Here is a 115,343-nt window from a genome sequence, read left to right on the forward strand (position 1 = left end):
TATGGTGAGGGATGGTGTCATGTGGGATCCTAAAATGGTTTGAAATTAGGAATTGACACCATAGTCACTTGTTATGTTTTCGTGCTAGAGACAGTCACCATTTGCACATGCTGTTAGTAAACTACCCCAAAATATGATTTGTGCCAATACAAATAAATAAGTTAACCACCCAATAATAAATTTAGTCTTAGAATGAAACTTGATGCTTTTAAACAGGTAAATACCACTAACGATTGCGATAATAGAATAAAAAATTTCGATATTAGTTAGCACACTACGCAAAGAAAACCAGTAGGTAGATTGAACACCCAAAATGACGATTACACTCGGGATAATAATTGATATTACTAGCGTACGGCAAATATTAATCTCGAATCATCCTTGAAAACATAACATGTTTATAGCGAGCTAATCGCGCGTATTTCTACCACTGCGCAGCTCGTTTTCTTATTAGTTTATTTTTAACAAACTTGTCAACTAATTGCCAGTGTTATTAAAATTCATCTGTGCTCGCTTTTTTTCATAGTATGAAACGAGCGACTGGGTCGTTTTCTTGACTATGCGAGCGACCAAGCCATAACTGTGCATATATACAGCACAAACTCGACGGATTGAAAATGAAAACTCGCTATGCGTATTTAAAATTACATTGCCGACTATATGCTCACTCGACAGTATTCATTAATAATTATTAATGCTTATTTGAGTTGGGTCCAAACTTTATTCACTTTCACAACAAACGTCACCCAAGCTCAATGGGAAATTCAGAAGTCGAAGCGTTTTTAGAACATACTGTATTAAAACGTAACATGTCAGCTAAAACACAAGCTGCTAATGGGGTTGTTAGCCCTTTTTCAAAATTATGAGCGCCTCTTTTTAATCCTCTACCGTTACATATTTGCTTTCAAACCAATATCGCTATCTATTGCTACTTTGAATAACACACAAAAAAGCCCCGTTTAGTTTTAATCAAACGGGGCTCCACACTAATTATTTGCTCAAAAATAAAAGCGCCGATTTTGCTGGCGCTTTGCATCATTGAATTAGCTTTATAGCTTACTGGTTAACAACACTTTTAAGTGGGTTAACTGGTTGTGCGTTGTCATCTAATATGTTCATATCAAAATCAAACTCATCAACACGAATCGCTTTTTCACGCTTTTTGTTGTAATCAATTAACTGAGCAAACTCAGCGTCTGTAATTACATTTGCAGCAAGTGCGTTTTCAAGGGTGATGCTAAAGCGAGCACCTGGCTTGATAGTTCTTGCACGTAGTGCTTTTTTAACTTTTGCAAGTTCAGCTAGTGATGCAATTTTAGCTTTGTAAGCTTGCTCGTTGATGTGATGACCGTCACCTTCGATAGGCTTAACTAAATGCGTTATTTGCGCTTTAAAGGCTGTATCAAGCTGTGCTTGTTCAGCTAATTCGCGAATTAAATCATCGCTGATTTTTGGCATTTTAGTTGAGTAGTTCATCGTAATAAAACGAATAAACTTACGAGTACCACTTGCAGGGAAGTTATCTAAGAACTTGTGCAATGCTTCTTCTGCGCTTTGTAGTGCAAAGCGAGTTGCATAGTGGAAGTAAGGTGCTGCTTGCTCGCGCTCGCTGCTCGCTACTTTTTGCTCGTAGTATTTGATTGATGCCATAGCTGCATACAAAAAGCTCATTACATCGCCTAAACGTGCTGATAGCATTTCAGCTTGCTTTAATTTACCGCCAAGTACTAACAACGAGAAGTCAGCGTATACTGCAAGTTTTGCAGATAGTTTGTGTACTGCTTTTTCGTAGTCACGTACTTCTGGTAATGCTGAGCTTGCGCCAGCTGTAAATGGTAATACACCTAAACGAAATGCACGTAAGCTGTTTGCTGTACTGTAACCAATTGTTTTACGTAAAATACCGTTGAATTCTGCATCAGCGCCTTTGTCGTCGCTGTGGATTGATTCAACCATAGATTGTAAATATGGGTGACAACGCATAACACCTTGACCAAATATCATCAGGTTACGAGTAAGGATGTTTGCGCCTTCTACAGTAATTGCAATAGGTTGTGCAACATAGCCACTTGCAAGTGTATTTTGCGGACCATTTTGAATCGCTTTACCTGCTTGAATATCCATCGCTGAATCAAGCACATCACGGCCAAGCTCTGTCATGTGGTATTTAGCAATTGCTGTTACTACTGATGGTTTTAAGCCCATGCCTAAACCTTCAGTTGTCAGTACACGCATTGCTTCTTGTAGGTATGTTTTACCCGCAATGTCAGCAAGCTTTTCTTGAATACCTTCAAACTGACCGATTGATAAGCCAAACTGTTCACGCACTGCTGCGTATTCAGATGCAGACTTAAGTGCAACTTGCGCTGTACTTACGCCTAGCGCAGGTAATGAAATACCACGGCCTGCACCTAAACAGCTAACCAGCATTTGCCAACCACGGCCGATGTTTTTCTGTCCACCGATAACAAAATCCATTGGTACAAATACTTTGTTACCACGTGTAGTACCATTATAAAAACGGATACCCATTGGATCGTGGCGGTTACCAAGTTCTACACCTGGGTGCTCTTTTGGAATAAGTGCACAGGTAATACCTAAGTTTTCTTTACCACCTAGTAAACCATCAGGGTCAACAACTTTAAAAGCTAAACCAAGAACAGTCGCAATTGGTGCAAGTGTGATGTAACGCTTGTCCCATGTAATTTCAAGGCCAAGTACTTCTTCGCCGTTGTGTATACCTTTAGTAACTTTACCAACGTCTGGAATACCGCCTGCATCAGAACCCGCCTCTGGGCTAGTTAATGCAAAACATGGAATGTCTGTACCGTTTGCTAAGCGTGGTAAGTAATGCGCTTGTTGCTCTTGTGTACCAAAATGAAGAAGTAGTTCACCCGGACCTAACGAGTTAGGTACCATTACCGTTACGGCAACCGCAGAACTTTTAGTCGCAATTGTGCCAACAATTGTTGAATTAGCGTAAGGGCTAAACTCTAAACCACCAAACGATTTAGGAATGATAAGCGAGAAGAAACGCTCTTTTTTCAAAAATTCTAAAATGTCATTTGGTAAGTGAATGCCATTTTGAATAACTGAATCATCAATCATGCCTAATAGCTCTTGTACAGGGCCGTCAAGGAATGCTTGCTCGTCAGCTGTTAAAGTAGCTGCTGGAACATCACGTAATGCACTGAAATCAGGCTTACCTTGATAGATAGAACCTTCAAGCCATACATCACCCGCGTCTAGCGCTTCTTGCTCAGTGATAGAAATACTTGGTAAAACTTTTTTTAACTTTGTACGTAAACTCATGATTGAACTCATCCGACCAGATAAATAATACCTACATTACGTCATAAAAATCGCTTTAGATCAATTACTCTATCCAATTAATTAACAGTTTTTTCAAATTATTTTCTTTACCCGAACGTAAACTGTTGAAACACAAAGGCTTACACTTGTACGCTGAAAATAGTATTTTTTTAAAAATTGATGAATAAAACGCCGCGCTAAGGCATCAAATAATAGATCATGAGAATAATGCCCGCTTTTTTGAATTGTTTTCTGAAATAGAGCGCGCTTTAGTTTTAAAAATATAAGCCTGATTTATTGGATGAAACAAGGAGAGTTAACACGTTAATTATGTACTATGAGATCATTCATTTTTTATAAAAATGCACAGCACGGTTGGGCTTATTAAAATAAATATACAAGAAAAAAGGCATAAAAAAACGCAGCTTAAATACGCTGCGTTTTGTATTAACTAAAGCGTGTTAACAGCCTATTTGTACGACTTGCTTGCCGGTAAATCCACCCGCTAACTGTGTATTTAAAGCATTAGAAACCGCGCTTGCGTTGAACTCAACAGGCGTTAGGGTCGGTGCTTTAATGTCGCCATTATCAGCTCCCTCTATTAACAAATTGCCCATAAAACTTAAACGCTGTTGGGCACACAAACTATTAGCCAACCATGCACCACCAAGCGACACAACACTAATATTAGGTGCACGCCTATACATTAAATTTTGGTCAAAACATGGCAATGGATTTAAACAGGCTATTTTGCCGCAAAATCGCATTAGTTCGATATTTCGCGCTGTAGACTCGCCACCCACAGTATCTATAACTGCATCAAACCCCTGCGGGCCCAGCTCCCTACGAATTTTTTCACTCAACTTTTTATCGTTGTAGTCAAACACAACATCCGCGCCGAGCTGTTTAACGAGTTTGTGATTTTTTTTAGAAGCAGTTGCAAATACATCGGCTCCTCGCTGTTTTGCATACTGAATAGCAAACTGGCCCACAGCGCCAGCACCACCGTCAATAAATACAGTTTGACCTTCTGTTATACTAATTTTATCGAGGCTAATAAGCGCCGCCATTCCGGCACAAGGCAGTACGGCAGCAACGGCTGGGTTTAAAGTTGACGGTACAACAGATACTGCAAAGTTAGGTACTTTGGTGTATTCACTTAATACCCCTTGTCCACCTACGTTTGCATGCCACATAACACGCTCACCCACATTAGGAAAAATCCCTTTGCTTGCTTTTACAACAACACCCACCGCATCTAGCCCCAAAATATGCGGATACTGCCACAAGCAAAAACCTGATTTTGCAAAATGCCCGTCAACAGGGTTTAAGCCAACATATTCTACCTTTATCAATAGCTCGTTATCTGAACACTCAGGTACGGGTATCTCAATGTCAGCTAAACTTATTTGCTCATTAGGCGTTTCTAATACAATGGCACGCATTGTTTGCGGTATAGTATTTTGTGCTAAAATATCAGTATCAGACATCGTTAAACTCTACTTATTTGTGTTACTTAATGCATAGCTCCAACGCCCATTAAATGACTGGTACGCATTGACCTTTGCAAGTAACGATAAAATGGTTGTTTCAACTGCATTTTCTTGCGCTATTAAAACATCCTGACGGGCATCTAACAACTCTAGATAAGGAATTTGACCTTCCTCATACATGGCCTCTGCCTGTAAAAAGGCCTTATTAGCAAAGTCATAACGCTCATCTGCAAAGTTTTTTTGCTGTGCCTGATTAACCATTCCCTGCAACGAGAGCTCACTTTCACTAAGTGCTTTAAGAACAACGTTTTGATAATCGTTGTATGCTGCTTCACTTAATAATTGCTGCGCATCGCGCTGTGCTAAAAGAGCAGGGTAACTTAATAATGACCATTGTAATTGAGGCGCTATTTGCCACTGCTGCTGTGTGTCGCTAAACCCATTACTGCCTAAGCTAAGCACACCTGCAAAAGCACTCAAACTTACATCTGGAAGCAATGCCTTACTTGCAGCCACACTTAAGCTGTTGGCTTGGCTAAAATCATAAAGTGCGCGGCTAATATCTGGCCTCAATGCAATAGCGGCATTTGGCTTAGCAAGTGTTACGTTAAACTTGTTGGTTAAAACGCTCTGCTCGTTAGTCAACTTGGTGTTTTGAGTTAAATGACCTGTTAGCACTGCAAGGGTTGATAAATCACTGTACTTTGCAAACTCTATGGCGGGAATTAACGCTTGTTGCTGACGTAATTGCGCCATAGTCCGATTTAAATCAAGTTCGCTTGCAACGCCTTCATCAACACGTGCCTGTAGCACATCAATACTTTGCTCAAGCGCTTCTATTTGCAGGCTAATAATACGCTGTTTTTCAACATTACCTTGATAGCTTACAAACCCTTTTACAACCGACGAGACAACTTCAATTTGTAATAAGCGAACTTGCTCTGCTTGGCTCATTGCCGATGCATTCGCTGCATCAACCAAAGCAGTAATTCGCCCAAATAAATCAAGCTGCCAATCAAGCGCAAAATTAGCGCTTGATTGGCGTGTATTTATATTACCTAAACCACTTCTTTGAGCGCCTATTTCAATACCACCTTGCGGTAAATATTGTGCTTTTTGCTCACCCAGCCTAGCTAATGCGCTTTTAAGCACAAGCTGACTTGTTTTTAAGTCGTAGTTTTTAGCCAAAGCATCTGTTACTAATTGATTGAGTTGCTTAGATTCAAGCCCCAGCCACCAGTTAGTTTCGTCTGCACCGCTTATTTGTTCAGCTACTGCAGCATTTGCAACAAATTCGTTAATTGCATTTTGCTCGCTACGTGTATCTATTTTGCTTGCACAGCCAGACAAAAATGCAGCCATTAACACAGTGGCAACCGTTAGCTGTGTTTTAAATTGCTTAGTTATTGGTTTAGTCATTTGACAACTCCTGTGCGTCGTTATTTTTCTTTACAACGAGCATGTAAAACACAGGTGTAAATAATAAGCCAAATACGGTTACGCCAATCATCCCTGAGAATACGGCATTACCCATTGCATGGCGCATCTCTGCTCCCGCTCCAGTTGCAAGTACAAGCGGTATAACACCCGCAGTGAACGCAATTGATGTCATAAGTATTGGGCGTAAACGCATACGACACGCCGCTAATATGGCATCTATATGGGATAACCCGGTATCGTTTTTATCTTTTGCAAATTCAACCATTAATATCGCATTTTTAGAGGCCAAAGCCACCAATACAATGAGCGCTATTTGCGTAAAGATGTTGTTGTCTGAACCAACAAACCACACGCCAAGTAATGCTGAAAATATAGTCATAGGAACAATTAAAATAATTGCTAATGGCAAGCGCAAGCTTTCATACTGTGCAGCCAATACCATAAACACAAGGAGTACAACTAATGGGAACACGTATACCATAGTGTTACCTGCTAATACTTGCTGATAGGTTACTTCAGTCCACTCATATTCAATCCCACTGGGTAAGTTATCGGCCAAAATAGCTTCTATTGCTAGCTGTGCTTGATTTGAGCTAAACCCGGGTGCTGGACTACCATTTAACTCAGCGCTTGGGTAGCCGTTGTAGTGCATTACACGATCTGGGCCTATTGTTGGTGTCACCGTCAGCACTGAGCCTAATGGCACCATGTTCCCTTTGCGGTTTCTTACTTTTAGATTAAGAATTTGATCAGGGTCTAGACGATAATCAGCATCTGCTTGCGCATTTACTTGGTATGTTCGGCCAAACATATTAAAGTCGTTTACATACACAGACCCTAAGTAAATTTGTAGAGCATTAAACACTTCGTCAAGCGCAATACCTTGAATTAACGCTTGTTCGCGATCAATATCAATATCCATTTGTGGTACTTGAATTCTAAAGCTTGAGTAAAGCCCCATGAGTGCTGGGTCTTGTTGTGCTTTACCAATCACTGTTTGTAAACTGTTAAATAACGCTTCGAAGCCTTTGTTTGCTCTGTCTTCAATTTGTAGTTTAAAGCCACCTGTAGTGCCTAAACCTTGAATTGGCGGCGGTGGAAATACCGCGACAAACGCTTCGTCAATTGCTGCAAATCGCTGATTTAGCTGCGCGGCAATCGCCATGGCAGATTTACTTGGATCTGTACGGTTCTCAAATGCGTCTAACGGGGTAAATACTATGCCGCTATTAGGGCTGTTAGTAAAACCATTCACTGATAAACCAGGAAAGGCAACCGTATTAGCAACACCCGGTACTTCAAGTGCAATTTGCTGCATCTGTCTAAGCACATCTTCTGTACGGTCAAGGCTTGCTGCATCGGGTAGCTGTGCAATAGCAACCAAATATTGCTTATCTTGTTGTGGAATAAATCCACCTGGCACCGCGTCAAACAGCTTAATGGTTCCGCCAACTAAGGCCACATAGCCAACCATCACAATAAAGCTCATACGAATTAGTTTTTTAACTAATTTTTCGTAGCCTTTGGCGCCACGGTCAAATACGCGGTTAAAGGGTTTAAATAACCAGCGGCCAAATAGTTTATTTAACAAACGCGTAAATGCATCTGGTTTAGTATCGTGAGACTTTAACAACAGTGCTGCTAATGCTGGCGACAGCGTTAACGAGTTAATCGCCGAAATAACAGTCGAAATAGTAATTGTTAAGGCAAATTGCTTATAAAATTGACCTGAAAGTCCGGTAATAAATGCCGTTGGAATAAATACCGCACATAATACCAATGCAATGGCAATAATTGGCCCAGTTACTTCGCTCATAGCAACGCGGGTTGCTTCAAGTGGCGAAAGCCCTTGCTCAATGTTACGCTCAACGTTTTCAACCACTACAATGGCGTCATCGACCACAATACCAATAGCAAGTACCAACCCAAACAACGATAAAGTGTTAATAGATACGCCTAACCACTGCATTACCGCAAAAGTACCAATGAGTGAAATAGGCACCGCAATAAGTGGAATAATAGAAGCTCGCCATGTTTGTAAAAATACAATAACAACAATAACAACCAGCACAATAGCTTCAAGCAAAGTAGCAATAACAGCGTCTATAGAGCCACGAACAAATACTGTAGGGTCGTAAACAATGTCGTATTCAACACCTTCAGGGAAGTCTTGTGATAAACGCGCCATGGTTTCTCGTACTTGGTCTGAAAGTTCTATTGCATTTGAGCCTGGGCGCTGAAATATAGGCATAGCTAATGCGGGTTGCGAGTCAAGCTCAGCACGTAGTGAGTAGCTATCTTGCCCAAGCTCTACGCGGGCAATATCAGTAAGGCGTGTTATCTGCCCTTCATCACCCACTTTAATAATTACTTGTTCAAACTCTTCAATACTGTTTAAACGGCCTTTTACATTTAACAATACTTGAAATTGGCTGTCGTTAGAAACAGGCTGAGCACCTAAACTACCCGCTGCAACTTGTTGGTTTTGCGAGCGAAGCGCAGTTACCACGTCGGTCGCGGTCAGCGCTCGTGCAGAAAGTGCATCGGGGTTTAACCACACACGCATTGAGTATTTACCGGCGCCAAATAAGCGAATGTCGCCCACACCAGATAAACGAGCAATTTCATCTTTTATATAGAGATCTGCATAGTTAGATAAGTACGCAGTATCGTGTGATTTTTCAGGAGAATATAAATGCACCACCATAGTTAAATCGGGTGATGATTTTTCAGCGACTACGCCTAAACGCTGCACTTCCTCGGGTAAACGAGGCAATGCACTGTTTACACGGTTTTGTACTTGTACTTGTGCACGGTCTAAATCGGTGCCTAATGCAAAGGTCACCGTTAGTGTCATACGACCATCGCTGGTTGCTTGCGAAAACATATATAGCATGTTTTCTGTGCCGTTAATTTCTTGCTCTAGTGGCGTTGCTACGGTTTGTGCTATTACCGTTGGGTTAGCACCTGGGTAACTTGCAGTTACAACCACGGTAGGCGGTACTACTTCTGGGTATTCACTGACCGGCAGTTGGAATAACGAAATACCACCAGCAATTAAAATGACCAACGACAGCATGGCCGCAAATATGGGTCGCTGTATAAAAAAGTGTGAAAATTTCATCTAAAAACCTTATTGCTTTGCGACTAAGCTTGAATCGTCATTGGCCAATGTGAATGCAACATCACTGCTATCAATGGTTACTTTATTAGGTGCCACTGGCATGCCTGGCCCAACGCGAGCGGGACCATTTACTGCTATTACATCGCCCTCTGAAAGGCCTGACGTGACCGCGCGAAGAGAGCCATAACGCTCACCCACTGTCACTAATTTGTACTGCAGCACATTGTTTTCACCCACAGTGAGTACAAATCGGTTTTTTAAGTCAGTCCCTATCGCTCTGTCTGGGACAATTATTTGCTCTGTTACTGAATTAGCAGCAAGCTTAATGCGCGCAAATGAACCTGCACGTAGGTGACTGTTATCTTCGTCAAATACGGCGCGTACACGCAGCGTACCGGTTGATGAGTTAATTTGATTATCAATAAAGTTAATGTAACCTTTGTAAGCAAACCCACGCTCGCCTACTTTTTGCATTACTACCGGTTGACGGCTTTGTGCGGTTACATTGCTAAAATCGCTGTTCCATGTGCGCTCATCTACGTCAAAGTAGGCATACATTTTTTCGTTAGAAACAATACTGGTTAACACACTTTGCCCTGCAATAATGTTGTTACCTTTAGTTATATTGGCACGTGAAATCACACCATCAATTGGTGACACTATGGCTGTGAATTCCAAATCAAGCTTGGCTGAGGTTAATTGCGCTTGTAATGCTGCAAGTTGTGCTTCGCGTTGGCGTAATACAGACGTGCGTGACTCTGCTTGTTCCGTTGAAATTGCTTTACGCTCAGTTAATCGCTCAGCGCGCTTAGCCTCGCTTTTTGCTTGTTCAAGTGCAGCTTGCGCACTATTAACCTGCGCTTTTAAACTGGCAACCACTGCCGCAAACGGACGGTCATCTAACTTAAATAATACATCGCCTTTTTTAACTAGGTCGCCTTCATTAAATGTAATCGCCTCTATAACACCTGACACTCGAGGCATGAGTGCAACTTCTTGCGGTGACTCTAAGCGAGTTGTATAGGTGTGCCAGCTTTGTACTGGTTTAACAAGTACGTTAGCAACATCGATAGGTTGAAGAAATTGCGCTTGAGCCGAAGGCGGTGTGCTTTCATCTGCACAGCCGGCAAGTGTTAAAAATGCGCCTGCAAATGCAGCAGCGATAAGGTGTTTTTTCATGAAGACGCTCCTTTAATTGATTAAGGACGCATACTACGGGTTATACCTGCGGACAAAAACCATAGATTTTTAAATTCATTAATGCCAAAATGGCATCAATAGTGTTTTTATGGTGGTTTTATGGATACGACAAGTCGGCTTTTGATGTTGCTTGAAGTAGTTGAGCAAGGTTCTTTTGCTAAAGCTGCTGAATTACGTAATATCGACCGTTCTGTGATCTCAAAACAGATTAGTCGTTTAGAAGATGAACTAGGGGTTAGATTATTAAACCGCACTACCCGCTCATTTTCACTTACTGCCGCCGGCGCAGAAATGATAAAAAAAGCCGGTGAGCTCCGAGAACTACTAGGCGAAACCGTGCGAATGGCCGAAAACTACCATTTAGAGCCTCGTGGCGTCCTTAAAATAACCTCATCAACACTCATTGGTAGGCGCTACTTACAACCTGTACTTAATGACTTTCAAAAGCGTTTCCCACAAGTTGAGGTTGAATTAAGACTTGATGACAGATTAGTTGATATTGTATCTGAAGGGTTCGATTTAGCATTTCGAATTGGTGAGCCAAAGGATTCATCCCTTATTGCCCGCAAAATTGCCCGTAATCGCTTGTTAATTGTTGCCGCTCCCGAATTTATCAGCACGTATGGTATGCCAGCCACAATGGAAGAATTAGCCGATTTACCTGCCGCAAGTTATGCCAGTAACTCGATGAGAGTTGAAACAGTTGACTATTACAACAGTTCGGGTGAGCCATGTGAGCAAAAAATAAAAAGTGTATATCGCGCTAACGATGCTGAAGCACTACTTATGAAAGCAATCTCTGGTACAGCTTATTTTGTAGCGCCGGCATTTATAATCGGTGACGAAATTACCGACGGTAAATTAATACCTATATTAACGGATGTAAAGTTAATGGATTACAGTGCAATGTATGCTGTTTATCCGCACAGAGATTTACCTGTACGTACACGATTATTTTTTGATGCAGTACGCGAATATTTAGGAAAAGATAAACCAATATGGGAGCACGGTATTCCAAACTTTGAGCAAATGTATTAGGCAGGTATTAGTTCAGAATTTTTATGCTCTTTCGAATTAGCATACACTTTATTGCGGCCTAAACGTTTTGCTTTATAAAGTTGTTTATCGGCTGCAATAAAAATGGATTCGAGCGAAGAGTTAACCTGATGACTTGCCACACCCACACTGATGGTGAGCTTTATTTTTTTACCGTCTATATTAAACTGGGTTTTCTCTACAGTCGCTCTTAGTTTTTCAGCAGCAAGTAAAGCGTTTTCTTTTGAATCAAACGAATGAATAACGGCAAATTCCTCACCACCCACCCTAAACACGTAACCCTTTGCTAACGTTACCCTTAAAAGCGTAGCAATCTCAGTAAGTACCTTATCCCCTACGTCGTGGCCAAATTTGTCGTTTATTTGTTTAAAGTAATCTAAGTCGAGTAAAAATAAATAGGTATTTGTTTTATCAATAAGTTCCACTTCAAAATAATGATTCATTGATAACCGGTTACCCGCCCCCGTTAGTGGGTCAAGCAGTGCTAGATTTTTTAAACGTTTAGATGAAAGCGCGCGGCTTCCCTCAAAAATATGCGATACAGTCCAAATACTGACGTACGCTAATAGTAAATTAATTGCCATATTAAAATTAACAATTGATTCGCCAGTATATTTACTAAATAGAGTTAACGATTGAACAACAAGTACTGTGCCTGAAAAGAAGATACCGTAACGCTTACCCATCAACAGATAACACAATACAGGTAAGGCAAAAGACCAAACAAATAATCCATATTTGGGGGCGGATATGAGGTTAGCGTAAAGAACTATAATACACACCAACACGCACATGACAACTGATTGCCAAAACCGTAATGCATGTTTGTTTAAGTGATAAATGGTATATAAGCAATAAACTGAAAAACACAACTCTAAAAAACCGAGGAAGAACACACCACTAAATACGTTTAAAACGCTAAAAAACAGTGACACAGAGCCAAAAAACAAACACATCCATACAAGAACATGCTTTCTTAATGCTTTGGTACTATTTAGAGCAGTGATATCCATTCAATTAACTCAGTAATGTCGAACTAAGGGATTATTCTACCGTGTAATAAATATATAACAAGTGTAACTGAGTGTTATTCGGCCATATTGTAGTAATTTTAACCGTTAACCACCTAGCATCGAAAGGTTTGTTGTGACCCCGGTTTCACCCTGATGCAATAAATGTGTTGGCTTTTTAGTTTTAATATAAACAGAGAGCTGATCTATAAGTGCTTGGTTTGAGCTTTCATTCATGTAATCTCGTAATGAGATGCCTTGCTCTGAAAACAGGCAAAGGTGCAGCTTACCTAAAGACGACACCCTTAGCCTATTACACGAACTACAAAAATCATTACTGTAAGGCATTATTAAACCAATTCGGCCTTGGTAATCTGGATGATAAAACTCTTCAGCTGGGCCCGCTGTGACACTTCTAATGATTGGCTGCCAACCCGCTGCACGCAATCGCGCTTTAATTGACTGACCCGATATATGGTTTGCATCAAAAAATGCTTTGTTGTCATTTGTTTGCATCAACTCAATAAAGCGCATAGTAACTGGGCGGTGCTTCAAATACGCTAAAAAGGTATCGAGCTCTTGGCCGTTATATTGCTTCATTAGCACACTGTTTATTTTTATCGATGCAATACCACTATCTAACGCGGTGTCGATGCCTTTCATCACTGTATTAAATTTATCGTGACCAGTAATGGTGTTAAACATTCTTGCATCAAGTGTATCAATACTCACATTAATCGCATTAAGGCCTGCATCTACCCAATTGTTAATGTGTTTATGCATCGAAAAGCCGTTTGTTGTAGCCGCTATTTTTGTAATGCCTGGGGTATCTTTTGCTGCACGAATAACATCTATAAAATCTTTTCTTAGGGTGGGTTCACCCCCGGTAATACGCAGCTTAGTAATACCATGATGTGCAAAAGCACTGATCGTATTACTGATCTCATTCAGTGAAAGGAACTCTCTATCATGGTCACATTGGTAGCCATCGGGTAAACAATAAACACATTTAAAGTTACACACATCGGTGATCGATAAACGTAAGTAACTAAATTTTCGCCCTGCTGGGTCGATGAGCATAAATAAACCTTAACCTTACTTTTTTAAACGGAGCCCGTTGAGCCTTGAGCGTTGAATTGCTTTATGCTCACACAGTACCACATGGGTTGACTCGTATTTAAACTAATTCTGAGAGTGCAAACTTTTCTCAAAATTAAACATCTTTAATAAATCGCACTGCAAAAGCGTGTAAACTAAAGCTTTACACGCTTTAAGCATTTAATTAGGCTTTTAAACCCTTTAAAACTGCACTTGGTTTCATTGGCAAGTCGCGTAAACGCAAACCTACTGCATTGAAAATAGCATTACCAATTGCTGGCGCAACGCCAATAACACCTGGCTCCCCTAACCCTACAGGAAACTCGTCGCTTTGCACAAACTCAATGTCCATTTCTGGTACATCTTGCATTCTTAGCGGCAGATAAGTGTTAAAGTTTGTAGCAGCTACTTGGCCGTTTTTGTAAGAGTTGGACTCATGTAAGGCCATACTGGCTCCCCACAATAATGACCCCTCTAATTGCGCTAATGCGCCATCAGGATGCACTATTAAACCGGCATCAACAACAGCATATAACTTTTTAAGGGTAATTTTGCCATCGCTTTTGTTAACGTGAACATGTGCTGCGGTGCCAATCCATGCTGGCATATGGCGCTCTTGCCCTGAACTAACTGAAAAACCAATGCCTTCGTTTTCATTGAGTTTTATTGAGCTGACCTTGTCTGACACTTTTTTGAGCACATCATGTAATCGGCGCGCGCCACCTACACTTTCTGGTGCTTTACCCGCTTGTTTGCCTTTACCGTCAAGCATTGATAATCGAAACTTAACCGGATCAACACTTTGCTTATGTGCTATTTCATCTATAAAAGACTCAAGACTCCAAACAATCCAACCAGGCCCAACTGAACGTAACCAACCTGGTGTAAATGTACTCTGCGCTAACTCGTTATTAATAGCACGAGCACGGTGGTTGCTCATGCTGTACCAGTGATCGGCACCAGAGGCAGAAAACGAATCAAATTTACCATTACCATCAACACCCGGAGCTAAAAAGCCTGGCGCCATTGCTTTGGTTGGCCAACCTGCAGCAAAGGCATGTTCTAACGCACTAAGCTCACCCGTTTCACTAAACGAGGCTGTTAACTTAGCCGTAGATGCCGAGCGAGACTGATCAAATAAACTGTCATCGGCGCGAGTAAACACGAGCTTAACCGGTTTACCTATTGCTTTAGCTGTTAACGCAGCGGGTACCGTCCAATCGCCGAATAATCGACGGCCAAAACCGCCCCCCAAGTAATAAGGACGAATTATTACGTTATTTTGTTCTATATCAAGGGCTTTAGCTAACGCCGGTAACGTAAGTGATTGCCATTGGTTACCCGTATGCACAATCCAATTTCCGTCTTTAAATTCAGCTATGGCATTAAGTGGTTCTAACTGGTAATGACTTGCTGTTGCGGTGGTGTAGGTTGCATCAAATTTATTTTTTGCATCAGCTAGGACCTTAGGCGTGTTACCCTCATCTACAAATAAAGTACCAGATGCGCTATCGTCACATAATTTTTTGCCCTGCGCTTGAATATCGGCTTCAGAAACGTTAGCAGTGTTACCTACTTTGTAATTAACATTTAAGGCATCAACCGCTTTAATTGCACTGTGATAATTATCAGCCAGTACAACCACCCATCCCTCAACGGTATTACTCGGATCGTTTAATATTTCAAAACCGCGGTAACCTTTAATTGCTTTTGCGCCACTGTCATCAACACTTGTTACTTTACTTCCATATCGTGTTGGAGGAATAACCGGACGTGCATACACCATCCCTTCTATTTCAACATCAATACCATACACCGCTGTACCATTTGTTTTAGCTGGTATATCTAATGCTTTAAAATCTTGATTTAAACCCGTTAAATGACGTTTATTGGCTGGTTTTAAAGGGAGCTGTGCGACCTCTTCACTTGTAAAGGTACGATTAAACTCACCTTTTTGTACAATATCGGCGTAGCTTACTGATTGTCCACCCGCAATAATTTGCCCTTTTTGTGCAATGCATTGCTCTGGTTTAACCCCTAGCATTTTAGCCCCTGCATCAATAAGCGCTAAGCGCCCTGCGGCACCAGCTTGTGATAGCGGTTTAAAGCTTTGAAACACTGACCACGAACCACCGGTAACCATATATCCCCATTTTTCATGGGTGTCTACGTAAGTAATCGATACCTTATCCCAATCACACTCTAGTTCGTCGGCCACTATTCGCGCCAATGCGGTGCCAATATGCTGGCCCATTTCCGCTTTAGCTATACTAACCTCTACCTCACCATTGACCCCCATAGTCCACCAAATAGTTGGTGAAAATGCCTGTTGTGAAATTGATTCTTTGGCGCTCAAAGACCCTGTAAATAACGCAGGTGCAAATGCCATCACTAGGCCCGCACTAGCACTGCCAATCATAAATGAACGACGATTTAAGTTGACGGTTTCGCTATTTTTTTGAAATAATTTTTTCATTATCCGCTCCAATTAAACGTCTTGCTCATTTGGGTTAAACATTTGTACTGCGCTTTGTGATTCATCAGCCGCACGTTTTATTGCCGACTTTATACGTTTGTAAGCCATACAACGACAGTAATTACCATTCATATGATTGACAATTTCTTCATCAGTTGGTGATGGATTGTCTGCAAGCAATGTTGCTGCTTGCATAATCTGGCCAGACTGACAATATCCACATTGCGGTACTTGCTCATCAACCCATGCTTTTTGCAGCGGATGTTCGTTATTAAGACCTTCAATAGTGGTAATATTTTTACCTGCTACAGCAGCAATAGGTAATACACATGAGCGCGTAGCCTGTCCGTCTAAATGCACAGTACAAGCACCACACATCGCTATGCCACAACCAAACTTAGTGCCCTTTAGCCCAACTTCATCGCGAATAACCCATAACAAGGGTGTATCTTCACTTGCATGTGATTCAATCACTTTGCCATTAATTGTAAACGTTACCATAACTCGCCCCTTGAATAAGATTTCAATCAACTGCACCGCGAGTTGTGCTGAACAGTTGGAGTACCATTAAAATTAAAGCAACTTGACCCTTCAACATTGCTCTTAAGTAGTGCACGCAAGTTTACACGCTGCGCAGTATGCCTTTACGCTTACAAATATTGATGAAGTCTTGTATTTGCAAGGCATCTAAAAATTTTCAATTAAAGTTTAGTTTGTTTTTTATATTTGACCCGAACCTGCTTCGATAGATTTTTAAGCGATAGTGCACGTTAGTAACTAAGTCCCTATTTTAGAGGCGTAGCGCTTTAACTGCTCAACGGTGTCTATATCTGTGCCTGCCTGGTTAATTAAAATGCTGTTTACAATATCACCCGAGCTCCGAAGTAAGTGTTGCGCACCTTTGTCAGTCGTTAAAGTGGTGAGTAAATCAAAATCATCATGAGGAAATATTGCTGGCACACCTAAGCGCTTTCCATAGTTAGCACACCATCGGGTAGGAGTTTTCTGAAACTGAGTAACTAAAAGCTGAATATCGCAAGTCTCTAATTCAACCTGATCTGCTAGCGTAAATAAAATGCCATCCCAATCACCACTATGCTTTAAATGATTGACTGCAAGCGCAATTGATTTACCTAAACCTTGATGCCAATGTAAATTATGGATAATTTCAATGTTATTACAGTGCTTAAGCGCTTGAGTAATTTCGCTATGCCACGCACCAGAAACAATATAAACAGGGCTTGCGTCTAACTGCTGTAAAACTTCAACTGCACGCGCGATCATGCTTTTATTGTTGCCAACATTAGCTATTAATTTACACCCATTAAAACGAGACGATTGCCCGGCGGCTAACAATACTTTTGCTATGCGCATACTTTATTGGCCCCAATTACTGAGGGATTTAGCATCTTTATTAGAAAGCACAGCATGTATTTCACTAATAAGTGACAATGCAATACTTTCTGGCGAGTCGCCACCCAAATTAAGTCCTACAGGACCAAAAACAGGTGCTTTAACATCCTCAATAGTTGTATTGGCTTGCTCAAAAACCTGTGCGCGTCGGTGCTTTGGGCCCAGCAATCCCATATATTTTAAATTAGATTGGCTCAACGCAAAAAGTGCATTTGCATCAAGCTCAACACTGTGCGCCATTAATATACTGGCATCTACCTTTTGCATTTCACAATATTGAGTGAGCTCTTGTGGGGGACAACGTAAAATTGCATCTGCCTGCTGAAAATATTGCCTTTTAGCATTAGCTGCGCGCGGATCCCATACGGTCACGATCCAACCTAGTTGCTTTGCTATCGAATAAACTGCAACAGCATCGACACCGCCACCCACAATTAAAATATGGGGGGCTGGGTATACGGCTACTTGTAGCCAATGCTGATTATTTTTTTCAATGATTTGTGCTTTACGATTAACAGAAAGGCCATCAGAAACATTACGTTTTGAAAAAACGCCCTGCCCCAGCGCACAAACAGGTTGAACTGGTTGTGAATAGTAACCTGACACTTTTTCTTTTAGAGCATTAAAAACTGAATCGAGACTTAGGTATTCATTGGCAGCATTCACTGGTTGTAAAACAATATGAACAATACCACCGCAACCAATGCCTAATTGAAAAGTTAAATCATCCTCGTCAGTTGCGTCATAAGTAATGGTTTTTGATTTTAAAGAGATCATCACTTGTTTGGCGTGGCGCTGAATATCTGCCTCTAGGCACCCCCCTGAAAGCATACCTAAACGCTGGCCTAGGCTAGAAATAAGCATCATAGCGCCTAGCTTGCGGTAGCTGGAGCCTTCAATTTTGTACAATGTTGCCAATACCCATTGCTGTTCGTCTCGCAAAGGGTGCCAGGTAGCCAGCATGCTTTTTAAATCAGTTACCATATATGTGCCATTAGAGTCCTTTAATTATGTTTTTTCAAAATATACAAATATTACTGTGATTAACTGACTAACTTTAAAACGCCTTACCTTACGTTGAACCCAATCGATAAGATCATATTTATATTATATAAAATAAAGCATTATCAGCCACTGTAAAGGTTTACTATTTACGATTCCATTAAATCGTTTAGAGTTTCAATCAGGCTGTCAAATTCATCATTAACGCTTTCGCGCTGCTTGTTGCTCAATGTAGGAGCGAGTTCGATTAATAAATTGACATATAAATCGAGGTTGGTTGCATTTATGGCTAATTGTTCTTCGCTCATAAAGGCCTCACGTTCTTTTATTACGTGGCTCAGTTTATTTACAAACTCGTTTTCTGGTAAGCTTTTATTATGCATTATTACTTTAGCCGCATCTAAGCGAGTTTGTTTGTAATCGAGCCAAAGAGCCCCTGATTCTGTGTGTTCATTATTTGCGTCTGCAATGAGTTGCTTTTGCTGGTCAGTGAGCTTACCAAGCCAATCTGAATAGTAGTCTAGCTGGTTTTCTAGGCGTTTAGTTTTGCGCTCTTTACTAGATTGTTCGTTATATTGCTCACGATCTTCGTTAATTTGATCTTGCATATTTTGTATAAATTCGTCGCGTTGCTCTTTAGAAAGCGTATACCCTAGCTGTGCAAGGGGGTAATGCGCATGTTCAAGAAGGTTTTTCCAATGCGTTCTGGCAAATACCACCTGCTCTTTTAATTGGGCATGATTGAGTTGTTGATTAAACAGCAATTTTAAGTTTTCAATATCTTGCTTGTATGCTGGCAATTGTGTGTCGCGGTGCCATTGCTGTGTGGTATTAATAATTTCTTTTAGTTGTTTGTTCTGTTGTTTGTTTAAATCGACGAAGTCATCAACCCAAAATGACGATAACCATGTTAAATTATTATAAGTAAACGAAGCAGAACAACTCGTTAATAGCAATACACTTAACGCAATAGTTATATGTGACAACTTATTTTTTATTGTTTTAAACATTTTCACCTCTGCAAACATGAACGCTTAACGTATCTAAGCTACTTACATAATGACCTTGCGTATTACGAACACGCTCTTTTTAATCGCACGTAAGCTCAAAAGTATAAAATTAAAGTAACACGTTTTTAGCCGTGCTTTGACCTAGTTATTTCTTTTAAATTTTCTGTTATATCGGTATCTTACGCTTATTACATCAAACGGGTTAGGTAAAACAACCCCGATTTGAGCTATAATGGCACACAGTGTTTATCTAAACCTAAATGCACGCTAATTTGTTTGTAGCAATACATTAAACCTAAAATACAGCAATGTTATACGCCCTTCATTACGTGTGAGTGCAATAGTGTTGCAAAGAAAATGGTTTTATTTAACTCACAGTGAAACGATTACTTGTTGGAGACATCGCTATGTCACAGTTTAATTTAAAAACGTTATTACTTACGGGTGCTTTAATTGCTAGCCCTTTTGCCAATGCGACTCTTGAAGAAGGTATTATTGCGGCAAACGAAGGTCGCTTTGAATTCGCTTTAAAAGAATTTGAATACCTTGCCGACAAAGGGTTTGCACCTGGCATTTACGAACTTGCTAAGTTATACGAAGAAGGCCACGGCGTTACACGCGATTATTACAAAGCAGCCGACCTATACAAAAAAGGCGTAAAAAAGAACCACGCAGACTCAATGTTTGCATTAGCGGTATTATACGATGAAGGTAAAGGCGTTAAATTAGACAAACAAATGGCTTTATCTCTATTCGAAAAAGCAGCCAAAAAAAATATGCCTGCCGCACAGTTTAACTTAGGCGTAATGTATTCAAATGGTGACGGTGTTAGTCACGATTACAAACTTGCCAAAACTTGGTACGAAAAAGCCGCAGGTAATAACTATTCTTTAGCGCAATTTAATTTAGCACTTATGTACTTTGAGGGGTTAGGAATGCCAAAAAACCTTGAAAAGTCATACATATGGAATACGATTGCCGAATACAATGGCAACATGCAAGCAAGCCACAGTCGAAAGCTGGATGAACGTTCCATGCTACCAAAAGAAATTGAAGAAGCAAAAGAAAAAGCCGACGCAATTTACACTAAAATTCTTGCAGGCACATATGCAGGCGAAGGGCGTCTGTTTTAAGTCAAGCAATACAAATAAAGCTGAACTTAGTGTCATTGCGCATAACGAGTTCAGCTTTTTTAATTTGTATTACTTAATATATAGCCACTTTAATAGTTTAGTTAGCAGTTTGCTTTGCTTGAGTAACAACCCTATACGGGGGTTAAAAGAACCAGAAACCAGTGTATTTTTAGCGTGGCTAAACGTTAAAAACCCTTCTTTACCATGATAGTGCCCCATACCTGAGTGACCTACGCCACCAAATGGCGCGTCGTCAGCGGTTACTTGCACCAGAGTATCGTTAACGGCAACGGTGCCACTGAGCGTTTGTTTAATAATGTACTCTTGCGCTTGTTTATCTTGACCTAAAATATAAAGAGCAAGTGGGTTAGAATGCTGTTTAATATAATCAAGAACTTCTTCTAACTTCCCATAACTCTTAATTGGCAATATAGGCCCAAATAATTCGTCTTGCATAAGTTGCATTTCATCAGTCACGTTTGTGACTAAATGCAGACCCATACGATGCTTATCTGCATCTTGTTGATTTTGCTCAAGTGGCTTAATGACATTTGCCCCAAGTGCTTGTGCTTGTACCAAATATTCGGATAAACGCGCATAATGCGAATCACTAATAATAGAGGTTAAATTTTTACCTTCAACACCTTGCTTAAAATGCTTTTTATAAAGCTCACATAGCTGTTTAATGAGCTGGCTTTCTAAGGTTTTAGGCACAAATACATAGTCTGGTGCAACACAAATTTGCCCGGCATTCGCCATTTTTCCAAATAAAAGTGCGTGCGCAGCCTTTTTAACATCAGCTTGCTCGGTAATAATAACTGGTGACTTGCCGCCAAGCTCTAAAGTAACGGGGGTTAAGTTTTTACTGGCGGCTTTCATTACTAATTTGCCAACCCCTGTAGAGCCGGTAAATAATAAGTGTGCAAAAGGGAGGGACGAAAATTCGCTTGCAACGTCACTACCACCTTGGACCACACATACGTGCAGGCTCATTTTATTATCAAAAAGCTTTTCTAAAACAGCATTGGTATGAGGAGTAAATTCACTCAGCTTCAACATAACCTTATTACCCGCAGCAATTGCGGTGATCACTGGCACAACTGCAAGTTGAATTGGATAATTCCACGGTGCGATAACGCCTACAACGCCTTTTGGCTGATAGGTAACACTTACTTTTGAAGGCCATAGGCTAAGCCCCACAGAACGTTTACTAGGCTTTGACCACTTAGGTAGCTTTTTAATAATGTGCGAAAGCCCTTGCACGGTAGGTAAAATATCCCCCAGTAAGGTATCAAACGCAGTACGGTAACCAAAGTCTTTAGATACCGCACTGATAAGTTCTTCTTCAAACTCTACAATGCGCGAACGTAATTTTTTTAAAACGGCTAATCGAGAATGAACTGTAGGATAAGGGTTATCTAAAAACGCATTTTGCAAACTATTAAACTGCGTTGATAAAGAAGCTGTTTGTGCTGTGTCTGTCGTCAAAATAGGTTACTCGATTTTTAAAGTTATTGTCGACTATAACCTTGTTCTGTTTTTCGAGCAATAACACTAATTTACCTATTACAACAACATACATACTGATTAAGAGTCGCTTTGCTTGAGGTGCAAAGGGACTCCATTTTAAAAATTAAATACTGTTTTTGCGAGCGTTATTGTTACAAGTGTAATTAACACGATAGCGACTAGGTTAAGTGCAAAGCCTGCTTTGATCATATCGCGAATTTTAATTTTCCCCGAGCCAAACACAATGGCATTTGGTGGTGTTGCAACAGGCATCATAAACGCACAACTGCATGCTATAGCAGCAGGAATAACCCATACTAAGGGCGAACCAAAAACACTTTCAGCAACAGGGCCTAATAACGGCAAAAAGCCAGCTGCCGTGGCTGTGTTACTCGTTATTTCAGTTAAAAAAGTAATGAGCGCAACAACCACAAGAATTCCCATAACTAACGGAATAGCACTCGCACCTTCTATCATCTGTGCAATGTATTGCGCTAAACCAGAAGATTTAATTTGTGATGCTAATGATAAGCCCCCACCAAAAAGTAATAACACACCCCAAGGAACTTTAGACGCACTCGCCCAATCTAAAATACGCTCGTCACTGCCCTTTTTAGCTGGCAAAACAAATAACATCAAGGCTGCTGCAATCGAAATAGCTGTATCTGAAATGCCAAGACCCGATAAGTCAGCTAATAGCGGTCTAAAAATCCAACAGAGCGCTGCGAGTGAAAATACTAAAAACACCCCTTTTTCTGCGCGTTGCAACGATCCGAGTGTTGCAAGCTCATCAACAAACATGGTTTTACTGTCTAGTATGTTTTCTGCATTTTTATCAACTTGATAGCTAAATTTAGTAAGCCATATCCAGCACACCAACAACATGACAATTGCTAAAGGTACACCTACCATCATCCACTGCCCAAAGCCAATTTCAATTTGGTAACTTTCAGATAAGTAAGCTGCCATAAGGGCATTAGGCGGTGTTCCTATTAACGTAGCAATACCACCAATGCTGGCACCATAGGCAATTGATAACAGTAATGCTTTTGCAAATTCATCTTCACTAGAATCAGAATTACTCACTAAATGAATAATTGATAACGCGATGGGCAACATCATCACCGTTGTTGCTGTGTTTGACATCCACATAGATAAAAATGCTGTTACTAGCATCATGGCTAATATTTGTAAGCTAGGCTTTTTACCCGCATAGAGCATAGTGGTTAACGCAATTCGTTTATGTAGCCCCCAACGCTCCATAGCTATTGATATTAAAAAACCACCCAAAAATAAAAATATGAGTGGATGTGCATAAGGTGCAGCTGTAATTTTGATAGGAGCAATACCTACAAGTGGCGTTATGACGAGCGGCAACAATGAAGTCGCAGGAATAGGCACAACCTCAGTTACCCACCAAGAGGCCATCCAAAACGCTAAACCGGCTGTTTTAAAGGCTGTATTAGACAGGCCGCTTGGCGGCTCTAATAAACAGGTTAACAGCATGACAATGGGGCCAAGCCATAACCATAAGTTTCGCATAATTGAATATGTTTGATTAATATTGTTTAGATTGCTTAACATTACTGCGCCAAAAGCTTTTTAACAGACGATACAGTAAATAAGATGGTGAGGACTTGTCAAATGGATATACATCACCCAACACAATAAATATAAAGTAAAAGATTTAAAGCGTTTAGTGAGAGTGAAAAGATTTAAGGAATAAAAAAATCAAAAAGGGGATTTAAAGAAACGCCGTAAACAAAAGGCCTACGGCGAACATATCAAAATTAACTAGTCACTAATGCTGATCTATTTTTTAGGTACTTATATAAACCAATTAATGAGGCTGCGATCCAAAATATTTCTATTACAAAGCTTGCCAAATTAAAGTTATAACAGAGGCTAATTAATAATAAAATCGCTCCTGTTAAGTTCATCATGTTGTATGTCAGGCTGGTTGGTGTTGTTTTACCTAACTGAAGTAAAAAAAACGACCCTACAACTAAAAAAGTACCTGTCATACCGATGATGTCAAATAAGAGTGCTATCACGAAACTATCCTTTATCCATTTTTTAAATAACCCAAAAAACTGGCCCAATCCATGGGGAGGGTATATTTTCATTCATTGAAACAGCAAAACCGGGCAATCATAACAACAAAGTAGATTCAAACAAGGGCATATGTCCGCTTATGTTTTTAGCTTATTTAAATGTAACTTTACCACCAATCATTTTGTAGGCAGGTGCACCGCGAATTAATGCGGGCCTTGCAAAAGCCCGCTCACAACTTGGGCAAATACAAGGGGTTTTTGTGAAGTCTTGAGATATACGTTCTTTAAAACATTTAACAAGTGCTCCTTTGCCTCCCTTTCGGTATTTAAAAAGCTGCGTTTTGCATGAAGAGCAAAAAATATCAACGGTTTTTGTAGGGCCTTTTTTGTTTGGTTGTGCCAAAACACCTCCGTAATTGAACGATTATATTTTAGGTATAATACGGTAAGTTTAATTTAGTCGTCCTTGAATTAAAACAGATGTAATTGCTAGGGCGTACCTAAGTTGTTTTGTTTATGGCTTATGGGCTGCGGCTAAAACACGGTCTAAGTGGTCACTCAGCACTTTAAGACTAAAAGGTTTAACAATAATGCCTGATACTTTAGCTGCTATTACATTTTTTATAGCTTTAGAGTTATCTTCGCATGTCACCATTAAGACAGGAATTGAGGTAAGCTGTTCGTCATTTCTTATTCTATTTAGTAAATCTTTGCCATCCATTTTTGGCATATATAAATCTGTGATAACTAAATCAAACGGCTGCTTTTTTAATAATGTAAGTGCTTGAATACCATCTGTTGCTTCAACTAAATCAAGGTATTTTAAATTTCTAAGCATGTTAATTAATACATGTCGCATCAGTGGCATATCATCAACAACGAGTATTTTCATATTATTTAGTTGCCTGAATAGATAAAAAGATAAACAATTTTGTATTTATAAATTAATTATGGCCAACCACCTATAATTAATCCCATTAACGAAAATTGGCTTACATAATAACCACTGTTTATAAAAAAAAGTTTCAATGGACGCTGCTCATAAATATAACTTAAACCCAAAGAGCTGCTCACCCAAAATAACCCAATAGAAAATCCAGTAACCACGCTTAAACCTATATCTGAATCGTTTCCTAAAAATATCGATAATAAAAACGCAGATACAAACGAGAACAAAAACGTACCCACAAATGCTTTATTTTTGCTAGCGCCTTGAAAGTCTAACTCTGTTAGTCCACAACTTTCTAACCACGCTTGTCTAAATAACATATTTGAATACCAAACATTACTTAGCGTAAACGATGAAAGCGCGGCTACTAGTATTGAAATGAAATTAATATCCGAGAAATTCATACTGCACTGAAGTTTCCTGAATCCTAACGTCTTTTTAATGTAGTTAATATTAACTAAAGCAGCAAATACTAAAATGTAACCGACACTTAAATAACTACAAACAATTAAAACAATGCAAACGTGGCTTGTGTTAATTCAACTATATCGTCTATGGCTAACTTTAACTCCAACCCACGCTTACCCGCACTTACATATACAATATCGAACTCTCTGGCACTATTATGTATGTAGGTTTGAAGGCGTTTTTTTTGACCAAGCGGGCTTACACCTCCAAGTATATAACCGGTACTTGCATTTACTTTTTGAGGCGCAGCCAAGGCCACTTTTTTTGTCTTTACTACTTTAGCAAGCAGCTTAAGATTAACTTGTTTAGATACGGGGGTTATAGCCACTATTAACTGGCTTTCATGTGTTTCTAGTACCAGTGTTTTAAATACCTGCTCGCTATTTAAATTAAGTTTTTCAACCGCTTCTAAACCATAGTGACCATTCTTTGCATCGTGCTCATAGCTCAGTATTTCGAACTTTATTTTTTGTTTTTCTAGTAGTGCGATTGCAGGCGTCATTTCGTTTTCACTTTTCACTGAGGAGTTAGCAAATTTAAAGCAAAAAAAACGGCGCTGTAAAGCACCGTTTTTAAAACAATAATCATGTTTACTTAGTTAAGTCATCAAAAAACTTTTTAACACCATCAAAAAAGCCTTGCTCTTTAGGACGGTTTTTTGAGCTATCTGCGCCCATGCTTTCTTCTAACTCTTTAAGCAACTCGCGTTGGCGCTCGTTTAGATTGACAGGTGTTTCAATAACCACCTTACAAATTAAATCGCCTTGCGCACCGCTACGAACAGACTTAACACCTTTGCCACGCATACGGAACATTTTGCCCGTTTGTGTCTCTGACGGTATTTTAAGTTTTGCACGACCATCAAGGGTCGGTACTTGAATCTCACCGCCTAAGCCTGATGTGGTAAAGCTGATAGGGACTTCGCAATATAAATTATTACCTTCACGTACAAAAATCTCGTGTTCTCTCACTGACACTTGTACGTATAAATCACCTGCTGGTGCGCCATGCACACCAGCTTCACCTTCACCGGATAAACGAATACGGTCGCCCGTATCAACGCCTGCTGGTATTTTAACCGACAATGTTTTAGTTTTTTCAACACGCCCTTGACCATGACATTTGTTACAAGGGTCTGAGATAATTTGACCTTGCCCCTGACACGTAGGACACGTTTGCTGAACGGCAAAGAAACCTTGACGCATTTGAACTTGGCCAGCACCATGACAGGTTGTACACGTTTTAGGTTTAGAACCTGCTTTTGCACCACTACCATCACAAGGATCACAGCTTACCCATGTAGGTACTTTAATTTCTACTTCTTTTCCACGAACCGCTTCTTCAAGCGTTAAGTCCATGTTGTAACGTAAATCAGATCCGCGTTGTTGACGAGATTGACGTCGACCACCGCCGCCACCAAAAATATCACCAAACACATCGCCAAATACATCACCAAAGTCACCATGGCCGCCGCCAAAGCCGCCATGACCACCGCCACCACCTTGTTCAAAGGCTGCGTGACCATATTGGTCGTACATCTGACGTTTTTGGTCATCAGTTAGTATTTCGTACGCTTCTTTAACTTCTTTAAACTTGGTCTCAAGCTCTTTATCGCCTGCGGTACGATCTGGATGATATTTCATCGCTAAGCGTTTATACGCTTTTTTTATGTCTCGCTCACTCGCATCTTTGCTTACGCCGAGGACTTCGTAATAATCGCGTTTTGACATATCTATCACACTACTCTTTCTATTTTGCAGCGTAAGCTGCGGGATAAACCGATAAATCTCATCGATTTATCATTGAATTATGAACCTTAAATACATGCAAAAGGCGCGACAAGCTATTGCTCGCGCGCCTCATTTGTTCATCCTAACCTAAACACCTAACCGAGTTAAGTGTTTTTGGTTAGCTAGAAGCGTCAGCAACAATTACTTGTCGTCTTTTACTTCTTCAAACTCTGCATCAACAACGTCATCATCTTGCTTAGCTGATTGTTGTTGCTCACCCGCATCTGCTTGGCCTTGCTGCGCTTTAGCTTGGGCAATTTCCATTAGCTTTTGAGACTTTTCTGCAAGTGCTTGCGTTTTAGCTTCAATTTCTTCTTTATTGTCGCTCTTAATTGCAGCTTCTAAGTCTACAACTGCAGCTTCAATAGCTTCTTTATCTTCGTTTGGTAGAGCATCACCCGCTTCTTCAACTTGCTTACGTGTACCGTGAACCATTGCATCAGCTTGGTTACGAACAGCTACAAGCTCTTCAAACTTTTTGTCTTCTTCAGCGTGTGCTTCTGCATCGCGAACCATTTTTTCAACTTCTTCATCGCTTAAACCAGAAGACGCTTGAATCGTGATTTTTTGCTCTTTACCTGTATCTTTATCTTTAGCAGATACATGTAAGATACCATCCGCATCAACATCAAATGTTACTTCAATCTGTGGTGTACCACGTTGTGCTGGGCGAATACCTTCTAGGTTAAATTGACCTAGAGATTTGTTGTCGCTTGAACGTTTACGCTCACCTTGTAACACATGAATGGTTACCGCAGACTGGTTATCTTCTGCTGTTGAGAAAGTTTGCGATTTCTTAGTAGGAATCGTCGTGTTCTTCTCAATAAGTGCTGTCATTACAGAACCCATTGTTTCAATACCTAGAGACAAGGGAGAAACGTCTAGTAGAAGTACGTCTTTAACATCACCTGCTAGTACACCACCTTGAATTGCCGCGCCTACAGCGACAGCTTCATCAGGGTTAACGTCTTTACGTGGCTCTTTACCAAAGAAGTCAGCAACTGTCTTTTGTACTAAAGGCATACGTGTTTGGCCACCAACAAGGATAATGTCGTTGATGTCGCCTACTGATAAATCAGAATCAGCAAGTGCACGTTTAAGCGGCTCTAAAGATTTAGTTACTAAATCTTCAACAAGTGACTCAAGCTTAGCGCGAGTTAGTTTCACGTTCATGTGCTTAGGACCTGTTGCATCAGCAGTTACGTACGGAAGGTTAACTTCTGTAGATTGTGCAGATGACAGTTCAATTTTAGCTTTTTCAGCAGCTTCTTTAACACGTTGCATTGCAAGTGGATCTGTTTTTAGATCTAAGCCTTGGTCTTTCTTAAATTCTGCTACTAAGTAGTTGATTACGCGGTTATCAAAATCTTCACCACCTAAGTGAGTATCACCATTTGTAGCTAGTACTTCAAATGTGTGCTCGCCTTCAACTTCATCAATTTCAATGATTGATAAATCGAAAGTACCACCACCTAAATCGTATACAGCTACAATGTTTTCGCCTTTGTTTTTGTCCATGCCGTAAGCAAGAGCAGCAGCTGTTGGCTCATTGATGATACGTTTAACTTCAAGACCCGCAATACGTCCAGCATCTTTAGTCGCTTGACGTTGTGAATCATTAAAGTATGCAGGTACTGTGATTACAGCTTCAGTTACGGCTTCACCTAGGAAGTCTTCAGCTGTTTTTTTCATTTTTTTAAGTACTTCAGCAGAGATTTGTGGTGCAGCGCGTTTTTCGCCGCCAGCTTCTACCCACGCATCGCCGTTATCAGCTTTAATGATTTTAAACGGCATAATACCGATATCGCGTTGTACTTCTTCGTCTTCAAAACGACGACCAATTAAACGCTTAATTGCAAATAATGTGTTTGTAGGGTTAGTAACCGCTTGACGCTTAGCAGATTGACCTACTAATGTTTCACCGTCTTGCGTGTAAGCAATAATAGACGGGGTTGTGCGATCGCCTTCCGCGTTTTCAATAACACGTGCTTTGTCACCATCAAGTACTGCAACACAAGAGTTTGTAGTACCTAAATCGATTCCGATAATTTTACCCATGAAACTTCTCCAACTTCAAAATTCGTTAATACGTTCGATGACTAGTTAATAGGGATGCCATAAAACTAATTCAACTGTAAAAATGAAAAAAAATTCATTTTTTATGATTTATTTACAAAATAACCCCAATAATTGTAAGGAATGATGATTTTTAGAGCGTTTGACACGCCTTTAATTACTGGCCTGACCAGTTTGGTTGTGTTATAAATTTATTAAATTGCACTTTTAAAGGATATTTCCCATGCACTTTGAACAACTACTTGAGCAAGCCGCTAAAATAGGTCAATCAGATAAAATCGAACAATCAACGCTTACCATGCAATTTCCTGAAAATTGGTGTCAAGGAAGAACCGCTTTTGGTGGTTTATCAGCTGCATTGTTATATCAAGCTATTAGAGGCCAAGTGAGTAATGACCGCCGCCTTCTTTCATTGAGTACCAATTTTGTGGGGCCTTTATTGGCCGATACCCCTTTTTCACTGTACGTTGAAATATTACGTGAGGGTAAAAACAGCACACAAGTACTCGCTAAAGCTATTCAAAATGAGCAAGTAGCCGTCATTGTTCAGGCTTGCTTTGCTAAAAATAGAGAGTCAGCTATTGATGTTCCTGTTTCAAAGACCTTAGGTTTAAGCCCCGTTAACGAGCGCCATACGTTACCCTTTATAAAAGGCCAAATGCCTGAATTTTTTCAACACGTGGATTTATGCCCGCAACAAGGCGCAATGCCTTTTACAGGGGCAGACACATCACATTTAGGTGGATGGATGCGACTTAAACACACACCCGACACCATTACAGAGGCGCATATCATTGCATTAACCGATGCATGGCCGCCCACGTTATTACAAATGTTTAAGCAACCCGGGCCTGCAAGTAGTATGTCGTGGTATTTAGAGTTTGTTCAATCCCCCAATTTAACGCCTGGCGAGTGGCTTGGTTTTGAAGCGATCACGCATCACTCTAAAGATGGGTATGGTTTAGAAGATGGGTGTATTTGGTCACAATCAGGTGAGCTTATTGCCCTTACACGCCAAACGGTTGCCGTTTTTGATTAGGGTATATTGATCTTTGCGGATTAAAATGTGTTCAAACTAGGGGCTATTTAATCGCGGCGCGAGGTTTGTAACCCAGTGGGCTCGGTAATTGCTCTTGTCTTATTCTTCTGGCTTACATCTATGCAGGCAGCAAAGCGGAAATAGCCCCTAGGAAGCCCACCTTGGGCAGCGCCTGTTGGTATTAATACTGCGTTATCGCCAATTTATGGTGAATAACCACACTACATAGGCTCTGCCTTGCCTGAACACCAAACAGGCTGGTGCAACAAACTTAATCTTGAAAGGCCAACAAACCCATATATAAAAAAGTAATCCAATCAGATACTTTATTGCTTGGCCTGTATACAAAAGTTAATTGTTCGCGTTGTATTACAGCCCCAAATATTGCAAAATCAAGTAAATGCCTTGTTGGTTGGTACTAATTTGCAAACTGTTTGCCCCTGCTGCGACCTGATCATCGATATACCAAGAGTTATTGCTAAGCAAATGGCGATATGCCCGCATTGTCATCATAAATTGTGCGAAGCAAACGTAAACCACGATAATCGCATAGTGGCCTTGAGTTTTAGTGCCCTACTCATGCTATTAAGCAGTATGTTTTACCCTTTTTTATCCTTTAGTAGTAATGGCATAACCCAAACGATTACCCTACCCGATGCAGCCCGAATATTGTTCAATTACGATAGTGAATTATTGGGGCTTTTTATTGATTTAAGCATTATTGCGTTGCCAATGAGTTTATTAATTATTTTGATCCCGCTTCACTTAGGTATTTTAAAAACATTGCCACAGGGTATTGCTCGTCGGTTACTTAAGTTTACTTTGGCAATTGAGCCATGGATTATGTCTGAGATATTTTTAATTGGTGTGTTAGTCAGCATGGTTAAAATTATGTCTTTAGCTGATATAAGCTTTGGCGCAAGTTTTTGGGCCTACGCTGGCTTTGTTTTTTTATATATTGCCGCTTTAGTGCACTTAAATCGCCCAAGGCTATGGGCACAAATTAAACCCGAAAAGAAGTTAGAGGGTGTTGAACACGCTAAGCGTGCAATCGACGAAAATATTAAGGCCTGCCATGTGTGCCATCAGCTTTGTACCAGTAACATATGCCAGCGATGCCACACTAAAACACATGTACGTAACCCTCATAGCGTTCAAAAAGCAACCGCTTGGCTCATTACTTCTATTGTTTGCTATATACCAGCAAACGTATTGCCTATTATGAATACCACGAGCTTGGGTGATGAAACCCCATCGACACTCATTGGTGGGGTTATTTTACTCTGGAAAAGTGGTTCTTACCCTATTGCGGGTATTATTTTTTTTGCGAGTGTTGTTGTTCCTCTAGCCAAAGCATGTGTACTAAGCTTTTTGTGTATTATGGTAACAAAACCCGCAAACAGACATACTAAAAGCTATACTAGAATTTACCAACTCACTGAGTTTATTGGTAAATGGTCAATGATAGACGTTTTTGTTGTCGCCATTTTAGTAGCGCTAGTGCAGCTGGGTAATTTAATGTCAGTGACACCAGGTTTAGGCATAGCATTTTTCACCGTTATGGTAATATGCCAAATGATGGCTGCTCACTCATTTGATCCACGCCTGTTATGGGATTCACCTAAAAATAAATCATCAGAGACCAAAACATGACCGAAACCGCCCAAGTAACAGATGAACCAAAAATCTCTGCTATCTGGATTATTCCAGCCATAGCGCTTTTTGTCGGTGTGTGGATGCTTTATCAATATCAAGCAAATAAAGGCCCCACTATATATATAGAAATGCCGCAAGCCGAGGGTATTATTGCGGGTAAAACAGAGATAAAAGTGCGCAGTGTAAAAATAGGGCAAATTGACAGCGTACGTTTATCCGACTCTCAAGACAGTGTTATTGCACGGGCTCAAATAGATAAAAACTATGATGACCTACTCACCGACGACGCTAAAATATGGGTAGTAAAGCCACGTATTGATGAAACCGGTATAAGTGGAATGAGCACCTTATTATCTGGAGTTTACTTAGAGTTTGCACCTGGTGAAAGTGAAAACCTAAAAGAACATTTCATCCTCCAAGAAGAGCCTGCGCTCATTGGCAAAGACGTGCAAGGCGGTCGCTTCCAACTACTTAGCTATAACGCAGAGGTACTTGATGTTAGCACCGGGATATTTTTTAAAAATTATAAAATTGGCCAAATAGAGACTGCTACATTTGATTGGGAAAACCAAGCAATGAAATACGGTATCTTTATAAAAGCGCCGTACCAAAACTTAATTACCAACAATTCGATTTTTTGGGTCAACGCCGGTATAGAAATTGATTTATCTGCCGATGGCATAAATATTAATACGGGTTCTTTGAGTAAGCTTTTAAAAGGGGGGATTTCAGTTGGCTTACCCGATAACCAAACACCGGGTGAAATAGCTAACGATGGCCACAACTTTTCACTCAGTCAAAGCTATAAAGAAGCACTCGAAGAACGCTTTTACGACTTTGACTATTACATAATAGATTTTGAACAATCTATTAGAGGACTCAGACCCGGCGCCCCGGTTGAATACCGAGGGATCCGTATTGGTACAGTGGTTGAAGCCCCTGCAAACATAATTGTTAATGGCAAACCAGCCCACTTTAAAAGTGCAAATACATCAGTGCCTGTGCTGATAAAAATAGAATATGGACGTATTTATCACCATAGCGCAACCGCTAAAGACTTTTGGAAAGATAGCTTAAAGGGCTGGATAGACATTGGTATGCGCGCCTCTTTAAAGCCCGGTAATTTACTAACCGGTGCAGTTTATGTTGATTTTGACATGTACCCCGACGCACCAGAAGCTGGCTTTGAAAAACTGGGCCAGTACACCGTTTTTCCTAGTGTATCAAGTGGGATTACCGTTCTTGCCGACCAAGTTTCGGATGTATTAAACAAAGTAAATAATTTAAAAGTTGAAGAAAGCTTAGCGCAAATACAAGTTGCCTTTGCCGACTACCAGTCTCTTGCTAATGAAATACGCACGCTATTAAATGAAAAAGATACTCAAAACTTACCTGGTGATATAAATCGCAACTTTGCAAAAATGACTAAAAGCATGGAGCAGTTTGAAGTGACTATGCGTCAATTTGACAAAACCATGGCAAGTTATCAAGCTGGGTCTGAATTTCACCACCAATTGCAACAAACACTGCGTGAATTTAAGCGCTTAAGTGAAGAAATACAACCTTTGACACGTGGTTTAAATGAGCAACCAAACATGCTGATTTTTGACAAAGCGCTGCCCGCAGATCCAATACCAAGGAAGCAATAATGAAAACGCTATTACTAATAACAAGTGTGCTTTTAGTATTGTCGGGCTGTAGTTCAGCAATACAAACCACAACGCAGTACTACCAATTTGAACAGCCTATTGAATCATCGTCTCGCAATGTTAGTGAAACCAGCGCACAGCTGAGAGTACAAACTGTGGTATTAAGAGGCGCGTTAAATAATTTAGGCATAGCGATGAAAATTGATAATAATCAAATTCATGCTGCAAACTATCATTTATGGGGCGAGTCTCCTGACGTTATGCTTACTGCCACTGCCCAGCAAACTTTATTCAAAAATATGCCAAATTGGATGGTGATTAAGGGGCTGCCCGTAATAACTGAATTAGATCAGCAAACGTTTTACGAGCTGGAATACGAAATTCACCATTTTAATGGTGATATGCAAGGTAATGCAGATATATCTGGCCTTTGGCGCTTATATTATACTCACCCAGAAACCGGCCGCCGCTTGATTAGTGTGCATAATTTCTCTAGCGTGCTCCCCATAAAAGATGACGGCTACGATAGTTTAGTTGCCACGCTTGAACAAACCTGGCTAAACATAAACTTAGATGTGGCTAAAGCGATAGAGCAAGCACAGCTTTAATAACCATATATATCAATGGCGGTTTTATCATCACTAATAACCGCCTTGCCCACTTTTTTAAAACCTAATTTTAGCAATACACTTTTCGAAGCTTTATTATTTTCCGAAGCAATAGCACTTACTCGATCAATACCCAGTGTGTGCCTATTTTGTAAAAGCGTTTTCGCCGCTTCAAAAATATAACCATTTTTTTCATGATGCGCTAACAAGGCAAAACCTACATCTGGCAATTGCAACACTGTCCGTTTGTAAAAACCCACTATTCCTACCACTTCACCACTGTGTAACGTAATAATATAAGGGCCAAACCCTTGGTGTTTATGCGTGGCTATAAATGATTGTTCAATATAATTTTTGGCATCACTAAGTGTATAAATTGCTTTATCGCCAATATACTTTTTAAAATTAACTTGATTCACTAAAGTGAGTAATATTGCTGCATCGTGCTGGTTTGCATAGCGAAGAAATAAGCGTTTGCTTTTATATACGGTCACCACGTTTTATCCTTTAAAAAGTTACTTTGCACGTAAATTTTATTGACTGAAATACAAAACCAGATTATTTTCGCACCGATGTTTTTACAGGCACAACAATAGCGGTATGCATTCCTTGCTCCGTCTGGCGCCAAAGCCAACGCGTGTTATTTAAACCTTTAATTTAACATAACCGTTTAAATACTCCTCTCGCGTACAAAAGCAGTGACTTGGAAAATGATTTAACAACAAACTATCATCTTCTTTGTTTTTGTATAAGCAATTTAAATTTTTAAATATGCTTTTAATTTTGTGAACACTTAAATGCTCGAACCTTCTGCGTTAAGTTTACTGCCACCGGCGGTGGTGGTTGTGTTGGCTGTTGTTTTACGCCGCCCTATTTTATCTTTACTTATTGGTGCTTTAGTTGGGTTAGTAATAGCCGACCCGGCTCAGGTACTTGCTAACTTTGCCAGCACATCGCTCAAAGTCATGACCGACGAAACCATAGGTTGGTTAATACTCGTATGCGGTGGCTTTGGTGCTTTAATAGCCTTATTAGTGCGTACTGGCGGTGCGTCAGCGTTTGGAAAATTGGCACTAAAATACACTAAAGGTAAACGCTCATCTTTATTTATGACATTTTGCTTAGGTGTAGTTATTTTTATTGATGATTACTTAAATGCGCTTACCGTTGGCGAAACCATGAAACGCATTACCGATAAGTTTAAAGTGAGCCGAGAAATGCTTGCCTATGTAGTCGACTCAACTGCAGCACCGATTTGTGTACTTGTCCCTTTATCTACTTGGGCAGTATTTTTTGGCGGACTATTAGTAGATAACGGCATTGCCGAAGAAGGCAAAGGCATTGCTGTATATATTCAAGCAATTCCTTATATGTTTTATGCTTGGTTTGCAGTATTGGTGGTTTTGTTAGTGGTATTAGGTGTTATACCTGCTATTGGGCCCATGACAAAAGCCGAAAAAATAGCACAAATAGAGCAAGCCAGTGTTGATCCTGCGCAATTTAGTGATGTTCAAACAGCCGACGAATACGCAGTAAAAGCAGTAGAAGAAAACTTTGAAGATGCCGATCCTCAAGGGAAATTACATAACTTTTTACTGCCGATAATTTTACTTGTAGCCTTTACCGTTTACTTTGAAATAGATGTATATAAAGGCTTACTGGCAACCATGGCGGTCACTTTGCCTTTTTATGCACTACAAAAATTAATGAGCGTTAGCGAAATGATTGAACGTATGCTTGATGGCTTTAAGAGTATGATACCGGCTATTGGCACTGTAATTGCCGCCTTTATTTTTAAAGATGTGTGCGATTTAATAGGCTTACCGCAATTTGTTATAGGCAGTTTAAGCCCTTACATGACGGCGCAATACTTACCAGCAGTGGTATTTATCGCGATGGCAGTGTTAGCGTTTGCTACAGGCTCTAGCTGGGGTATTTTTGCAGTGTCTATCCCTATCGTTATGCCACTGGCAACGGCGGTTGATGCAAATATTCCATTAGTAATTGGCGCGTTATTATCGGCCTCATCATTTGGTAGCCAAGCGTGTTTTTATTCAGACTCTACTGTACTTGCAGCCCAAGGCTCTGGCTGTAACTTAATGAGCCATGCAGTAACGCAATTGCCGTACACATTAATAGCGGCTTCATTGGCGGTTATTGGCTTTATTGTTATGGCATAAATACTTATAGGTAGAATGAAATAAATAAAACCCCCAATGTAGCAATACATTGGGGGTTTATTTTTTGATCTATTTATCAATCTTATTTTTGTAACTTAATACCATTGTAATAAGCATCAAGCGTAGTGATTTTGGTTTGATTAGGTAAATCAGCAAAGTCACTTTCAATAAACTTAGTACCGCGCAGCTGCACGTTTAAGCGCGCTGCTTGTGGGTTTAGCATGGTTTGCTTGTAGTACTGTTTTATATCTGCAAGCGTTACTTTTTCTACTTCATCAATTAGCTTTTGTTTGGAGTCAAAATTAAAGTTTTCTCGGTACCAATCGCTGATCAAAGGACCCATTTCATCGTTTAAGTTTTTAGGTTGCTCTTTAAGTGACACCAAAGTCGCATTTTTAAGCTGTAAAAATGTATCAGTGCTCATGTTATCAAGCTCTACCGCGTACTCTTTTTTGAACTGGTCGAAGCGAGCTTGAATTTCCTTAGGGCCTTTTACAGGCGTTTGAATAAACAAACCAACCGCTGAATAATCTTCAATTGGACTTGCAATAGCACCTACTGCATAAGCTAGTTGCTCTTCCGTACGCATTTTGTCAAATGCGATCGTTCTAAAGTGATCACGTAATACAGCAGCTTGAGCTTTTTGTTTATAACCCGGTATTGGGTGAACGGTCATATCAACCACAGCAACATCGGCTACATCTATATCCTTTTGTAATACTAACGTTTCACCCGGTTGTGGCAACCACGCTTTACTACGAGCAAACTCGCTCACCGTATGATTTTTAGGTAAAACAGCTGTGAGTTCACCTGCTATTGACTCTATATCTTGCTGGTTATAATTACCGTAGCTAAATACGCGTAAATCATTGTTAGAGAATGTGGCTTGTTGTAACGTTGTTAAGTCAGCAACACGCAATGATTTTGCAGTTTTAATTAATTCATCGGTATCAAAACTACCCGTGCGTGTTAACTTAGAGTAAGCACCAAAGGCTTGAGCATAAGGAAATTGCTTTTGTTGATTCAACAAGTCACGAGTGTAGCGGTCAATAGCTTGCTCGAATGCTTGCGAAGTAGCCTCAACGTTTAATCCACTCAATGCTTGTTTAAGCAATACATCTTGCTTATCAGTGAATCCATTAAGTGATAATACAAGCCCATTACTTGGTGCAAGCCTTACGCCCATACCCGCGACCGCAGCTTCAGTACTTAATTGGCTTTGCTGAATGTTATATAAATCTGCCCACACAGAATAGAGTACTTCAGCACTGATATCGCTCAGACCTTGTTGCGTATTTATGTATACCTCAACTAACCCTTTCGGTTGTTCGGCAAATTTCTGGCTAGCTTGACGCCATACTTTTATGCCTTGTTTATCGTAAACAAGCTCTGGGTGTTTTTGTTCTTTAAATTCAGCCGTTTTAATTGCAAAACTTTCAGGTAATAAGTTGTTCACACTAGGGAGCGCTAATTTAAACTCACTTGGCTTCTTCCAGCTTGCTATTTCATCAGCGCTAATGTCGTTTATGCGATATTTACCGTCGTAAAAATATAACTGAGAGTCTGTTTCCTCTTGCTGTGAAATGTACCAAATACGCAGCGAATCTGCATTAAGCTGGTTTAGCACATTGTTAACAGCGTCGGCATCAAATTTTGCATAGTGGTAAGGTGCGTTAATCGTGTGATTAAGTGGGTAAACCTGCATGCTACCCGTAAGAGCACTTACATAGTTAAACTCGTCACCCTTTTCTAAAAATTTAAATTGGTTATTGAGCGACGTACGTATTTCGTTAAAGTACTTGCTATCGACCCCTTCCTTTTTAATTAAATCAATATATTGCATAACAACTGCAACAATTGCTTCGCGGTTTTGCATACCTGAATCAGTAAGCTCTATATCAACCGTCAACGCACCATAGTTTGCATACTGTGTTGGTGAAGCTGATGCCGATAGCTGTGAAACCCAGCCCTTATCTCTGAGTATTTGCGCAGGGCTACCCGGCATTTCATTACTAAGTAAGTATGAAACAAAGCGGTTTGGTTTTACGGCAAACTCATCGCTGTTGTTGGTAATAGTAAAATCAAGCTTTAACTGTTTTACATCTTCATTTGGCGAGTAAAATACGCGTTTACCACCGGCTTTATCAAAATCAAGTTCGGCCGTAACAGTTGGTTTTTCAATATTTTTATTTTTTATATCAGCAAAGTACTTTTGCGCTTTTATTTCCATATCTGCAATTGGCAAATTAGAAATAAGCGCCACCTTCATAATATTCGACGAGTAATATTTATTGTAAAAGTCGACAGTTTCTTGATGAAGCGAGCTGCCTTCTTTGTCGCCTAGTGTTTCTAGGTTACCAATTAAAAAACGATTAGCTGGATGCTCACTCATCATCTTACGTGCTAATTTAAATTGGCCAAAAAAGTCCATTTCACGTCGCATTGACCACTCAGCATTTACTGCGTTTTTTTCTTTTTCTGTATATTCTGGGTATAACTTAGGGGCTTTAAAAAAGTCAGAAAAACGGTCAAGCCCTTCATCAAAGGCATCGTTATTTATTTTGAACATATAGTTTGTAATTTCAAGCCATGTATAGGCGTTATGCGCCCCACCATTTTTGGTCATGAAATCTGAATACCCTTTTGTATCAGGGTATCTCTCTGTACCTAAAAAAAGCATATGCTCTAAATAATGCGCCATACCTTGTTGAGACATAGGGTCATGCAGTAAACCCACACCAACACTTAACGATGCTGCTGACTTCTCGGCACTTGGATCAGAAACCAAAATAACCTCAATTTCGTTAGCAAGCTTTAGTGTTTTATATTCTCTATTATCATTTGGGCTTACCACTAAGGTGTCTGACAATAATGATGCTTTTGGCGAGGTTGCTACCGATGAAGGTGTATTCGAACAACCGCTGAGAACAGCGATTGCAATGGCACTTAGACAAATAATTTTTTTCATTTTATTTCCATTAAAGGCATGATGCAAAATAGGTTATGCTAATTCAAAAGCAAGCTTAATAGTATAAACTAACACTTTGTGCTGATCAGTTTCTAGCAATTAGCGTTATTTTGTGTAACACATTGTGAAAAATGCCTGCATACTTACTAATCAAAACAATAACAAGGAACTACAATGGAAAAAATAATAATACTTGCCATGTTTGTGCAAGTCACCCTTTCTTTAGCTGTAATGATTATTATGGGGAGAAGACGCTTTGCAGCAGCTAAAAATAAGCAGCTCAATTTAAAAGATTTTGCAACGATGCGATTAGATAACGCAGGTGACCATGTAAGGGTGGCCGATAGAAACTTTACCAACCAATTTGAAATACCGGTTTTATTTTATGTAGGTTGCTTATTAGCTTTGCAATTAAACAGTGCAAGCGTAGTGGTTGCAATTTTGGCCTGCGCATTTGTAGCGACACGCATTCTACATAGTATTATTCATTTAGGAACAAATAACGTAAGAGCTCGATTTAATGTGTTTTTAATTGGCTGCGTGTCTGTATTTGCGATGTGGCTTGCGATGATTTGGCGACTATTTATTTAATGTAAAGCGCAGCTATAAAATAGCTGCGCAGTTTAAATTGCTGTGAATGAGATTACTTCTTTCTTTTAAGGCGTGGTACAGCTAACAAAAAAGCACCCAGCAGCCATATTAAAGCCCCACCCGAGCTACCGCCTGAGCCATCAGAGTTATCGGCGTCAATCAGCGTATTTTCAACAACAGTTAATCCGGCTGCCGAATTAGGATCGTCATCTAATACTGTAACGCTTTGGATTGTTACTAAATTAGCACTGCTAATAGACACATCACTGCTGGCACATTGCTCTGCTGTTATATCGACTACTGGTGTTTCACCGCAATGAACTAACGCTGCAATTTTATCAAGCGTTGACTGACTCGCCGCAGTGATTTGTCCAAATACGGTAAAACCACCATTTTGTGTATCAAGTGCCGCACTACCCGCACTGTTATTAGCCATATTAAAAAACCATTGGCTAGTGGCACTGTTAGGGTTGCCCCCTAACTTAGCCATGGCAATGGTACCTTTAACATTAGAAAATACAGGTTCATTAATAACTGCAGGTTTGGTCGTGATAGGGTCTAATGTGTCTGAAAACGTAAATCCACCGCCTTGAATAACAAAATTGTCTATTGAACGATGAATAACGGTTTCATTGTATGAATCGTCTTGTACATAGCTTAAAAAGTTTTCTACAGTTTTTGGTGTTTGCTGATCAAATAAATTAATCTGGATTGTACCTTGGCTGGTTTGCATCTCGACTATGGTTGCATGGCTAACAAAGCTTAGTGAAGCGAGCAATGAACCCAGTAAACATTTTTTCATGTTAGATCCTATTATTATATTTTTTAAAATAAGTTTTGTTTAGGTTAAGGTTACTGACTCAAAAAATCGATAGCTTTAAGGCAGTTGATACAAATTAGACCGTTCTGGTAACATTTCAATTACACACTATTGATTTATATTTTCTATGAAAATGTAAACCGAGTAAATGTTTAACTTTGCTCATTGTTAATTATTAAATAACAGAGATAACGGATACACACATGACACACACACCACACACAATTTGCGACTTTGGCCTACATAAAGGTGAAGCATACACAAAGCTCCCAGCAAGCTTTTTAAATTGGATGATTGCTACAAAGCATGAAAAATCACACTACGCTCGCACTGAACTAAAGCGAAGGGAGCTTGCAGCAACAACCCGTGATTAACCAAAAAATATAAGTAACTAGGTTTTTTATAAGCAAAACTAGTTTAAACTAGCCGCCTAAAACATTAAGTACAACTTAATTCATAGGTATTTTATGCGCATAATTTTTATTATTTCTATCATTTTGAGTGTGGTGGGATGTACATCAGCAACAACTGACGAAAAAACATCTTCTCCTCAATACTTAACCGTGCTTCACACTAACGATAACCATGGGCGGTTTTGGCATAACGAAAAAGGCGAATACGGCATGGCCGCTCGTAAAACGCTACTGGATCAATTGCGCAGTGAAGCTAAAAAGAAAGGCCATGGCGTTTTACTACTTTCTGGTGGTGATATAAATACAGGCATACCCGAGTCCGATCTTCAGTATGCCGAACCTGACTTTAAAGGCATGTCTTTACTTGGCTACGATGCAATGGCACTGGGTAACCATGAGTTTGATAACCCGCTAAGCGTATTAGAAAAACAGCAAACTTGGGCTAACTTCCCTCTTTTATCAGCAAATATAATTGAAAAATCATCTGGTAAAAATGCCTTTACTCCTTACAAAATATTTGAAAAAAATGGGTTGTCAATTGCTGTTATTGGCCTAACGACAACCGACACAGCCAAAATAGGTAACCCTCAATATATTGGTCATTTAGAATTTATAGACCCCGTTTCAGTAACTGCCAAATTAGCTGAAGAAATAAAAGCAAAGTACAACCCAGATATTACTATTGCTGTAACGCACATGGGCCATTTTATTGATGCTAACCATGGTATCAATGCACCAGGGGATGTAACACTTGCCCGCTCATTACCTACTAACACGCTTGACATGATCATCGGTGGTCACTCTCAAGAACCCGTCTGTATGGCATCAAACAATGTAAACGATGATAATTTTAAACCTGGTCTAGCGTGTAAACCCGATCAGCAAAATGGCACGTGGATCATGCAAGCTCATGAATGGGGTAAGTACGTTGGTAAAGCTGAGTTCAAATTAGAAAATGGTGAATTGAGCCTACTGGATTATAAATTAATGCCAGTTAATTTATATGTTGAAAAAACACAAACTGACGGCACATCAAAAGAAGTCCTTGCGAACGAATATATAAAACCAGACCCTGCATTAAAAGCGTTTTTAGCTAAGTACCAAGCGATTGGCGCAAAGCAAATTGAAGGCACTATTGGCTCGGTAGATGCTAGATTAGAAGGCGATAGAAACAAAGTACGCTATCAACAAACTAACCTTGCTCGCGTTATTATCCAAGCACAGATGAACGTTGTGGGTGCAGATTTTGGGTTAATAAGTGGTGGCGGTATTCGCAGTTCAATCAACGCGGGTGAAATAAGTTATAAAGACATATTAAAAGTTCACCCTTTTAAAAATCGTATAACCTATATGGACTGGCAAGGCGCTAAGCTATGGGATTACTTAAACACAGTAACAAGCTTTCCTGCTGATGCTGGCGCTTACTTGCAATATCACAAGCTTTCGTTTGAACGCAAAGATGGCAAGCTTACAAACGTATTTATTAATGGTAAACCGTTTGATAAAAACAAAACATACCGTATGAGTTTAAATAGTTACAACGCTTCTGGTGGTGATGGTTATCCTACTATAAATACGTTAAAAGGCTTTGTAAGTACTGACGAAACAGACGCCCAAGCACTTAAAACGTTTATATCGCAACACAGCCCAATAAAAGCGGCTGAGTTTGCCCCTAAATAAACGCCCATAATAATAGGGAAGCAAAATTACTTCCCTATTATTTCAATATTTCCCTTCGCTATATTTATAAGCCCGTAACTATGCAAACGAGAGCGTGAACCTTCTCCATACGCTTTAGGTGGGTAGTAAATTTCTTTTTCCTCAGGGTATTCATTTAATACTTCGTCAAGCCCCGCTCTTATTTCACTCAACGTTTTCTCAAGGCTATTATTAAAGTTCGGGCGTTTCCTGATCGTATGCCCGAGCTCTGTTAAACGGTAGAAATACTTGTTAGCAAGTTCAATCAGCTCATCAGGGACATTTTTGTTATGATTCAACGTAACCTCACTATTCGCTGAACAGTATTCAACAAGGGCGAGATAAAAACACAATGGTTTATTAGCTAATTGAACACTTTGCTCTTTATCATAACTATGTGAAAGTGTTTTATTGCGTAAGTCAATGATGAGCGCTAAAGGCATCGGCGTTGATGCAACGGGGTTAATGCTCTTATTTAAGTTTACACTGCTTTTTTTACTCTCTACAACTTTTAACCACACCGTTACAAAAAGACTGATAAGTAAAAAAAATAAAAAGAACATCTTATTTTTAGGCGTGAAGTAATGCTCGTTTATACTAAAAACAATTATCACAGGACCTTCGCTTGTCGCTAAACGGCTTGTAAATTGAGTTTTTTTTAACTCGTTTTCACTGATTAAGCCTGAGGTAATGTTGTCGACTTTCAAATTACTTGTTTTTAAATAACTATTCAGCGAGTCTATATAAGCTACAACCGCCTCTTTATTTCCTGCATGCTTATAAAGCTCATTGGGCAAATCGAGTAATGTTAAATCCAGTGCAATTTGTTTTTCAATTTGAGCCTTTTGCTGTTTAGTTGCGCGCTCGGTTTTATTCACTACAGATATATAAAACACAAACGATAATATTAAAAATATACACGAGAACGTTAATAAAAACTTTCGCCTACTCATTATTTTCCCCTACTTTAAAAACAGCAGTATTATTTTCACACAGCCAAAATGCGGTTACATTTTGATAGTAATGTAGGGCTTGCCCTTTAGACATATCCATTAAGTGATTTTGCACCGAACACAACAAATCAGTATTATTTTGTTGCATTTTTAAATACCAACGTGTGCCTGTTATATTATTGCTAAGTGGGGTTATATAGTTTTTTGAGAAACGGTCTTTATCGCTTTCTTTCCAAAACGACGCAATAACATCTACTTTACCATTGGCTAATAAGTCACGCAGTTCATTGTGAGAACTTGCGTATGTTATATTTAAATTTGTAATATTTATAGCAAGATCTTTAAACACTTGCTTTGGAAGAATATGCCCAGAGCGGCTCGTTGGGTAATCGAGCAGTCCTATTTTTTTGTCTAAAAAATACGATTTTGAAATGATGGGTTTTTCTTTTGAAGATATAAAAAATGCGGTGTAATCAGAAAAACCGACAACTGGCATATAATTATAGGTAGATTCAGCCTTAAATGCCGTCATGATGTTGTTTTTTGCGAGAATAAGGTCTGCAATTCCTTTACCTACAAACTCTAAGCTGTCTGATGTTTTGTATCCCCAATAACCAATAACCGATCCGTACTGTTTAGCAACCACACTATCATCACATAACTTCTGTGAAAGCTCAGCTGCAATGTTCTTAGACGGTGTAAATACAATCAGCTCATTGTCGTTTGCGGTCGCCGAGGTACTACATACTGTTGATGTTTCAATAAGTATAGGAAATACTAATTCGTCATCGTTTACAATTAATTGACCACTCATCCAAGCAAAAACCATCACTATAAACAAAAATGTAACAATTGAAGTTTTATGCAACAGCTTATTTTTAATATCCAAACTAAAGACACCCTAAAGTAGAACACTCTCTCATTTGAACAATATTAATTACTTATTACAACAAGTAATTTTACCTATAACTGCTAAACTATTGATTAATAATAAATATGAATAAGAAATTATGAATTTTATTGAGTCCTTCCTAATTACATAAAAAGTAAGGACAATTGACCTCATTACAACGCAATACACCACTACAAAATCATTAAGGGATATTTAATGCGTAGCAATGTAAAATATTCGGTAACGTCAGCGCTTTTAATAAGTGCCATTTTTACAAGTAGCGATTCACTTGCTTGGGGCCAAAATGGTCACCGTGTTGTAGGTAAAATTGCTGAATCCCATATAACAGAAACCACAAAATCAGCTATTCAACCATTTTTAGCGGGAGAATCACTCGCACAAGTTTCAACTTGGCCTGATGAAATGCGCTCAAACCCGGGGAAATTTTGGCAAAAGCAATCCTCTCGTTGGCACTATATAAATGCCGCGCCTAATAAGTCTTTCACAATCAATCACGACCATACCAATAATAAAGAATCGGTTAGCAATATTCTTGAAGGCATCCACTATTCTATAAAAACACTCAAAGACGAAAACAGTAGTTTAGACTCAAAACAGTTCAGTTTACGTTTTTTAGTTCACTTGGTCGGTGATAGCCATCAACCTTTCCATGCAGGAAGAAGCGAAGATAGAGGCGGAAACCGTATTAAAGTGTCGTTTTTTGGTCAAGATACAAACTTACACAGCTTGTGGGATACTAAGTTAGTTGAAAACGAAAACTTATCATTTACTGAATACGCGCAGTTTATAAACACCAACAACAGCGAACTAATCGCAGAATATTTAGAAAGTACACCAACTACGTGGATTGAAGAGTCTCACAATTTAGCAAATGCACTTTATAAGTCTACAAATGAAGAAGTTGGCTACAGCTATGTCTACAAAAATACACCTATTGTAAAAACACGTCTGCTACAAGCAGGTGTTCGATTGGCTGGCTTGTTAAACGCACTGTTTGACCCTTCAGCTAAAGAGCTGGAAACAGCGTTAAAAAAAGTATCTATGTAATTTGTGACACATAAAACCTACACACGGGGATTTTTTGTAAAGGCTTGTTTTACATTTCACAAGTTTGTCATAAAACATCGGTAGTATGAGCTCGCTAATAGAGTGATTACTCAAAAAAAGGTAAAAAATAGTCAAAATTTGTACTATTTATTAAAAAAACATTGCAGTTGTATTTTATTTGTAACAAACAATTGGGGTACAATATCGATGGTTTTTAAAATATAAACCTGCATTTAGTTTATTTTTTGAAAACCAAAAAATAAAAATATAAAAATTTAATTATTAACTACACGGGAAAATTAAATGAAAACTCAAATACGCAAAACGGCTCTATCACTTGCTATTGCAGCATGTGTTGGTGTTAGTGGCGCTGCATTCGCTAGTGACACAACCTCGTCGGTAAAAGGTCAAATTTTCGGCCCGAATGGTAATCCAGCAGCGAATACTAAACTTATACTTGTTCACGAACCTACAGGCACACGCAGAGTTGTTACAACTAATGACACTGGTACTTACAATGCAACAGGCCTTCGTGTTGGTGGTCCTTACAAAATAACAATCGATTCTGATGTGTATCGTGATGTCCAAATCGAAGATGTCTACCTTTCTTTAGGCGAAACAAGACAAATAGATCAACAGCTTTCCAGTACTACTATGGAGTCTATTGTTGTAACTGGATCGCCTGTAATATTTAACTCATCAGCAAATGATTCGTACTTCGGCCAAGAGGCAATAACAACTACTCCTAGTATCGGTCGTGACATTAAAGATATTGTAAGAAATAATCCTTTGGTTGTAATCCAGCCAGGTAGCGAAAGTTCAATGACGATAGCTGGTTCAAATCCTCGAACTAACTCAATCACAATTGACGGTATACCACTTAATGACGACTTTGGCCTAAACGGAAACGGTTACCCTACACAACGTAATCCTTTCCCTCTAGACGCTTTAGATCAGGTGTCAGTCTCTGTTGCTCCGATTAACGCTAAGTCAAGCGGTTTTACTGGCGGTAATGTAGACGCAGTATTTAAGTCGGGTACTAACGAGTTACATGGTAGTGTGTTTTATGAAAAATTAAGTAGCGATTGGGCAGGCACCCCAAAAGATTCAAGCGGAAATGACCTTGAGCTTGATTTTGAAGAGAAGAACTACGGAGCATCTTTTGGTGCACCTATCATCAAAGATAAATTATTCTTCTTTGGTGCCTATGAAAAGTTTGAATCTCCTCAGCAACTTGAATATGGTGTTGGCGGTTCTAGTGTTGGTACTAACAAAACAACTGTAACTACTGCTGATTTAGAAGCAGTTAGAGCAATTGCAAATAATGTATACGGTGTAAGTGACATCGGTGAATCAGACGTTCAACCTCAATTAAACGATGAAAAATACATTGCTAAAATTGACCTAAACATAAATGATTTTCACCGTGCTAACTTTGTTTACATGCACAGCGAAGGTAACAGTACTCGTAACATGACGAGTAGCAATAGAGAGCTAAGATTAAGCAGCCACTGGTATAATAACAAGCAAGAGCTTGATAACTACAGCTCAACTTTATATTCTGATTGGACTGACGAATTTTCAACACAAATTAGCGTAACTAAAAAATCAGTTAGCACTGGTGCAATATCTTTAGGTACCGACTCTAATTTAGGTGATATCACAGTTCAAAACTTAGACGTTGATGGTGATGGAGAAGATGGTTCAATTGCTTTTGGTTCAGATGAATTTCGCCATTCTAACTCATTAGCGAATGATCTTTTTAGTGTTCAGTTTGATGGTACATATTTACTAGATGAACACACAATTGAATTTGGTGTTAAATACGACGTTTTAGATATTGAAAACCAATTTTTACCCGCTTCTAAAGGTGTTATTGCATTTGCTAGCTTAGAAGATTTTGAAAACCAAATCGCTTCAAGATACAAATATGAAAATGGCAGTGGTAACAACCCTTCAGCTGTAATAGCAAAGTTTTCTCGTAAAGATATTGCCTTTTACATTAATGATACATGGGATTATAGCGACGACTTAATCTTATCTGCCGGCTTGCGTTATGAACGCTTAGGATCTGATGACGAACCTAATTATAACGAAGGGCTAGAGACTCGAACTGGTTTTAGTAATACTAATAATCTAGACGGCGTAGACATACTTTTACCTCGTGTGGGATTTACTTATACCTTAAATGACGATGTTACTCTTCGAGGTAGTGCTGGTCGTTATGCCGGTGGTAACCCAAATGTATGGATATCTAATTCATACTCAAATGATGGTATTAGCAAGCAATCTTTTGCACCAAGAGATCCCATATCTATCCCTTCTACAGCTTTAAACACTCCAATACCTGAAGCAATAGATGCTGTAAATTCAGGTACACGTGGTTCTACATCAAACTTTATTGATCCCAATTTTGAAATTCCTTCACAATGGACTTTCATGCTAAATAGTGATGTAAATTTAGATATTCCATACATTGGAGAAGGTTTCGCTTGGACTACAACTGCTATTTACACCAAGAAAGAAAATACTGCTGAGTGGATAAATGCTGCACTATTACAAGATGGTGATGTTGTAGGTTCAACAATTGATGGTGCCCTACCGTTTTATGACACGCGTGAACTAGAAATAATGCTTACAAACGCTGATGATAATGGACGTTCTATTATTCTTAGTACAGGTATTTCAAAGTCTTGGGAGAATGGCTTTAAGTTTGATGCATCATATACAAATCAGGATATAACCGACGGAAATCCAGGTAGCTCATCAACAGCACGCAGTAATTATCGTTTTGGTCATTTCGGAGACCATCAGCAAACTCAAGTGGGTGTTTCACCATACGAAACTGAACACAGATTTGTTGTTAATCTAGGTTACACTGCTGAATTCATTGAAAATTATAAAACTAAATTCAATTTATTCATTGAGCGCAATTCTGGTTCTGCTTACAGCCAACTATCTAGCTTAGAGAATCTAACTGGTGGACGCTTCTTTAACCAAGATCTAATCCAACCTTCTGGTTTTGGTTCAACATTTGGTGGCAACTACTTAGCATACGTTCCTACTGCAAACGATCCTAATGTAATCTATGCTGACGGGGTTAGTGAAGCTGATGTTTTAGCTCATTTTGAAGAGCTTGGTCTATCAGGTTCTGCTGGTGGGTTCGCTGAAAGAAGTCAGGGCAAAACACCTTGGGTAACAACAATGGATTTATACGTTTCTCAAGAAATACCTGGTTTCGCTGATGACCACCGTGGCGAATTTTACTTTGTTGTTGATAACTTGCTAAATCTTATTGACTCATCAAAAGGTAAAGTTTACCGTCAGGATAACAACTCTAGAAGTGTTATTGAACTAGATATTGATGAAGCTACGGGTAAGTACATCATTGGTAACCCTATAAATGATGATTTTACTTTCGAAGCTGAAGATTCAACATACAAAATAAAATTAGGTGTACGTTACACTTTCTAATCTAACTTGTTAGACTAGTTTATTTGATAAAAGCCCATCATTTGATGGGCTTTTTTATGCCTGTAATTTATTTTTTAGCTTATTAAGTAAGCTTATTAATAAATCTTGTTCATGTGTGTTTAACGAAGCCAATAGTTCTTTTTCCCACTTTAACGCCTCGGGTACTATTTTTTTATACAACTCCTTTCCAGCTTCACTCAATGAAAGTATGGCTGCGCGCTTATCCTCTGAATTAATTTGAGTTATTAGCAACTTTTGTTCTACTAATATTTTTATTGCACGCGACACGGTCGATTTATCCATATTTGCCTGCGTACATAAATTTTTGGCATTACTTTGACCAAATTGCGCTAAATTAGCCAAAATTCGCCATTGAGGTATCGTTAAATCAAATTTGGTCTGGTAAACCTTAGCAAGGTCATTACTTACCAAACTTGCTACATTAATTAGTTGATATGCTAAAAAAGTGTCTAAATCCAGTTTCATGGTTACCCCGTTAAATAGGTTTACTAGCTGTTCATTTATATTTACATACACATTCATAGAGCAATTTGAAATTACTCTCACTTGAGAGTATCTTAACTTAAATAAATAAAACATAAAACTAGCCTTCTCTCACAGGAGTCAGTAATGGCAGAACAGTTAAAGTACATGACCGGTTTTGGTAATGAATTTGAAACCGAAGCGCTACCCGGTGCCTTGCCTATAGGGCAATTTACTCCTCAAAAAGTTAAGTACGATCTTTATACTGAACAATTTAGCTCTACAGCATTTACAGCGCCACGAGCCGCAAATCGCAGAACATGGCTGTACCGGTTACGCCCTTCGGTAGTGCAAGGTGATTACATCGCTATTGATAACGGCCTGATTCGAACTGCGCCTATAACTGAAGCCGTAACACCTCCGACTATGCTTCGCTGGAACCCCGTTGAAATTCCTACAAAGCCAACTGATTTTATAGATGGACTCATAACAATGGCAGCTAACGGCAGTGCTAATGGGCAATCTGGCATCGGTATTCATGTGTATGTTGCTAACAAGTCTATGGTTGATCGCTACTTTTACAACGCTGACGGTGAAATGCTATTTGTACCCCAACAAGGCGAGCTACTCCTGCATACAGAGTGCGGTAAGCTATGTGTTAAACCAGGTGAAATTGCAGTCATACCGCGAGGAATGAAGTTTTCTGTTGATTTAATACAATCAACGGCCCGTGGTTATATATGCGAAAACTATGGTCATGCTTTGGAGCTTGCAGAGCGAGGCCCGGTTGGTGCAAACGGCTATGCCAACGACCGTGACTTTCACTATCCAGTTGCAGCTTTTGAAGATAAAGAAGGTGATTTTGAACTGATATCAAAATTTAATGGCAACTTATTCAGCTGTGAGATTAAGCACTCCCCGTTCGATGTTGTTGCATGGACAGGTAATAGCGCGCCTTATAAATACGATTTATCCCGATTTAATGTAATGAATACAGTCAGCTTTGACCATCCTGATCCGTCTATATTCACCGTTTTAACCTCGCCATCAGCCACTGAAGGGATGGCTAATGTTGATTTTGTTATTTTTCCGCCGCGTTGGATGGTTGCTGAAAACACGTTTCGTCCGCCCTACTATCATCGTAATATCATGAGTGAATTTATGGGGTTAATTGAAGGTGTATATGATGCAAAAGAGCATGGCTTTGTGCCAGGTGGCGCAAGTTTACATAATTGTATGTCTCCGCATGGACCTGAAGCGGATGTATTTGAAAAAGCATCTAATGCGGAACTGGTTCCACAAAAATACGAAAATACCTTAGCGTTTATGTTTGAATCACGTTATGTCATTTCACCGACTAAATACGCATTAGAAGGTAAAGAGCGCCAACCAAATTACACTGATTGTTGGCGAACAATTAAAAAACACTATTCAGCCAACAAGGATTAATTATGAAGCTATACAGTTATTTTCGCTCATCTGCTGCATACCGCGTACGCATTGCGTTAAACCTAAAAAAAATTGATCACGAGCTGGCAATTGTTAACTTATTAAAATCAGAACAGCTTGATGAGAACTACTTGACATTAAACCCACAAGGGCTTTTACCAGCCCTTGAAACCGACGAAGGCGTGCTTGGTCAATCATTAGCTATTTTAGAATGGCTTGATGAAACATACCCACAGTCACCATTAATAAGCGGCTCAGCTTGGCGAAAAGCACAAATTAGAAATTTAAGCTTTGCAATAGCGTGTGATATACACCCTGTTAATAATTTGCGAGTACTTAAGTATTTATCGAATGAATTAAACGTAGACGAGGATGCTAAAAACACCTGGTACAGGCATTGGGTTGAAGTTGGTTTTGATAAAATAGAAACAATGCTCACAGACGATGATTACTGTATTGGGAACGAGCCAAGCCTTGCTGATGTTTGCTTAGTACCGCAGGTATTTAATGCTATTCGTTTTAATGTGGATATGAGTCACTACCCTAAAATCGCAGCCATTTATGAGCGATGTAATAAATTAGCTGCGTTTAATGATGCCGCACCGCAAAATCAACCCGATGCGAACTGAGTACCGCTAAGCTTAACTTTTGAGCACGCTATGAATAACCGTAACGTGCTCAATTAAATCTAACCCCAAATCCGTCAAGTAACCGCCATCAGGGCTGTCTATAACGCCTTTATCAAATAATCGTTGTGCTGCTTCTATCAAGCTTGCTTCTGCGTCAGAGTGCAATTTAATCCCCTGCATTTTGCTATCGAGTGGAAACTTTGCAAGTAATGTGAATTCATCTATCATCATTTGGTTAAATTTCATGTGTGTTCACCTTTTTATTGTTTTGTGCATTTCTTAGTGTGTAATATTACACTAGCATGTTTTTTAGTATTACGTACTATTTTTAAAGTCAATTGTAGGAGAATATTATGCGCACGTTAATTATTCTATCCGTCTGTTTTTTAAGCTTATCGCTCTCGTTATTTTGTAATGCCGAGCCGCATAACAGCCGCACTTTTGTGAACGCCAGTCAGCTGACTCAGCACCAAACAATGTGTTGGTACGATGACAAACGCTATAGTGAAGGCGCATTAATTAGCGTTAAGACATTTACTTTACTATGCAGTGCTAAAAATCCCAATCAGACCAATGGCGCATTAATGTGGCTTAAGCTTAATGAACAAGGGAAAGTTATTTACCCAAATCGACCTAAAAAGATTACAGTGAAATAGCCTGCTTATTGTATTTAAGCTACAATAAGCATAGTTTAAATAAGCAGTATGACTATGGATAATCAACCTAAAAACCCACTACATGGGATCACACTAGAACAAATATTGGTCGAGTTAGAGCAGAGACTGGGCTGGAAAACGCTGGGCGAACAAGTAAAAATTAAATGTTTTACGGATGCACCAAGCATAAAATCTAGCTTAAAATTTTTACGTAAAACCCCTTGGGCTAGAGACAAAGTTGAAGCGTTATATATTCATACAATAAATAACAAACCACTTCGTAAACCTAAAAGTGCGCCTCGTAAAACAACAAACAAGGCTCCAGATACAACTGACTTTGTTTGGCCATCAATAAAAAAGTAAAAATATAATTACAGGCGCAGTTTATTGCGCCTTTATGTTTTTAGTTAAGCTAAATTTCTTTACTGATCACATTAAGCGATGCTGGCTGTATTTCAATCACAAGCCTATCAGCCGTTTTCACTTCGCCGTCAATGACATATTTAATTCCATTATCTGAAGATATTTCGACTTTTTTAGCATTTGTGTGTTGAGAATTAATGGCTAAATGACTTTGCGTTATACTGCTAAACATAAGCTCGGCAATACTCAGTACCGTGGTGGAATTTTCTTTATTGGGTATAAGCCAATTTATATCAAGTAGCCCATCGCTATGATTAGGTTGCCCTCCCCCTTGAGCAAGTAGCGTTGTAAACGGTGCGGCATTAGCAACAACAAAACTGCTTGTTGTGATCATCATTGGGTCGTTATCGTCCAATTTAACGTTGAGCTGTTGCGATTTTTGTTCAGAAAACGCCTGAAAAAATCCTGTTAAATAAGCAAGTTGCCCAAATTTATTTTTAAACTCGCGGTCAGCTTTTTCAATCATTGCATGTTCAAAACCTATCCCGGCTAAAAGTAGCATTAGCTCGTCATTACAATATGCCGTATCTATTAACGTAGATTGACCATCAATAATTAAATCACACGCTTGCTCTACAGGTATAAATTTTGAACTTATTCCCATTAAAACGTGAGCAAGCGCATTTGCGGTCCCCAGTGGAATAATACCTAATTTACAGGGTGTATTAACTAATACGCTCGCAACTTCGGCTACTGTTCCATCGCCACCACAAGCAATAACAATATCAGGCTTTTCTGTAATCGCTTGTTTGGCAAGCTCTATCCCGTTAATGTTAGGACTTGTGGTCATTACGGTTAAATCGTAATAAGTAGACAAACGGGCAATTATAAATTGTTCTTTTTCTTGCCATATTTTTGTACCCGATACGGGATTAGCAATTAAAAATGCACGATTTTTAATTACTAGTTCGCCACTTTTATGTCGCTTTGCTAGGTGGCGCAGTTGGCGTTTATTTAGATTAGCGGTTTCACGTGTTTCTTTAATTCGGGCAAGCACATCATGCACATCGGCATGTTTATTTTGACTAAGTAAGTAAGCAGCCATTACAAACACTGAACGTCCACGGCCCAACGCGCAATGCACAACCACTTTATTGTTTTTTTGGATTTGATGATGAATCCAATTTATTGCCTGGTTAAGCTGAGAGTGTGTTGGCACGCTATGATCAAGTACTGGAATATTTAAGTAGTTAATACGCTCTTGTGTCGAGCTCCACTCTAAACCGTCAAACTCACAAGTAACATCTAATATAGCGGTAATATTATTGCTTTTTAACGTGTCTATATCCGAGGGAAATAAGCGGCATGCTAAAAAAAGGTTATCATTAATTTGCTGAATTGGTGGAACTTTATCATGCTTACGCGACCACGCGTTGTACACTTGCGCCCCCAATAAAAAAGGAATAAACGCCCAGCGTATGTAAAATGGAATAACGCCGTTTTCTCGCTTTCTGAAAATTTTACCTATATTAAAAATGTATGCCCCACTGACCAATGACAGTGATAGCGCGGTCCAGTAAAAAAATAACGAAAAGTAAATTGAATGTATTTCCCACCCTATAAAAATAAGTACACACGCTAATATCAAATAACTAATTGCAGCCCACATAAAATCTCCATTTATATTTATCGCTATTCATTAATTAACAAACAGCTTTTATAATTGTGTTTGCAATTTACAAGCCATAAAAAGGCACTCGCAACACTTTTAATGCATTGAATTATATAGCTATTTTTATTTACGTATTATAAATTACTTTATTTTGCGTTTTTTACACAACAAGCATGTTAATTTTTCACACTTAGAATATTAAAACTTATCTGATTTTATAATGACTATTAAAGGAACTAATTAGAGCTTGTTTATTTTTAAGGATTCAATTTATACTACCTAAAAACAACTTAATTGCGGCGCGTGATCTATAAGCTAGTGAGCTAAATAAAAGCTGTTCAAAGCTTTCGCGTCCTGCTTAGCTCCTTATCAACCCTTTTTGATAATTTATAAGTGGCTTCTCGATTGAGCTCAAAGGGCCTCGCATGTTTACCCTCAGAAGATTTAAAGACTCAATCAGTTTTACTATAACGAATACATTTATTGCAAAAAAGGACAAAAAGTATACTGTTACATGCTACTTAACTTTTTAGCATCCAAATTTAGGCTACACACGTTTATAAAAAGAGAATAAATAGGATATTTATGGAAAACGATAATTTACTGTCTTTGTTATACGATACGTCGCAAGGCGATAAGCATGCATTTTCAACCTTGTACCAACAAACAAGCGGAAAGCTTTTTGCCATTAGCTTAAATATGCTTTCTAATCGAGCCCATGCCGAAGAAGTGCTGCAAGACGCCTTCATTAAAATATGGCATAACGCCTCAGAATACAATGCCTCTAAAGGCACCGTTATTAGTTGGATGATAAGTATAGTCAGGTATAGAAGTCTTGATGCGTTGCGTTACCATAAAGTAAGAAAAGAGCAAGCAATGGGAGATGATGACTTCGATATTCAGAGCGTCGATGTTAACTACGACGAAAGTACTAAATTAGTAAACTGTATAGAGCAGCTTGAACCTCAACAAAAGCAGGCTATTCATTTAGCTTACTACAAGGGGCTTAGTCACAGTGAGCTAGTTGACCATATAGAGTCGCCATTGGGCACAGTAAAAAGTTGGATCAGGCGCGGGCTTTCGCAACTTCAAAGGTGTTTAACATTATGAATTATACAAAACCCGACTTATTAGATGCGCTCGCAGGGCAATACGTATTGGGCACACTTAAAGGGCTGGCACGAAAGCGTTTTCAGCGTTTATTACTTAGCTCAAGCAAAGCACGTGAGGCAATATTTATGTGGGAACAAAACCTCAATAATTTAGCAAGTGCAATTACACCTCAAGCACCTAGCGATTCTGTTTGGGAAAACATTTTACAAGGTATTGAGTCTAAACCACAGCCAAGTAAAACAGTGGTGCAAACTAAGCCGTCGCTTTGGCAGACATGGTCGTTTATAGCGACCGCCGCGTGCATTGTAATAGCATTTTTAGTCCTTAAGCCGACCGAGGAGGCATCGCAATACCAGCAAATTGCACTCGTACAAAACCAAGATAAACAGTCGTTATGGGTTATTGAAGTAAACGAAGATGCACTAACTATAAAAGCCAGCAATCAATTAGTTGCCCAAAGAGACAAAGATTATCAACTATGGATGATCTTAAAAGGACAAGATTTACCTGTTTCGTTGGGGATATTACCTAAACAAGGTGGTAAATTTTTGTTAAAAGATAAACGCTTTAATGCGGATGATATCTCACTGCTAGCAGTCAGTTTAGAGCCTTTAGGTGGTTCGCCGAACGGCTTACCTACCGAGGTACTTTATGCGACCGAGCTGGTGTTACTATAATCTCCTGTATGGCTGCTTTTATAAGCAGCCATTTTTTATTTAAATAAAATTTAACTTTTTTGCATCCAATCTAAATTGCCCGCCGTTATTAGCTATGACTTCTATTTACAACTAAAGGAAAAAGTCATGAAAGCTTTAACACCGTCAATACTCGCAGTAGTAATATGCAGCACTTTTATAAGCGCACCAATTAACGCATCAAGCCACCGAGAAGCACCTAATATCAGTCGCTTCCCAACGTTAGACTCTACCGATTTTTATGTATTTAATAGCTATGAACAAGGAAAAGAAGAGTACGTAACACTAATTGCTAACTACATTCCATTGCAGGATGCCTACGGCGGCCCTAATTATTTTGCTATGGACCCAGATGCAACTTACAACATACACATAGATAACGATGGTGATGCAATTGAAGACATTACCTTTGCTTTTAATTTTCAAAGCATGTTACCAAATGATAATCAAGGTGTGCAGTTAGCTGTAGGTCCTGAAGGCAACAAGCGTACCGTTTCTGTTCCGCTGAAAAATGTGGGCGGCGTTTCCGCGGGTGATAACAGCGCAACTAATTTTAGTGAATCTTACACACTGAGTATGATTAATGGGCCACAACGTACAGGCGCTGCAACCTTATTAAATAATACAACGACTGGCACATCTACATTTAGCAAACCACTTGATTATATTGGTAATAAAACATTTAGCTCTGAAGCTGACTATCAAACTTATGCGGATCAATTTGTATATAACGTGTCTATTCCAGGTTGTGAAAGCATGGCACAAGTGTTTGTTGGCCAAAGAAAAGACGCCTTTGTCGTTAACCTTGGTAAAACGTTCGATTTAGTAAACTACGTACCGGTAGAGGGCGACAGTGCACCAGGTGCTGGCGATGCAGGCGGCTTTCCTGGAGGCATTACTCAATCGGCTGACAATGACGACTTGGCAGATAAAAACGTAACATCGATTGCGATTGAAGTTCCAAAAAGCTGTATTGTAGGCGAAGGTAATGGCGTTGTTGGTTCGTGGACCACTGCAAGCTTGCCGCAAGCTCGCATACTAAACCCGAATGCTAAATTTGCTAATAATGCAGTTAATGGTGGTGCACTTACCCAAGTATCACGTCTGGGTAATCCACTGGTTAATGAGCTTGTTATTGGTATAAAAGATAAAGATACGTTCTCTACAGCACACCCTAAGAATGATGGTCAGTTTTTAGATTACGTGTCGCATCCTGCTCTTCCTGAACTGTTAAACATATTATTTAAAGATGCTGTTAATACGACACTTGGCGCTAACCTTGAAACATTAGCACCAACAAACTTCCCTCGTACCGATTTAATTACCGCATTTTTAACCGGTTTTGCGGGTGTTAATCAACAAGCCATGGTGACGCCGTCTGAAATGCTCCGTTTAAACACAAACATTGCGGCAACACCGCAAAATGAGCAATCTGCATTTGGTGTTGCAGGAAACGATTTAGCTGGCTTTCCAAACGGTCGACGCCCTGGCGATGACGTTGTTGATATTGCTCTGCGTGTAGTAATGGGTCGTTTATGTCACCCTATTCCTGTAGCAGGCGAAGATACTGACCTAGGTTTGTGTGCGCCTGAAGATGCAAGCGTTGGCACCGTGCCTTTTACTGATGGTGCACCTGTTGATGCAACAATGATGAACTCAACCTTTCCGTACTTAGCTACCCCTCTTGCGGGCTCTAAATAAGGAGTAAACTAATGCAACATTTAAAATTAACGCATATAGGTGTATTACTTGGCGCATTAACGTTGGGAGCATGTAGCAATGACGACGACAATAAAAAGCCGTTGCCTGTGGTTAATACAGCCCCATCTGTGAGCGACATTATGTTAACAACGCAAACGGAGGTAAATATCACCGACTCACTGACAGCCACTGATAAAGAAGGTGATTCACTTACTTATTCATTAGTCAGCGAGCCCTCTTTAGGCATGGTAAATATTGATGCTGATGGCACCTTTACTTACACACCAAATAAAGAGGTTACAGGCATAGATAGCTTTACATTTGGCGTATCTGATGGCGTAAATAGCCAAGTAAGTGCAATAGTAAATATCACTATTGAAGCCTTGCAAGTTGACTTTGCTCAGTTTGCTACTGATGCATTTAACCAAGCACCTAATGCAGAGCCACTCTCTATCAATGGACGTGAGTTCACGAACAAAGACACCGATATTAATAATTTAATTAATAGTAATCAGTAAATAAGCTGACCGGCCATGGATGGCTATTTTAAGGATACGAATATGAAACCAGGGCTCATTAAATTCATTATTGCATTAAGCTTAGTATGCTCATTTAACCTTTTTGCAAATGCTTACACCCCAAAAGATAACGACGTAATTGCTGTTACTAAATCAAATATAACAGCGTCTTTATCGCTCAGTGAAATAAAAACCGCGGTGGAGCAAAGCCAATTTGTAGGGCAAACAGAAAATATGCAGGGCGTATTAAAAAATAAGCTGTCTAAATTATATATTAGCGAGCCAACCCCTGACATAGGCTACTTATATGCACGCGTTTTGCAAAAAGAGCATTTATTTAATGACGCTATCACCGTAGCAAACAATGTTTTAAAAATAATGCCTGATCACAGTAATACTCATCTATTACTCGCAAACTTATACATGACACAAGGCCAATTTGAACTTGCCAAGCTGCATTGTTTAGCACTTATAACTAGAGTAAGCATATTAACTGCAAGTACTTGTGTACTAGATGTGCAAAGTCAGCACGGTAATTTATTAGGTAGCTATCAGTCTTTAGTGAAGCTTGCGAATAAAAAGCCTATTGACCTCAACACAAAACATGTATTAGCTGAAATGAGCTTTAGATTACAAAACTACACAAACGCATTAAAGCATCTTGAAAATATAAGCTTAGTAAACGCGCCAGTAAGCCTTATTGTGTTATGGGCAGACATACAACTGGGCTTAAATAAGCCACAGCAAGTAATAAACAAATTAAGTAACTTAATAAAAGAACCACACGATTTAGAAGACGCGCTGTTACTTCGCTTAGCCATTGCAGAAAAACAACTAAACATGACGCAATACACATGGCAAAACACCATGAAGCAACGAGTAGAGCTAAGAGAAGTGCGCCACGACAGTTTTCATGCCAGTGATTTAGCAAACTACTATATTCATGTGCAGCCTAACAAATCAAAAGCGCTGTATTGGGCCAATATTAACTGGCAACAGGCCAAGATGAATATCGACCAAGCGCTTATTATTCAAGCTAAAAGGATGTAAATAATATGAGTAAATTAATACGCGTATTTTCGATTATGTTGTTAAGCTTATTTTTTACAACAGCAGCTTTTGCACACCAGTTAAGTACTGGCTACATTACGCTTAATAGCAACAATACAACTCAATACAGCGGGAATTGGGAAATCAACGTGGCTGATTTAGAGCACGTTATAGCACTCGACTTAGACCAAAACGCCAACATTACTTGGGCTGAAATAAAAGCAAAACGTGTAGCAATTAACACATTTATTAAAAACAATCTTATCGCGGAACAAAACACGCAAACGTGTGCACTCACTGTAAATAATAATTACCAGCTAAATGAGCACTTTAATCAACCTTACTTGGTATTGCCCGTGTCATTTTCATGTTTCACAAATGACCCTATTACTCTTAAGTATTCAGCTTTTTTTCAAGACGACGCTAACCATAAAGTTATTGTTAATGTAGACGACATAGCACGTGTTTTTAGTATAAATGAACCTAACCAAACCTTTAATACAAAGCAATCAAGCTATTTAGACACCTTTACAGAATATGTATACCAAGGCGTACTGCATATTTGGATAGGCATTGATCATATTTTATTTTTAATTGCGCTATTACTTACCTGTGTTTTAACCCGTGATAAAAACACGTGGCAGGCCATTGGATCTAAACAACACATCATTAAACACACTGCATGGATTGTTACAGCATTTACACTTGCACACTCTATAACGCTTACAGCAACAGCGCTTGATTTAATATCACTCAATACTCGCTGGGTTGAGCTAATTATTGCTATATCCGTTTTATTTGCGGCACTGAATAATGTATGGCCACTCATACTTCGCCTAGGCTGGTTAACATTTGCCTTTGGATTACTGCACGGTATGGGCTTTGCGAGTGTACTTGGAGAATTAGGTTTATCGAGTAACTACCAATTAATGAGCATACTGGCATTTAATTTAGGGGTAGAAATAGGCCAACTGAGTATTTTATTTGTGGCGTTACCTGTATTAATGGCACTTAGAAAAACCACTTGGTATGTAAAATGGTTAATGCCTGCAGGGTCTATAGGCATTGCCGTTGTGGCTCTAAAATGGTCTATAGAACGCTTTTAAACATAATTATACCAATTAGCTTAATGTAAGTGACCTATTTTGAGGATAAAAACGTGTTGATAGCTGAGCAAAAAATTCGCTATTTAGTTGTTCTCGGCAATTGCTCCTGAATTGCTCTACCTTCTGCATACATGCAGTCGTAAATGAGAATTTTTAACGCAAATAGCGATACGTTTAGCCCGTATAATGATTATGTATTATTGCTAATTGGTATTACCTTAAACGGCCGTTAATACTATAAACCAGCTAATATTGCAGGTGTATAGTATCTACACTTTAATAGCATAACTTTAATCTTTAAAGGGCATTAATAACGTTCTCATTGCAGGGCGAAGCGCAATCAAAACGGTCTCTTCGGTAAGTTCGGGGTAAAGTACTTTTCGTAAAAGTAAGCCCGCCATTACTGAAAAAATAACATTTATGCGGCTTTCTAATTCTGCCTCATCTATGTCTTTTATCACGCTGCGTTCACTTATTAAAAGCTGGCGCATTCTATTACGTGCTTGCGTATCTGCATCACGTAATAATTTAGCAACTTTATTATTTCGCCCGGCCTCGGCTAACATCTCTAAATCGACCGCACATTCCCCAGTATCCATGTGCCTTTGTACGCCTATGTTTAAGCCGTTCAACAATACAGTGAGCGTGTCTTCTGGTTGTCCTTCAAAATGTTCAAAAATAGAGAACATTTCTTCCATATCTTTTTCAATAATACTTTCTATAATGGCTTCTTTGCTTTCAAAGTAATTGTAAATATGGCCAGCACTCATCCCTGCTGTTCTGGATATTTCTGCCATTCCTGCAGCATGAAAGCCTTTACGACGAAAGCATTCTGCCGCCGCAGTTAAAACCTGATCACGACGCGCTTTTGCTATAGCTGGATCTGTTTGTCTTTTAGTTTTCATACAAAGCTCCCCTGTCGAATTATTAAACTCGACAGTAGGGCAAATACTTACTCATTTTTAAACAAACCTGCCATTAAAAAATAAGTATTCAGCCCTTTTAAAATCTCGTTAACTTTAACTAGCTGCAACACAGTGTTTACAGCTATAAACCTATACTTAATTGGCTTGAGCGCTTTTCTCCCAGCCACCACCAACCACTTTATACAAGCTAATTTGGCTAGCAAGCATCGCTTGTTGACCTAAAATTTGCTGTTGCTGTGCACTGTACCAGCTGCGTTGTGCATCAAGGACTTGTAAATAGCTATCTACGCCTTTTTCATAACGCGCCTTTGATAACGAAAAGGTAGACTCTCGACTTTGTAGTAACATATCAAGCGCATTTAATTGCGCTTGATAGCCTTCGTTATCGGCTAACGCATCAGACACTTCACGAAATGCTTGCTGAATTTTTTGCTGGTAAGTAACTATCGCAATTTGTTGGTCAGCTTTAGCAACATCTAACTGAGCTTGATTCCTGCCCATATTAAAAATAGGTAAAGTTACTGATGGAACAAAACTCCATGTACCCGACCCTGCATCAAATAAACCACCTAAATCGCTAGAGGCAGTGCCTGCATTAGCCGTTAAGCTAATGCTTGGATAGAATGCTGCACGGGCAATACCTATATTGGCGTTAGCCGCAAGTAACTGATGCTCTGCTGCTTTAATATCTGGGCGTTGAGTTAATAAATCGGAGGGTAAACCAACCGGTATTTTGGGCAACGATAATAACGAGTCCAGCTCTTTATTTGGTAGGAGTTCAGGGCTTAATGGTTTTCCTACTAATAAATCAAGTGCATTTTTATCGCGTTTCAGTAAACGTTTATACGTTGCAATATCAACCTTAGCGCTGGCAACGGTGCTTTTAAGTTGCTCTAACGTAATTTTTGATGCTGCGCCTAAATCAAAGCTTTGCTGAGTAAGCGCAAGCGACGCCTGTTGCGATTTTAACGTTTCTTCAGCAAGCCCAAGTAATTGTTGGTCTGTTGCATAATTAAGCCATGCATTTGCAAGCTCTGCCACCAACGATACTTGCGAGCTATATTGAGTCAGCTCAGAGGAATATAAATTCTGTAGCGCTTGTTGTGTTTGGTTTCGAACCTTACCCCATATATCTAATTCATAAGAGGTAATGCCTACAGTCGCACTGTATTGCGAACTAATACTCGCCTCATCAGTACCTGTCAAACTTGCTGGCAGGCGCTGACGCGTGCCCGAGCCATTTACACTTAACGACGGATACAATGTTGAGTTTTCTATTTGATATAACCCATGTACCCGCTGCACATTAAGCATCGCAATTTGTAGGTCTTTATTGTGCTCAAGGCTCTGATTTATAAGCACCTGAAGTTTTTTATCGCTAAAAAACTGCTGCCACTTTAGCGTATTAACTGTTGCCAGCTCTGTCTGAGCGGCATACGATTTTGGCACTGGCAACACTAAATCTTGCTGTTCAGGTGCCAACTGGCACCCACTTAAAACAATGAGAGCCAGTGCACTTAACGAAAACGTTTTTATAGCCATTATGCAGCCTCCTCGTTAGTGTTTTTTTCTTTTGCAGGGAATACACGGCGTACTAATACAAAAAACAACGGCACAAAAACAACAACCAAAATAGAAGATGCGAGTGTTCCACCAATAATTGAAATGCCTAATGCGTTTTGCGCACCAGAGCCTGCACTTGATGCAATAGCGAGTGGAATAACACCACAAATAAAGGCCATTGAAGTCATTAAAATTGGGCGTAAACGCAGCCTTACTGCAGCCACAGCCGCTTCAACTAAATCAAGCCCTTCGTCCATTTTATGGATAGCAAATTCCACAATTAATATGGCATTTTTAGACGCTAACCCTATCGTAGTTAATAAGCCCACTTGCAGGTAAATATCGTTTGATAATCCGCTACCCAATGCAGCCATAGCAGCACCAAATATACCTAACGGAACAATCATCATAACCGCAAACGGTACCGACCAACTTTCATAAAGAGCCGCTAAACATAAAAATACAAATAACAACGACAAACCATACAATAAAGGTGCTTGGCCGCTGCTAGAGCGTTCTTGAAATGAAATACCGGTCCATTCAGACGAAATACCATTTGGCAGCTGTTTTACCAAACGCTCCATTTCATCCATTGCTTGTCCTGTGCTGTAACCAGGTGCAGCGGTTCCTTGTATTTCCATTGCTGAAAAGCCATTGTAACGCTCTAAACGCGGCGAACCATAAGTCCAATAGGCCGTTGCAAAGGCAGAAAACGGAACCATATCACCCTCATTATTACGTACATACCACTTATTTAAATCTTCAGGCACCATTCGAGATTCAGCATCGCCTTGCATGTATACTTTTTTAACACGCCCACGGTCAATGAAGTCATTTACATAACTACTACCCCAAGCCGTAGCAAGGGTGTTATTAATATCGGTTTGCGACACACCCAATGCTTGTGCTTTAGCTAAATCGGTATCGAGTTGTATTTCTGGCATATCTTCTTGACCATTAGGGCGTACACCAGCCAATATCGGGCTTTGGCTTGCTAAACCTAATAGTTGATTACGTGCTGCTAAAAGTGCATCGTGGCCCAAACCTACACGGTCTTGTAAAAATATATTAAAACCATTTGCTGTTCCCAGTTCTACAATTGCTGGTGGTGGAAAAGCAAACACAAACGCTTCTTTAATACTGGAAAAGTACCCCATAGCTTTACCTGCTACACCTTGCACAGATAAATCGTCACGTTGGCGTTCATCCCAATGCTTAAGATTAACAAACCCTATTGCTGAGTTTTGGCCAGAACCTGCAAAGCTAAACCCGGTAACAGTAAAAATACCGTTTACTGCTTCAGATTGTTCGTTCAAGTAGTGGTTTTCTACTTTTTTAACCACTTCAAGTGTTTGCTCGGTTGTAGAACCCGCAGGTAACGAAACTTGGTTAAATAATATGCCTTGGTCTTCATCTGGTAAGAATGCGGTTGGTAAATTTGAAAACACATAAGCCATTCCACCTACAATTAAAAAGTATATAACAAGGTAGCGCTTAGCATGTTTGATCATACGGCTCACAAAGCTTTGCGCACCCGAATTTGTTTTGTCGAACCCGCGGTTAAACCCTGTAAAAAATTTACCAAATAACGACTTATCATTATGAACATGGCTAGGCTTCAAAAGCGTTGCACACAGTGCCGGCGTAAGTATAAGCGCCACAAGTACCGATAAACCCATAGCAGAAACAAGGGTAATTGAGAACTGACGATAGATTATGCCCGTTGAGCCGCTAAAAAAGGCCATCGGAATAAATACAGCAGAAAGCACCATTGCAATACCAACAAGTGCGCCTTTAATTTCGTCCATTGATTTGCGGGTTGCATCAAGCGCTGAGAGTTTTTCTTCGGTCATCAGTCGCTCTACGTTTTCTACAACAACAATGGCATCATCAACTAGTAACCCGATGGCAAGCACCATGGCAAACATGGTCAATGTATTAATTGAGTAACCAAAAGTGTATAAAATACCAAACGTACCCAGCAATACCACTGGCACTGCAATTGTTGGAATAAGCGTCGCTCTAAAGTTTTGTAAAAACAAGTACATAACAACAAACACCAACACAACCGCTTCTATAAGCGTATGAATTACTTTTTCAATTGAAAGCGCCACAAATGGTGTAGTGTCGTAAGGCACAACCGCTTCAAGTCCCTCAGGAAAAAATGGCTCTAATTCGGCAATGGCATCTTTTACACCCTGCGCAGTATCAAGCGCGTTGGCGCCACTGGCCAATTTAATCCCTAAGCCAGAAGCTGGTTTTCCGTCATAACGCGCGACAACCCGGTAGCTTTCACCACCTAGCTCAACACGGGCAACATCACTCAACTTTACAAAAGAGCCATCTGCATTGGTTTTAACTAAAATATCTCTAAATTGCTCAGGAGTTTGTAAGCGGCTTTGCGCTGTCACAGTCGCGTTGAGTTGCTGTCCCGCCACCGCAGGCATAGCACCTAGTTGCCCAGCCGACACTTGTGCATTTTGAGCACTGATAGATGCACTTATATCTGCAGGCGTTAATTTATAATTTTGAAGCTTAGCCGGATCTAACCAAATACGCATTGCATACTGCGAGCCAAATAACTGTACTTCACCCACACCTTCAACACGCGAAACAATATCTTGCACGTTTGATGACACGTAGTCGCCAATATCAATGTTGGTCATGCTGCCATCTTTAGACATAAACGCATAAACCATCAAAAAGTTACGGGCTGACTTTGCAACCACAACACCTTGCCTTTGCACGGCTTCAGGTAATAGTGGCGTTGCAGTAGCTAACTTGTTTTGTACTTGAACCTGAGCAATATCAGGGTCGGTTTCAGCGCTAAACGACAGTGTGAGCGTTGCTGAACCGCTAGACTCTGACGTTGACGACATGTATAACAAGCCATCTAAGCCTTTCATTTTTTGCTCTATAACTTGTGTAACAGTATCTTCGAGCGTACGCGCCGATGCACCTGGGTAGGTAGCCGTAATACTTATTGCTGGCGGCGCTATAGACGGATACTGCGCAATAGGTAAACTTTTAATTGCTAATATACCTGCTAGCATCACTACTATGGCAAGTACCCAAGCAAATATAGGTCTATCGATAAAAAATCGTGACATGTAAATTCTCCGTTATTGCGCTTTAGCAGTTTGAACTTCAGATGGGCTAACTGGTGCGCCTGGGCGAATTTTTTGCAGCCCTTCTACGATCAGTTTATCGCCTTCCATTACACCATCGGTTACAAGCCAATTAGATCCAATGGTGCGATCTGTTTTCAAAACGCGGCTCTCTACAGTATTGTTTTTGCTAACAACCATTGCGGTAGGTTCACCTTTCGAGTTTCGACTAACACCGCGCTGTGGAACTAAAATAGCGTCGTTTTTAACACCTTCAACAATTGAGGCGCGAGCATACATCCCTGGAAGTAGTAACTTTTCAGGGTTAGGAAATTTAGCGCGTAATGTAACCGAGCCTGTACTTGGGTCAACTGTCACCTCAGAAAACTGTAAAGTGCCTTTATGAGAATATAAAGAGCCATCTTCCATAGTGAGTTCAACATCGGTTTGACTGGTTGAATCTACACTTAGGTCGCCCGAAACAATCGCTTTTTTAAGCTTGGTTAATTCGCTACTCGACTGCGTTAAATCAATATAGATAGGATCAAGTTGTGTAACTGTTGCCAAAGAAGTGGCTTGGTTGGCACTTACTAACGCACCTACGGTGACATTCGATTTACTAATTTGCCCACTAATAGGCGAAGAGACATGACTGTATTCTAAATTAATTTTTGAGGTTTGCAGCTGCGCTTGAGCAGTAAGGAGTTCTGCTTTTGCTTGCTTGTAGGCTGCATCAGCCTCATCGTAATCTTGCTGGCTAACCGCTTTAATTTTTAATAATTCACTATAACGAGACGCTTTAGCTTTACTGCTTGCAATGCTTGCTTCAGCGCGGGCAACAGCAGCTTCACTTGCCGCTAAGTTAGCCTCAAATGTAGCAGGGTTAATTTGATAAAGCGCTTGGCCTTTTTCTACTTGAGACCCTTCGGTAAATAAACGTGATTGCACAATACCGCTTACTTGCGGGCGTATTTCTGCAATTTGAAATGCACTAATACGTCCAGGCAACTCTTGCCTTAAAGTTAGCGATTGTTTTTTAAGCGTAATAACCCCTACCGGCACAGCTTTAGGAGCAGGTGCCTGCGACTGCTCTGTCACTTGGTCACAACCAGTCAACGCAACTGAACCTAGGAGAACTGAAAATACAAATAAAGCGGTGCTAGAACGCTGCATGTTAAATACCTTTAATTTAGAGTGAACGATCATTCTAAATTAAATGTTAGTGAGAATACATCTTAATAAGCTGATCTTTACACAAAATTACACTCAATTATGCGACCTCATACTTAATCACGAAGTAATGTTAATAAGGCTTTTATAATAAATATTTGCACCTACAAGCTAACTATAGTGCTCAGCGCACTGTATTTTTTAAAAATAGAAAAGTACTTACGCAAAAACCTTCTTTGTTTAAATTAAAGCCTAAAAGTACATAGTGAAGAGATTTTAATATTATATTTCAGTTAATTAGAGGTATGAGTCATTTAGCCAGATACCCATTAGGCCATAGCCAAATACAATTGTTATAACGAACAAATTTATAAACTTTCATTAACAAAAAAGCCAAGGCGAACTTGGCTTTTTTATACATGACGTGGTTAAGCGTTTATAAAGAGATAAGGATGGCAAGCTTTAAACTAATCTAGATACAAGCAATTGCTCTACACGAATACCTTCAACATCAACAACTTCAAATTTAAAGCCCGCATAACTAATGTGTTCAGCGCGTTTTGGTATACGCTTCATTGTGTAAATTAAAAAGCCTGCCACCGTCTCAAAATGTATTTGCTCTGGGAACTCCTCTATATCAAGCACTTTAGCTAAATCGGTAATTGGCGTCAGTCCGTCAACTAACCACGAGCTTTTATCTCGCTCGATTATTAGTTCATCCCCTTGGTGAGTTATTAAATCTCCCATAAAGCCTTTCATTAAATCTTTTACAGTAACAATACCAACAAGCAGCGCGTATTCGTTTACTACAATAGCAAATGGTTTAGCGGCGCTTTTAAATGCATTTAACGCCTCTGATAAACTTAAGGTTTCTGGTAAGTAAAATACATCGGTATCAACTAATTCGTCATTGATGTTAGCAGCTTCACCTTTGAGCACTTGGCGTAAAATATCTTTTGATTCAACAGAGCCATGTAATTTGTCTAAGTTACCCGTCACAACTAAAAAATGATTATGCGGGTGATCAATAATTTTGGTCGCAATGTCATGGCTACTTTCGTTTAAATCAAAGTACACAATTTGATCCCGCGGCGTCATTACGCTTGATAAAAAACGAGCTTCTAAATCAAAAACATTACCTATTAAATCATACTCTTGTTTTTGCAAACTACCATACTCAGCGCCAGCTTCCATCATAGCAACAATGTCTTCTGTGGTTACATTATCTTCACGCTCTGCGGGGACTTTAAACAGTCGCAGTACAAAGTTAGTTACGCCATTAAAAAACATCACTAAAGGCGTTAATGCAAATGTAACCCAACGCATTATGTTAACGACCTTAACGGCGACAGCTTCTGGCATGATCATCGCTAATCGCTTTGGCATTAAATCGGCGAATAAAATAAATAACGAGGTAATAGTAAAAAATGAGAATAAAAAGCTAATTTTTTCTACATATGCACCCTGATAAAATAAAACCAATACTTTTTCAACGTATGGCGATAATGCTTGTTCACCTACAATGCCACCTAAAATAGCGATAGCATTAAGTGCTATTTGTATCATGGCGAAGAACGCGCCCGGATTTTCTTGCAGTTTTAATACTGCAGCTGCATTTAAACTGCCTTCGTCTGCCATTACGCGAAGTTTTATTTTTCGTGACGCTGCAATTGCTATTTCCGACATAGCAAACAACGCACTGATCAAGATCAAAAGACTAATCCCGATTAAATCACCCATTTAACGCTCCAAAAAGTTAGCGCTTTTTATATAAAAAGCAGCTGATTATAGTCGCTTTTTTAATCGCAGCAATTGATATTTTCACTTTATGTTTAAGTTTTTATTATTCAGTTAGTTAAATGATTTTTAGCCACTAATTAAGAGAGGAGGTTTGTCTAAATGCAAACTGTAACTGTGTGATTAACGACTCATCCATATTTATGTTACACGCAAAATATAATGGAGATTGAGCCGTATTTAAATCAAGCACTGGCTCGAGTAAATTTAACTTTGGTGATGTTTTGAGACGGTAATTAAATTGTTTTTTACTCAGAATGACAAAATCAAGAATGTCACGGCGTGCACTAATTAGCTTATCTATTTTATCTAAGTTATCAATCAGCAACAGATGCCGGGTTTCGTTAAAACCGCGTTCAAGTAAATAATGATGGCTAAAGTTATCTCTTAATACTGCTATTTTATAGCGCTTGGCATCATGTAAAGTCTTTAACTTTATGCCTCGAGATTTCAGCCCATAAATCGCTGACTCAAACTCTTCAAGTTCAGCTATCCACACAAAGTTATTTTCTCTTGGTGGCAAACGAACAATTGAGAAAATACAGGTGTTTTTATCTCGAAGGGCTGCGTTATAAGACACACTCCAATTGTTAGCCGACATAGTGTAACTAATACCAGCAGCATTAAGGGCGTTTTTTACCTTTTCTACAGAGCGACCAGCCAATTGCTTGTTTGCATCGAGATATTGAAAGTCAGGGAAAACTTCCGTAACTATATTAATTTCGTTAGCATGCGCAATAGGGTATAAAAAACAAAGTAAAAAAACGAATCCCTTCATTGGGTAAAAGCCTCAACTAAATTAGTGGAATTATTCAATAAATATAGTTGAGGCTTTGTAGACTGCTAGTTTTGAGTATTTAATAAAATAAGATTAAGTCAATAGTATTAGTTTTTAAGCACTTATTTATTCATCGCATTAATTAAAAACGCTGAAATTTTTGCGCCTTCTTTTAATGTTGTCTCAGAACTTGCTTGGCCCACAAGTGAACTGTCGGTAAATGGTGCTATTTCCATCATATCAGCGCCCGTAATAGGAAACTCATCGGCAATGGCCGATAAAATGTCTAGCGCGTGCTTTGGTGTTAAACCGTTATCTTCCGGTGTACCGGTTGCAGAAGCAAATTCGGCATCGAGTGCGTCAATATCAAAACTTACATACACTTCATCAACATTATCCGCTTTTAGTTGCGCGATAGTCTCTGCAGCAACAGCGGCTGCACCGCGTTCAATAATTTCATGCGCCCAATGTTGCTTAACCCCAAATGTGTTTTCCCAGTGTGATTTTGGTTTTCCACTTGAACGTATACCAAATTGAATTAAGTGATGGGGTGCAGGTAAAAACTCTAAAATATGTGTACACCAAGAGCCAAAACATAAATCTATACCCAAGCGCTCCACAAGCAAATCGGTGTGCGCATCAAAATGAATAATAGCTGTGCGCTTACCTTGCTCACGTTTAGCTTTTAAATACGCTTTGGTTAATGGATAACTAATAGAGTGGTCGCCACCAATACCAAAAATACCCTTATCTTTGAACGTCGCGTAAAAGCTGTCGCACACATCTTCAGTAATTGATAACGGACTTACGTAGTAGTCGTTATTTTCGTTTCCGTATAGCGCTTTTTGGCAATTAGAGATAGTTGCGTCGTTTAGGTATTTGTCATGTAACAAATGCGGAATAACACGCACATCGCCTAAGTCGAACGAATGACATTCAGGGTGCTGATCAATTAATGCTGAGCGAACAAACAAAGGCCCCCAATTGGCACCACGTAAAATACCGCCACCACAATCAGAACTAATTCCAAGCATGACCGCTTTATGGGGAGAGTGAGGCAACTCATTTAACGATTCGCGCCATAGCTTATCTACATTTTCGGTTTGACCATACAGTTTATTTCGAAGTGCCGCTTTTCGCTCTTTTGCAGTATTAACGGTAAAAACACCATCGCCAGGAGCACATAAGCAGTGCTCTACTTTACTATTAAATGCTTGAATTTCTTGACTCATAATAAATCCTTATGAATTGTTCTGTGCGTATTTTAGTGATTATTTATGCAAAATGATTAAACAGACCTAAACTTTAAAAAATTAAAAATCGGAATTTTTTAACGTATGTATCATTAAAATTAATTCTAAAAAAACTTAAAATAAAAACATAACACACTGATAGTTAGTAAATTTTAATTAATACTGGCGATTGTCATTCATGACTAACCACTTGATTGAGTGATACTTATAATGTCTACGCGCACAAGTCAACTGCACACGTAAATCATAAATTTATGAGTGTGCTTGAATATTCATAGTTGGTGCATAAAATACGCTACAGCTCTGTTTTACTGGCCTAGGCACGCGCTCAATTTTATAAATACGGACATACGTCCTGTACTTAAGGTAGGTTTCTAGCAAAGATGCTAGATTGAAAAAAATTATTTTAAAAAGGCTTAGATATGGAAAAGGTATTTCACTTAGGACTATGTATTGACGATCTACAAGGTGCAAAACTTGCAATAGTACCCGGTGACCCAGATCGCGCTGCACGCATTTCAAAATTCCTAGACAACCCAACCTGTCTTGCTCAAACACGTGAGTTTCATGTTTATCTTGGTCAATTAAATGGCCATTCAGTTGTTATATGCTCTACAGGTATTGGCGGCCCATCTACATCGATTGCAGTAGAGGAACTTGCTCAACTAGGCGTGCGTCAATTTTTACGTATTGGTACTACGGGTGCTATTCAGCCTCACATTAATGAAGGTGAAATATTAATTAGCCAAGCGTCTGTGCGCTTAGACGGTGCAAGCCAACATTTTGCACCGCTTAGCTACCCGGCTGTGTCTGACTTTTATGCAACACAGGCCATGGTTGAAGCATGTAAAAATTTAAACATTGATTTTCACATTGGTATTACTGCATCTAGCGACACTTTTTACCCAGGCCAAGAACGCTACGATACACATTCTGGTTATGTGCCAAAAGCATTTCAAGGTAGCTGTGAAGAATGGCAAAAACTAGGGGTAATGAACTACGAAATGGAGTCGGCTACATTATTCACTATGTGTGCAGCTCTTGGCTTGCAAGCTGCCTGTGTTGCCGGTGTATTAGTTAACCGTACTCGTCAAGAAATCCCTAACGTTGACCACGGTGAAATAGAAAGGAAATCAGTGGCTGTTGTGTTAGAAGCCGCTAAAGTGTTACTCGGTTAGTATTTATTTATAAGTAAATTGATATGTAAAAGCACAGCTTATTAGCTGTGCTTTTATGACTCTATTTAAGCGCAGCGCTAATTACTTGTAGCTCTGGCAAATCAGTAAATCCCGATAGTACCGCTTTCGATACGCCCGCTTGATTTTCGTGCCCTTTCGTTTCTAACAGTGTGATGCCTTTCACTGTCTCCTTATCAAAACTAAGGCCAGCTAAAAAGAACTGACTCAACGCGCTTTGTAGAGGCGATAAGCTTGGACTATAGGCTGCGTTTTCTGCATAACTGCCGTAAAAATCCCCATTATTAAATGTACTTACTTTTACCGCACTAAAATTTTGGCTGTACGGTACATATGCATTTAACGCAAAGCCAGCAAAAGTCTCTTCAATCTGTTCATCATCAAAAACCGCACACTGAGGTTTTGGATTAAACAAGCTAAATTCGTTACCTAAATCGGTTGGCCCAAACGAGTGAGGTAATAGCTCTGCTAATTTAAAATGTTGGCTTGGAAGTAAAATATCAAATTCTTTCGCATCGGCTAATTCGTTCATAAATTGGCGACAGTAGCCACACGGAGCATCGCTTATAGCAATTTTAAGAATTTTTTTAGCACCATTTAACCAAGCGTTATTAATGGCAGACTGTTCTGCATGAACAACTAAACTCAGCGCTTGATGAGCAAACTCTACATTAGCGCCAAAATAAAAGCTGATTTGTTGCTGCTCATCCATGGCTTTGACAATAGCACCCACATGAAAATGTGATACTGGAGCCACCGAAAACTCAGACGCTAAAGGCACTAAACCTTGTAATAATGAATCGACTGAAACATTAAACTCTTTGCACAGCTGTTCAATATTGTTTGCGTTTAATATGCCGCGTTGCGACTTTAATTGTCTACGTAAAGACGCTGTTTGCGCTACGTTTAAAGAGATGTGTGTATTAATAAGTGCTGTGTCTTGTTGCACAGTAAAAGTTGATGAAGCCATAAGGTTTTTTAATTATTCAATGGCTAAGTAGTTTAAAAGGTTAAGACCCAAATTGCTAGGGCCTGTTGACCTTTCAGGATTAAAATTTGTTCTAACTATGGACGATTTGATCGTGGCGCGAGGTTTGTAACCTAGTGGGCTAAATAAAAACCGAGCAAAGCTACCGCGTCCTGCTCACGCCCCTTACCTACATCCATGTAGGCAACAAAGAGTTAATCGTTCCTAGGACGAACCTTCTGGCAGCGCGTGTTTGGTATTCATACTGCGTTATCGCCTATTTATGGGGAATAACCACACTACATAGGCTCTGCCTTGCCTAAGTACCAAACACACTGCTGCAAATTTAACCTCAAAAGATAAACAGGCCCTCGGTTATTAAACATAAAAAAAGGGAACACAGCGTGTTCCCTTGCTAAATAATAAACGTTAACGATTAACCAGTATTACGCATACCTGCAGCAATACCTGTCATAGTGATCATTAATGCATTATCGATGTCCCCTTCGTTATGCTCCTCGTTAGAACGAGCACGGCGAAGCAATTCAACCTGCAATACATTAAGCGGATCGGTGTACGGATTTCGTAAACTAATCGACTCTTTGATCCAAGGCTGACCGGCAAGTAAACTTTTTTGTGGACTTAATGACTGCACAAGCTCAATGGCTTCTTCAAGCTCTTTTCGCAAAGTTACACCCAATGGCTTGTACATGTCTTCCACCAGCGCATTATCATAATGCTCACTTAACCAGCTATCGGCTTTACTAAATACCATTTCGAGCATTTCTAAACGGGCTCTAAAAAATGGCCAATTGAGGCTCATTTCGTTTAGTGTTTCTAAGCCATATTGATCTAGTGCCTTTTTTAAGCCTGTTAACGCACCTAACCAAGCAGGCAACATTAACCGGTTTTGACTCCATGCAAAAATCCACGGAATAGCACGTAAACTTTCAACGCCTCCATTAGGGTTGCGTTTTGCAGGGCGAGAGCCAAGCGGAAGTTTAGAGAGCTCCAACTCTGGCGTTGCCATTCTAAAGTAAGGAACAAAATTCTCATCATGGCGAACAACATTGCGGTAATGCTCACACGACTGCTCACTAATAAGCTTCATGACTTCGCGCCATTGTGGCTTAGGCTCTGGCGGTGGTAATAAGTTACTTTGCAGTACAGCACCTGCATATATATTTAAGCTCTGCAGTGCAACATCTGGCAAACCAAATTTAAAGCGTATCATTTCGCCTTGCTCTGTTACCCGTAAGCCACCTTTAAGTGAGCCTGGTGGTTGCGAATGCAATGCTTGCGCAGCCGGTGCACCACCTCGACCAACGGTTCCTCCTCGGCCGTGAAACAACACAAGCTCAATGCCACGCTCATCGGCAAGTTGCACTAGTTTGTCCATGGCTTCGTATTGAGCCCAACCGGCAGCCATCATACCGGCATCTTTTGCCGAATCGGAATAACCGATCATTACATTTTGCGTATTTTGAATATGGCCGCGGTACCACACATTATCGAGTAATGTAGTGATCACGTCGCTACCGTTATTTAAATCGTCTAATGTTTCAAATAATGGGGCAACCGGCAATTCAAAACTACAGCCACTTTCTTTAAGAAGAAGCTGAACAGCTAAAATATCGGATGCAGTGCGTGCCATAGAAATAATATACAAACCAAATGTTTTTTCATCTTGCTGTGCGATTACATCGAAGGTGTCGAGCACTTCTTGTACATCAGGGCTTGGTTGCCAATGCTTAGGAATAAGCGGACGACGCGAATTAAGCTCTGCTAATAAAAAGGCTTGCTTATCTTGCTCTTGCCACTGGTTGTAATCCCCTAACCCTAAATAACGCGTAAGTTCAGAAAAAACGTCGCTGTGGCGCGATGAGTCTTGGCGCACATCTAATTTTGCCAAACGCAGGCCAAAGCTGTTTAAACGATGCATTAAATCAAGCAGTAACCCGTCAGCAACGACTTTCATGTTACATTTTAATAACGAACGATAACACACCTCAATTGGGTGTTTGAGTTGGTTAATATCAGTTACAAGGTCTTGTGCATCAGTGCGTTTGTGTTTAATTTTTGCACCTAAATGTGCCACTGTTTCAGACACTTCGCCTTTAAGCTTTTTGAGCACTGTGCGGTAGGGTTCAAAGTCTTGGCCAGCTAACTCAATAAGCTCTTCGCTAGCATCAGACATAGATAACTCAGCGCATAACGTATCAATATCTCGGCCATATAAATCAAGCGCCATCCAACGACCATGGTCAAGTACTTGTGAAGTAACCTGCGCAGTAACAAATGGGTTACCGTCGCGATCTCCCCCCATCCAAGATGTGAATTCAATAGGGCTGTAATCAATGGGCAGCTCTAAACTAAGCTGCTCTTTTGCGTGTTCCGAAAACTCACGTAAAAACCGAGGTACTGCATGCCACAGGCTATTTTCTATAACTGCATAGCCCCATTTAGCTTCATCGACAGGCGTTGGGCGCGAGCGGCGAATATCGTCGGTATGCCACGCTTGGCTTATTAGCTGGGCAATTCTATTTAAAATAGCTTCGCGCTCATGTTCCAAGTTATCTTTTCGTTCCAGCGATGCTAAACAGTCGCTCAACTCTACGTGCTTATTGATGATTGTACGACGAGTAACCTCAGTGGGGTGAGCAGTTAATACTAAATTAATGTGGAGTTTTGAGAGTGTGTCAGCAAGGTGGTTAGAATCTAGCTGACCTTCTTGTGCTTTAGCGGCTAACGTTTTTAATGTTTGAGTGAGAGGGTTTTGCTGGCCAAGACCAGCGTCATTAAAACGCGATACAGTATGAAACTGCTCTGCCACATTGGCTAAATTTAAAAAATGATTAAATGAACGGGCAACCGGTAAAAGCTCTTCATCACTTAGCGAATGTAATACTTCAATTAACGCCTTGCGATCGTCTTCATTACCACTGCGAGAGGATTTTGATAAAGCGCGAATTTCTTCTACTTTATCTAAAATTGCTTGGCCTTGGGCATCTTTTATAGTTTGACCTAATAATTGTCCAAGTAGGCCTACATTACCTCGCAGGGCGGCATATTGTTCACTCATTTCTCAGTCTCCTTTGTTTCATGGAAGACTATTAATATCATTAAGAGCACATATTTAATAGATCCATTTGCAATGTCATGTCGTAAAAAAGTATAGATAAAATAATCACAAAGCATCGATATGATCATTTTTTACGACGGCAACTGCCCCCTTTGTAGCACCGAGATGCAGCAGCTAAAGCAAGCCGACAAGCACAATCTCATCACGCTTGAAGACTTAAATGCAAACGACTTTAGCCATCGTTATGCTCATGTGAATAAAACTCAAGCACTTGCTTACCTGCAAGCGCAATTAGACACTGGTGAGATGATTTATGGGCTAGATGTAACGTATCAGTCTTGGAAAACAGTTGGTAAACACAGGTGGTTGAAACTACTTCGCCTACCCGTTATTCGAATTTTTGCAGATTGGGGGTATGTTTTTTTTGCAAAGCATAGGCACTCTATTAGCCAGTTTTTAATGCCTAACACCCAATGCAATAACGGCCAGTGCGCCATAAAATCAAAAGGTAAAAAATGAAAACTATCATCCTTTTTGGTGCTAGTAGCGCGATAGCTAAAGCCTACGTAAAGCACCTTCAAAACCAGGCAAATAAATTTAATGTTGTATGTGTAAGCTCAAGCAACACAGTTTCACAAAATAGTGACAACATTAGTTATTATAATACTGACTACTCTGCGGATAGCTTATCTGGATTGACTCAGCATTTAAAAGATGAACAAGCCGACATACACCAAGTAATTATGTTTAACGGTAAGTTACATAACACCGAACACATGCCAGAAAAAAAGCTTGAGGACATCAACGCTGATTATTTTAACTTGTTACTAAACGCTAATACGCTCACCCCATTGCTTTGTTTGCAAAGCGTTTTACCTTTAATTAATCATAAAACGCATTGTACAATAACAGCCCTCAGTGCACGTGTGGGAAGTATTAACGATAACAAAATGGGGGGCTGGTACACTTACCGTGCATCTAAATCAGCCCTAAATATGCTATTTAAAACTGCCGCAATAGAGCTCGCTCGTCGTGCAAAGAACACCAAACTTGTGCTGTTCCATCCCGGTACAACCGATACCGAGCTTTCTAAGCCATTTCAAAAAAATGTACCCGAAGGCAAGTTGTTTACACCCGAATTTGTAGCACACCAACTTTTTGATTTAACAAATAATAACCCTGATTTAGAACTAAATGGCGAGCCGGCCTACTTAGATTGGCAAGGCACAACTATACCGTGGTAAGGATTAAAAATGCATTTTACTAAAGCGCGCATCGACGCACTTGAAAAACGTACTCGTACACATTTAATAAACTCGTTATCTGGGTTTAAAAGTGCAAACTTAATAGGCACACAAGACCTACTAGGCAACACTAATTTATCGATTGTCAGTTCGGTTATTCATTTAGGGGCTCACCCTCCTCTGGTTGGCATGATAATGCGACCACACAGTGTACCGCGACACACGTTTGAAAATATATTACAAACAGGTGTTTACACTATTAATCAGGTTAATAAAGCCATTTATAAACAAGCGCATCAAACCTCAGCACGCTACGACAAAGACGAATCTGAATTTGACGCAACGGGACTTACTCCTGAGTATTTAAATGAGTTTTCAGCCCCTTTTGTTGAAGAAAGCCGATTAAAATACTCTGTTAAATTTGTTGAAAGCAAACATCTTGAAATTAATGGTACTGAACTGGTTATTGGTGAAATTGTAGACGTGTATTTAGATGAAACCGCTTTGCAAAGCGATGGTTTTCTAGATTTACAAGCCATTGATACTGTGGCTGTGACGGGCCTTGACAGCTACCACACCGCCAATAAATTAACGCGCCTTCCCTACGCAAAAAAATAACATTAAGGGGTGTATTTCACCCCTTTTATTTTACAACCACCTAACTCGACTCATTCCAAGCAATCTTTAAATACTTAACCATGCTACTAGTCGCATAACATTGAATTTAGAATAGGAATTGCTCACAATGGCTAAAATTCCAAGGAGAAGCCTAATGAGCACAATCGGTATTGGCACACAAACCCCAGAACAAGCATTAGCCAGCTTAAGTAATATGACCCAATCGTTAACGCCTATTCAGGCTGACGAACACCTTGAACGTATAGCAAAAGCACAAGCTTATATGGCGGCTAACAACATCGATGCCATATACTTAAATGCAGGCACTAACCTGACCTACTTTACAGGCATGAAGTGGTTCGCAAGCGAGCGAATGGTTGGCGCAATTTTACCTGCGATTGGTGAAGTACAATACATAGCCCCGTATTTTGAAATTGGTACCCTTAATGGCTTTAAAGTGGTTGAAGGACCAATACACGGCTGGCAAGAGCACGAAAATCCTTATGCGCTATTTGTTAGCGTATTGAAGCAACTCAATATTAGTAACGACGCCACCATTGGCATTGATGAAAGTGCGCAATTTTTTATATTCGATGGCATTAACAAAGCACAAAAAAGCTTAAATATAATTAATGCACAAAGCGTTACTGCACATTGTAGAATGCATAAATCGGTAAACGAATTAGCGCTTATGCAACGCGCAATGGACATGACCTTAGCTGTGCACCAAGCAACCGCCAGTATGCTTTACGAAGGTATTACCACCACAGAAGTAGAAGCTTTTATTAAAAAAGCGCATCAAAAGGTAGGTGCACCAGGTAACTATTTTTGCATTGTATTGTTTGGTGTTGCTACGTCATTTCCACATGGTGTTAAAGATGCGCAAGTACTTAAAAAAGGCGATATGGTATTAATAGATACCGGCTGTAAAGTACACGACTACCTTTCAGACATAACCCGCACGTATGTATTTGGTGAACCAACACCACGCCAACGCATGTTTTGGGATCATGAAAAAGCAGCGCAACTCGCCGCATTTAACGCCGCGAGTATTGGTGCTACCTGCGAAGATGTTGACGCAGGCGCTCGTCACTATTTAGCAGCACAAGGATTAGGGCCACAGTATCAAACACCCGGCTGCCCGCATCGTACGGGCCATGGAATTGGCTTAGATATTCACGAATGGCCCTACTTGGTAGGTGGAAACAAAACCCCACTTGCATCGGGCATGTGTTTTAGTAACGAGCCAATGCTAGTTATACCCGATGAGTTTGGCGTACGTTTAGAAGATCACTTCTATATGACCGACAGTGGCCCACATTGGTTTACACAACCAAGTTATAGTATCGACGACCCGTTTGGGCTTAACGCTTAAACCCTTTATAAAGAGCAGCCATTAGCTGCTCTTTTTAGTTTAAGGATTGATAATGCATACTTCATCCCAATATCCCTGTTATACCAAAGCAATCCGCAAAAGGATGAATATGAAAAACTTTAAAATTGATATCGTGTCAGACGTAATGTGCCCATGGTGCGTGGTTGGTTATAAAAACCTAGAGACAGCGCTTGGCCAACTCAAAGACGAAATGAGTGCAGATATTACATGGCATCCTTTTGAGCTAAATCCAGATATGCCAGTTGAGGGTCAAGACTTAAACGAACATTTAATGCAAAAGTACAACCTAACTGAAGAGCAAGGCGATGAAAATCGTAAAAACATGTTCGAAGCAGGACAGCGTGCTGGCTTTACGTTTAACTTTGATAGTAAACGTATCATGATCAACAGCTTTGATTTGCACCGTTTATTAATGTGGGCACGTGAAGAAGATAAACAAACACAGCTTAAACTCGCCTTCTTTGAGGCACACTTCACTGATTTAAAATATTTAAATCAAGAAGACGCTCTGCTTGATGTAGTGCAAAGTGTTGGCCTTGATAAAGAAGAGGCCCGCAGTATTTTACACTCAGACAAATACGTTCAAGCTGTACGCCAAGAGCAAAATAACTTTAAACAAATGGGTATTACCTCAGTGCCTACGTTTATCATAAACGATAAATATGCGCTCACTGGCGGGCAACCAAGCGACTCATTCATTCAAGCACTTAAACAAATTAGTGAAGAAGAGGCTAAGCAAGAAGCTTAATGAGTGAGGCAAACAATAAAGGCTGCGCGTTGCAGTCTTTTTAATAACCCAATAAATTTACTTTAAGTACGATAAAGTACTTTAATAACATGCCAGCCAAATTTAGTTTTAACTAGGTGCGGCTCTAAAATAGCGCCATTAAAGGCTATTTTGTCAAACTGTGGAACCATCTGTCCGCGTCTAAATTCACCTAAATCACCACCTTTTTTACCCGATGGGCACGACGAATATTTTTTAGCTAAGGTTTGAAACTTTGCACCTTTACCTAATTGCTTAATAATATCTTCTGCTATTTCTTTGTGTTTAACCAATATGTGGAGTGCGTGCGCTGTACTTGCCATTTCAAAGCCCTGATAATTTAAAACGCGGCGATTTTAGCACAGCCACTTAAGCCAAGCATCTACTTATAGCTGACCAATCACATAATTGGGTCCACCAATAGTACGCTTTAATTCACGAAACCTGATATTTGCTCTAAGCAGCTATATTCAGGGGCCGAGACTGGGCTTAACCTAGTTACTTTTCTAATTCGTGGTGCTTTACTTTTTTCATGGCTGGAAATAACGCCCTCCACTAAAAGCATTCGATCACTACAATGCTTAACAAACCCCTCAGTTACATCACCGTAAAATGGGAATACTAAGTATTGCTTTGACATTTTTTCTAGAGCTGGACGATCTTCATAAAAATCAAGGTGTCCGTAATGTCCAACTAAGCACACCTTAGTTCCAACCAAATCATTTTGATTCTTGAAAAGTTCGCCCCAAGATATTTTTTCACATTCAATTTTTTCCTGAAAAGGAAAAGCTTTTGCAGAAAAAATAACTAATATTAAAACTAAAAATTTAGATATAAATTTTTTCATATTTGGTTTCTATTAATTGTTGGGGAAGAATGTTCTATAGCGTATTCGTACACTCTAACTTAAGAGCCCTGGCATTTTATAACCTATCAATTTTTATAAATTAACACTTCAAGATTAGCAGTAATCAGCCAAAGACAAAAACCTCTACTTTTTTAAACATTTCAAGACCTGGTTTTTTGGGACTTCGCAATACCGTGTAGATTTTTCAAACTGCTTAATTACTTAACTTAATCAATTAGTTGTACCAGTCGGTGCTGTAATATATTGGAAAGTCTGAAACAGCTGTCCAATGCATAAACAGCATATCGTATCATTGCGATTATTATACTGCTTTATATATTTGTCTAATGGAGAATATGATTCAATACGTTAATAAATCTCTGTATCTGCGTTCAAATTAAATAATGTTTTGCATCATCTGGACTGGGGACTCTGCAGTATTGGTATTTGCCAAATAAGGTATAACGGTTTAGAGCAATTTTATCGTACAGCCAATTATTAAAGGTGTTAGGTAAAACACTAAAAATAGTTGCTAGTTTGTAAGGGTAACCAAGCTGCTTTACTACTTCAAATAAAGCATGGCTTTGCGTGAATACTTTGCCGTTTTCTAAGTACACCATCGAGGCGTATTGTGTAGTTGAAAAGCCAAAGTGAGTTAATAGCAACTCACCTTTTGGGGATTGCACGCTGCATAGTTTAAAAATGGCATTGGTATCGTTACTAATTATAAAATTACACCACGCACTACATAATTTACATTGTGAGTCGAATAATATAATTTTTCGATTACGCATTAGTGTGCCTGCATTTTCACCCATTTATTTTCCTTAAGCGGTTAGTGCTGAACCGGCTTTTTTTGTAACTTACGTTGCAATGTGCGTCTATGCATATTTAATTGCCTAGCTGTGACCGATATATTGCCATTATTACTGTGTAGTACTTGCTGAATATGCTCCCATTCTAAGCGCTCAGGCGACATAACAGCATCATCAATACTCGTTTGAAGTTCACTTGTTTCGTTATTGAGTGCTTTTAATAATGTTGCCATATCAATAGGTTTAGTTAAATAATCGTTTGCCCCTAAGCGCATTGCTTCAACCGCAGTGGCAATGCTAGCAAACCCAGTTAGTAAGACTATATGTGTATTTTCTAATAAGTTGCGCAGTGGCTTTATAAGCATTAAGCCATTGTCGTCTCCAAGTTTCATGTCTAGTAAAATTGAGTCGGGTACTAATTGGCGCGCACGCAATAATGCGTCGCTTTGGTTATGCGCAACATCACAGGTGAAGCCTTGCTTAGTTAAACGCCTAGCAAGCGTACTGGCTAAATTTATATCATCTTCAATTATCAGTAACTTCATTATGCTGTTTGCTCGCTATTAATAATGGCTAACTTAACCTTTGCTACGGCACCGCCTTCTTTATGGTTAAATAACGTTAACGAGCCATTTAGACGTTCAAACGTGACGTTAGATAACAATACAGCTAACCCCATGCCTTGCTCACTAGGCATTACTTGCCCGCCTAGCTCCGCTAATTGTGAATCGGTAAAACCATTACCAAAATCACGAATTAATAAGTATATGTGGTGTTCTTGTGGGCTTAGCTCCCAACTTAATTCAAGCTTTGTTTTACCTTGCTTTTGATTTGCAATAGCCGCATTTTGCAACAAATTTAATATAGCCGGTAACAACATTGCATCACTTAAAAGCACGGCGGTAATTGAGGAAGCAGCCCATTTTATGTGTTGATCAGGGTATTGTAATACAAAGGTATCGCTGATGGCTGTTTGTAACTGCGTTATGGTTATTTGATCTTTAGCATTTTTAACCCTTATTTGCTCTGAAAGCACTCTAAAACTATTAAGTTGCGCTCGACATTGTATAAGAGGAGGTTGCATTTGCTTAACAATAGCATTGTCAGGTTGGTCTTCTAATAGCTCTTCAAACAGTAATTGTAAGTTAGCTATCGGTGTTGCTAACTGATGAGTTATTTGTGCTGCAGCGCCATCAAGCGTGACTAACTGCTCATTTCGTAATTGTTTTTCTCTTGCTTTGGCAATAATGCGTTCGCGTTCTTTTAGCGTGCGGCTCATGCCCCCTATTACAAGCGCTATTACACTGGTACTTAAAACGAAGTTAACCCACATGCCAATAAAATGGCCGCTCATGTTCATTTGATGCATACTGTGATCGGGCATATTTATTAATAAAAAGCTGTATGCTGCAATGGCAAGTAACGCAATATAAGCTAAGCCTTTTTCACGCAATGTGACCGCTGCTATCATAATGGGTAGCAGCAACAAAGACACAAAGGCATTGGTAGCTCCGCCACTTAAAGAAAGCAAAATAGTTAAAAATAAAACGTCAGCAGTGAGTTGCATCAACATAACTGAGGGCTTAGTGTGACTAACGTGTCGGTAGGCAAACAAACTGATTAGTTGAAATACCGCCTCTAAAGCAATCACACCAAGTAAGGGCAGTAACGCTAACTGGTAATCAAGCAAAAAATAGACACTTAATACAGCAACTAATTGTACTGCAATGGCGCCGCTTCGTAACATAAGTAAACGGCTGATAGTGGGATCGGTTTGCATTAACAAAACAATGATTTTCCAATTTAATATATAAAAATAAACTGTGGTAGAACGTTACTCATCGTCCATTGAAATTGTAAAAGCAGCGCAAGGTGTGCCTTGATGAAACACCATTTGCCATTGCTGTGCGCTATTTTTACGCCATAACGACATGCGAAGTGAATAATTAAATTCGGCACGGGCAGAGCGTCTATACGCTGCTTGATAACTTATTTGCGCCACATCTATACTCAACATTCGGCCTTTAAAATGCTGATTATAAAACTGCGGCACCACCTCTGTGGGTAGGCGTGTGAGTACTTGATATTTATTAAACGACGTGCCATTAGCAGCAATTTCGATAAACTCATCGTCGAGTAAAGCGTCGAGTGCACGCTCTGATTGGCGAACTTCAGGCTCTAGTAATTGACGCTCAGCCTCAATTAAATGATTAAACAACGACGCTTTAATTTTGCTGCTCATGTGCTTCCCTATTGCTTGTATATTTGCCCTGCTTTCATAACAAATTGCACGTTTTTAAGTACGTTTATGTCTTCAAGTGGCGAACCATTTACGCTGATAATATCTGCTTGCTTACCAACACTCAAGTCGCCTAACTGATGGCTTTGCCCTAACAATTTAGCAGCATACACTGTGGCTGACCTTATTGCATGCGCCTCACTCATTCCATTACTTACCATTAAACCAAACTCGTTTGCATTAAGACCATGACGCGATACACCCGAGTCGGTACCAAAGGCAATGTTTACCTTGTTTTTAAGCGCTAACTTAAACGATGCCTGCATTTTAGGCGTTACTTCTCGCACTTTATTCGCAATTGCCGCTGGCATATTAGGATTAGTAAGTACCTCTTCACTTACCGTGGCACCAGCAAGCAGTGTGGGAACTAAATAGGCCTGCGTTTTGTTGAATAAATCGACTGTTTTTTTATCTAAATAAGACCCGTGCTCTATTGAGTCAACCCCAGCTCTAAGTGCTGCTTTAATTCCTTCTGTTCCGTGGGCATGCGCTGTTACCTTTCGCCCTAAATGATGCGCTGTATCTACAATAGCAGCAAGCTCATCATCAGTGAGTTGCTGATTCACTCCCGCTGCGGTATTACTCAACACTCCACCCGTTGCAGTAATTTTAATTACATCAGCACCACTTTTAATAACTTCTCTCACAGCACGGCGGCAATCGTCAGCGCCATTACAAATGCCTAATGTCGTTTTAAAAACATCGGTTATGTCTTTTCTGTAGCCATGCATATCAGCATGACCGCCGCTTGGCGATATTGTATTACCCGCTGCAAAAATACGAGGTCCTGCAATGTCTTGTCGTTCAATTGCGCGTTTTAACGGAAAAATAACTTGATAGTCGCTGCCTAAATCACGCACCGACGTAAAGCCGGCATCAAGCGTACGCTGTAAATATTTAATAGAACGAAGCGCATAATCGGCTTCATATTCTGTAGCCCAACGGTGTGGGTTTGCTTTAGCGTCACGTTCAAAAGTCACATGTACATGCATATCAATCAAACCTGGCATAACAAACTGGTTTTTTAAATTAACTATTTCAGCATCAGGTAAATTAAGTACTGACTTTGATAAATAACCGTCTTTAATAGCAGTTATTTTGTCATTGGTAACAACTAAGGTTTGTTCTTTTTTTAATGCCTGCTCAGGTGCTACAAGTAAACTACCTGCGTAAATGATTTTAGATTGTGCTGCGTTTACATTATTAACGAACATTGCCAATACAATTGACGATAATGTTGTGAGTGCTGTTTTCATACATGCTCCTTTTTTATACTAGCTTTACTCTAAAAAACCTTTAATAGCGAATATTTACGATACAAAGCATGCTATAAACTAGTCTTATAAGTCGAATTTTGGTATAACTTGCCGGTAATAAATTGAAGTTATACCACCTTAAGAGAACACACTATGCCATACGCACATATCACTGGTTGGGGCAAATGCATACCACCAGCAAGTATTAGCAACGATGAAATTAGCGAAATAGTTGATACCACCGACGAGTGGATCACCACGCGTACTGGCATCAAATCTCGCCGTGTAAGCCATGTAAGCACGGCAGAGCTGGCAACTGTTGCAGCAAAACACGCACTTGCTTGCGCAGGTATTGACGCAAAAGACATTGATCTTGTCATACTTGCAACCTGTACGCCTTCAACAGTTGTTGCAAATACGGCATCCCAAGTGCAAAAAAATATTGGCGCAACAGGCGCAGCCGCCATGGATACGAATGCTGCGTGTTCTGGCTTTTTATACGCATTACAAGCTGCTACTGCGCAAATTCAAGCAGGCATGATCAAAAAAGCTGTCGTTATTGCTGCTGAACGAATGACTTGGTATGTAAACTGGGCGCGCCGCGACAGTGCAGTACTATTTGGTGATGGCGCTGGTGCTGTTGTACTAGAAGCTGCAGAAACACCGGCAGGTTTACTTGGCACTAAAACAGGGTGCGATAGTGAAGACCGCGACATTCTTCATATTACTAACTTTGGTAGTGATTTGAACAAATATCAACCCATTGGTCCGTCTGATCTGCTATTTGAAGGCAGAGAGATATTCAAGCGTGCCGTAAAAGGTATGAGTGAAGCCTGTGACGACGTTCTCGAGCAAGCTAATCTAAGCCTAGACGACATAAACGTACTAGTACCACATCAGGCTAATTTACGCATAATTCAGGCAATCCAGCACCGTTTAAAAGTACCTGATGAAAAAGTAATGGTTAACATTGCAGATTATGGCAACACATCAGCTGCAACCATTGCTATTGCGCTATGTGAAGCAGTTGAACAAGGGTTAATAAAGCCTCATTCAAATATTATGTCTGCGGCTTTTGGCGCGGGTTTAACATGGGCTGCAAGCTACATAAAATGGGGCGAACGTGTAACTCCAATTAGCGTTAGCGACGCACAATTAGCACCTTGCACCCAAACAGGTTTAGAGCTTGTGGCGCCAGCTGTAAAAGCATGTAAAGACGCTGAATAAGCTTGCTTTAAAAACGTATAATTAAAACGCACTTTTTAGTGCGTTTTTTATTTAAGGAAAATAAGTTTATGGAGCTTCTAGGTATTCATCATGCTGCAATTATTTGCAGTAATTATCCTCGCTCTAAACATTTTTATAGTGAAATTTTAAAACTCAACATTATTAACGAGCATTATAGGGAAAAGCGTAATTCGTATAAGTTAGACTTAGCAATGCCTGATGGTAGTCAAGTTGAGTTGTTTTCGTTTGAGGGTGCGCCCTCAAGGCCTAGTTACCCGGAAGCACAAGGCTTACGCCATTTAGCGTTTAAAGTCGACAATGTAACTAAAGCAAAAGAATATTTAGAAAGTAAAAGTGTGGCAGTTGAAGAGATTAGAATTGATGAAATTACAGGTAAAAAATTTACTTTTTTTGCCGACCCAGATGATTTACCGCTAGAGCTATATGAAGTTTAAGCTTCATATAGCGCTAATGTTTTACGGGTAATTAATGATTAAAGCGGTTTTGCAAATAGTTAAACACGGCTCTAATGCCAAGAGCTTCACCGCCAGCAGGGCGACCTGGCAGCGCACGTAAATTCCATGCCATCACATCAAAATGCACCCAAGGCGTGGTTGGCTCTACAAATTCTTTTAAGTAAAGTGCGGCGGTAATTGCGCCACCAAATGGTGTACTTGCACTATTAGCCATATCTGCAACATCACTTTTCAAAAACCCACGATACTGCTCAAATAAAGGCAACTGCCAAACAGGGTCATTCACACTGATTCCTGCATCAATTATACCATTTGCTATATCTCGCTCTGTAGAAAAGAAACCAGGTAACTCAGTACCTAACGCTACACGACATGCCCCTGTTAATGTTGCAAAGTCAATAATAAGCTCCGGATTATCGTTTTGTGCTTCACTTAACGCGTCACACAAAACTAAACGCCCTTCAGCATCCGTGTTATCTATTTCAACCATAATACCTTTGCGCGTTTTTACAACATCGCCCGGGCGAAATGCATTTCGCGACACCGCATTTTCAACTGCCGGTACTAATACTCTCAAACGGACAGGCAATTTAGCAGCCATAATCAGCTGAGCTAATGCAATAACATGCGCAGCACCGCCCATGTCTTTTTTCATGTTGCGCATACCAGAGCTTGGCTTTAAATCGAGCCCGCCAGAGTCAAAGCACACCCCTTTACCAACAAGCGTTATAAGTGGTGCATCATCGGCCCCCCACTTCAAATCAAGTAAACGCGGTTTATTTTCACTTGCACGGCCTACCATATGGATTGTTGGATAGTTTTGCTCTAACAGTTCATCACCAACCCATTGTGAAAACTCTCCACCATGAGATGAAGCTAAATCTTCCATCACTTGCGATAAATGTTGCGGCATCATATCAACCGCCGGTGTATTGACTAAATCACGCGCTAAAAAAATAGCATCGGCTTGTTGTTTAATTCGTGTGTATAAAAGCTCGTTTTCAATACACAGCTCTGCTTTTAGCGTCGGTTTTTCTTTGTATTCACTAAATTCGTATCCGCCAAGAACAAAGCCTAAAGCAACTTGCTCTATAAACGTGTCATCACCTTGAATTTGATAACTACCTGCAGGTAACGCATTAGCTAAATTGCCCGCAGCCCAAAAGTCATCTGCGCTTTGCATTAAGCAAATTACTTGGTTTAGCTGCCCTGAGTCAGGATCTGGAATTAACGCTAAACCTTGCTTTTCAAAACCGGTATTGCTTAACCAATTTTGTATAAATAAAGGCTGCTTTGCTTGCCAATCAGAGAGTTCGCTTTTAAGAATAAATGATAAAGGGATACCAGAGGATGTATTGCGAAGTAATGCACTCATTAAATAGCTCATATATTATAAAAATGGTACTTGTGAGCATACCAATAAGCACTATTAAAAGGTATCGCTAATTGAAGGGTTTTTGTTGTTACTTTTTTAATATGTTTTTTTTAGTTGAATTTTGATTTGCTTGAACTACCTCATTATCTAGCTCTTTTATTGATTTATTAATGCTAAACGAGCTGGGTAAAACATCAACACCAACAAGGCGACCTAACTTAACAACGAGAGGGATAGTAAGTGGAGCAAAAGGAAGCACTGCAAATATACCTAAGCCTAAACCTTTCAGTATATCAACAAACTGCTCATTGGCGCGTTTAAGCTCTGCACTGTTTGTTTGCCCTTGTGTGTATCGCTTGTATATAAAAAGCATTTCTTTGGTTTCTTTTTTTTCTTGAGCAAGTGCAATTTTAAGCGCCACCATAGCACGACGAAAACGAAGCTGCTGACGTCTTTTACTAATTTTTACTACACGCCAAGGAGCTCGGTGGATAACTTTATATAATCGCATGTGTTTATTTTCACACATGCTGATGAGTTAACAAAGAATAATTTACTTGATTATGACTATACTTTATCCTTTGCACCAAACTAGTGCCCAAAAGAATAAACTATGCCTGATTTCACAACTCAAATTCCACAAAAACCTGAAAAACCAAAATCTGATGAATGTTGCGGCAGTGGCAATTGTTATTCATGTGTGTGGGACGAATATAGAGAAAAATTAGCAACATGGAAATTAACAAATTTGCAAACAAAAACAAAAAAACAGGATGAAAGTTAAAAAAACAACCTCGAAAAGCCCTTCCTCACCTGCATTAATATTCCCAAATATAACCCAACCTGCACACAAATGGTTATAATCGGCATTAAAATGCACCACCTTTGGATTTTTTACCCAATTAAAGTTTTGTTATTTAATAGTTAATTAATAATTGCTCTTGTTGTTTTTTATGTATAGTCTGTATTCAGGAATTAACAGAAGCTGAGCATTTATGCTCTTTTGAATCGATATTTCAATCGGCTTAAACCACTCTGTTCGTTCCACAATTATGATTAAGGCGTGCTTTAAAGCACGACTAAAACAAAATTATTCTAACTGGGGAAATTTAGAATGAAATTAAAAAACAATGCGCTAAACCAAGCGATTAAATTTGCATTAGCCACAACCACCGCCGGATTATTTATCTCGGGCTCTGCAATAGCAGCAGATGAACAAAGCGAAGTTAAAGTTAATAAAAATGTAGAGAAAATCGCTGTAGTAGGTACGCGTTCAGCTCCACGTTCAATTGGTGACTCACCTGTACCTATTGATATTATTGGTGGTGAAGAACTAGAAAAGTCAGGCAATACTGACATGCTAGAACTTCTAAAAGGCTCTGTTCCTTCTTTCAACGTTCATCAAAACCCGATTAGTGATGCAGCATCACTTGTTCGCCCTGCTAACCTTCGTGGTTTACCATCAGACAGCACCTTAATACTTTTAAACGGCAAACGTCGTCACCGTGCATCTGTAATCGCCTTTTTAGGTGGTGGTATTAACGATGGTGCACAAGGTTCAGATATTTCAGTTATTCCTAGCATTGCAATTAAACAAGTTGAAGTACTTCGTGACGGTGCAGCTGCTCAGTACGGATCTGACGCCATCGCAGGTGTAATGAACTTCCAATTAAAAGACGCTTCAGAAGGCGGTAAGTTCGAAGTTCGTAAAGGTCAATATTTTGAAGGCGACGGCGATACCACTCAAATTTCTGGTAACGTAGGTTTACCATTTACAGACAGTGGTTTTGCCAACTTAAGTTTCCAATATAAAACAGCAGATGCGACTAGTCGCTCAGTTCAACGCCCAGATGCGGCAGGTTTTGCAGCAGCAGGTGTACCTGAAGTCTCGTCTCTTGCTCAAGTTTGGGGTGCACCAGAAGTTGATGACGATATCTCACTTTTTGGTAATGTAGGCCTAGACCTAACAAACAGTTCACAATTTTACATGTTTGGTAACTACTCTGAGCGCGACGTACGTGGTGGTTTTTACTACCGTAACCCGCATACTCGTTCTGGTGTATACTCAAACGATGATGGCGCAACACTTCTTGTTGCAGACTTAACTGACGACATGAGCGCCAACTGTCCTACTATTTCAATTACAGACGGTAATGTTTTAGACGACCCTGCTTACATTAACGGTGTGGCTAACAATCCAGATTGTTTTGCATTTAACGAAATGATCCCTGGTGGCTTTACACCAAACTTTGGTGGCAACATCACTGACACCTCTTTAACCATTGGTACTAAAGGTGAATTTACAGACGGCTTCATGAAAGACGTACTTTATGATTTAAGTGGTACTGTTGGCCTAAATGAATCTCGTTACTTTATTTACAACACAGTTAATGCGTCTTTAGGTCCAGATACACCACGTGACTTTAGCCCAGGTAAATATGAGCAGTTAGAGAAAAACTTTAACTTAGACCTATCTAAAGGCTTCGACTTTGACCTAGCTTACGATGTGAACGTAGCCGGTGGTTTAGAGTGGCATGAAGAAACATTTACAATCATCTCAGGTGATGAAGCATCATACACCGCGGGCCCATTAACAGCGCAAGGTTTTGGCATTGGTTCAAACGGTTTCCCTGGTTTTAAACCGTCGCAAGCGGGCGAATTTACACGCCGTAACTACGCAGCATTTGTAGACATTGAAGCACCATTTACAGAAGACTTCTTAATGGGCTTAGCGCTTCGCTTTGAAGACTACGACTCGTTTGGTAGCACAACAAACTACAAATTAATGGCTCAGTATCATGTTACTGAAGATCTAAATATTCGTGGTTCAATCAGCACAGGTTTCCGTGCACCAACCGTTGGTCAAGCAAACGTTAGTAACGTTCAAACAAACCTAAGCGATGGTGTGCTAAGAGATTCTGCATTGTTACCACCTACAAACCCAGTTGCTGTTCAACTAGGTGGTACAGAACTTGAGCCTGAAGAATCGCAAAGCTACACATTTGGTGCTGTTTATACACTTGGCGATTTGTTCCTAACAATTGATTACTACAACATTCAAGTTGAAGACCGTATAAGTCAATCTGAAAAAATTACGCTTAGCCAAGCAGATAAAGATACACTAACAGCTGCAGGCGTACCTAATGTTGAAGGCCTTGCGCAAGTTAGCTTTTTCACTAATGATTTTGACACAACAACTCAAGGTGTTGATGTTGTAGCTAACTACACAGCAGATATTTTAGGTGGCAGCTCTACATTTAGCCTTGCTTACAACTGGAATGAAACTGAAGTAACTAAATTCAGTGACATTACCGGTGAGTTTAAAGTTAAACGCTTAGAAGAAGACTTACCAAACCACCGTGCAACACTTACGTGGGCTCAACAGTGGGAGTCAATTTCTGCATTTACTCGTCTTAACTACTATGGCGAATATCAAGGCGTTCACGTAGATTACGACGCAACAGCTAAAACAGCAGACGCATCTGTAACGCTTGATGCAGAAATTACGTACTTTGTGAATGACTCAATCAGCTTTTCTGTAGGTGCACAAAACTTACTTGACCAAGATGCTGAAAAACTTGATTTCCAAGATGCGACTGGTATCCCAAATAATAACTGGGGTGGTAAATACTACGAAACATCTCCTTACGGTATTAACGGTGGCTTCTACTACGCTAAGGCCACGTATACTTTCTAATTTTTAGAATGAAAGCACTCAGGCGAAATGTTAAGACATTTCGCCTTTTTTATTTTATAGTGAATAAAAGATAAAATGTTCTACTATGTTATTAGATAAAGCCAACAAACTACTCGAACAAAACAAGCTAAAAGAAGCAGAGTTTCATTACAAAACGCTACTTGCTAGTGAGCCTGAAAATGGCGAAGCCTTATTTGGTTTAGGTAAGATAGCACTAAGACTAGAAAAGTTTGATGCCGCAGTTTATTTACTACAAAAAGCCTGTGAACGTTTACCCCACATGTTAGAACCACTGCACGCGTTGGCAGACGCTTTTAATGGTGTTAATTCACCACACGACGCACTTACTGTATTAGAATACGCAAAAAGCATAGCAAGCCATAACCCTGAGCCACATTATTACTTAGCACAGCATTATTTAACACATGGTAATTTAGATAAAGCGCACACCACATTTGCACACGCATTAAGCATGGGCTTATACCCTGTTACCGCCTATATTTTATTTGAATTAGTACAACTAGGTCGTTTTAATAAAGAACACAATTACATTAGTAATTTGCATCACTTATTAACTCAAACAAACAACCTACGCCTTAAAATGGTGTGTTATTACGCATTGGGCAAGAGCTACGATAAACTAGGTGATACAGATCAAGCTTTTAACTATTTTGAACTAGCAAATACGCTGCAATATAAATTAAGCCCATTTAAAACCAAAGAGCTCGACCCTTTTTATGATCAGATTATTAAATACAACACTCAAGATATATTAGCTTCACCTGAAAAAGACTTTTCTGGCACAATCACGCCTGTATTTATAATCGGCATGCCCAGAAGCGGGTCAACCCTACTTGAACAAATGCTTTCAAATCATAGTCAATGTTCAAGCCTAGGTGAAAACGCGAGTATTAGTAATAGTGTTGTTGCTTTTTTAGAACAACAAACCAAAACTCCGTATCCTCAGTGCTTAACCAACTTAACGCCTAGCCTAATTAATCAAGCTCGCAATATTTATATTGATACTCTTAAAGCAGCCAAACCGTTAAGGCCTATTATTATTAATAAGCTACCAAGTAACTATCAATCTCTCGGACTGATTTATATGTTATTTCCTAACGCTAAGTTTATAAATTTAACACGTAACATTAACGCCACTGCATTCTCGGTATTTAGTAACTATTTTTCTGAAAACGAACCGTACTTTTGTTCTTTAACTGAGTTTAAGCACTACCATGGCTTATATGAAAAACTAATGACACATTGGAATACTTTAAAACTACCGGTGTTTAATTTAGCTTATGAAGACTTAGTAAATAACCCCGAAGACCAACTAAGTGCTCTTTTTGACTTTTTAGGCTGTAAATACGAGCAAAATTGCTTAACGTTTTACAAACAAAAAAGAGCCGTCACAACACTCAGCAAACAAGCTGTTCGTCAGCCAGTAAATACAAATGCCGTTAGTAAATGGGAGCGATACCAAGTCCCCCTGCTCAAACTAATCAACAAGGGTGACACTTAAACCATTCAAGTAAATCGTTAAATTGCTCTTTTCGGGCTGTCGGATGAGTTAACATGTTTATGTGATCGTAATCTATGCGGTGTCCATGGCGGCGACCATAAATGCGCATTTGTTGTATACCAGGGCCTGATTCATCAATAAACCTTTGAATATCAATTGGCTGTGCTAACGCTTTATCTTTAACCGCTGCAACATGCAGCGTAGGAGGTAAATGAAGTGTTTGCAATGCTTTTGCGTAATCAAAATTATCGTCTGAATCGATCCAAGGCCTTTTTTTAGCCCACTGCATGCTTTGATAATGAGACTTTTGGGTTTCATCGTCGCTGCCCCACTTTAAGCGCCTTGCAGGTAAATATCCGTGTTTTTTTGCAAGCAATGGCGCCATAAAATACCAAATAAAATTGGCCTGAAGTAGTTTTTTTGGATGATTGTTAAACAGAGAACGTTTTGAACCAAAATAAACACATGCTTTTACATCATCAATATAATGTGGAAAACGTGCGAAGACACTATTCATTAAAACGCCACCCCACGAATGCGCAACCCAGTAATCGGGTTTATGACCTTCAAGCTGCTCAATTTTATTTATAAACGCAGGAATATCTTCTAAAATAGCTTCTGTTTGACCATACGCAGCAGATTTAGAAATGACGGGCTTACTTTCACCGCGCCCACGCAAATCAGCAACATAACAACGATAGCCGTGCTCAGCTAAAAATGGAGCAAGGCCTTTATTGCTATGCGTATAAAAAATTTTGCCATTTTCAACTGCACCATGCATAAAAAATACAATGGGACCATTTTGTTTTTCATCGAATATTTTGCGTAAATGCAGTGTTTGTTCAGCTGCTAAATTTATAGTTATTGAGTGTTGAGAGATGGTCACGCTTGTTCCTTATTATTACCCTAACTCATCGTACCAGTATTTTTAAATATGCCAAAGTAATTGTCTGCACTTTAATTACCAGGATTTGTTACAATTAACTATTGATATAGATTGCCAAAATAAATCCATGACTAAAAATACGCCACGTGCAAAACTACATCCACGCAATCAGCATAATAGTGGTTACGATTTTGAATTACTAACACTTGCCCTGCCGGCTCTCTGCCCATATATAGTGAATACGCCTGCAGGTACTAAAAGCATTGACTTTGCAAATAATAAAGCAGTAAAAACACTCAACCAAGCACTACTAAAAGCGCACTATAATATTGAGTTTTGGGATATTCCAGAGCACAACTTATGCCCACCAATACCTGGACGTGTAGACTACATCCATTACTTAGCCGATCTATTAAGCGAAGATAATCAGCAAACAATTCCTAGGGGTAAGCAGGTTAAAGTACTTGATATAGGCACTGGAGCAAATTTAGTTTACCCATTAACAGGAACAAGTGAATATAAATGGCACTTTACTGGCTCAGATATAGACCCTATATCTATAAAAATAGCCAAGCAAATTGCGCAATTTAATGCCTTAAAAATAACGCTCAAGCTGCAAAAAAACTCAGCTAATATTTTTAAAGGTGTTATCAACCAAAAAGATTTATACCACTTAACGCTCTGTAACCCACCTTTTCATGCCAGTGAGGAACAAGCAAACAAAGGCAGTGAGCGCAAATGGAAAAACCTAGGGAAATCGCCAAATAACACCCTTAACTTCGGCGGAAATAGTAACGAGCTCTGGTGTGAAGGTGGCGAAGTACAATTCATTACAACAATGATTGCTGAAAGTGAAGAATTTGCTGAACAGGTATTATGGTTTACGTCTTTAATCTCTAAAAAAGACTCACTTATTGCACTTGAAGCAAAACTAAAAACATGCCCTATTGCCGAATATAAAATTATTGAAATGGCGCAGGGACAAAAAGTCAGTCGATTTATTGCATGGAGCTACTTTGCTAAAGAAACGCGTGAACAAATTTGTAATGAACTTGATTAACTAAGAATAAGGAAAACTATGATAGATTTTCGTTCAGATACGGTCACCAAACCAACAAAAGAAATGCGTGATATCATGTACAGCGCACCAGTCGGTGATGATGTATACGGCGATGATGAAAGTGTCAATAACTTAGAGCACTTCGCCATTACCCGTTTTAATTTTGAAGCCGCGCTTTTTTGCAGCTCTGGCACGCAGGCTAATTTACTTGCATTAATGGCACATTGTGAACGTGGGGACGAATATATTTGCGGGCAAAATGCGCATAATTATAAATTTGAAGGCGGTGGTGCAGCTGTTTTAGGCTCTATTCAACCACAACCTATTGAAAACGAAAAAAACGGTACTCTTAATTTTAAAAAAATCGCCGCAGCAATTAAACCAGACGATAGTCACTTTGCGAAAACTCGATTATTAAGCCTAGAAAATACCATTGGCGGCAAAGTACTTAGCCTAGAATACCTAGCCCAAGCAAGAGACTTTGTTAATGAGCATAATTTAGCATTGCATTTAGATGGCGCTCGCGCATTTAATGCATCGACTGAGTTAGAAGTTGATATTAAAGAAATAACCACACATTTTGATTCTGTGTCTATTTGCCTATCTAAAGGGCTAGGTGCACCGGTTGGATCATTATTATTGGGGTCGTCAACGTTAATAAGCAAAGCTAGACGCTGGCGTAAAGTACTCGGTGGTGGCATGCGACAAGCCGGAATGCTCGCTGCTGCAGGGCAATATGCGCTTGAAAATAACGTAAACCGCCTAAAAGACGATCATGCTAATGCGCGCTACCTAGCTGAAAGTTTAAGTGCACTCAAAGGCTTTAACGTAGATATGAGTAATACGACCAATATGGTGTATGTCTCTTATGTAGAAGATTATAATATTGCAGATATAGCCCAGAAGCTAAAGCAGCAAGGTATCTTAATAAGCCCAAGTAAACAACTTAGGCTAGTAACGCATTTAGGGATAACACGAAAAGATATAGACACGTTTATTAACGCGTTATCGGCCCATGTTTAAAGCCGCTTTATAATGTTTGCGGCACACCGATACATAACGATCGTTGCCGCCAATTTCAACTTGATTACCATCGGCAATCGCATCACCATTTTCATCGGTACGTAATACGTGATTGGCTTTGCGCCCACAATGGCACACTGTTTTAAGCTCAATTAATTTATCAGCCCAAGCTAAAAGATATTGCGAACCGACAAACAACTCACCTCTAAAGTCGTTTCGTAAACCGTAGCAAAGCACAGGAATGCCCAACTCATCAACTACATCCGTTAACTGCATTACCTGCTCTTTAGATAAAAACTGACATTCATCGACTAATATACAATGGCGTTTTCTTTCACTATTAAGCGATTGAATCAATTCATATACATCTTTACTTGCATCAAATACATGTGCATCTGCTTGCAAACCTATTCGAGACGAAACCTTACCCACACCGGCTCTATTATCAATAGCAGCAGTGAGGATTACCGGCTCCATTCCTCGCTCTTTATAATTAAAAGCCGATTGTAATAAGGTGGTAGATTTTCCCGCATTCATTGCAGAATAGTAAAAGTATAATTGAGCCATGATGGTGCCAAGTTGCAAAAAGTGCGCTTATGCTACCCTAATATGCAATGAATACCAATTTCAAACGCTAAATAAGATTATGGTTTAAAGCATTAGTTTTCAGGCTGTTTTGCAGAATTTAAATAATTAATGTAGATAGGAGCGGTATCAAATTCACTAATCCATTGCCACATTTTATGGCTAAGCACCGGATGATTTTCATAGAATTGATGCGAAAAAACTAAATAACCAAAAGTGAACTCATATGGAGGGTATATCGCTGCTACATCAGTGTCGTTATGAGGGTAACTTGACGTTTTGGTTTTATCAACTTGGCAAATATCGATACTTGAATCTACTACGCCTTTATTAAGTAATTCAAATGCACTTTTTTTAGACACTGTTTCGTGAACAAAAAGAGGTTCTTTGTCTAAAATTGTGCCCAAGCCGTAGCCACTTGGCACTGCAATCGTAAATATTTTGCTGTTTAACTCGTCACGCAGTTGCCATTGTGAGCGGAACTTATCACGACCTAACAAGCAACTACCAAACTTACTAATGGCAAACTGGGTGTTAGGTTTTGCATTTTCATTCATTGGGTAAACGGCTATTCGCTCTCTGCCTTTTCTAAAGCTTGCAATAACCGCATTTACTTTATTTGATTCAAGATCTTTCAAACATCTTCGCCAAGGTTTCCTTACAAACTCAATATCAACGCCATCAACCGCGTCGTCCAATAGCCGTAATACGTCTGCCGAAGCACCGGGCCTTTGAATCGGGATCTCTTGTCCTACACCTAAAAACATCGGCGCAATTTCTTTGTCTTCAAAGCAAAAAAGCAGTTTTTTATCAGCCGCGCTCGCGTTATTGAATGTCACGAGCGCTAAAAAAGTAAATATGTAAAATAGTGTAACAACTTGCATGGCTATTTTAATTAAGGTGTTTTTTATAGTTTAACCCTTATGGCATATGATACAAAGTTTATAGCAACACATTCACAGTAATCCTTCGTGTTGTAAAAGCCAACGCTTTCTTTCTAGTCCACCAGCGTACCCTGTAAGCGTTGCATTTGCGCCAATAACTCGATGGCAGGGTACGATAATACTAATCGGATTTTTACCGTTAGCGGCCCCCACCGCTCTTACCGCTTTTGGATTATTCAATGCGTGAGCAATATCACCATACGTATTAGTTTTACCGTAAGGAACATCTAAAAGTGCGTTCCATACACTTTTTTGAAATTCAGTCCCTTTAGTATCTAAGGGAACATCAAAAATTTTACGATTTTTATTAAAATACTCATTTAATTGTAGCGCACAGCTCAATATCGGCTCATTAGTTACTTTAGTAAGAGGCACATGTGGGTAGGTTTCAAGCGGATAAAAGCCAACGTAACTCACCCCTTTTTCAGTTGCTTGAATTATTATATTGTCTATAGGACTTGATATGTATGTTTGAATAATCATGATAGTTGCTGCCAAAGTTGGAACGTTAAATATGAACGAAATGGAGTGCACTTTTCACTATTAAATGAATTCGCCGCAGCTTGTGCTTTTTTAATTCCTAAATCACCTTCAAGTAACACATCGGGTTGACTCTGCCCCCTTAACTTAGCGTAGTTTACTGTCCATGGGCCGATTCCTTTTAAATCAAGCCATAAATCTAAGTCGCTGTTGCCGGGATTATTAGTACAAAACAAGGCTAAATTATGCAGTGCGTTTTTGCGCGCCTGTGGCATTTTAAAAAAATCAAAATTGCTTTGTGCTACTTGTTCAGCACTCGGAAAATACGCATGTTTTAGGTCATTTTCTCCGAGTTCAGCAACGAGTTTAGTGACTAGGTTATGCGCTGCAGCTACGCTCACTTGCTGACCAAGCACCGCTCGAATACCTGCCTCAAAGTCTGACCAAATACCAGGCAGCCTTAGCCCAATACACAGTGGAAATGCTTCGTTTATGTTTTTACTTAAATGAGTTTCTATTAAATTAACATCAGCATCTAAATCTAGCACTCGACGTATATTATTAATAACAGATTGCAAATATTGTGTGTTGTCTATGTCTATTTTCACTTTAAAGTGGTGTTTATCTTTAATAAATTCAGCAGTGAAACTCCCCTTATACAGTACATTTGAAAACGTGCGACCATAGCTATTTTCTGAGACCCATTCAACAGGTTTAATTAAACGTTTTTCTATAAACGAGCGTAAAGTAAGCCAATTATAAGGCGGTCTAAAAGGCAGGATCAATTCAAGCGTTGAGCGTTTGACATTAGTAGTTTTACGCAGTGTTGAAGGGGCTATGTTGAGTTGCTTTAAAAATGCATCGTTAAAGCGTCGAGTACTTTTAAAGCCAGCTGAAAATGCAATCTCAGTCAGCGGTAAATTGGTTTCTTGAATTAATTTTTTTGCAAAATGACACTGGTTAAAAATACGGTACTGCGTGACAGACAAGCCAAAATGTTGTTTAAATAACCGTCTTAAATATCGACTACTTACACCTAATCTTTCAGCTAGCTTCTCACAATCATGTTCATTGTGCTGGTCAATGAGCTGCTTTGCCCTCAGAGCGGTTGTTTTAGTCCCTTGCCAAGCAGCACTTCCAGGTGCGCTGTCAGGTCTACAGCGAATGCATGGCCTAAAACCGTCTTGTGCCGCATTATGAGCAAACTCATAATAAACAACATTTTTTTCAAGCGCCGTGGGAGCCGGACAAATAGGCCTGCAATAAATACCTGTACTTTTTACTGCAACATAGAAAAGACCATCAAAACGGTGATCGCGACTTTGACGTGCTTTTTGCCAGTAAGATGAAATCATAAACAGCTCTTTTAATAATTGACTGCGACAAAGTTTAAATAAATTTTAAACCATTGCTAGCCACAATCGGTACTCAACTATTTAGCGAAATCTATTAACTCTTGGCCCGTTAAACGATAAATAATCCATTCAGTTTGTGGTTTTGCACCTATACTGTCATAAAAATCTATAGCAGGCTTATTCCAATCCAACACAACCCACTCAAATCGGCCACAATTGTTGTTCAACGCCTTATTGGCTAAATGCTTCATAATAGCTTTACCTGCACCTTTACCACGACTATCTGGACTAACGTATAAGTCTTCAAGATATAACCCATTTTTACCTAACCAAGTCGAATAGTTGTAAAAATAAACCGCAAAACCAATTGGCTCATCGCCATCTAAACATATAATACTGTGCGCAGTGGCGCCTTCACTAAATAAAGTGTCTAAAATTGCTTGCTCATTTGTTTTTACAGCATCGGGTTCTTTTTCGTATATTGCAAGCTCAGTAATAAAATGTAAGATAGTATTTGCATCGCTTGGTTTAGCATCGCGAATTATAATCGACTGACTCATAGTGTTTTTCCTCTGGTGTACTTTGCTTTTATTAGATTAAAGTATATTTTTCATAGAATTAATTAAGTATTAAGCATCAATACATTTAAATAGTTAAAGCGTTATTTTGCCCTGTATTAATGGTTTAACTTAATTGCTGTATTTAATTGCTGAAATCTTTTGCTCTTGAGTACAGCTAATTATGTCTATAAAGCCTACCATACATGCTTTAACGGTGTTGTTAGTTCATAACACCTATTTTACTTCCGTCAGAAGTACTTAACTATATTAACCTGATAATAATTAAAATTTTATTTAAACTGAAATCAAAAACACTGTATGTAAAGTAAGCAGCAATGCAAACTTAAATAAGAATCAAAACCAATAGTAACACAATGATTTTTATAGAGAAAAACTTGCAATTAATTAGTTTTACACTACACTGGCTACAATCAAAAAAAGTTATGGTGACGTATCATGAAAGGTAATCAAAAAGTAATCGACGCATTTAATGCACTCCTTGCCAATGAGTTAGCTGCAATCGATCAATATTTTATACACTCGCGCATGTACGACGATTGGGGATTGAATAAACTTTATGAGCGTCTTAATCATGAGATGGAAGAAGAAAAAGACCATGCGGATTGGTTGATCAAACGTATTTTATTTTTAGAAGGTGTACCCAACCTTACTAAGCGTCGTGATTTACTTATCGGTAACGATGTTAAAAGCATGATGCAAAATGATTTAACACTTGAACTAGAAGTGGTTGCCTGCGTGAAAGATGTTATTGCCATCTGTGAAGAACAGCAAGATTATCAATCTCGTGCAATACTTCAAAAGCTATTGTTCGATACAGAAGAAGATCACGTTTATTGGTTAGAACAACAACTTGGCCTAATTGAAAAAATTGGCTCAGAAAATTACCACCAATCACAAATGGGTTAGCAGGAGCTAAAGTTATGAAAGGCGATTTAGAGGTAATTAAAGCGTTAAATAACGTACTTGCTAACGAGCTTGTCGGCATCAATCAGTACTTTTTACACGCACGCATGTTTAAAGATTTTGGCTTTAGTAAGCTTGATAAAGCCGATTATAAAGTGTCCATTCAGAAAATGAAAAACGCTGACCGTTTGATTGAACGTATTTTGTTTTTAGAAGGTTTACCAAACCTTCAAGACCTAGGTCGTTTACGTATAGGTGAGAACAGCGAAGAAATGATTGCAGCTAACATGAGCTTTGAACTCGACACCATAGACGAACTCCGCGCTGCCGTTAAACTAGCTGAAAGTAAAAAAGATTACATTAGCCGAGAAGCGCTCGACCATATTTTAAACGAGCAAGAAGAACAAATGGATTGGTTAGAAACACAGCAGCAGCTTATTGAAAATGTAGGGATCGAAAATTACCTACAATCTCAACTTTAAACAATAATTTAGTTACAAAAAAAGCAGCTTAATAAAGCTGCTTTTTTTATGAATTTTTAAAATGTAATTAAGCTACTTGATCAGTAATATCTGCAATTTCGATAAGTTTACGATTAAGGATCTTTTTAGTACAACCGCAACATTTACCACATTGGCTGCCCACTTTAAGCTCTTTGGTTAATTCACGCATGGTGGTAGCGCCATCGTCAATTGTCTGCTCAATTTTTTTATCTGTCACACCGTGACATAGACAAATATACATGAATACAAACCACTCTAATTACTTTTGATACCCTCATCTTAATCTAAATGGTAATAGTTATCAATAGCCATTCTAGCTTTATTTGATTTTTATTGTTACTCCCATAATGCCGTTAAAATAACCTCTAACATAAAAAGTGATTACTCAGTGAACAGCTAAGTTTTTGTCAATCTTGTTTAGAATTGCTACTGGTAGAAGTTGATATGTTAGTTCAACTAGTGGACAGCTAAAAGTGTTGCTTTAATCTGCCTGCTAACACTGATTCAAACCATATATAAGCACTAAGTTAATTAGCTTGTCTTTGAAGGAGGACGTCGAGTGCGAATTAACATCCAAGGCATTTGTTTTTAAATAAGCGGCGGTATGAAGCTAAACGATATTTATACAATAGCAACCTTTAGTATCTGCGACGAGTAAACCCGAATTAAACCCCGCAACTAAGTTATTAATTGCCGTTTCTACAAAACCACTGCCCTGCGAGCACGCTAATCCTTCTGATAATGGCCCTGCGTAAACAAACTCGCCATGCTTGTCCATAATTATTGCAGCTGGTGTTGCTGGAATAACGTGTTTTAGCTTAGCTGAGTAAGGGTGCTGAATGATGTTAAAGCCTTTTTCTTCTGCAATGCGCTTAAGAGCAGTAATATGACTTTTAGCCTGCTTTGTGCAACCGCAGCTTTGTTCTAAAACAAGAATCAAAGACGCCTGATGTGTTTGCGTATTCAAGCCTGGTTGGTTTTTAAAACTCAAAAACCAACCATCTTGCAATAATACTTTATCACTATCAAACGGCTTTGACTGTTCAGCTTGAAAGTAAACTAAGCCTGATATTACAAATCCTAACCAGGTTAATATTATAAACTTTAAAAAAGTTGAGCTACTTAAATTTGGCAATTGATTGCTCAAGTACATCAATACTCACGTCAATTAACTGAACTTTGTCGGTAAGTTGCTTAACAATATTGGCGTCTTCATACTGGTTTTGGCGCATTTGGTCTGTGCTGTCAGCGATCTGTTCTGTATTGCCTGCTTGCTCTGAAACAACTTGTGCAACCGAGCTCGTACTACTTGAAACCGCTTTTATTTGTTCACTCATTGCTGAGATATTCTCTTTCATTGCAGTGCTTATTTCAGTTAAATCAACAACAAAGTTCACACATTGAACCATTGATTGAGTAGACGTTTTGCTATTTGTAACAAGGTCTTTAAGTGTCAGGCCTATTTTGTCTGTAGTTGCTTTACTGTGATTTGCCAATGATCGTACTTCATCTGCTACAACGGCAAAGCCTCTTCCGTGCTCACCAGCTCTGGCTGCCTCAATGGCTGCATTGAGCGCTAATAAATTTGTCTGTTCAGCTATTCCTGATATTTCGTTTAATAAGCTTGAAATAACGTCACCAGCAGCAACGAGTTGATTAATTTGCTCTTCAGTGTGATTTAACAAATTTAGTAGCTCTCTACTTTTGCTATGGGTTTGTAATACGTCGTTTAAAGCTCCTTTAGCCGATTCTGTGATGCTATCAACTTGATGTTTTAACACTTCACTTTCTTGCTCAACTAATTTAAAACCATGCGCAACTTGAGCACCCGAATTAGCTATATCATCTGTTTGCTGAGTGCGCTGCTGTGCACCATTTGCTAGCCTATCATGAACATGAATTAATTCACCGGAGTTAGTTTTTAGCGAATATGATTGGGTTTTAACTTGTTTAATAACGTCCGACAAGTAATCGAGTAAGGTGTTAAAACCTACAACAGCTTCACTTTGTGTGTAATCTGCTCTAAGCGATAATTTAATGTGCTCAGAGTTTTCTATTATTTGCTCAGTTGCTGAACTAAGTGATGTTCCAGCTCGGCGCTCTCTCTCTAAAGTGATAGCTATATAACCAACAACAAGCACCTCTACTATTGCATATACCGCATGGATTATGACAGTACTGAATGTGAGCCTATCAGGGTCGAAAACATAAAAACCCGTGTTTTGCGTTTGCAAGTAATAAAAAGAAAAGTGATGGACTGCAACAAATAAAATAGCTGTTATAAATACGCGCCACTGGACAAAAACAATTAATATTGGCATTAATATAAAAATTTCAAAATGTACTTCAATTAAGCCAAACGCTTGTTGTATATGTAAAAAAAAACATCATAATTGCTGCAGCGACTATGTGAGGGGTGACAGGATTGTTTTCTTGCGTTTTTAGTAGCCATATTGGTAATAAACACAGCGGCAAACCAACTACAAATGCCTGAGTTAACGTATCAAAATAAAGGCCAAGGCCTATAGATTCAACAAATAATAGGATAAAGATAACTGTTAATAAGCGGCTAACACTAGACATAAAGACCCTAACTTTTAGTTTTACTAATACATTTAGCTTAATAAAACAAAGACAAATAGTACCAAATTTGTCAATAAACAATTAAACATTAAACATTTAATTTACATTATATGCGAATAACCTATTTAATTATAGGTAGTATTTTTTTAAACGTAGGCGTAGCTGCAGCTTTTGTCCATTGGAAAATAACAATTTCTGCACATGAAATTACCGCTCCGCCATGCTTTAGTTGTTCTATTGCGATACTTTTATGCTCGCTATTACGAGATCCAATTGCGTCGGTTACTAAAACCACCTCAAATCCACTTTTTAATAAATCGATACATGTTTGTAGAACACATACATGCGCCTCAGTGCCCGCCACAACAATAGTTTTTTTATTAAAACTAGTTAATTTTTCCAAAAAGCCGGCTTCTTCGCATGCACTAAAATGAACTTTACTAAAAAACGTAGCCCGCGGTAAAACCGATTTAATTTTCTTATCAGTTTCTCCCAATCCATGTACGTACTGCTCTAAGATCAGTGTCGGTATGTCGTGCACGCATGACGCCTGGGCTAATTTTAGGGTGTTTTTTAAAAGATTCTGAATATCACTGATCATAGGGGAAAGTCGCTCTTGAATGTCTATAATCAATAAAAGGCTATCTTTAGCTTGTATGTTTGTTAAAACCATTTAAGGACCTCTCTATAACTATTTAATAGCCTTAAATATTAGCTTAATACATTAAATTAGCATTGATATTTTCTGTTTATTATTTGTAATTAAAAAATAAAACTTGTGCTATATTTAACACTTAGCTGAATAATGCATTACCTGTTGTGGAGATCGGTCATCAGTGCCATTTAGTAAACGTTGCCTTTTTATTTTAATTTTCATGTTATGTATTACTAATGCAGTTGCATCGCAAAATTATGCCCAACAATTACAGCGCCTTTCTACCGATGAAGGGCTCTCGCAAAATTATGTTGAAAAAATACAAGAAGATGAGATTGGATACATTTGGATTGCAACACAACAAGGATTAAACAGGTTTGATGGCTATACTGTTGAAACATTCGACGGTGGTTTTGAGCTAGACAAACACTACATCTCTACACTGTTAAAAACAAACGATGGTAAGTTACTTGTTTCCACTGATATAGCTGGTGCATACCTAATAGACCCACAAACTCTCAAAACAGAAAAAATCTACTCTGGCCAGCTAGATAAAGAGACACAAATTTATTCTCCTGTTTCAGCAATGGCGGGACAGAACGAGCTTTACTATTTAGCTATTGATAACCAAATACTCACTTACAATAAAACCACGGGTGCTTTTACACAAACAGCGGCTTTAGCTAATAAAACCTCATATATACGTGCTCTAACAATACATAATAATACACTTTATATTGGTGCCAATGATGGGCTATATGCATTTAACCTTATTAGCAATCAACTTGCAGAAGTACCGCTTCACCCTGCCGAACAAATAACAATAGACAACATTAATCTAAAGTTTTTGCAGGTAGATAAAGAGCTTGGTCTTCTAGTCGGTACGGTAGAAGGACTGTATAGATTCGCATTTTCAAATGATAACCAATTCCTCAGTTCTAAAATAACAACGCTTATTTCCGACCTTAATATTTGGGATTACATTACTTCTGATGATGGTGATTTTGTAGCAACCGAAAAAGGGTTATTTAGTTTTAGCCGAATAAACGGCGAAATAGAGCTCATATTAAATTATGCAAAGAGTAAATTTAATATAAACGATAACACGATTAGCGATTTAACAATAAGCCAAACCGGAGTGCTATGGTTATCCTCAAGAAGCCAGGGGGTATTCACATGGCCTATTAACACTAGGCGATTTAAAAATATTAATTTGCCCGTCAATAATACAATAAACAAAATACACGAAGACGACGATAATATTATTTGGTTTGGCACAAACGATGGCCTAGCTCAATACAACCCTAAAACAGAAACCACGCGTACTTTTTTAAATTCAACAGACACTAAAGCAGTGTTTGGCTCATCAGCAGTTTATGACATTTTTGCTTCTTCCCTAGGAAACAGCCAATATTTATGGCTGTATACATACAATGGGTTTGAATTATTTGATAAAAACAGTAAACAATTAGTGTCAAATTTAAGTAGTAATAACGATTTACTTACTCAACCGACTATTTTTGGCTTTGCCAAAATTGACACCCATAAATATGCGTTTGCAAACGACAAAAACTTTTACCTGTTTAACGAAAAAACGGGTGATATAAGGGTTATTAAAGGACTTAAAAACCTACTAGATCCGATAAATGCCTATGTGTTTCTTCCGCCATTGGAAACTCATCCTAATGAACTTTTAATTAGTATGAGTAATAGCTTGGTTAGGTATAACGAAGAAACACAAAACTTAACCTCAATATTTCAGTCATCAAATACTAAAGGTAACATTTATTATACGGTAGATAATTACTACCTTGACTTAAAAAGAAATATTTTATGGCTTGCAACGACTCATGAAGGTTTAATTGGCATAGACCCACAAAGCTACGAAAAAAAGCATTCTCTAAGCCTTAAAAACTCGTTAAATTCTAATTCAATTTTGTCTTTAGTGCCTGACGAAAAAGATTACCTGTGGGCAAGCTCTGAAAATGGACTCTACAAAATAAATCTCAACACACTTAGTGTTATAAGTTTCTCGGTTAAAGATGGTTTAAACACTAATAAATTCACAGATTACACACAAAAGAAATTGAATAATGGGCAAATAATAATTGGCAGTAATGCAGGCGCCATACTTTTTAACCCTGCTGACTTCAAAACAAAAAAAACAACCAAAAAACATAAACTAGCAATTACAGATGTCAGTTTATTAACGAGGGAATTGCCTTTTTCCCCCATTAAATACAGTAATCAACCGCTCAAACTAAACCATGATGATATGGGGTTAACGGTAAGCTTTTCTGATTTTTCCTACCCAGATACAAATAAAACGTTTTATTATGTGGTTCTTGATGGCCCAACATCCCTTACCTATGAGAACTTAAAAGCAAACCAGGTGTTTTTTACTAAACTTCAACCAGGCGACTACTCTCTCACTATAAACGCGCATTTTAAAGATGGTGTAATTAAAACCCAACCCGTGAAGCTCAGCATAAATGTAGCCCATGCTCCCTGGAAGTCGCCCTTTGCACTATTCACATATATTATCATTACGCTCACCCTTTTCGCTTTATTTTTTTGGCAGTACAGAAACCGTCAAAATGTCATTCAACAAGCGCATACAGACACCATAAACTCGAAAAAACAAACAGAACTCGCCCTTAGAAACAATAAAAGTGGCGTATGGGATTATCAATTTTTAGACCGTTCAGTAAATACTTTACGTGGCATAGAACTGGGTTACGAAAATTTAGAAGAACGGGTAGCTATAGAGCAGTTTTTTTCTATTATACATCCTGACGATAAGCGCCGCTTTGAAACCAAATGGCAAAATTATATAAGTAATAAAAGTAAAAATAAAAATTGGCAATTAACATTTCGTCTTCGCCATAAAAATGGCCATTGGTTATGGTACCAAGACACCGGCCAAATAATTTTTGATACTCAAACAGGCAAACCTTTATATGTATCAGGTATTTATACCAATATTACTGAGCAGCGTGTTAATGAAGAGCAAGCTAAAATATTAGGTGAAGCATTTGGCCAAATAAACGATTGGTTGCTGATTTTAGACGACCATTTACTGCCTTTTTCCGCGAATAATAGTTTCATAGGAACGTTTTCAGATACACAAACATCTACAAATATTAGCCCTAAACTATTTATAAAATCGCTTGGTATAGAAAAGTGCAAAGAATTTGCAAAAAGATTGAAGGCATTGCAGCCAACTGAAAACTGGCATATCGATACCTTAATAAAAACAGCTAAAAATAATAAGCACCCAGTGCATATTAATGTGACTGCAGTAGCTAAAAGCACAACAGAAGTAAGCTACTATGTAATTGTTATTTCTGACTTAACTGAGCAAAAGAGAGCTGAAAATGAGCTGCGTTATTTAGCTAATTATGACGCACTGACAAAACTACCAAACCGTAGTTTAATGTACCAAAACATTGAGGAAGCCATTAAGCAAGCTGAAAGCTCAAATACACATTGCGCACTCCTGTTTATAGATTTAGATAAGTTTAAACCAGTGAATGACTCTTTTGGTCATGCTGTAGGTGATAAGCTTCTTTGCAATATTACTGAGCGGGTCAGTAATATACTTGACGCAAATTCACAGCTTGGCAGACAAAGCGGGGATGAATTTTTAGTCCTTATTAAAAATGTAGAATCGCAAGACTCGTTGAAGGAAACCGTTAAGCTAATTAGTAAAGAATTAGCAAATAAAGTAATGATTGAAGACTTTGCCATTAATATTTCAGCCAGTATAGGGGTAGCTCTTTATCCCTTTGATGCCATCACAACCGACATTTTAATTCGCAATGCCGATGTTGCAATGATGCAAGCTAAGCAAAATGGTCGCAATGACTTCAGTTTCTTTAGCGATGAAATGAATGAACAAATAAAACAAAAACTGCTGCTCGAAAATGATTTAAAAGATGCAGTAAAAGCCGACCTTTTGTTTAATCATTACCAACCCATTATTGATATAGAAGCAAAAACGATTAACGGCGTGGAGTTACTCATGCGTTGGAAAAACAAAGGACAATTTGTTTCACCTGCGGTGTTTATTCCTATATCAGAAGAAACAGGGTTAATAGAACACCTAACTGAGCTTGCACTAAAACGTGCGCTTATTGAATTAGCCCCATTGCTTAATGAGAACCCTTTATTTTATATTTCTTTAAACTTGTCGCCTAAACACATTTTAAAAGCAAACATAACTGATCGGTTGGAGCATATTTTAAAAGAATTTAATGTTCAAACCAGGCAGCTAAGGCTCGAAATTACAGAAAGTATTTTGCTCGAAGATAAATACAAAGCTGCAAAGCAATTACAAGCGTTGAAAACAGCAGGGTTTAAATTATTGCTTGATGACTTTGGCACAGGTTATTCATCATTAACTTATTTAAGCCAATTTCCGATTAACGTTATAAAAATAGATCAGAGCTTTGTAAATAGTATTGGTGAGGATAAAGGAGACGAGTCAATTATTAAAACTATTCTTTCTTTAGCTGAAAACCTAAACTTATATTGTATTGCCGAAGGCGTTGAAAATCGTGAGCAAATGGAGTTTTTAGCTAATGCGGGGTGTCATGTGCTTCAAGGTTATTACTTTGCAAGGCCGATGAGTGCTGAGGCTCTTAAAGAAAGTAGTTGTTTTAGCAAAATTATTGAGCTTATTTAAAATATCTAAAAAGAGGATTTAAAACCTTGGTACTTAATTAATGTTAGGGCCAATTGGCCTTGTGGACTAAAACTAGTTAAAGCTAGGAGCGATTTAATCGCAGCGCGAGGTTTTATAACATCATGGGCTTGATAACTGCTCCTGCATCACTCTACTGAATTACATCCATATAAAAATAAGCCAATACCAAGCAACAAGCAGTAAATTGCTCTGAGGAAGCCCCTTCGGGGACATGTCTATTAGGCACCGATGCTGCGCTAAAGTTTATTTGAGAGAGTTACACACTTCATAGGCGTTACCTTGCCTAAATGCCATACAAAATACTAAAGATTGAACTTTGAAAGATTAATAAATCCTAGTGAATATGATGACACTCATGGCTTTCAATTTGCAGTACGCTACTGGTTACTTTAAACCTTTCAGCAAGCAGATTTTCCACCTTTAAGCGACATGCTTCATCGTGTTTTTCAATAGTACAATGCTTTTTAAGTACCACGTGAGCACCCACTACTAAGCCATCGTAGTTACGTGTTACAGTTACATTATGTACGTTATGCACGTGTTCCATACCTGTGATTTCGCTTTCAATATCAGTTACCTTAGGAAGTTTAGCTTTATTTAAACGTAAGCCTTTAATACAACTAATAATAACTTTAATACCCGTAAACAATACAAATGACGCAATGAGCATACTCGATAAAATATCGATAATTGCAAAGCCTGTTAAATATATTAATACACCAGCAACGAATGTAGATACTGTTGAAATTAAATCAAAAAATGAGTGTAAAAACACAGCGTATACATTAATGCTTGCTTTACGCCCCTTGTACAAAACCCAAGCAGCTGCACCATGAAACAAAAAGCCTAAACCAGCTATAACTGACATTAAATAACTATTAATTTCAAGCTCATTACCCTCGTGTTGATGAATAAAACGCTCACCACCTTCATATAAAATGACTAAACTAATCGCAAGGTATAATATACCATTAACAAGCCCCCCCACTAACTCAGCACGTTGATATCCATCGTTATATGTTTTTGCTAAATGAATTGCAAAACTTGATGCGATTAATGCTATAAAAAGCGAACTATTGTGAACAAATAAGTGCCCTGCATCCGCTAATACCGCTAATGAATTAGCGTAGTAAGCACCAATAACTTGTATAACCATAAATGAACATGTAATGGCAAGCGCAATAAGTAAGCGTCGGCGAGAAGCTTGATGTGTTGTGATTTCTGTCATGAAATACTTGAATTACCTATACTTAAAATGCAAATGAGCCATTTGAGGCTCACTGGAGAAAGGAGTAATGATATACAGTATCAATTATAATACGTCGTTCACTTAAACGCACTAAAAAGTTAGTAATATCAACAAAAGTGTACTAAAACATATTATATAAGAATAATAATAAACGAACGCAACCAAGCTTCGAACTAACAAGAGGTAATCATAAGCCTTGAATTCAATAAAAGACATATGGAGAACATTAAAGTGCCTCCCTTTTGCTGTTTTAGTACATGATTCAAAAACACGCAATTACAAAGCAAATAATCAAGCCTTAAAATTGTTTAAATTAGAACAGGGCGATGACCTGTGCGCAAACCATTTTGGCCACATTAAGCTTATAAGCCCATTAAGTAAAAAACCTTTATTACTGCAAAACCTGTTTGATGTTTACCTCATACCTAATGTGTTAAATAGCGTTGTACTTGAAATTAATGAAACAGCCTTTTTATTAAATATTAAATTTGCCTATATTAACGAGACCGTTTCAATGATTACTTTTGAAATAGAAAAACACAAAATCGATGAACAGTATAATTTTGATGTTGTTATATCGAATATATCTGCAGACCTCATTGATATTCAAAACGATAATGTAGATGGTCATATAAATTATGCACTTAAAGCAATTGGTACAGTATGCCATGCAGACCGTAGTTACCTTTTTAAATTTAACGACGAAAACTCTCAAATGAGTAATACGCATGAGTGGGTAAATAAAGGTATAGTGCCTTTTAAGGATTCGTTGCAAGATGTACCTAAAAGCGAACTACCTTATTTTTTTAAATTAATGAACGACACATACTTATTTAAAGTTAATGATGTTTCGGATCTACCAGCCTCTGCGGGAGGTGAAAAAAAAGAGTTTGAACTACAAAAAATTAAATCTGTATTGTGTATTGGCTTAAGCTACGAAAAAGAGCTGGTTGGTTTTATCGGTTGCGACTGCGTAGCTGAAAAACGTGAGTGGACGAACCTTGATTTAATACGAATTAAACTCGTTGGTGAAATACTCACTAATGCATTCAAAAATATAAACTACAAACAAAAGCTAGAACTAGCGCAGCAGCAACTCATTACCGCCAATCAAAAATTAAGCGAATTAGTAAACACTGACGGTTTAACAACAATTGCCAATCGTCGGTGTTTTGACAAAACCTTTGAAGATGAAATACAACGCTGCGTTCGTTATCAGCAACCCATTAGTTTAATTATTTGCGATATTGACTTTTTTAAAAAATACAATGATAGCTATGGTCATCTAAAAGGAGATGAGGCTTTAAAATACGTTGCAGAAACACTTCAAAATTTATGTAAACGCCCCGGCGACCTGGCAGCTCGATATGGCGGTGAAGAATTTGCAATTATTTTACCCTGCACAGACTCAGAGAATGCAAATTGTTTCTCTACCTTAATTCAAAATGACATAGCGCGACTAAACATTGAACATAATCAATCAGATGTAAGCAAACAGCTTACTTTAAGTATTGGTTTTTATAGTGTTATCCCTAATACTAAAACAATAGCTAAAGATATAATTTCAAAAGCCGATGCTGCTCTTTATCATGCCAAAGAATCAGGCCGAAATAAAATCTCAGAGTATTCTCATAAATAATATATGTTGCTTAGAATGTTGTTTTTGTAGGTAATTGCCCTGATGAGTGTTAATCTTAAACCGTTTAAAATTAAAACAATACACCATTTTATGACTAACTATTAAAAGGAATATTTAAATGGATCCAGTATCTCAAATACTCGATATCGTGTTTACCGTCGAGGCATTTTTACTCATATTTGTTATTGTGCTTCTAAAAAGCAGTGTTAAATTTGTCCCTCAAAATAGAGCTTGGCTAATTGAACGTTTTGGTAAATACCAATCAACCAAAGAAGCCGGACTAAACTTTATTATTCCGTTTATTGACAGAATTTCAGCTGATCGCAGTTTAAAAGAGCAAGCGCAAGATGTTCCATCTCAATCGGCTATAACCAAAGATAATATTTCATTAATTGTAGACGGCGTACTTTACTTTAGAGTACTCGATCCATATAAAGCAACCTATGGTGTTGACGATTACACATTTGCGGTTGTGCAACTGTCACAAACAACAATGCGTTCTGAGCTCGGTAAAATGGAGCTAGATAAAACGTTTGAAGAACGTGATTTACTTAATACCAATATAGTAGCTGCAATCAACCAAGCATCTGAGCCTTGGGGTATTCAAGTATTACGTTACGAAATTAAAGATATTGTGCCACCAAACTCTATTATGGAAGCTATGGAAGCACAAATGAAAGCTGAGCGAGTAAAACGTGCCCAAATTTTAGAGTCTGAAGGCGACCGCCAAGCAAACATAAATGTGGCCGAAGGTAAAAAGCAAGCACAAGTTCTTGCAGCAGAAGCCGATAAAGCTGAACAAATTTTACGTGCAGAAGGTGAAGCAACTGCAATTACAACCGTTGCAGAAGCACAAGCAAATGCCTTACTAAAAGTTGGTGAAGCTGCAGATACCGAACAAGGTCAAAAAGCAATTCAACTTGATTTAGCAACTAAAGCCATATCAGCTAAAGAAGCAATCGCACGCGAATCATCGGTTGTTTTACTACCTGATAACGCAACAGATGCAAGTTCAATGGTTGCTCAAGGTATGGCTATTATTAATAGCTTAAATAAACAAAACAAAAGCTAAGAATTAGAGAGGCTAGTATGGACTTTATTTTGCAAAACCTACCGCAAGCACTCATGGTACTGGGTATACTTGCTTTGATAGTGGAGGTAGCAGTGCTTGGTCTCTCTACTATTATTCTATTGTTTTTTGGCTTATCGCTGCTGATAACGGGTTTTTCAATGAGCATTGGTATTTTACCTGACTCATTAACAACAGCACTTTGGAGTAATACTGTGGTAACGGCTATTTTAGCCATTGGTTTGTGGAAACCACTAAAAAAAATGCAAAATCGTGTAGATACCAAACCCGTAACAAACGACTTTGCAGAGCTTACGTTTACTCTTGATGACGACGTTACCGATCAAGGGTTAACTACGTATAATTATTCAGGTATTAGTTGGAAATTAAAAAGTGAGCAGCTAATTAGTGCAGGCACTCGCGTATACGTTATAAAAAAAGATGTTGGCGTTATGTGGGTCAAACCCGTAGCCTAGTAATCTGTAAGCTAATTATAAAATAACGGGTGGCTCTAGCTGCCCGTTTTTTATTCCGGTTATTTGCAATGTCGTCCCTTGTACATTTTGTAAATCATTATTAGATTCGCACAGTGCTGAAGTTACAAATAGCAGCTCACCTTGTTTTCCACCAAATGCTGTACATGTAGGATTAAGGATGTTTACTTTTATTGTGTGGAGTAATTCGGC

Annotated in this window: 100 protein-coding genes and 1 pseudogene (1 of these 101 running past the window's edge); 42 read left to right on the forward strand and 59 right to left on the reverse strand. The window is 39.1% G+C overall.

Features of this window, described 5'->3' with window-relative positions:
* Nucleotides 1-707 precede the first annotated feature (707 nt).
* Nucleotides 708-866 (forward strand): phage integrase N-terminal SAM-like domain-containing protein, encoded by a 159-nt coding sequence (locus KZZ04_RS21185; RefSeq protein ID WP_257903557.1) that lies wholly within the window; start codon nt 708-710, stop codon nt 864-866.
* 190 nt (nt 867-1,056) lie between these two features.
* On the opposite strand, the gene KZZ04_RS05265 is transcribed toward KZZ04_RS21185, so the two are convergent.
* From KZZ04_RS05265 to KZZ04_RS05285, 5 genes are all read right to left on the reverse strand, one after another.
* Complete coding sequence (locus KZZ04_RS05265; protein WP_219422054.1) at nt 1,057-3,312, reverse strand: acyl-CoA dehydrogenase; 2,256 nt, start codon at nt 3,310-3,312, stop codon at nt 1,057-1,059.
* A gap of 461 nt (nt 3,313-3,773) precedes the next feature.
* Nucleotides 3,774-4,802, reverse strand: a complete 1,029-nt coding sequence (locus tag KZZ04_RS05270; protein ID WP_219422055.1) for a zinc-binding dehydrogenase — start codon at nt 4,800-4,802, stop codon at nt 3,774-3,776.
* A gap of 9 nt (nt 4,803-4,811) precedes the next feature.
* A complete protein-coding gene (locus tag KZZ04_RS05275) occupies nt 4,812-6,224 on the reverse strand; it encodes a TolC family protein (RefSeq protein WP_219422056.1) in 1,413 nt (470 codons plus the stop codon).
* Entirely contained in the window at nt 6,217-9,369 is a 3,153-nt protein-coding gene (locus tag KZZ04_RS05280) for an efflux RND transporter permease subunit (RefSeq protein WP_219422057.1), read from the reverse strand. The genes KZZ04_RS05275 and KZZ04_RS05280 overlap by 8 nt, the downstream gene beginning before the upstream one ends.
* A 9-nt stretch (nt 9,370-9,378) precedes the next feature.
* Nucleotides 9,379-10,548: an efflux RND transporter periplasmic adaptor subunit gene (locus tag KZZ04_RS05285; protein WP_219422058.1), complete on the reverse strand. Its 1,170-nt coding sequence runs from the start codon at nt 10,546-10,548 to the stop codon at nt 9,379-9,381.
* Nucleotides 10,549-10,668: 120 nt separating this feature from the next.
* Here KZZ04_RS05285 and KZZ04_RS05290 point away from each other — a divergent pair, with 120 nt between their 5' ends.
* Nucleotides 10,669-11,607 (forward strand): LysR family transcriptional regulator, encoded by a 939-nt coding sequence (locus KZZ04_RS05290; RefSeq protein ID WP_058404095.1) that lies wholly within the window; start codon nt 10,669-10,671, stop codon nt 11,605-11,607.
* On the opposite strand, the gene KZZ04_RS05295 is transcribed toward KZZ04_RS05290, so the two are convergent.
* From KZZ04_RS05295 to KZZ04_RS05325, 7 genes are all read right to left on the reverse strand, one after another.
* Complete coding sequence (locus KZZ04_RS05295; RefSeq protein ID WP_219422059.1) at nt 11,604-12,638, reverse strand: GGDEF domain-containing protein; 1,035 nt, start codon at nt 12,636-12,638, stop codon at nt 11,604-11,606. The two genes, KZZ04_RS05290 and KZZ04_RS05295, sit on opposite strands and share 4 nt — an antisense overlap.
* A gap of 105 nt (nt 12,639-12,743) precedes the next feature.
* Nucleotides 12,744-13,715 (reverse strand): GTP 3',8-cyclase MoaA, encoded by a 972-nt coding sequence (gene moaA, locus KZZ04_RS05300; RefSeq protein WP_219422060.1) that lies wholly within the window; start codon nt 13,713-13,715, stop codon nt 12,744-12,746.
* 202 nt (nt 13,716-13,917) lie between these two features.
* Nucleotides 13,918-16,209, reverse strand: a complete 2,292-nt coding sequence (locus KZZ04_RS05305) for a xanthine dehydrogenase family protein molybdopterin-binding subunit (protein ID WP_219422061.1) — start codon at nt 16,207-16,209, stop codon at nt 13,918-13,920.
* A gap of 12 nt (nt 16,210-16,221) precedes the next feature.
* Nucleotides 16,222-16,710, reverse strand: a complete 489-nt coding sequence (locus KZZ04_RS05310; protein WP_058552959.1) for a (2Fe-2S)-binding protein — start codon at nt 16,708-16,710, stop codon at nt 16,222-16,224.
* A gap of 276 nt (nt 16,711-16,986) precedes the next feature.
* Nucleotides 16,987-17,583: a nucleotidyltransferase family protein gene (locus KZZ04_RS05315; RefSeq protein WP_219422062.1), complete on the reverse strand. Its 597-nt coding sequence runs from the start codon at nt 17,581-17,583 to the stop codon at nt 16,987-16,989.
* Between the two features lie 3 nt (nt 17,584-17,586).
* Entirely contained in the window at nt 17,587-18,606 is a 1,020-nt protein-coding gene (locus tag KZZ04_RS05320) for an XdhC family protein (protein ID WP_219422063.1), read from the reverse strand.
* Nucleotides 18,607-18,773: 167 nt separating this feature from the next.
* Complete coding sequence (locus tag KZZ04_RS05325; RefSeq protein WP_219422064.1) at nt 18,774-19,634, reverse strand: DUF6279 family lipoprotein; 861 nt, start codon at nt 19,632-19,634, stop codon at nt 18,774-18,776.
* Nucleotides 19,635-20,041: 407 nt separating this feature from the next.
* Here KZZ04_RS05325 and KZZ04_RS05330 point away from each other — a divergent pair, with 407 nt between their 5' ends.
* Complete coding sequence (locus tag KZZ04_RS05330) at nt 20,042-20,767, forward strand: tetratricopeptide repeat protein (RefSeq protein ID WP_006791705.1); 726 nt, start codon at nt 20,042-20,044, stop codon at nt 20,765-20,767.
* Nucleotides 20,768-20,836: 69 nt separating this feature from the next.
* Here the strand turns inward: KZZ04_RS05330 and KZZ04_RS05335 are convergent, their stop codons facing one another.
* The 9 genes from KZZ04_RS05335 to dnaK form a co-directional block, all read right to left on the reverse strand.
* Nucleotides 20,837-22,255 carry a coniferyl aldehyde dehydrogenase gene (locus KZZ04_RS05335; protein WP_219422065.1) on the reverse strand — a complete coding sequence of 473 codons (1,419 nt, stop codon included), beginning with the start codon at nt 22,253-22,255 and terminating at the stop codon, nt 20,837-20,839.
* A gap of 138 nt (nt 22,256-22,393) precedes the next feature.
* A complete protein-coding gene (locus KZZ04_RS05340; protein WP_219422066.1) occupies nt 22,394-23,860 on the reverse strand; it encodes a DASS family sodium-coupled anion symporter in 1,467 nt (488 codons plus the stop codon).
* A 206-nt stretch (nt 23,861-24,066) separates the two neighbouring features.
* Complete coding sequence (locus KZZ04_RS05345; RefSeq protein WP_219422067.1) at nt 24,067-24,330, reverse strand: hypothetical protein; 264 nt, start codon at nt 24,328-24,330, stop codon at nt 24,067-24,069.
* Between the two features lie 151 nt (nt 24,331-24,481).
* Nucleotides 24,482-24,733, reverse strand: coding sequence for a hypothetical protein (locus KZZ04_RS05350; protein WP_058404085.1), 252 nt, complete (start codon nt 24,731-24,733; stop codon nt 24,482-24,484).
* Between the two features lie 111 nt (nt 24,734-24,844).
* Nucleotides 24,845-25,222: a response regulator gene (locus KZZ04_RS05355; protein ID WP_058404084.1), complete on the reverse strand. Its 378-nt coding sequence runs from the start codon at nt 25,220-25,222 to the stop codon at nt 24,845-24,847.
* Nucleotides 25,223-25,278: 56 nt separating this feature from the next.
* Nucleotides 25,279-25,683: a DUF1761 domain-containing protein gene (locus tag KZZ04_RS05360; RefSeq protein WP_219422068.1), complete on the reverse strand. Its 405-nt coding sequence runs from the start codon at nt 25,681-25,683 to the stop codon at nt 25,279-25,281.
* Between the two features lie 104 nt (nt 25,684-25,787).
* Nucleotides 25,788-26,249: a Cys-tRNA(Pro) deacylase gene (gene ybaK, locus KZZ04_RS05365; protein WP_219422069.1), complete on the reverse strand. Its 462-nt coding sequence runs from the start codon at nt 26,247-26,249 to the stop codon at nt 25,788-25,790.
* Nucleotides 26,250-26,337: 88 nt separating this feature from the next.
* Nucleotides 26,338-27,477 carry a molecular chaperone DnaJ gene (gene dnaJ / locus KZZ04_RS05370; protein ID WP_058404082.1) on the reverse strand — a complete coding sequence of 380 codons (1,140 nt, stop codon included), beginning with the start codon at nt 27,475-27,477 and terminating at the stop codon, nt 26,338-26,340.
* A 201-nt stretch (nt 27,478-27,678) separates the two neighbouring features.
* Entirely contained in the window at nt 27,679-29,595 is a 1,917-nt protein-coding gene (gene dnaK / locus KZZ04_RS05375; RefSeq protein WP_058404081.1) for a molecular chaperone DnaK, read from the reverse strand.
* 241 nt (nt 29,596-29,836) lie between these two features.
* Here dnaK and KZZ04_RS05380 point away from each other — a divergent pair, with 241 nt between their 5' ends.
* The 4 genes from KZZ04_RS05380 to KZZ04_RS05395 all read left to right on the forward strand — a co-directional run bounded on the left by KZZ04_RS05380 (nt 29,837) and on the right by KZZ04_RS05395 (nt 34,565).
* Complete coding sequence (locus tag KZZ04_RS05380) at nt 29,837-30,652, forward strand: thioesterase family protein (protein WP_219422070.1); 816 nt, start codon at nt 29,837-29,839, stop codon at nt 30,650-30,652.
* Nucleotides 30,653-31,138: 486 nt separating this feature from the next.
* Nucleotides 31,139-32,305, forward strand: a complete 1,167-nt coding sequence (locus KZZ04_RS05385; protein ID WP_257903562.1) for a paraquat-inducible protein A — start codon at nt 31,139-31,141, stop codon at nt 32,303-32,305.
* The gene (gene pqiB / locus KZZ04_RS05390; protein ID WP_138530364.1) at nt 32,302-33,957 is read left to right on the forward strand and encodes an intermembrane transport protein PqiB; all 1,656 of its coding nucleotides are present in this window, start codon (nt 32,302-32,304) and stop codon (nt 33,955-33,957) included. Before KZZ04_RS05385 ends, pqiB begins: the two co-directional genes overlap by 4 nt.
* Nucleotides 33,957-34,565 (forward strand): membrane integrity-associated transporter subunit PqiC, encoded by a 609-nt coding sequence (locus KZZ04_RS05395; protein WP_058404078.1) that lies wholly within the window; start codon nt 33,957-33,959, stop codon nt 34,563-34,565. Before pqiB ends, KZZ04_RS05395 begins: the two co-directional genes overlap by 1 nt.
* Here the strand turns inward: KZZ04_RS05395 and KZZ04_RS05400 are convergent.
* Nucleotides 34,562-35,059, reverse strand: a complete 498-nt coding sequence (locus tag KZZ04_RS05400) for a GNAT family N-acetyltransferase (RefSeq protein ID WP_368735885.1) — start codon at nt 35,057-35,059, stop codon at nt 34,562-34,564. The genes KZZ04_RS05395 and KZZ04_RS05400 overlap by 4 nt on opposite strands.
* A 303-nt stretch (nt 35,060-35,362) precedes the next feature.
* Here KZZ04_RS05400 and KZZ04_RS05405 point away from each other — a divergent pair, with 303 nt between their 5' ends.
* Complete coding sequence (locus KZZ04_RS05405) at nt 35,363-36,745, forward strand: Na+/H+ antiporter NhaC family protein (RefSeq protein WP_219422072.1); 1,383 nt, start codon at nt 35,363-35,365, stop codon at nt 36,743-36,745.
* A gap of 82 nt (nt 36,746-36,827) precedes the next feature.
* Here KZZ04_RS05405 and KZZ04_RS05410 read toward each other — a convergent pair whose 3' ends face one another.
* Entirely contained in the window at nt 36,828-39,713 is a 2,886-nt protein-coding gene (locus KZZ04_RS05410) for an insulinase family protein (protein WP_219422073.1), read from the reverse strand.
* Between the two features lie 174 nt (nt 39,714-39,887).
* Between KZZ04_RS05410 and KZZ04_RS05415 the strand changes: the two genes are divergently transcribed.
* The gene (locus KZZ04_RS05415; RefSeq protein ID WP_058404074.1) at nt 39,888-40,304 is read left to right on the forward strand and encodes an MAPEG family protein; all 417 of its coding nucleotides are present in this window, start codon (nt 39,888-39,890) and stop codon (nt 40,302-40,304) included.
* Nucleotides 40,305-40,356: 52 nt separating this feature from the next.
* Here KZZ04_RS05415 and KZZ04_RS05420 read toward each other — a convergent pair whose 3' ends face one another.
* On the reverse strand, nt 40,357-41,106 hold the full coding sequence (locus KZZ04_RS05420) for a peptidylprolyl isomerase (RefSeq protein WP_058404073.1): 750 nt from the start codon (nt 41,104-41,106) through the stop codon (nt 40,357-40,359).
* Between the two features lie 221 nt (nt 41,107-41,327).
* Here KZZ04_RS05420 and KZZ04_RS05425 point away from each other — a divergent pair, with 221 nt between their 5' ends.
* Nucleotides 41,328-41,498 carry a hypothetical protein gene (locus KZZ04_RS05425; protein WP_219422074.1) on the forward strand — a complete coding sequence of 57 codons (171 nt, stop codon included), beginning with the start codon at nt 41,328-41,330 and terminating at the stop codon, nt 41,496-41,498.
* Nucleotides 41,499-41,591: 93 nt separating this feature from the next.
* Nucleotides 41,592-43,217 carry a bifunctional UDP-sugar hydrolase/5'-nucleotidase UshA gene (gene ushA / locus KZZ04_RS05430; RefSeq protein ID WP_219422075.1) on the forward strand — a complete coding sequence of 542 codons (1,626 nt, stop codon included), beginning with the start codon at nt 41,592-41,594 and terminating at the stop codon, nt 43,215-43,217.
* Nucleotides 43,218-43,243: 26 nt separating this feature from the next.
* Here ushA and KZZ04_RS05435 read toward each other — a convergent pair whose 3' ends face one another.
* Together KZZ04_RS05435 and KZZ04_RS05440 are read right to left on the reverse strand one after the other, a co-directional pair.
* On the reverse strand, nt 43,244-44,188 hold the full coding sequence (locus tag KZZ04_RS05435) for a hypothetical protein (protein ID WP_058404071.1): 945 nt from the start codon (nt 44,186-44,188) through the stop codon (nt 43,244-43,246).
* Nucleotides 44,181-45,077, reverse strand: a complete 897-nt coding sequence (locus KZZ04_RS05440; RefSeq protein WP_082653596.1) for a hypothetical protein — start codon at nt 45,075-45,077, stop codon at nt 44,181-44,183. Before KZZ04_RS05440 ends, KZZ04_RS05435 begins: the two co-directional genes overlap by 8 nt.
* Before the next feature lie 219 nt (nt 45,078-45,296).
* Here KZZ04_RS05440 and KZZ04_RS05445 point away from each other — a divergent pair, with 219 nt between their 5' ends.
* Nucleotides 45,297-46,148: a S1/P1 nuclease gene (locus tag KZZ04_RS05445; RefSeq protein ID WP_219422076.1), complete on the forward strand. Its 852-nt coding sequence runs from the start codon at nt 45,297-45,299 to the stop codon at nt 46,146-46,148.
* A gap of 303 nt (nt 46,149-46,451) precedes the next feature.
* Nucleotides 46,452-49,622, forward strand: coding sequence for a TonB-dependent receptor (locus KZZ04_RS05450; protein ID WP_219422077.1), 3,171 nt, complete (start codon nt 46,452-46,454; stop codon nt 49,620-49,622).
* A gap of 54 nt (nt 49,623-49,676) precedes the next feature.
* Here the strand turns inward: KZZ04_RS05450 and KZZ04_RS05455 are convergent, their stop codons facing one another.
* Complete coding sequence (locus KZZ04_RS05455; protein ID WP_257903558.1) at nt 49,677-50,108, reverse strand: MarR family winged helix-turn-helix transcriptional regulator; 432 nt, start codon at nt 50,106-50,108, stop codon at nt 49,677-49,679.
* Nucleotides 50,109-50,252: 144 nt separating this feature from the next.
* Here KZZ04_RS05455 and hmgA point away from each other — a divergent pair, with 144 nt between their 5' ends.
* On the forward strand, nt 50,253-51,554 hold the full coding sequence (hmgA, locus tag KZZ04_RS05460) for a homogentisate 1,2-dioxygenase (RefSeq protein ID WP_219422079.1): 1,302 nt from the start codon (nt 50,253-50,255) through the stop codon (nt 51,552-51,554).
* 2 nt (nt 51,555-51,556) lie between these two features.
* Nucleotides 51,557-52,183 carry a maleylacetoacetate isomerase gene (gene maiA, locus KZZ04_RS05465; RefSeq protein ID WP_219422080.1) on the forward strand — a complete coding sequence of 209 codons (627 nt, stop codon included), beginning with the start codon at nt 51,557-51,559 and terminating at the stop codon, nt 52,181-52,183.
* A gap of 12 nt (nt 52,184-52,195) precedes the next feature.
* On the opposite strand, the gene KZZ04_RS05470 is transcribed toward maiA, so the two are convergent.
* A complete protein-coding gene (locus KZZ04_RS05470; protein ID WP_219422081.1) occupies nt 52,196-52,429 on the reverse strand; it encodes a TIGR02647 family protein in 234 nt (77 codons plus the stop codon).
* 107 nt (nt 52,430-52,536) lie between these two features.
* Between KZZ04_RS05470 and KZZ04_RS05475 the strand changes: the two genes are divergently transcribed.
* Nucleotides 52,537-52,839 (forward strand): DUF1496 domain-containing protein, encoded by a 303-nt coding sequence (locus KZZ04_RS05475; protein WP_219422082.1) that lies wholly within the window; start codon nt 52,537-52,539, stop codon nt 52,837-52,839.
* Between the two features lie 54 nt (nt 52,840-52,893).
* Nucleotides 52,894-53,202 carry a VF530 family DNA-binding protein gene (locus KZZ04_RS05480; protein ID WP_008126252.1) on the forward strand — a complete coding sequence of 103 codons (309 nt, stop codon included), beginning with the start codon at nt 52,894-52,896 and terminating at the stop codon, nt 53,200-53,202.
* Nucleotides 53,203-53,251: 49 nt separating this feature from the next.
* Here KZZ04_RS05480 and KZZ04_RS05485 read toward each other — a convergent pair whose 3' ends face one another.
* Nucleotides 53,252-54,871: a diacylglycerol kinase family protein gene (locus KZZ04_RS05485; protein ID WP_219422083.1), complete on the reverse strand. Its 1,620-nt coding sequence runs from the start codon at nt 54,869-54,871 to the stop codon at nt 53,252-53,254.
* Between the two features lie 588 nt (nt 54,872-55,459).
* Between KZZ04_RS05485 and KZZ04_RS05490 the strand changes: the two genes are divergently transcribed.
* The 6 genes from KZZ04_RS05490 (at nt 55,460) to KZZ04_RS05515 (ending at nt 61,057) form a co-directional block, all read left to right on the forward strand.
* Nucleotides 55,460-55,984, forward strand: coding sequence for a sigma-70 family RNA polymerase sigma factor (locus KZZ04_RS05490; RefSeq protein ID WP_058404063.1), 525 nt, complete (start codon nt 55,460-55,462; stop codon nt 55,982-55,984).
* Nucleotides 55,981-56,664: an anti-sigma factor gene (locus KZZ04_RS05495; protein ID WP_138530340.1), complete on the forward strand. Its 684-nt coding sequence runs from the start codon at nt 55,981-55,983 to the stop codon at nt 56,662-56,664. Before KZZ04_RS05490 ends, KZZ04_RS05495 begins: the two co-directional genes overlap by 4 nt.
* A gap of 126 nt (nt 56,665-56,790) precedes the next feature.
* A complete protein-coding gene (locus KZZ04_RS05500; protein ID WP_138530338.1) occupies nt 56,791-58,383 on the forward strand; it encodes a DUF4331 domain-containing protein in 1,593 nt (530 codons plus the stop codon).
* An 11-nt stretch (nt 58,384-58,394) separates the two neighbouring features.
* Nucleotides 58,395-58,901, forward strand: a complete 507-nt coding sequence (locus KZZ04_RS05505) for an Ig-like domain-containing protein (protein ID WP_058404060.1) — start codon at nt 58,395-58,397, stop codon at nt 58,899-58,901.
* A gap of 42 nt (nt 58,902-58,943) precedes the next feature.
* Complete coding sequence (locus KZZ04_RS05510; protein WP_219422084.1) at nt 58,944-59,951, forward strand: lipopolysaccharide assembly protein LapB; 1,008 nt, start codon at nt 58,944-58,946, stop codon at nt 59,949-59,951.
* 5 nt (nt 59,952-59,956) lie between these two features.
* On the forward strand, nt 59,957-61,057 hold the full coding sequence (locus tag KZZ04_RS05515; protein WP_219422085.1) for a HupE/UreJ family protein: 1,101 nt from the start codon (nt 59,957-59,959) through the stop codon (nt 61,055-61,057).
* A 290-nt stretch (nt 61,058-61,347) separates the two neighbouring features.
* Here the strand turns inward: KZZ04_RS05515 and KZZ04_RS05520 are convergent, their stop codons facing one another.
* The 7 genes from KZZ04_RS05520 to KZZ04_RS05550 form a co-directional block, all read right to left on the reverse strand.
* The gene (locus KZZ04_RS05520) at nt 61,348-61,962 is read right to left on the reverse strand and encodes a TetR/AcrR family transcriptional regulator (RefSeq protein WP_058404057.1); all 615 of its coding nucleotides are present in this window, start codon (nt 61,960-61,962) and stop codon (nt 61,348-61,350) included.
* 156 nt (nt 61,963-62,118) lie between these two features.
* On the reverse strand, nt 62,119-63,525 hold the full coding sequence (locus tag KZZ04_RS05525; RefSeq protein ID WP_219422086.1) for an efflux transporter outer membrane subunit: 1,407 nt from the start codon (nt 63,523-63,525) through the stop codon (nt 62,119-62,121).
* Nucleotides 63,525-66,656: an efflux RND transporter permease subunit gene (locus KZZ04_RS05530; protein WP_219422087.1), complete on the reverse strand. Its 3,132-nt coding sequence runs from the start codon at nt 66,654-66,656 to the stop codon at nt 63,525-63,527. The genes KZZ04_RS05525 and KZZ04_RS05530 overlap by 1 nt, the downstream gene beginning before the upstream one ends.
* A 12-nt stretch (nt 66,657-66,668) precedes the next feature.
* Nucleotides 66,669-67,826 carry an efflux RND transporter periplasmic adaptor subunit gene (locus KZZ04_RS05535; RefSeq protein ID WP_203987410.1) on the reverse strand — a complete coding sequence of 386 codons (1,158 nt, stop codon included), beginning with the start codon at nt 67,824-67,826 and terminating at the stop codon, nt 66,669-66,671.
* A 459-nt stretch (nt 67,827-68,285) separates the two neighbouring features.
* Nucleotides 68,286-69,563, reverse strand: coding sequence for a hemolysin family protein (locus KZZ04_RS05540; protein WP_008126225.1), 1,278 nt, complete (start codon nt 69,561-69,563; stop codon nt 68,286-68,288).
* 133 nt (nt 69,564-69,696) lie between these two features.
* Nucleotides 69,697-70,398, reverse strand: coding sequence for an amino acid ABC transporter substrate-binding protein (locus KZZ04_RS05545; RefSeq protein WP_219422088.1), 702 nt, complete (start codon nt 70,396-70,398; stop codon nt 69,697-69,699).
* Between the two features lie 122 nt (nt 70,399-70,520).
* On the reverse strand, nt 70,521-71,630 hold the full coding sequence (locus tag KZZ04_RS05550; RefSeq protein ID WP_219422089.1) for an arginase family protein: 1,110 nt from the start codon (nt 71,628-71,630) through the stop codon (nt 70,521-70,523).
* A gap of 443 nt (nt 71,631-72,073) precedes the next feature.
* Here KZZ04_RS05550 and udp point away from each other — a divergent pair, with 443 nt between their 5' ends.
* Nucleotides 72,074-72,829 (forward strand): uridine phosphorylase, encoded by a 756-nt coding sequence (gene udp / locus KZZ04_RS05555; RefSeq protein ID WP_058404050.1) that lies wholly within the window; start codon nt 72,074-72,076, stop codon nt 72,827-72,829.
* Between the two features lie 61 nt (nt 72,830-72,890).
* On the opposite strand, the gene cdd is transcribed toward udp, so the two are convergent.
* Nucleotides 72,891-73,817, reverse strand: a complete 927-nt coding sequence (gene cdd / locus KZZ04_RS05560) for a cytidine deaminase (RefSeq protein WP_219422090.1) — start codon at nt 73,815-73,817, stop codon at nt 72,891-72,893.
* A gap of 433 nt (nt 73,818-74,250) precedes the next feature.
* Nucleotides 74,251-76,896 carry a phosphoenolpyruvate carboxylase gene (gene ppc, locus KZZ04_RS05565; protein WP_058552998.1) on the reverse strand — a complete coding sequence of 882 codons (2,646 nt, stop codon included), beginning with the start codon at nt 76,894-76,896 and terminating at the stop codon, nt 74,251-74,253.
* Between the two features lie 120 nt (nt 76,897-77,016).
* Between ppc and KZZ04_RS05570 the strand changes: the two genes are divergently transcribed.
* The 5 genes from KZZ04_RS05570 to KZZ04_RS05590 all read left to right on the forward strand — a co-directional run bounded on the left by KZZ04_RS05570 (nt 77,017) and on the right by KZZ04_RS05590 (nt 80,902).
* The gene (locus tag KZZ04_RS05570; protein WP_138530323.1) at nt 77,017-77,415 is read left to right on the forward strand and encodes a thiol-disulfide oxidoreductase DCC family protein; all 399 of its coding nucleotides are present in this window, start codon (nt 77,017-77,019) and stop codon (nt 77,413-77,415) included.
* The gene (locus tag KZZ04_RS05575) at nt 77,412-78,140 is read left to right on the forward strand and encodes an SDR family NAD(P)-dependent oxidoreductase (protein ID WP_219422091.1); all 729 of its coding nucleotides are present in this window, start codon (nt 77,412-77,414) and stop codon (nt 78,138-78,140) included. Before KZZ04_RS05570 ends, KZZ04_RS05575 begins: the two co-directional genes overlap by 4 nt.
* A 9-nt stretch (nt 78,141-78,149) precedes the next feature.
* Entirely contained in the window at nt 78,150-78,758 is a 609-nt protein-coding gene (locus KZZ04_RS05580; protein ID WP_058404045.1) for a flavin reductase family protein, read from the forward strand.
* A 154-nt stretch (nt 78,759-78,912) separates the two neighbouring features.
* Nucleotides 78,913-80,133 (forward strand): Xaa-Pro peptidase family protein, encoded by a 1,221-nt coding sequence (locus KZZ04_RS05585; RefSeq protein WP_138530319.1) that lies wholly within the window; start codon nt 78,913-78,915, stop codon nt 80,131-80,133.
* 109 nt (nt 80,134-80,242) lie between these two features.
* Nucleotides 80,243-80,902 carry a DsbA family oxidoreductase gene (locus KZZ04_RS05590; RefSeq protein WP_219422092.1) on the forward strand — a complete coding sequence of 220 codons (660 nt, stop codon included), beginning with the start codon at nt 80,243-80,245 and terminating at the stop codon, nt 80,900-80,902.
* A 62-nt stretch (nt 80,903-80,964) separates the two neighbouring features.
* Here the strand turns inward: KZZ04_RS05590 and KZZ04_RS05595 are convergent, their stop codons facing one another.
* From KZZ04_RS05595 to KZZ04_RS05625, 7 genes are all read right to left on the reverse strand, one after another.
* Nucleotides 80,965-81,243, reverse strand: coding sequence for a peptidylprolyl isomerase (locus KZZ04_RS05595; RefSeq protein WP_004588770.1), 279 nt, complete (start codon nt 81,241-81,243; stop codon nt 80,965-80,967).
* Between the two features lie 107 nt (nt 81,244-81,350).
* Nucleotides 81,351-81,767 (reverse strand): hypothetical protein, encoded by a 417-nt coding sequence (locus KZZ04_RS05600; protein WP_138530315.1) that lies wholly within the window; start codon nt 81,765-81,767, stop codon nt 81,351-81,353.
* A 392-nt stretch (nt 81,768-82,159) separates the two neighbouring features.
* Nucleotides 82,160-82,585: a thiol-disulfide oxidoreductase DCC family protein gene (locus tag KZZ04_RS05605; protein WP_138530313.1), complete on the reverse strand. Its 426-nt coding sequence runs from the start codon at nt 82,583-82,585 to the stop codon at nt 82,160-82,162.
* A gap of 17 nt (nt 82,586-82,602) precedes the next feature.
* Entirely contained in the window at nt 82,603-83,127 is a 525-nt protein-coding gene (locus tag KZZ04_RS05610) for a response regulator transcription factor (protein ID WP_058404626.1), read from the reverse strand.
* Nucleotides 83,127-84,362, reverse strand: coding sequence for a sensor histidine kinase (locus tag KZZ04_RS05615; RefSeq protein ID WP_171034621.1), 1,236 nt, complete (start codon nt 84,360-84,362; stop codon nt 83,127-83,129). Before KZZ04_RS05615 ends, KZZ04_RS05610 begins: the two co-directional genes overlap by 1 nt.
* A gap of 54 nt (nt 84,363-84,416) precedes the next feature.
* Nucleotides 84,417-84,824 (reverse strand): DUF4440 domain-containing protein, encoded by a 408-nt coding sequence (locus KZZ04_RS05620; RefSeq protein WP_008126189.1) that lies wholly within the window; start codon nt 84,822-84,824, stop codon nt 84,417-84,419.
* Between the two features lie 8 nt (nt 84,825-84,832).
* Entirely contained in the window at nt 84,833-86,137 is a 1,305-nt protein-coding gene (locus tag KZZ04_RS05625) for an amidohydrolase family protein (protein ID WP_219422093.1), read from the reverse strand.
* Between the two features lie 153 nt (nt 86,138-86,290).
* On the opposite strand from KZZ04_RS05625, the gene KZZ04_RS05630 reads away from it, so the two are divergent.
* Nucleotides 86,291-87,364: a ketoacyl-ACP synthase III gene (locus KZZ04_RS05630; protein WP_219422094.1), complete on the forward strand. Its 1,074-nt coding sequence runs from the start codon at nt 86,291-86,293 to the stop codon at nt 87,362-87,364.
* A 68-nt stretch (nt 87,365-87,432) separates the two neighbouring features.
* On the forward strand, nt 87,433-87,819 hold the full coding sequence (locus KZZ04_RS05635) for a VOC family protein (protein ID WP_203987382.1): 387 nt from the start codon (nt 87,433-87,435) through the stop codon (nt 87,817-87,819).
* Between the two features lie 31 nt (nt 87,820-87,850).
* Here KZZ04_RS05635 and KZZ04_RS05640 read toward each other — a convergent pair whose 3' ends face one another.
* Nucleotides 87,851-89,215: a M17 family metallopeptidase gene (locus tag KZZ04_RS05640; protein ID WP_219422095.1), complete on the reverse strand. Its 1,365-nt coding sequence runs from the start codon at nt 89,213-89,215 to the stop codon at nt 87,851-87,853.
* An 88-nt stretch (nt 89,216-89,303) separates the two neighbouring features.
* Nucleotides 89,304-89,726, reverse strand: coding sequence for a hypothetical protein (locus KZZ04_RS05645; protein ID WP_058404619.1), 423 nt, complete (start codon nt 89,724-89,726; stop codon nt 89,304-89,306).
* Between the two features lie 102 nt (nt 89,727-89,828).
* Between KZZ04_RS05645 and KZZ04_RS05650 the strand changes: the two genes are divergently transcribed.
* The 3 genes from KZZ04_RS05650 to KZZ04_RS05660 all read left to right on the forward strand — a co-directional run bounded on the left by KZZ04_RS05650 (nt 89,829) and on the right by KZZ04_RS05660 (nt 94,434).
* The gene (locus tag KZZ04_RS05650; protein WP_082653613.1) at nt 89,829-89,999 is read left to right on the forward strand and encodes an oxidoreductase-like domain-containing protein; all 171 of its coding nucleotides are present in this window, start codon (nt 89,829-89,831) and stop codon (nt 89,997-89,999) included.
* A 330-nt stretch (nt 90,000-90,329) separates the two neighbouring features.
* Entirely contained in the window at nt 90,330-92,912 is a 2,583-nt protein-coding gene (locus tag KZZ04_RS05655) for a TonB-dependent siderophore receptor (RefSeq protein WP_138530306.1), read from the forward strand.
* An 85-nt stretch (nt 92,913-92,997) separates the two neighbouring features.
* Nucleotides 92,998-94,434, forward strand: coding sequence for a sulfotransferase (locus tag KZZ04_RS05660; RefSeq protein WP_058404618.1), 1,437 nt, complete (start codon nt 92,998-93,000; stop codon nt 94,432-94,434).
* On the opposite strand, the gene KZZ04_RS05665 is transcribed toward KZZ04_RS05660, so the two are convergent.
* A complete protein-coding gene (locus KZZ04_RS05665) occupies nt 94,415-95,320 on the reverse strand; it encodes an alpha/beta fold hydrolase (RefSeq protein WP_058404617.1) in 906 nt (301 codons plus the stop codon). The two genes, KZZ04_RS05660 and KZZ04_RS05665, sit on opposite strands and share 20 nt — an antisense overlap.
* 127 nt (nt 95,321-95,447) lie before the next feature.
* Between KZZ04_RS05665 and rlmF the strand changes: the two genes are divergently transcribed.
* The gene (rlmF, locus tag KZZ04_RS05670; RefSeq protein ID WP_058404616.1) at nt 95,448-96,380 is read left to right on the forward strand and encodes a 23S rRNA (adenine(1618)-N(6))-methyltransferase RlmF; all 933 of its coding nucleotides are present in this window, start codon (nt 95,448-95,450) and stop codon (nt 96,378-96,380) included.
* Nucleotides 96,381-96,398: 18 nt separating this feature from the next.
* Complete coding sequence (gene ltaE, locus KZZ04_RS05675; protein ID WP_219422096.1) at nt 96,399-97,403, forward strand: low-specificity L-threonine aldolase; 1,005 nt, start codon at nt 96,399-96,401, stop codon at nt 97,401-97,403.
* On the opposite strand, the gene KZZ04_RS05680 is transcribed toward ltaE, so the two are convergent.
* The 5 genes from KZZ04_RS05680 to KZZ04_RS05700 all read right to left on the reverse strand — a co-directional run bounded on the left by KZZ04_RS05680 (nt 97,386) and on the right by KZZ04_RS05700 (nt 101,327).
* Nucleotides 97,386-97,970: a thymidine kinase gene (locus tag KZZ04_RS05680; protein ID WP_058404633.1), complete on the reverse strand. Its 585-nt coding sequence runs from the start codon at nt 97,968-97,970 to the stop codon at nt 97,386-97,388. The genes ltaE and KZZ04_RS05680 overlap by 18 nt on opposite strands.
* Nucleotides 97,971-98,062: 92 nt before the next feature.
* A complete protein-coding gene (locus tag KZZ04_RS05685) occupies nt 98,063-98,827 on the reverse strand; it encodes an amino acid ABC transporter substrate-binding protein (protein WP_235591458.1) in 765 nt (254 codons plus the stop codon).
* A 117-nt stretch (nt 98,828-98,944) separates the two neighbouring features.
* Complete coding sequence (locus tag KZZ04_RS05690) at nt 98,945-99,415, reverse strand: methylated-DNA--[protein]-cysteine S-methyltransferase (RefSeq protein WP_138530298.1); 471 nt, start codon at nt 99,413-99,415, stop codon at nt 98,945-98,947.
* A complete protein-coding gene (locus KZZ04_RS05695; protein ID WP_219422097.1) occupies nt 99,412-100,767 on the reverse strand; it encodes a DNA-3-methyladenine glycosylase 2 family protein in 1,356 nt (451 codons plus the stop codon). The genes KZZ04_RS05690 and KZZ04_RS05695 overlap by 4 nt, the downstream gene beginning before the upstream one ends.
* A gap of 77 nt (nt 100,768-100,844) precedes the next feature.
* Entirely contained in the window at nt 100,845-101,327 is a 483-nt protein-coding gene (locus tag KZZ04_RS05700) for a GNAT family N-acetyltransferase (protein ID WP_058404611.1), read from the reverse strand.
* Between the two features lie 456 nt (nt 101,328-101,783).
* On the opposite strand from KZZ04_RS05700, the gene bfr (KZZ04_RS05705) reads away from it, so the two are divergent.
* Nucleotides 101,784-102,254, forward strand: a complete 471-nt coding sequence (bfr, locus tag KZZ04_RS05705; RefSeq protein ID WP_006791631.1) for a bacterioferritin — start codon at nt 101,784-101,786, stop codon at nt 102,252-102,254.
* A gap of 14 nt (nt 102,255-102,268) precedes the next feature.
* Nucleotides 102,269-102,733 (forward strand): bacterioferritin, encoded by a 465-nt coding sequence (bfr, locus tag KZZ04_RS05710; protein WP_058404609.1) that lies wholly within the window; start codon nt 102,269-102,271, stop codon nt 102,731-102,733.
* Nucleotides 102,734-102,800: 67 nt separating this feature from the next.
* Here bfr (KZZ04_RS05710) and KZZ04_RS05715 read toward each other — a convergent pair whose 3' ends face one another.
* The 4 genes and pseudogenes from KZZ04_RS05715 to KZZ04_RS05730 form a co-directional block, all read right to left on the reverse strand.
* On the reverse strand, nt 102,801-102,995 hold the full coding sequence (locus KZZ04_RS05715; RefSeq protein WP_058404608.1) for a (2Fe-2S)-binding protein: 195 nt from the start codon (nt 102,993-102,995) through the stop codon (nt 102,801-102,803).
* Between the two features lie 369 nt (nt 102,996-103,364).
* On the reverse strand, nt 103,365-103,907 hold the full coding sequence (locus KZZ04_RS05720; RefSeq protein WP_219422098.1) for a DUF6436 domain-containing protein: 543 nt from the start codon (nt 103,905-103,907) through the stop codon (nt 103,365-103,367).
* Nucleotides 103,873-105,337, reverse strand: a pseudogene (locus KZZ04_RS05725) (methyl-accepting chemotaxis protein). The gene KZZ04_RS05720 and the pseudogene KZZ04_RS05725 overlap by 35 nt, the downstream one beginning before the upstream one ends.
* Before the next feature lie 121 nt (nt 105,338-105,458).
* Nucleotides 105,459-106,010 carry an isochorismatase family protein gene (locus tag KZZ04_RS05730; RefSeq protein ID WP_219422099.1) on the reverse strand — a complete coding sequence of 184 codons (552 nt, stop codon included), beginning with the start codon at nt 106,008-106,010 and terminating at the stop codon, nt 105,459-105,461.
* A gap of 202 nt (nt 106,011-106,212) precedes the next feature.
* Here KZZ04_RS05730 and KZZ04_RS05735 point away from each other — a divergent pair, with 202 nt between their 5' ends.
* Nucleotides 106,213-110,679 (forward strand): EAL domain-containing protein, encoded by a 4,467-nt coding sequence (locus KZZ04_RS05735; protein ID WP_219422162.1) that lies wholly within the window; start codon nt 106,213-106,215, stop codon nt 110,677-110,679.
* Nucleotides 110,680-111,034: 355 nt separating this feature from the next.
* Here the strand turns inward: KZZ04_RS05735 and KZZ04_RS05740 are convergent, their stop codons facing one another.
* Complete coding sequence (locus tag KZZ04_RS05740) at nt 111,035-111,928, reverse strand: cation diffusion facilitator family transporter (protein ID WP_058404605.1); 894 nt, start codon at nt 111,926-111,928, stop codon at nt 111,035-111,037.
* A gap of 217 nt (nt 111,929-112,145) precedes the next feature.
* Here KZZ04_RS05740 and KZZ04_RS05745 point away from each other — a divergent pair, with 217 nt between their 5' ends.
* The 3 genes from KZZ04_RS05745 (at nt 112,146) to KZZ04_RS05755 (ending at nt 115,133) form a co-directional block, all read left to right on the forward strand.
* Nucleotides 112,146-113,588: a diguanylate cyclase gene (locus tag KZZ04_RS05745; protein ID WP_219422100.1), complete on the forward strand. Its 1,443-nt coding sequence runs from the start codon at nt 112,146-112,148 to the stop codon at nt 113,586-113,588.
* A 118-nt stretch (nt 113,589-113,706) separates the two neighbouring features.
* The gene (locus KZZ04_RS05750; RefSeq protein WP_058404603.1) at nt 113,707-114,660 is read left to right on the forward strand and encodes a slipin family protein; all 954 of its coding nucleotides are present in this window, start codon (nt 113,707-113,709) and stop codon (nt 114,658-114,660) included.
* Nucleotides 114,661-114,677: 17 nt separating this feature from the next.
* Entirely contained in the window at nt 114,678-115,133 is a 456-nt protein-coding gene (locus tag KZZ04_RS05755) for an NfeD family protein (protein ID WP_058404602.1), read from the forward strand.
* 15 nt (nt 115,134-115,148) lie between these two features.
* Here KZZ04_RS05755 and KZZ04_RS05760 read toward each other — a convergent pair whose 3' ends face one another.
* On the reverse strand, nt 115,149-115,343 hold the end of the coding sequence (locus KZZ04_RS05760; protein ID WP_219422101.1) for an SMP-30/gluconolactonase/LRE family protein. 678 nt of this gene lie beyond the right edge of the window; only the last 195 of its 873 coding nucleotides appear in the window; the start codon falls outside the window, past its right edge; the stop codon is at nt 115,149-115,151.

The sequence above is a fragment of the Pseudoalteromonas sp. CR1 genome, assembly GCF_019392235.1.
Lineage (GTDB): Bacteria > Pseudomonadota > Gammaproteobacteria > Enterobacterales > Alteromonadaceae > Pseudoalteromonas.

Coding starts and splice junctions, on each gene's coding strand:
- KZZ04_RS05265 (WP_219422054.1), bottom strand. CDS start 3,312: ATGAGTTTACGTACAAAGTTAAAAAAAGTTTTACCAAGTATTTCTATC.
- KZZ04_RS05270 (WP_219422055.1), bottom strand. CDS start 4,802: ATGTCTGATACTGATATTTTAGCACAAAATACTATACCGCAAACAATG.
- KZZ04_RS05275 (WP_219422056.1), bottom strand. CDS start 6,224: ATGACTAAACCAATAACTAAGCAATTTAAAACACAGCTAACGGTTGCC.
- KZZ04_RS05280 (WP_219422057.1), bottom strand. CDS start 9,369: ATGAAATTTTCACACTTTTTTATACAGCGACCCATATTTGCGGCCATG.
- KZZ04_RS05285 (WP_219422058.1), bottom strand. CDS start 10,548: ATGAAAAAACACCTTATCGCTGCTGCATTTGCAGGCGCATTTTTAACA.
- KZZ04_RS05290 (WP_058404095.1), top strand. CDS start 10,669: ATGGATACGACAAGTCGGCTTTTGATGTTGCTTGAAGTAGTTGAGCAA.
- KZZ04_RS05295 (WP_219422059.1), bottom strand. CDS start 12,638: ATGGATATCACTGCTCTAAATAGTACCAAAGCATTAAGAAAGCATGTT.
- moaA (WP_219422060.1), bottom strand. CDS start 13,715: ATGCTCATCGACCCAGCAGGGCGAAAATTTAGTTACTTACGTTTATCG.
- KZZ04_RS05305 (WP_219422061.1), bottom strand. CDS start 16,209: ATGAAAAAATTATTTCAAAAAAATAGCGAAACCGTCAACTTAAATCGT.
- KZZ04_RS05310 (WP_058552959.1), bottom strand. CDS start 16,710: ATGGTAACGTTTACAATTAATGGCAAAGTGATTGAATCACATGCAAGT.
- KZZ04_RS05315 (WP_219422062.1), bottom strand. CDS start 17,583: ATGCGCATAGCAAAAGTATTGTTAGCCGCCGGGCAATCGTCTCGTTTT.
- KZZ04_RS05320 (WP_219422063.1), bottom strand. CDS start 18,606: ATGGTAACTGATTTAAAAAGCATGCTGGCTACCTGGCACCCTTTGCGA.
- KZZ04_RS05325 (WP_219422064.1), bottom strand. CDS start 19,634: ATGTTTAAAACAATAAAAAATAAGTTGTCACATATAACTATTGCGTTA.
- KZZ04_RS05330 (WP_006791705.1), top strand. CDS start 20,042: ATGTCACAGTTTAATTTAAAAACGTTATTACTTACGGGTGCTTTAATT.
- KZZ04_RS05340 (WP_219422066.1), bottom strand. CDS start 23,860: ATGTTAAGCAATCTAAACAATATTAATCAAACATATTCAATTATGCGA.
- KZZ04_RS05355 (WP_058404084.1), bottom strand. CDS start 25,222: ATGAAAATACTCGTTGTTGATGATATGCCACTGATGCGACATGTATTA.
- KZZ04_RS05360 (WP_219422068.1), bottom strand. CDS start 25,683: ATGAATTTCTCGGATATTAATTTCATTTCAATACTAGTAGCCGCGCTT.
- ybaK (WP_219422069.1), bottom strand. CDS start 26,249: ATGACGCCTGCAATCGCACTACTAGAAAAACAAAAAATAAAGTTCGAA.
- dnaJ (WP_058404082.1), bottom strand. CDS start 27,477: ATGTCAAAACGCGATTATTACGAAGTCCTCGGCGTAAGCAAAGATGCG.
- dnaK (WP_058404081.1), bottom strand. CDS start 29,595: ATGGGTAAAATTATCGGAATCGATTTAGGTACTACAAACTCTTGTGTT.
- KZZ04_RS05380 (WP_219422070.1), top strand. CDS start 29,837: ATGCACTTTGAACAACTACTTGAGCAAGCCGCTAAAATAGGTCAATCA.
- KZZ04_RS05385 (WP_257903562.1), top strand. CDS start 31,139: ATGGCGATATGCCCGCATTGTCATCATAAATTGTGCGAAGCAAACGTA.
- pqiB (WP_138530364.1), top strand. CDS start 32,302: ATGACCGAAACCGCCCAAGTAACAGATGAACCAAAAATCTCTGCTATC.
- KZZ04_RS05395 (WP_058404078.1), top strand. CDS start 33,957: ATGAAAACGCTATTACTAATAACAAGTGTGCTTTTAGTATTGTCGGGC.
- KZZ04_RS05405 (WP_219422072.1), top strand. CDS start 35,363: ATGCTCGAACCTTCTGCGTTAAGTTTACTGCCACCGGCGGTGGTGGTT.
- KZZ04_RS05410 (WP_219422073.1), bottom strand. CDS start 39,713: ATGAAAAAAATTATTTGTCTAAGTGCCATTGCAATCGCTGTTCTCAGC.
- KZZ04_RS05415 (WP_058404074.1), top strand. CDS start 39,888: ATGGAAAAAATAATAATACTTGCCATGTTTGTGCAAGTCACCCTTTCT.
- KZZ04_RS05420 (WP_058404073.1), bottom strand. CDS start 41,106: ATGAAAAAATGTTTACTGGGTTCATTGCTCGCTTCACTAAGCTTTGTT.
- KZZ04_RS05425 (WP_219422074.1), top strand. CDS start 41,328: ATGACACACACACCACACACAATTTGCGACTTTGGCCTACATAAAGGT.
- ushA (WP_219422075.1), top strand. CDS start 41,592: ATGCGCATAATTTTTATTATTTCTATCATTTTGAGTGTGGTGGGATGT.
- KZZ04_RS05435 (WP_058404071.1), bottom strand. CDS start 44,188: ATGAGTAGGCGAAAGTTTTTATTAACGTTCTCGTGTATATTTTTAATA.
- KZZ04_RS05445 (WP_219422076.1), top strand. CDS start 45,297: ATGCGTAGCAATGTAAAATATTCGGTAACGTCAGCGCTTTTAATAAGT.
- KZZ04_RS05450 (WP_219422077.1), top strand. CDS start 46,452: ATGAAAACTCAAATACGCAAAACGGCTCTATCACTTGCTATTGCAGCA.
- KZZ04_RS05455 (WP_257903558.1), bottom strand. CDS start 50,108: ATGAAACTGGATTTAGACACTTTTTTAGCATATCAACTAATTAATGTA.
- hmgA (WP_219422079.1), top strand. CDS start 50,253: ATGGCAGAACAGTTAAAGTACATGACCGGTTTTGGTAATGAATTTGAA.
- maiA (WP_219422080.1), top strand. CDS start 51,557: ATGAAGCTATACAGTTATTTTCGCTCATCTGCTGCATACCGCGTACGC.
- KZZ04_RS05470 (WP_219422081.1), bottom strand. CDS start 52,429: ATGAAATTTAACCAAATGATGATAGATGAATTCACATTACTTGCAAAG.
- KZZ04_RS05475 (WP_219422082.1), top strand. CDS start 52,537: ATGCGCACGTTAATTATTCTATCCGTCTGTTTTTTAAGCTTATCGCTC.
- KZZ04_RS05480 (WP_008126252.1), top strand. CDS start 52,894: ATGGATAATCAACCTAAAAACCCACTACATGGGATCACACTAGAACAA.
- KZZ04_RS05485 (WP_219422083.1), bottom strand. CDS start 54,871: ATGTGGGCTGCAATTAGTTATTTGATATTAGCGTGTGTACTTATTTTT.
- KZZ04_RS05490 (WP_058404063.1), top strand. CDS start 55,460: ATGGAAAACGATAATTTACTGTCTTTGTTATACGATACGTCGCAAGGC.
- KZZ04_RS05495 (WP_138530340.1), top strand. CDS start 55,981: ATGAATTATACAAAACCCGACTTATTAGATGCGCTCGCAGGGCAATAC.
- KZZ04_RS05500 (WP_138530338.1), top strand. CDS start 56,791: ATGAAAGCTTTAACACCGTCAATACTCGCAGTAGTAATATGCAGCACT.
- KZZ04_RS05505 (WP_058404060.1), top strand. CDS start 58,395: ATGCAACATTTAAAATTAACGCATATAGGTGTATTACTTGGCGCATTA.
- KZZ04_RS05510 (WP_219422084.1), top strand. CDS start 58,944: ATGAAACCAGGGCTCATTAAATTCATTATTGCATTAAGCTTAGTATGC.
- KZZ04_RS05515 (WP_219422085.1), top strand. CDS start 59,957: ATGAGTAAATTAATACGCGTATTTTCGATTATGTTGTTAAGCTTATTT.
- KZZ04_RS05520 (WP_058404057.1), bottom strand. CDS start 61,962: ATGAAAACTAAAAGACAAACAGATCCAGCTATAGCAAAAGCGCGTCGT.
- KZZ04_RS05525 (WP_219422086.1), bottom strand. CDS start 63,525: ATGGCTATAAAAACGTTTTCGTTAAGTGCACTGGCTCTCATTGTTTTA.
- KZZ04_RS05530 (WP_219422087.1), bottom strand. CDS start 66,656: ATGTCACGATTTTTTATCGATAGACCTATATTTGCTTGGGTACTTGCC.
- KZZ04_RS05535 (WP_203987410.1), bottom strand. CDS start 67,826: ATGCAGCGTTCTAGCACCGCTTTATTTGTATTTTCAGTTCTCCTAGGT.
- KZZ04_RS05540 (WP_008126225.1), bottom strand. CDS start 69,563: ATGGGTGATTTAATCGGGATTAGTCTTTTGATCTTGATCAGTGCGTTG.
- KZZ04_RS05545 (WP_219422088.1), bottom strand. CDS start 70,398: ATGAAGGGATTCGTTTTTTTACTTTGTTTTTTATACCCTATTGCGCAT.
- KZZ04_RS05550 (WP_219422089.1), bottom strand. CDS start 71,630: ATGAGTCAAGAAATTCAAGCATTTAATAGTAAAGTAGAGCACTGCTTA.
- udp (WP_058404050.1), top strand. CDS start 72,074: ATGGAAAAGGTATTTCACTTAGGACTATGTATTGACGATCTACAAGGT.
- cdd (WP_219422090.1), bottom strand. CDS start 73,817: ATGGCTTCATCAACTTTTACTGTGCAACAAGACACAGCACTTATTAAT.
- ppc (WP_058552998.1), bottom strand. CDS start 76,896: ATGAGTGAACAATATGCCGCCCTGCGAGGTAATGTAGGCCTACTTGGA.
- KZZ04_RS05570 (WP_138530323.1), top strand. CDS start 77,017: ATGATCATTTTTTACGACGGCAACTGCCCCCTTTGTAGCACCGAGATG.
- KZZ04_RS05575 (WP_219422091.1), top strand. CDS start 77,412: ATGAAAACTATCATCCTTTTTGGTGCTAGTAGCGCGATAGCTAAAGCC.
- KZZ04_RS05580 (WP_058404045.1), top strand. CDS start 78,150: ATGCATTTTACTAAAGCGCGCATCGACGCACTTGAAAAACGTACTCGT.
- KZZ04_RS05585 (WP_138530319.1), top strand. CDS start 78,913: ATGAGCACAATCGGTATTGGCACACAAACCCCAGAACAAGCATTAGCC.
- KZZ04_RS05590 (WP_219422092.1), top strand. CDS start 80,243: ATGAAAAACTTTAAAATTGATATCGTGTCAGACGTAATGTGCCCATGG.
- KZZ04_RS05595 (WP_004588770.1), bottom strand. CDS start 81,243: ATGGCAAGTACAGCGCACGCACTCCACATATTGGTTAAACACAAAGAA.
- KZZ04_RS05600 (WP_138530315.1), bottom strand. CDS start 81,767: ATGAAAAAATTTATATCTAAATTTTTAGTTTTAATATTAGTTATTTTT.
- KZZ04_RS05605 (WP_138530313.1), bottom strand. CDS start 82,585: ATGGGTGAAAATGCAGGCACACTAATGCGTAATCGAAAAATTATATTA.
- KZZ04_RS05610 (WP_058404626.1), bottom strand. CDS start 83,127: ATGAAGTTACTGATAATTGAAGATGATATAAATTTAGCCAGTACGCTT.
- KZZ04_RS05615 (WP_171034621.1), bottom strand. CDS start 84,362: ATGCAAACCGATCCCACTATCAGCCGTTTACTTATGTTACGAAGCGGC.
- KZZ04_RS05620 (WP_008126189.1), bottom strand. CDS start 84,824: ATGAGCAGCAAAATTAAAGCGTCGTTGTTTAATCATTTAATTGAGGCT.
- KZZ04_RS05625 (WP_219422093.1), bottom strand. CDS start 86,137: ATGAAAACAGCACTCACAACATTATCGTCAATTGTATTGGCAATGTTC.
- KZZ04_RS05630 (WP_219422094.1), top strand. CDS start 86,291: ATGCCATACGCACATATCACTGGTTGGGGCAAATGCATACCACCAGCA.
- KZZ04_RS05635 (WP_203987382.1), top strand. CDS start 87,433: ATGGAGCTTCTAGGTATTCATCATGCTGCAATTATTTGCAGTAATTAT.
- KZZ04_RS05640 (WP_219422095.1), bottom strand. CDS start 89,215: ATGAGTGCATTACTTCGCAATACATCCTCTGGTATCCCTTTATCATTT.
- KZZ04_RS05645 (WP_058404619.1), bottom strand. CDS start 89,726: ATGCGATTATATAAAGTTATCCACCGAGCTCCTTGGCGTGTAGTAAAA.
- KZZ04_RS05650 (WP_082653613.1), top strand. CDS start 89,829: ATGCCTGATTTCACAACTCAAATTCCACAAAAACCTGAAAAACCAAAA.
- KZZ04_RS05655 (WP_138530306.1), top strand. CDS start 90,330: ATGAAATTAAAAAACAATGCGCTAAACCAAGCGATTAAATTTGCATTA.
- KZZ04_RS05660 (WP_058404618.1), top strand. CDS start 92,998: ATGTTATTAGATAAAGCCAACAAACTACTCGAACAAAACAAGCTAAAA.
- rlmF (WP_058404616.1), top strand. CDS start 95,448: ATGACTAAAAATACGCCACGTGCAAAACTACATCCACGCAATCAGCAT.
- ltaE (WP_219422096.1), top strand. CDS start 96,399: ATGATAGATTTTCGTTCAGATACGGTCACCAAACCAACAAAAGAAATG.
- KZZ04_RS05680 (WP_058404633.1), bottom strand. CDS start 97,970: ATGGCTCAATTATACTTTTACTATTCTGCAATGAATGCGGGAAAATCT.
- KZZ04_RS05690 (WP_138530298.1), bottom strand. CDS start 99,415: ATGATTATTCAAACATACATATCAAGTCCTATAGACAATATAATAATT.
- KZZ04_RS05695 (WP_219422097.1), bottom strand. CDS start 100,767: ATGATTTCATCTTACTGGCAAAAAGCACGTCAAAGTCGCGATCACCGT.
- KZZ04_RS05700 (WP_058404611.1), bottom strand. CDS start 101,327: ATGAGTCAGTCGATTATAATTCGCGATGCTAAACCAAGCGATGCAAAT.
- bfr (WP_006791631.1), top strand. CDS start 101,784: ATGAAAGGTAATCAAAAAGTAATCGACGCATTTAATGCACTCCTTGCC.
- bfr (WP_058404609.1), top strand. CDS start 102,269: ATGAAAGGCGATTTAGAGGTAATTAAAGCGTTAAATAACGTACTTGCT.
- KZZ04_RS05715 (WP_058404608.1), bottom strand. CDS start 102,995: ATGTATATTTGTCTATGTCACGGTGTGACAGATAAAAAAATTGAGCAG.
- KZZ04_RS05720 (WP_219422098.1), bottom strand. CDS start 103,907: ATGTACTTGAGCAATCAATTGCCAAATTTAAGTAGCTCAACTTTTTTA.
- KZZ04_RS05730 (WP_219422099.1), bottom strand. CDS start 106,010: ATGGTTTTAACAAACATACAAGCTAAAGATAGCCTTTTATTGATTATA.
- KZZ04_RS05735 (WP_219422162.1), top strand. CDS start 106,213: ATGTTATGTATTACTAATGCAGTTGCATCGCAAAATTATGCCCAACAA.
- KZZ04_RS05740 (WP_058404605.1), bottom strand. CDS start 111,928: ATGACAGAAATCACAACACATCAAGCTTCTCGCCGACGCTTACTTATT.
- KZZ04_RS05750 (WP_058404603.1), top strand. CDS start 113,707: ATGGATCCAGTATCTCAAATACTCGATATCGTGTTTACCGTCGAGGCA.
- KZZ04_RS05755 (WP_058404602.1), top strand. CDS start 114,678: ATGGACTTTATTTTGCAAAACCTACCGCAAGCACTCATGGTACTGGGT.